This window comes from Mesorhizobium album, assembly GCF_033977205.1.
GTDB classification, from domain to species: Bacteria; Pseudomonadota; Alphaproteobacteria; order Rhizobiales; family Rhizobiaceae; genus Mesorhizobium; species Mesorhizobium album.
Map to the genome: position 1 here is coordinate 1 of NZ_JAVIIW010000003.1, position 115,343 is coordinate 115,343.

Genomic DNA, 115,343 nt, shown 5'->3' on the forward strand with positions numbered 1-115,343 from the left:
GCCGATCTCGTGCGCGGCGAAAAGATCGAATATGGTGGCTTGGACGGTGCGTTCTTGGCGCATTGTCGGCTCCGGCGGTGGCAGGACTTTGGAATCAGTGGCATGATCCAAGATACCTGAAACCGCCGGGCCTTGCTCGCGCAAAGCTACGATTCACTCAATAGAATCAATCGCTTGCTGTTTATGGACGGAAACTAGTCTAGGTCAGTCCGGCTATGGCGGACCGAGTTCAACGGTTTGGCGCTGCTTGTGGAGAACTCAACGCCCCTCACCAACTGCCTTGCCCTCGCAGTGCAAGATGACAGCCGGGTTATTGAGCTCTACTCCAACTCTACCGAGTAAGGTCACCCGACCGGTAACGGTCAATAACAAAAACAAGCACTTATCTTTAAAGGCGGGTTAAACCGCCCTACCCAGCAGGCGCAACGCCTCGAAGGCTGCAGTAAGGATGACGGCAACTATCGTCGGAGCCCCCAACGCAGGGCTGCGAAACTCATTGGCCCAGCAAGTCCAGCGCCCTTTGCGCTGCGATGAGGTCGACGACCGGATATCTGGTTCAAACGCGTCGATCACGGATCGTAGCCGCGTCTCGGCGTCATTGACGCGACCTTGTCGCGCGAGAACTGGTGCTAGTTGCGTTGTGGCGCGAAGCTCGAAGAATCTCGCTTGCTGCCGACGGGCGGTAGCAATCGCTGTTTCGAATAGGCGCGCGGCACCAGCTAGGTCACCTCTGCCCGCGGCGATTTGGCCACGAAGGCGGATGCATTCTGCTAGGTAGCTCGCTTCGTCTGTATCGAAAATGAGGGTATCGACATCATCAAGCATTTGCGATGCGTCTTCGATGCGACCGGCCCGCAGGAGAAGATCACAAAGTTCGCTTGCTTTCTCAGGGGTATGAAATACGACGCCGTGCCCACGCCAAAGAACCAAACTCTCCCGGACGTCATCGATGCCGGCATCCAGTTCGCCTAAATGCGAGCGGGCATGACCACGCCACCTGATGCCGCTGCTTCGACGCGCCGTGTAGCCATGCAGTTCGCAAATCTCGACGATCTTCGTAGCGTTCTCGAGGAGTTCCTCGTATTGACCAAGTAGCGCGCACAATTCGCAATGCCCGAGAAGACGCCACGCGAGTTCGAAGGGCTTATCGGCCTGGTCAAAATTTCGAATTAGGCGCTCTTTCTCTTCGACTGCAGCATCAAAGAAACCCAACAAGATCAGCGATTCGCTGAAATATTCCTGGGCAGAGACACGGGGTCGATCCGCACCGGCGAACAAGATACCCCGATTTGGGTCAACACGATCAATCAAATCTAAGGCATTCCGCAAAGCTTCCGCTGCCTGCGGTTGTTCTCCCCGATTATAATGAGCCATCCCCTTGGTAGCCCATAGACCACTCAGATGGGCCGTCGGAAGGAGATCGGCACAGTTTGCGAGCTGCTCTTCGGCCAGGGTCAGGTAATCGTGATTGCGCCCAGTGGCATAAAAAAATGGAGCGAGTGAAAGCGCAACGTCACATTGCAATTCGACTGATGCAGTCTTCGCGGCTGCAAGACGTGCATCTTCAAGCGTCTTCCCAAGGCGCTCAGAACGATACCCTTCTGCCTGCATCAAGGCATTGGCCATCGCAAGGTGGAGACGTGTCACCCGTTCGGCGCCGCCGGAGACGTCGCCAAGTCTCCTGCTGCAGTCAATAGCACTGGCAAAGTGCGACACGGCTTCCCGGGTAGCCGCTCTGGCCAGAGCGGCCCCTCCCGCCTTTTGCCAGTGATCGACCGCGCCCGCCCAATCCCACGCTTCCTGAAGATGGTGCGCGAGGAGTTCGGGTTGCGCTTCAGTGATCTCGGGCCACTTTTCCTCCAACCCGTCAGCGACTCGCTTATGTAGCTCCTGGCGCTTAGTGCGCAGCAGCGTGCCATACGCTGCGTCCTGAACGAGCGCATGCTTGAAGAGGTATGTGGCCAGCGGCCGCGTCCCGCGGCAGAACACCAGACCGGCGCCGACGAGTTGATCCAGTGCGCCGTTTAGCTCGGCGGCATTTCGCTGTGCTACTGCTGCCAGCAACTCGTAGGAGAATTCCCGACCGAGAACCGCGCCGACCTGGGCAACGTCCTTGGCGGCAGAGCCGAGACGATCAAGCCGCGCCATCACCGAGGCATGCAGCGTGGCGGGCACGTTCAACGCAGTCGCAGCAGGTTTTGAGAGCACTGTCCTGGCGTTGCCGCCCTCCAGCACAGCCTTGGTCAGCTCCTCAACGAACAGTGGCACCCCATCCGTGCGCTCGATGATCTCCGCAACAACGTCGGTCGGCAGCTCTCCGGTGCCGACGACCCGCTGGACCAGCGCAGCGCCTTCAGGACGGTCGAGCCGATTAAGAACAAGAACCGTGACGTGCGCCTGCCCGGTCCACGGCGGTTGAAACTCGGGGCGGAACGTGAGGAGAAGCAGCACTGGCAGGTGCGGCACCCGCTCGATCACCAAGTCGAGCAGCTCGCGCGAGCTGGGGTCGATCCAGTGCACATCCTCGAAGAGCATCAGCACCGGACCTCGTCGCGCCAAATTTTCGAGCTGCCGGAGAAGCGCATCGAAGATTTTCTCTTTCTTACGCTGGGGCGTCAGCTGGAGAGGCGGGAAGCGGCCTTCCGTTGGCAACGACAACAGCTCGGCCAGCAGCGCCCCGTCCTCCGGCAAAGCCGGGGCAAGCAGGGCCGCAAGCTTATCCAGCTTCCTCTCAGGCGGGTCGTCGCGCTCCAACCCGGCGGCACGTTCTAGCTGCGCAATGGTCGGGTGGAGCGCGCTGTCTTGATGGTGCGGCGAACAGAAATAGCGCAAGGGGGTGTGTGGCTCATTCTGGATCCGCTCCTGCAAGGTGACGGTGAGGCGCGACTTTCCGATGCCGGGCTCGCCTGAGAGCAGCACCACACGACCTTCACCACTTTTCGCGCGATGCCAGTGGCGCTGCAGCAGGTCGACCTCCTCCTCACGCCCGACCAGCGGCGTGGGCGTCGCGCCATGTAGCGCCTCGAACCGGCTTTCGACAGCACTCTCACGAGTCACTTGACAGGCATGGATCGGCTCGGGAAAGCCTTTCACCTGGACGGCACCAAGATCGCGATACTCGAAAAGACCGCCGACCAGCTGCCGCGTTTGCGGCCCGATCACGACCGCGTCGGGCTCGGCAAGAGCTTGCAGGCGGGCGGCGAGGTTCGGCGTCTCTCCCACGACGCCGCGCTCTTGCCCTTCGCCAGAGGTGATCAGATCGCCGACGACCACCTGGCCGGTAGCGATGCCGACGCGAACCCGCAATGGCTCGGACTGCTGAAGCCGCCTGACAGCATCGACCACAGCAAGACCGGCGCGCATCGCCTGCTCGGCGGCGTTCTCGTGCGCTTGCGGGTAGCCGAAATACACCAAAACTCCGTCGCCCATATACTTGGCGACAAAGCCGCCAAAGTGAGCGACCGTATCGGCGACACAGCGGTGATACGCTCCGATGATCTCACGCAGGTCCTCGGGATCCAGACGCGACGCGAGCGCCGTCGAACCAACGAGATCGACGAACATGACTGTCAGCTGCCGGCGTTCGGCAACCGGCTCCGAGGCGCCAAGTTGAATTTTGATCTCGACAGTGCTCGGCTTGGAGCGGTCTGTAGGCGGTCCGAGCTCTGCGATCGCCTTGAGGAGCCGCTTGCGATGGCCGAGTAGAATACCGAGCTGCTGGAGGTCGGCGTCAGTCAACTCGGGCAGAACTTCCCCATCGATAGCGTTGTCGCGAAACGCCTGCTGGTATTGCTCCAGCCCGAGACGTCGCAACCAAGCAGCAATGTCCACGACAGCTCCCCAAGGCCGTACCTCAGCACGCGATACTAACTCAAATGCCGGGAATTTCGAAGAAGGTTGGCTTGGAGAGCCCTGGTCGCCGCCGGGCGTTGTGATGACAGCCTATGGCCGCAAGGGAGACGAACGCTCGACTGATCAAGCGGCTGCATTGGACTAAATCTGCGCGTTCAGACGCATACGATGCGGGCCGGAAATAGGGGCCTTCACTCAATGGGTCCCTCGGACACTTCTCTCCTTTGTTCCGGCAGCATTTTCGAAACGCACATAATCATCAATGGACGATTTGGTGTGCCAAAGAGGACGAAGATGAGAACAGCTGAAGATCAGCCTCAGTCAGGCCGAAATGATAGCCCACAGCTGCGTCGCCCCCATCGCAAGCATGAGGATGACGCTTACTCCGATGAACAGCGCCGTAGGTATCTGCTTCAGGTGAGCGCCGAAGCGGCTGCCCGAGAAGTCGTCGACCGCATCGTCCAGCATCGCCTTTAAGTCATCCATGGCGGCCTTGGCTGCCAAGACCCCATAAACTGTGATTGCGATCACAATCGTCGCGAGCGCGAACCTGGCGGCTAGTCCCGCTGATGGCGCGTACGCCAGTATCGCGAACATGGTCGCGATACTGGCGAAAAAAGTGATCGCATATGTCTGCGTCAGATGGGCAAGTCGCGCAGCCGCCGCCGCCAGGTATTGATCAACGGTGAGTTTCGCCATGTGCTCCTCCGGCAAGTGACCCGCTTGGGTACCGAGTTGCAAATGAACTTCCCGAAATTGGCGAGGATCTATGATTGTGACCATAAGGCGCCCGCCATCCAATGCTAACCTTCATTTCCCGGGATCGGAGTTCCATATGTCCCGGTAGAGCTTCCAACTGCCGTCGTGTCCTTTCTTCCAAACCACCACATACTTCCCGGCGGCATCCACCAGCTTCGAATCCTTGCCCGGTGCCTTGAGGGAGAAAGTCCCGGACTCGTATGCAAAATTCCCGCTTTCCTGGACCTCACGCGTGGTGAGCGTGAGCTCCGATATGCCCATATCGATCGCGCCCTGCCATAGCTTTTGAATATTTTGGCGGCCATCGACCCGCGCCATATCTGGCGGGAATGCGGCTGCATCGTCCGCGTACTTCGATGCGACCCCGGCCGCATCCTTACTGTTGTACGCCTTCACGAACTCGGCATTGGCGGCTTCAATGGCTTCTTTCGCAGACTGGGCCTGGGCGGATCCGAGGCAGAGCGATGTGACAGCAACGATCAGCACACAATGCTTGAAAGTCATTTCATCCTCCCGTGTTCCGGTCTCTAGTTATTCCCCGTTTGAGGTTATCATATAGACTCTCTGGTGGTCGCCCGGCCGCAAGATCATGACGTTCCATCTGGTCGCGGCGTCACAGTGTTGGCAGGCATCCCGGCATTCCTCGATGACCGCATTGCCGTGACGGGCTGCAGCCGTGGCCATCACGCTTGCCAGCCCTGCGCATCGTCGTGCACCGAAGGTGCCCCAAACGGTAATCGCACTCGTCATGACGCAGAGCACCGGACATGCCAAATGGCCCGTTGGACTTTGCGCTGGACGATGCGACCTCAGCTTCTAGTTTAGCATTCACTAATATGCAAAGCAAACGAGAGGGGCACCGGCGCGACCGACAATTGCTGCGGCAACAAACGATTGGCAACGACGTCAGAGCGACTAAGAAGCTCTTGCACGCTCAGGCTGAACTCCGCCGATAATGGAAGAGCGCTTCTTCGATAGTGGGTTTCGCGGTGTAGCGGTCCTCCGCTACCAATCCAATGAAATCAATAACTTAGCTGAAACCCCAGGGCGCTGCCACCGTTCACCCCGACGCCTTGCAGCGACATCAAGCCGTCAGCAGGGCGCGGACTTCCACATTGAGCTGACCGCATCGCCGTTGAAGACGGCTACGCAAAGGTGCCCGACATGCCTGGTATGGGTTTCGAGAAGAAAGCGGAATTCTAGGCTGTTTCGCCAATTGCACTAATGCATGTCTCCCGAAAGTGGGAACCGGTTTCGGGATAAAGACATGCGTAAAATCAAAAACCTAAAGCGCATGGAGCGAATCTGAAAGATCGCGACGCGCTTTAGCCGTCCCCTCGGCGAACAAAAGCGCAAAGTCAGCCCATCAAAACGTTGCGCCCTCGTATGGCGTCGCTGACGGCCTCGGTGACTTGGCGCGTGGTTGCCTTGCCGCCGAGATCGGGCGTCAGTATGCCAGCTTCGCCAGCGCGCTCGATGGCTCGCATAAGCTGATCGGCTGCCTCATGCTCGCCCAGGTGACTGAGCATCTGCACCGCGGTCCAGAATGTGGCAATAGGATTGGCAATGCCTTTGCCGGTGATATCAAATGCCGACCCGTGAATGGGCTCGAACATGGATGGGAAACGCCTTTCGGGGTCGATATTGGCCGTAGGCGCAACGCCAAGGCTGCCAGTCAACGCGCCTGCGAGATCTGAAAGCACGTCGGCATGAAGGTTGGTCGCCACGATCGTGTCGAGGCTCTGCGGCTTCAGCACCATGCGCACGGTCATGGCATCCACTAGCATCTTATCCCAGGTGACATCGGGAAATTCATGCGAGATCTTCTCGGCGATCTCATCCCACATCACCATGCCATGGCGCTGCGCGTTCGATTTGGTGACGACGGTCAAGAGTTTGCGCGGCCGGGACTGCGCCAACCGGAAGGCGTAGCGAATGATGCGCTCCACGCCGACGCGCGTGAAGACCGACACATCCATGCCAACTTCTTCGGGCAGGCCGCGATGCACCCGGCCACCGGCGCCTGAATACTCGCCCTCCGAATTCTCGCGCACGATCACCCAGTCGAGGTCGCCGGCCCGGACGTCGCGCAGCGGAGAAGCAATACCGGGCAGGATCTTGGTCGGCCGCACGTTGGCGTATTGATCGAAACCCTGACAGATTTGCAGCCGTAGCCCCCAAAGGGTGACATGGTCGGGTACGTCGACCGCGCCGACGGCGCCAAAATAGATGGCGTCGAATTTCCTGAGCCGTTCCAGCCCGTCGGCCGGCATCATGACGCCATTGCGCTTATAATAATCCGATCCCCAATCGAAGTGGCTGAATTCCAGCTTCAGGTCGCCGCGCTGCTCGGCCAGCACCTCGAGCACAGTGATACCAGCATCAATAACCTCTGGGCCAATTCCGTCTGCAGGAATTGCGGCGATCGAATATTCGCGCACTGTCAATCTCCTTGGCATGCGATGGGCAGCCCTCGCGCCCGATCTTCCGGCCGTCTAAGGCCAATGCGCCGAGTGCCCCTAATTCAAAGGCACACATAACCGCCGTCGATTACCAACGCCGCCCCAGTCATGTAGCGGGCGGCGTCGCTGGCCAGATAGACCGCCAGCGCGCCAAGGTCTTCGGGATCTCCCAGCTTACCCATCGGGATGGTCTGCACATAAGCTTCGATGATTTCCGGGTTCTTCTGTGCCCAAAGCTTGTTCGGCTCGGTTCCGAAGATGCCTGGACAGATCGCGTTGACAGTGATTCCGTGCCGTGCCCAGTCCACTGCAAGGCTCCGGGTTAGCATCAGCACCCCGGCCTTTGCCGTCTCGTAATGCCGGCCTTGGATGTTGCGGCCCGCGACGATGGCATTTATCGAGGCAAGGTTGATCACGCGCCCTCCCTGGCCGCGGCGGATCATCGCGCCGCCGATATGCTTGCAGCACAGGAAGGTCGAGGTCAGGTTCAGGTCAACCAGTGCCTTCCACTGGTCCAACGGCATGTCCTCGAGAGGCACGTTCATCCGCCGCCCGCCGATATTGTTTACGAGGATGTCAAAACTCCCGTGCGCGGCCACCGCCTCAAGGCAGGCGGCTTCGCAGGTCGAAGGATCGCTCATATCCGCAACGATAGTCGCGACCCTGCGGCCGAGCGCGCGGATGTCGGCGGCGGTCTTGTCCAGACTTTCTACTGTGCGGCCCGCCATAGTAATGTCGGCGCCAGCTTCGGCAAGCCCGAGGGCCATTTCACGCCCCAGCCCCCGACTGCCGCCCGTAATGAACACCTGCTTGCCATCAAGGCGAAGCCGATCAAAAACACCCATGCTGCTGCGCTCCTCGCGCGGCCACCGTAGCGGGACCGTCACGCCTTGTTTACGCGACGCCGCGCGCCTTGTGGAATGCCAAGCTCGGATATTCCCATGCATCCGCCGCATGGATGGCGGCACTCGGGAATTAAGCCATTCCTTGAGGGCATCGGCAAAGTCGGGATGCCAGCGCGATAGGGGTGGACGGTTTTGTCGGGCTATGCCGCCAGCCGCCCGACGCGCTTTTCGTCGGTGGCGCGATCCACCTCGTTGTCGCGGCACGAGACGTAGAAATCGCCGCGTTCGGCCGACGTCCAAGTGCATCTCATATCATGGGACAAGCGTGAGCAGCCGTTCTCGCGGCTAAAGCGGAAACCGAGCGGCGCGCGCGTAACGGGCTCCTCGAACGAAGGGGTCGCTCGGCGATATCTGGACCTGCAGCGATAGCCTCTGAAGGAAAACTCCGCCTAGACTTCGCGTAATAGCGCGAACCGACGTTTTGACCGTCCTATTCGCCCCTACGGCATGGCGTCCGCGACCGACAGGTTGGAGCCGAATGGTTCAGCAGGGCAAGGAAGGCCGCTGTCGTGGAGAATGGACACCCTATTCCAAATTTACATCACGTTATCGACGAAAGACATTGGCCGCCTGCCCGTGCAAGCCCTACCCTCAGATACAGTCAGAGAAACATCAGGTGCATCGTGGCTGCGGAAATTCGACCTTATTGGCGAAACTTTATTGGCGGCGAATGGCTGGATAGTTCAGATGGGCGCTCGATTCCCATCGTCGACCCCGGCAACGGCAAGGTTATCTCCAGGGTCGCGTGCGGAGGAGCCGTTGAGATTGATCTGGCCGTTGCCGCGGCAAGGCGTTGCTTCCAGGAACGCCGGCTGCAGTCACTGACGCCGGCGGCCCGCGGCGAATTGATGTTTGCGATTGCCGGGGAGCTCGAAACCCTAGCCGATGAGATCGCGGAGCTGGAAATCCACGACAACGGCAAGACACGCGCCGCCGGCTACAACGAGGTGAAACTCACCCAACGCTACCTTCGGTACTACGGTGGGATGGCCGACAAGCTGGAGGGACGGCAGATCCCGCTTGGAGACAACGCCGTCGACTATACGATCAGAATGCCTTACGGCGTGTCCGCCCAGATCGTGCCGTGGAATGGACCGCTTCCGGTGGGCGCGCGATCTATCGCCTGCGCCCTGGTCACAGGCAACACGGTCGTGCTGAAGTCGCCGGAAGATTCGCCCCTCAGTCTGTTCGTGTTAGCAGAAGCCTGCGAACGCGCAGGTGTCCCCAAAGGCGCCGTCAACATAGTTTGCGGATATGGCCCGGAGGCGGGTGCGGCTCTCGTTGCACATAAAGATATAGACCACATCGTCTTCACCGGGTCAGTGGCAACAGGAAAGAGCGTGCTACGAGCGGCTGCAGAGCGGGTTATTCCGTGCGTAATGGAACTTGGTGGTAAATCGGCCGCCATTGCCTATGCAGACGCAGATCTTGACAATGCGGCGCGAAACATCGCCCGCGGGATACTGCATCATGCCGGCCAAATCTGTTCGGCCGCCTCGCGGCTTGTGGCCCATCGTTCAATCGTCGGGCCTTTGGTTGAAAAGCTCAAGGCCGAGGCAGCTCGACGCACTGTCGGCCCGGGGGCTGAGGGCTGCGACATGGGGCCCGTGATCTCCGAGCGCCAGCTGCAGCGCATCGAGACGTTGTGTGAAGTTGGCGTTACCGAGGGCGCCACCCTGGCAACAGGTGGAAAGCGGCTCGCGCGCGATGGATTTTTCTTGCCGCCAACGATTTTCACCGACGTTCGGCCAGATATGCGCGTCGCGCAGGAAGAATTCTTCGGACCGGTCCTGGTTGTTATCCCGTTTGACACTCCCGAGGAGGCTATCGCCATTGCCAATGGGACCGACTACGGGCTCGCGGCAGGAGTCTTTACCCGCGACCTCAAACTAGCGCTTTGGACGGCCGATCGTCTCGTCGCTGGCCAGGTCTATGTGAATGACTGGTGGGTCGGCGGTGTCGAGACGCCCTTTGGCGGAACGCGGCGCTCCGGCTATGGCCGAGAAAAGGGACAGGAAGCCCTTCTAGGCTATGTGCAGACCAAGAACGTCGGGATCAAGCTGTAATTTATCGCCGCAGTCTCGCCAATCTCCAGGCTGTACGCCATGGGCATGACGGGCAGGAACGGCGAAACGACGTCATAACCTGGCTGGACATGGCTTTCGTTTTGACAATACTGCCATCAAAAAGCGAGTGACTGGGGTGCGAAATGGAAAGCCGTTGGCTTGAGGACTTTCTCAGCCTGGTGGACACTCGAAATTTCTCCCGATCGGCCGAGGCGCGCTACACCACCCAACCAGCCTTCAGCCGCCGTATCAAGAGCCTCGAGGATTGGGTCGGCGCGAAGCTCTTTGATCGGACCACCCAACCGATCAGTTTAACGCCCTCCGGCGAACGGTTCCGGCCTGTCGCCGAGGAGGTACTTAGAAGACTCCTTCAGGGACGGGAGGATGCACGCCGGGTTGGTGAGACTTCGGCCAATCTCATCCGCTTTTCTGCAACGCACAGCCTTTCACTGACCTTCTTTCCCAACTGGATCAGGTCGATCGAGGCCAAGACCCATACCTTCAACATCAGACTGGATTCGTGCCAGTTCAACGATTGCATGCAGTCGCTGATCAAGGGTGAATCCCATTTTGCCATCAGCCACGCTCACCCGCAGGTCGAGATGAATTTGCCGCCGATGCACTTCACCTCGAAGCTCGTCGGCACCGACCGGCTGCTGCCGGTTACACTGCCCGATTCCGCCGGCGCCCCGCTTGATAAACTACCTGGTACCAAGGAAGAGCCAGTTCACTATCTAGCCTATACTGAAACGTCGGCGATCGGGCAGGCGGTCGAACACATGATCAACAATGTGGAAGAGCCGGTCTATCTGGATAAGGTTTTCGTCAGCCAGCTGGCGGCTGTGCTCAAAACGCTAAGTCGCGAGGGCCGAGGCATGGCTTGGCTGCCAGAGAGCAATATTTCAGAAGAACTGGCATCCGGCAGCCTTGTATTGGCCGGTGGCGAAAAATGGTTCATCCCCGTCGAAATTCGCATCTTCCGCTCGCGCGAGCGGCTGCCTGCGATGGCGGAAGAGTTGTGGTCCATTCTGGACGGTGAGGCCGGGCCGGCAGAACTCCTCTCACCCGAGAACTACTGATACCCCTCGCGCATCGAACAAGGCCAAGCTTGCATTGGAGGAGGCCGACACACCGGCCTATCCTTCCTGGAGGTGCAAGAGAGAGTGGGGTCTATGTTTCGAAAAAAGAAAATCGCCCTTCTGGGACTAATGCTGGAGAGCAACAGCTTCGCTCCGGCAACCGGGCGCGATGATTTCCTCAGTCGGCTCTACGTGGCCGGCATCGAAATGGCCGAGGAGCTCCGCAAGGACGAGTCGAAGATCCCTGCGGAAATGCACAGCTTCTGCGCCACGATGGACAGTTGCGTCGAATGGGAAGCCGCTCCGATACTGATCGGCCTTGTCGAGGCAGGTGGACCGATTGACCATGATTTCTTCGCCCAGACATTGGAAGACATGAAAGTTAGGCTTGAAGCGGCAATGCCGCTCGACGGGGTGTACATATGCAACCACGGCGCCATGATCACGACACAAGACCGAGATCCCGACGGCGATATCTTCGAAATGGCCCGTTCCGTGGTCGGAAAAGACTGCCCCATCGTCGTGACTCTCGATCTTCATGGGAACGTCTCCGACCGGATGGTTGCGGCAGTCAATCTGGTGGTGGCCTACCAGACCAATCCACACGTCGACATGGTCGCTCGCGGTCGCGAGGCGGCTTTTGCAATGAGCTCCATGCTATCTGGATTGCGGCCGGCGTCCGCAATCATCCGTCTGCCAGTTTGCCCGCCGACCGTGACCCTTCTCACCGACAAGGGACCCTATGCCGATCTGATGAGATATGGTCAGGCCAAGTCCGGCGGCGAGATCATGAATGTCTCGATACTCGGCGGCTTTGCCTACGCCGACACAGCAAAAAACGGCCTGTGCATCATCGTGACCGCCCGCAGCGACCGCGCCGTCGCCGAGGCAGTAGCCCAGGATATTGCCGAGTATGCCTGGAGTGACTACCGGCGCTATGACCCACACCTCACCCCACTCGACGAGGCGGTGGCAAAGGCGGTTGCAGTTGGAGAAGATCCGAGCCTACCAGCCGTCATCCTCGCCGATGTCGCCGACAATCCCGGCGGCGGAGCGAACGGCAACACGACATGGCTTCTCGAGGCCTTGATCAAGGCTCGAGCCAATGGAGCCGTGCTTGGCATTTTCAATGATCCGGCGCTGGCTCGGGAGGCCATGGAATTGGGAGAAGGCGCTCGTTTCCGGGCGGTCTTCAACCGGGTTGAGCCAGACAGGTTCTCCCGCCGATTTGAAGCCAATGCGACCGTGCTACGGATCCGCGACGGCGATTGTGTCGGTCGCCGAGGTTTCTACGCCAATCGCAGGCTCGATCTCGGCACGACAGTGCTTCTCGACGTCGAAGGCATCAAGGTTGTCGTCATTTCCATACGTACACAGTGTGCCGACCCGGTCTTCTTCGAAATGATGGGGATCGACATCAGCAAGGCGCGTTCGATCGTCGTAAAATCACGCGGTCATTTCCGTGCCGGCTTTGACGAATTCTTCGGACCAGACCAGGTGATCGAGGTGGACGCGCCCGGCCTGTCATCGCCAATTCTCACACGTTTCGATTTTAAGTTCTTGCCGCGGCCGATTTTCCCCGTCGATCGCGACGTGACGTGGCCACGCGCCTGAGCTCCGACACGAATTGCGCAAGGGGAACCATGGAATTGAATAATCTCGCCACACCGAGCCTGATCCTGGACAGGATGCTGCTTGAGGCAAATACGCGCCGGATGACCCGTAGGTTCAAGGATCATGGCGTCCGGTTTCGGCCTCACATGAAAACGGCTAAATCCATTGAGGTTGCGCGCATAGCGATCGCCGGAAATTTCGGCGGGGTGATGGTCTCGACTCTCAAGGAAGCTGAATATTTCGCAAGCCACGGAATTTCCGACATCACCTATGGCGTTACCGTTCTGCCTGACAAGCTGGCTCGGATCGCCGAGCTCGTCAAACGCGGCATCAAGGTAAGCGTCATCCTCGATCAGCTGGGCCTTGTACGGGAAGTCAACCGGCTAGCCCTCGACTTGGGCATTGTGGTTGACGTCCTCATCGAACTCGATTCAGGCGAGCAGCGTGCCGGCGTTCTCAGCGGCTCTGAGGAATTGCTGGATATCGGCCGGGCGCTTGCCGAACTGCCGGGAACCCGGCTCGAGGGCGTGCTGACACATGCCGGTCATTCCTATCAATCACGCACCATAGAGGATATCCGCAAGGTAGCGGAGGAAGAGCGTGTCGTAGCAGTGTCCGCTGCTGAACGACTAAGGGCGATTGGCCTTGCCGTTCCGGTCGTTAGCGTCGGCTCGACACCGACAGCGACCCATGGTGTGAACTTTGCCGGCGTGACGGAGGTGCGTTGCGGCGTCTACATGTTCGGCGATGTCATGCAGTCCGAGATCTATTCCTGTGGGCGGGAGGACATCTCGCTTTCGGTTCTCGCGACGGTCATCGGCCATCGGCCCCAGTTCAACACCGCACTCATCGATGCGGGCGCACTTGCCTTGTCCAAGGATCGCAGCACGGCGGCTTCGGGTCTGACGGAGGATGTCGGCTTCGGCATGGTCATGGACGTGCATTGCCAACAACGGATTTCCGGGGTCACTGTTGGCTATGTTTACCAGGAACACGGCCTCCTGGTGAGCCAGGGGCCCTTCCCCTATGACGCCCTGCCAGTCGGTTCCAAGGTGCGGATTCTCCCCAACCATGCCTGCATGACCGCGGCGATGTATGACCGATATCATGCAATTGCCGGGAGCCATGATGGCAACATCGTCGAATGGACGCGCATCAACGGCTGGTGAGGGGCTGTTGGGGATTTGCTGCGACCGTTCAGCACCGATCTGATTGCAGGCCTCGCGCCTGGTGACAAAGAGAGCCCCTGCGCCAACATGGCGTCAGGGGCTTAATTCATGTCGCGCGAAGTGCAGCCGGTCAACCGGCTTGGGAAGAAGGCGCGTTTGCTCGAAGCTTTTTCGACTTAAAGCATGTCTCCCGAAAGTGGGAACCGGTTTCGAGACAAAGACATGCGTAAGATCAAAAAAACTAAAGCGCATGGAGCGAATCTGAAAGATCGCGACGCGCTTTAACGCGCTTCGAGATGGCATTCGCTAAAGGATACTTGCGAAAGACGCTCTCAAATCCTTGCGCCTGAAGATGCGTCGAAAAGGTGAACGGACGTCTCGGGGCAATGCAATCTGATCCTCTGTCCCGGCTTGTGGGTACGACGTTCAGCGGACAGCGCGCAAATTCGCTGTCCCGCAACGTCTGCAAAGATCTGTATGTTAGGGCCAGTCGGCTCGATGACTTCCACTGTTGCACCGAACCCTTGGCTTTCGCCCGACAAGACAAGATGTTCAGGTCTCGCCCCGTAGACCACCTTTTGGCCCAACTTGGCGGACGAATCGCGTGAAATGGCGAGCCGGGTTCCATCCTTAGCCGTTACAAAAGGTCCCTCGTTATCAGCAGCAACGATACCCTTGATGAAATTCATTGACGGCGAGCCAATGAAATCCGCCACAAACAGATTGGCCGGGAAGTCATAAAGATCCATCGGCGTACCAATCTGCTCCACACGCCCTTTGTTCATGACGACGATGCGATCAGCCATCGTCATGGCCTCTATCTGGTCATGTGTCACATAGACCGACGTGGTCTTGAGCCTTTGGTGAAGGGCCTTGATCTCAGTCCGCATGACAACCCGAAGCTTGGCATCCAGATTCGAAAGCGGCTCGTCGAAGAGGAAGACCTGCGCATCCCGGACCAGAGCCCTGCCCATGGCAACGCGCTGTCGCTGCCCGCCCGACAGCTGTCGCGGCGAGCGCTCCAGATAGGGTGTCAGATCGAGTATCTCAGCGGCTTCGTTGATCTTTTCCGAAATCTCCTGCTTCGACCTTTTCCTCAACTTCAGGCTGAAGCCGATATTGTCAAAGACGCTCATATGCGGATAGAGGGCGTAGTTTTGAAAGACCATGGCGATGTCGCGGTTGCGGGCCGGCACGTCATTGATCACCCGTGTGCCGATCGATATCTCGCCGTCCGATATCGATTCCAAACCGGCGATCATGCGCAGCAACGTGGATTTGCCGCAGCCGGATGGCCCGACCAGGACGACAAACTCCTGGTCCTCAATGTCAATATCGATGCCATGGAGGATCTCCAGGGTGCCAAACCACTTCTCGACGCCGCTGATGGTAACCGATGCCATGTTGGAAGGTCCTTATATTTCCAAGGCTTATTTGACCGCTCCGAGCGCCATGCCGCGGATGAGATAGCGTTGCAGCCAGGAGAAGACGATGGCGACAGGGACAGTGGCAAGCACAGTCGCCGCCATGACGTGGTGCCACTCGACCTGGTAACGTCCAGCCACCTGGGAGAATATCTGTACCGGCAACGTGTAATCGTTCTGGCTGCGGATCAAAGTGAGCGCCAGCACGAATTCATTCCAGCTGTTGATGAAGGTGAATATCGCGGTCACGACCATGGCTGGAATGGCCAGCGGCAAGAAGATCTTCACCAAGCTGGTAAAGCCGGTTGCACCATCTATCCAGGACGCTTCCTCAAGCTCGCGCGGAATCGTGTTGAAGTAGCTCTGCAGCATCCAGATCGTGAAGGCCATATTGAAGGCGACATAGGTGACGACCAGAGAATTGAGGCTGTTGACCAAGTTGAGATGCACCATCAGCCGGAACAGGCCCAGGACAAGCACGATCGGCGACATCATCTGTGTCATCAAAAGGAAATTCCTGTAGAGCCCTTTTCCGGAAAAGCGGTAGCGCGACAGTGCGTAAGCGGCAGGAATAGACAGCGCGATGGCGATGATCGTCGAGGTCAGGCTGACATAGAGACTGTTTAGAAGCGCCCCGCCGAAATTGGTCTTCACCCACATTTCGGCGAAGTTTTCCCAACGAAATTCGCTGAAGGTCCAGGTCGGCGGGTAGACGAAGAGTTCGTCGCGTGGTCGCAGGGCGGTCACGAACATGATGCCGAAGGGCAACAGGATAACAACGCAAAGCGGTGACAGCAAAAGCCAGTAAAGAAGGCTCTTTTTCAGCTTAGGCGTCATGTTTCACCTCCTCGTCGGCGCTGTCGTGTTCCTGCCGCATCACCATGAGCACATAGGCGATGGTGAAGACGAACAGCACAGAGAACATGATAAGCGAGATCGCAGACGCTTTACCGAGCTGGCCGAAGCGAAAAGCCAGTTTGTAGAGATAGGTCACCAGGATGTCGGTGCCGTTGGCTGGCCCGCCTTCCGTCATGACCCAGATGATTGGAAGCGAATTGAAGACATAGATGACATTGAGCACTATCGCGATGTTGATGAAGGGCTTCATCAGCGGCAGCGTGATATAGCGGAACAGCTCCCAGGGCTTGGCGCCGTCCACAACCGCGGCCTCATAAGAATCCTGCGGCAAAGAGGACAGGCCGCCAAGAAAGATCGTCGTTGTGAATGGAATGGAGACCAGGATACCGACAAGGATCTCGACGGTGAAGGCAAGTGGAGCGGTGGCGAGCCATTCGATCGGCTCGCTGATGATGTGGAAATCCATCAGCGTCGCATTGATGAGTCCGGCGCGACCATTGAGGCTCCAGCGCCAGAGCACGGCTGTCATGGTGAGTGAAATCGCCCAGGGCAACATGACAATGACGCGGGCAAGGCCCCGACCATGGAAATCGTCATTAAGCATTATCGCGATCGGCAGTGATATGATCAGCGTTCCGCCAACCACCGCGACCGTCCAGATCACAGTGCGCACCAATGATGAATAGAAAAGCGGATCACGAAACACTTCGGCGAAATTCACCAAGCCGACGAAGCCCATCATCTTTCCGAAGCGGCTGACCTCCTGCATTGACGTCCAGGCGAGGTCAAGAATCGGATAGCCGATGATCGACATCGCCAGAAGGAAACTCGGCAGGATCATCAACAGGGGTGTCGTCGGTATGCGCGTCCGCGATTTCATGATCCCGTTCCACGGCTATTGAGGCTCGCTCAGGGAAATGGGCGGGCTACCCCACGCCCGCCCATCTTTTGCGGCAGCGCCTACTTGCTGCGAATTTTGTTGATATCGGCCGCGGCAGCCTTGAGCGCTTCGTCAGGCTTGGCTTGGCCAAGATAGATCTGCTGCAAGGCGCGAACTGTCGTGTCGGCGATCTCTTCCCAATTCGCGATCGTCGGAGCAAACTTCGCATAGGGCAGACCCGCTGCAAAGCCGGCAATATCAGGATCGCTGCTGTAGTATTTCTCAGCCGCGACATTCTTCGTTACGGGCAGGAAGCCTTCGCCATGATCGAACTTGGTCCGCCATTCGTCCTTGTACGCGAACTCGATAAACTTCCAAGCTTCCTTCTTCACTTGTGAGGAGGAGAAGAGCATCAGCGTGTCGGTCACACCGTAGGTCGCCTTGGCCTTGCCTTCCGGGAAAGGCAGGACCTTGTACTTCAGGTTCGGCGCCTCGGCCTTGATCTGAGGAATGAGCATCGGGAAGGTGAAGACCATCCCGACCTTGCCTTGCTTGAAGAGGTTGAAAACGTCTTCACGGGTGTAGTTGGTCGGAGAAGGCTGGGTCAGTCCTTCGTCGATCATTTTCTTGTACAATGTCACAGCCTGGAGTGCCTCAGGCGTATCGAGGCCCGACGTCCCATCACCCTTCAGGATGTCGCCGCCGTGAGTCCAAAGGCTATAGTAGAAATAGGCGTCGGTCTCGATTTCCTTGCCCTGCAGACCGAAGGCAAAGGTGTCGGGAACAGCCTTGAGCTTCTCGGCAGTCGTATAGAACTCGTCCCAGTTGGCGGGAGCCTTGGCGCCGGCCTTGTCGAGCAGATCGGTGTTGACCAGCATGGCGCGGGCAGAGGCGGCGACCGGCAGCCCCATGGTCTTGCCGTCGATGACGGACGGCGCCATGAAAGTGTCGATGAAGGTCGACTTGAATTCTGGCGTCAGGTAGGAATCGACCGGCTCGGCGATGCCCTGGGAGGCGAAGTCGACCAGCCAGCGCGTACCGATGATCGAAATGTCGGGGGCCTGGCCGCCGGCGATATCGGTGGTTAGCCGCTGCAGGAGCGTGTCCCACGGCACCACCTGGATGTTGATATGGATGTCGGGATTCTCCTTCTCGAAGGCCGCCGCCACTTCCTCAAAGTACGGGCCAGTCTTGGAGCTGTACTCCGCCACAGTGAAGTTGACCTGCGTTTTGGCATAAGCCGGGCTGCCCGCCCAAGCCATGCCAACAGCGAGGGCTGACGCAGCCATCGCTTTGCGAATGCTGAAAGTCATGAATTTGTTCTCCTCATGAGGTGTTTCTCTTCTTTTCGACCCGAGGCGGCAGCACTCAGGCGCCGCATTGACCAAGACACTGTGCGCCAGCAAAGCGATAGGTTAAAATACAATTATCGCATAGAGGCATGAAGATGCAGCATAGGATGCATTATGACATCCATGATACTTATCGCAACAAGCGCAGCACAACAAAAGGCGACCTTCATCACCTTCCGTTGTGTTTCGATAGTATGCTTATGGCGACGCGTTCTAGATTTGCTTGAAATTGAACTCCGGCTCGTAGCCGAGGAAATGTCGCGCTTTTTCTATCGACAACAATGTCTCGCGGCCCTTGATCTCGCGCTTGAATTGTACGTCAGGAAAGACCGTTTTCATGAGCTCAGCGCTTTCTTGCTCCATTACGGTGTCGGCGTTGGCGATGATGAAATGATCTGCGCCGACAAGATCAACATGCAGCGCCTTGCGCACCGCCTGGGCGCAATCGCGCGCGTCAATGTAGCCCCAGCAGTTCCACTCCCTGACATGCGGGTCGTCCTGCCAGGACGAGAAGCGGTCGTAATCCGACGGCTCCATGACATTGGAAAGCCTGAGCCCAATGAAGGTCGTCTCGGGGTTCCACCGTTGCATCTGTCGGGCCATTTCCTCGCCAAGGTCCTTGGACAGTGAATAGGCGCTTTCCGGTCGCATGGGATGATCTTCGTCAATCGGCACGTAGGACGGCGGGTTGGACGGGCTGAAAGGCAGGCCCAACGTGGTCTCGCTCGATGCCCAAACGATCCGCTTGACGCCCACGCGGATGGCCGCGTCAAAGACATTATAGGTTGTCACGACATTGTTGCGGAAAATGACATCGTCGGGCATCAGGTCGGGTGCCGGAATGGCCGCCAGATGAACCACGGCATCTGGCGTGCGGAACTTGCGGAAAGGATGATCCTTGCCGCCGCTCCACTGCAAAGCGTCGACAACCTGGCCAAGATCATTGAGATCGACTTTGTAGAACGGGCAGACGGGATCCCTTGAAGCTTGCGCGTCAACATTCAAGACGCTGTAACCGTGCTCCACCAGACCACGACAGACTGCCCTGCCCGCCTTGCCGCTGCCGCCGGTAACGACGATGTTTTTCATTGACTGTTCCCTGTATCTGCCACGCCGGCCAAAGCTCCTGCGGATTTCACCCGGCCAGCCAATCGAGGACACCCTACGGTCCAGGGTATCGGTAGGCGAATGCGAAATACTGATCCTGCCATGCCCGTTCTGCATTGGAAGACCGCATTGACGGCCGGTAGTAGTTGATCGGTGAGAAGAGCAACCGCCTGGACAGGCGACCGGGGAGATTGGACATGGCTCGCCATGACGGGACGATTGCGGTCGTGACGGGTGCAGGCCATGGGATCGGACGTTCTATCGCCAGTCAGTTAGTCGCCGAGGGCGCTGCGGTGGCGGTTCTCGAAATCGACGAGCCTAAGGGGAGCGAGACGGTCAGCCAGATTGTTGAGGCCGGTGGCCGCGCGGCTTTTGTCAAGGCCGACATAACAAATGCCGATCAGGTGGAGACCGCATTTGCCGCGGCTGAGAACGCGCTTGGTCCGGTCAACCTGCTTGTCAACAACGCAGCCTTTACCGACGCAGGCGATCTCAAGGGCATGGGCCTCGACTCGTGGCACCGCGAAATCGATGTCAATCTCAATGGCACATATCACTGCATACGCGCCGTCCTCCCGCGCATGCGATCACGGGGCGGCGGCGCCATCGTCAACATCGCGTCGGTAAACGGGATGCGCTATTTCGGCAATCCGAGCTACAGCGCCGCGAAGGCGGGCGTTATCAACCTAACCATGTCGGTGGCCTCCGAATTCGGCCGTGACGGTATTCGATGTAACGCCGTCTCTCCTGGTTCGGTACGCACCGACAACATCACTTGGACCATTCGCCAGCAAAAGGACCCGGGCGTCTTCGAGAAGCTTGGCCGCTGGTATCCACTTGGCCGCGTCGCCGAGCCAATGGACATCGCCAAGGCTGTCTCCTTCTTGGGGTCCAATGACGCCGCGTATATTTCGGGAGTGGTCCTGCCTGTCGACGGCGGCATGCTGGCAGGCATGAACGTCATGATCGACGAATTCATCCTCGAAGCCTGAGAGCCCGGGGGGATCCATGCTGGTTATTTCTGAAACACTTGCTCGGGATCTCGTGGCCATCGAGGAGGCCTTGGACGCCGTCGAGCAGACCTTCTCCGCCATGGCCCGCGGCCTGGCCCGGAACTACCCTGTCGTGCGGGAAGTGGTCGGCCACGCGGACGCCGTATTCGGCGTGAAGACCGGCGCGGACAATTCTGTACCGTTTCTCGGTCTCAAGGCTGGCGGCTACTGGCCACACAATCTGGCACGTGGATTGACCAATCATCAGTCCTCGACCCTGCTCTTCGATCCCGATACAGGACGGGCTTCGGCTCTGGTTAGCGCCAATTACTTGACAGGCATCCGCACCGGAGCGGCAAGCGCGATCGCCACGAAGCATCTGTCGCGCCCGGATTCCGAGTCACTCGGGATCATCGGGACGGGCACGCAATCTCTCTATCAGCTCAAGGCGACCCTAGCCGTCCGCAGCATTAAGACTGTCCACGCCTGGGATCCCTCGCCAGACAATCTGGCGGCCTTCGGCAAGACAGTTGCCGAGCTTGGCATTGCCTACCGCGCCTACAGAAATCGCGAGGACGCCGTCCGGCTCTCTGACATCCTTGTCACGGTCACGCCCTCCACCAAGGCGCTCGTCGAAAGCGAGTGGGTTGTGCCCGGAACCCATATTTCCGCCATGGGGGCAGATACGCGAGGCAAGCAGGAGCTCGATCCGGGGCTTGTCTCCGCCGCCGCGCTCTTCGTAGACGAGATGGCGCAGTCACTCAGCATAGGCGAATTTCAGCATGCTTACGCACAGGGCATGATCAAGGAAAGTGACATTCGCGGTTCGATCGGCGCCGTCATTGCAGGCATGGCTGATGGCCGCAGGTCGGCGGAAGAGATTACAATTTTCGACGGCACTGGCGTGTCCCTTCAGGATCTGGTCGTGGCAAATCTTGCTGTGCGGCGTGCGACCGACAAGAGCCTCGGATCGCGAGTGGAATTCTGATCACTCCCTGTGGCTGGGCTGCCCGCGGTCGGGTGATTATTCTGTTATCGGCCGCGTCGGGGCATGGCGGCCCGCGAAAAGACTTGACCCCGGCACGGGTTTGCTGGCGCGAACCTCAGATTGCCCTTGCCTGATCGGCCGTAAGCGCCCTCTCCCGGGTGCCGGAGACGATGATCTCCAGGACCTCATGCTCGTCGGTGTTCCTGATGTGGCGGTCACCGACGTTCTCTCCGCGCTTCAGCACCATCACACGGTCGCCCACTGCGAATATATCGACAAGCCTATGCGAGATGATGATCTGGGCGACGCCCTGCTTTTTCAGTTCCAACATGGTCTCGAGGAGCCGATCGGTCGCCATCACCGAGAGGTTGGCGGTCGGTTCGTCGAGGATCACGACCCGTGGCTCGAACGAGATAGCGCGGGCGATCGCCACCGATTGCTGGCGGCCGCCCGACAGGCTCTCGACCTTTTGGAAGACGGAATTCACGTCGACCTTGAGCCGCTTCAGCACGCGGTCGGCCTCGGCGTACATTTTGCGGCGATTGACGAAGGGGCCCTTGCGCGGCCAGCGGCCGAGAAAGATGTTCTGGCCGACATCCATGTTCCCGCAAAGCGCGAAATCCTGGTAGATCATCTCGATGCCGGCATCGCGGCTCTCATGCGGGCTTTTGAAGTGCACCGGTTGTCCGGCAACGACGATTTCGCCGGCATCGCGCTGATAGGCGCCAGTCAGGATCTTCATGAGCGTCGATTTGCCGGCCGAGTTGTCGCCAACCAGGCCAAGGATCTCTCCGGGATAGAGCACCAGATCGACCTTGCGCAGCGCCTGCACGGCGCCGAAGGCCTTTTCGATGCCCCGCATTTCCACGATCGGTTTAGGCAGGGCCGCATCAGGCATCGACGGTTTCCCGGGTTCGTGCGCGTCGCGCGAGGCGGGCTCGCAGGCGACCGAAAAGGTTGGCCTGGCGCACCCAGATGTCGATCAGCACCGCCGCGATGAGGATGACGCCAATGAAGACGTTGATCCAATGCTGCGGCATGCTGAAGCCCTGGACATTGAGCTGCAGGAGCGATCGAACCAGGGTGATCACGGCAGCGCCTGCGAGAGAACCCAGCATGGTGCCGTAGCCGCCGAAGATCGACCCGCCGCCGATGATGACCGACGCGATGGCGTCGAGTTCACGGAACTGGCCCGCTACAGGGTTGAAGCTTCGGAAGTAGGCGACGTTGATGATCCCCGCCATTGTCGCGCAGAGCGCCGACAGCATCAGCGCGATGAAGCGCGCCCGGCTGGTGTTGATGCCCGCATAGGCGGCGGCGCGGATGTTGCCGCCGGTCGCATAGACCTTCTGACCGAATGGCGTGTAGGCGAGCACGATGCCGGCAATGAGGGCGACGAAGGCCATCCAGATTGTCTGCACGCTGACCACCTCCGCTACCGTTCTGAGGATGCCGTCGGGAAGCAGGATGCCGAAGTGAAGCAGGATGTCGTTCACCTTGCGGCCTAGCAGGTTGTAGCCTTCCGGCCATCCGGTTAGTTGCTGGCCGGCGACGAACCATGCGGCGAGGCCGCGCGCGATGTAGAACATGCCAAGCGTGGCGATGAAGGCCGGCAGCTTCAGGCCGACCGCAACGATGGCGTTGACAAGGCCGGCGATCATTCCAGCCAGCAGGCCCATCGCGATGGCGGTGACGGGATCGGCGCCCAGAACCTTCAGGAAATAGGCTGCGGCACTGCCGGCGAGCGCGAGTACCGCTCCGACAGAGAGGTCGATATCGCCGGCCGCGATGACGTAAGTGAGCCCCACCGTGATCAGCGCCAACTCGGTGTAATTGAGCAGGATCGCGAAAGTGTTCGACAGATTCCACCAGTAGTCCGGCCTAAGGAAGAGACCCGTGAGCCACAGCACCACCGTCAGGATGACGGCGAGGGCATCACGCCGGGCGAGGAACTTGCCGAACCCGGTTGCCGACAGCGCGGTGTCAGTCGCCATCGCGCCCTTGGTCACGACGCCCTCGAGCGCGACACCGCCGATCTCGAAAGCGGGCGGCGGCGGCCTTCCGCGCAGCCATGCCCAGAGCCGCGCCGCGACCTGGCGGCGGATCAGATAGGGTTCGATCAGCACGGCGATGACGAGCAGCAGCCCGAGAAAGACCGGCACTGCGCCCACCGGCAGGGAGTAGATGGCGTTGACCGTCACCTCCTCCTCGCCGATCTTGATTGTCCGCGTGATCGGCAAACCCTCGCGCAGCACCTTGTCGAGCAGCACGACCAGCATGGCGCCGAGGCAGGATCCGGCGACGCGGCCGCGACCGCCGAGAATGGAAGCGCCGCCGATGATAACCGCGGCGATGACGGTCAGTTCGCCGCTGACGCCGTAAAGCGGGGTTACGCCTTTGTCCTGGGCAGCTGATAGCAGGCCGGCGACGGTGGCGCAGAGCGAGGACAGCAGATAGGCGCGGATGCGCACCCAGTTCGTCGGTATGCCGGCATAGACTGCCGCCTGCTCGTTGCCGCCGGTCGCGAAGGTCTCGTAGCCCCAGCGGGTATTGGCGAGCACGTAGGCGCCGATCACGGCAATGACCGCGAAGATCGCGATCTGGTTGTTGAAGCCGAAGACGTTCGTCTCACCGAGGTGGAAGAAGAACGGAGCCTCCTTGGCCTTGCCTGGATAATAGATCGCCTGCCCGTGCGTCAGCGCGAGCACGAAGCCGCGGCCGATAAGCAACGTGGTCAGCGTGGCGATGAACGCCGGTACTTTGAGAATGGTAACGAGTACGCCGTTAACAAGGCCGATCAAGACGCCGAGAAGGACGCAGACAATCACCGATGTGGCGATGTCCAGATCGGCAAAGCTCGGCGCGAACAGCCTGGCAAAGACGACGGCCACAAGGCCGTAGATGGAGCCGACCGAAAGATCGAGGTCCTTGTCGATGATGACGAAGGTCATGCCGACGGCGATGATGGCGACCCGCGAGGTGTCGCGAAGCAGTGCATGAAACGCCTCCGACGAGCCGAAGAACGTCGGATTGACGATAGCGCCGCCGAGATAGATCAGCGCCAGAAGGGCAAGCAATCCCATTTCCCAGCCACCGACGAGCTGGGGCGGGAGACGGCGAGCGAGAGCTTCAGCAGTCATATGCACGCGGGTTCCGAAGGGCGAGTGTGCGGGAGGATGCCTGCTCCCCCCGCCATGGATTCAGAATCGCTTCCCAGTTCAGTTCTCGAAGCGCTTGCCGACCTTGCTCACAGTCTCCTTCGTCACGAGTTGGGCGCGCGTGTCCAGATTGGCGGCCGAAATGCCGCGGTCGATCTGCAGATAGAGCTGCATGACCGGATAGAAGCCCTGCAGGAAGGGCTGCTGCCCGAGCGCGCCGGTCAGGTCGCCGCTCTTCAACGCATCCTGCTGCGCCGGACCGAGGTCGAAGCCATAGGCGCAGATCTTGCCGGTCTTGCCGGTCTGGGCGACGGCCTTTGCCAGCGCCGGCGTGAAAACGTTGTTGCCGGCGAACGCGCCGACGACATCACCGCGCGATTCGAACAGCGTCACGATGCCGTTGACCGGATCGTTCGGATTGGTGTCGATGCCGGTATTCTCGGGTCCCGCGTCGACCTTGAAGGCATCGAGCTTGCCGGCGGCCTTCAGGCCTTTGACGATCGCGTTGAAGGCCGAGGTGACGCGATTGTTCACCTCGATATTGCCCATCGCGGTCGATGACGGCAGCACGATCGAGCCCTTCTCGATACCCTTGTCGGCCAGGCACTTGACGAGTGCTTCACCGGCGATTGCCGCGGCGGAGGCGTCCTGGCCAGTGTGGCTGATGCCGCTGCGGTCAAGGATCGTCGCGTCGAACGAATTGGTTGTGGCGACCGGTATGCCCTTGGCCTCGGCGGCCTTGACGATGTCGTTATAAGCGCCGACCTGGGGCGTTGTCATGATCAGCCCATCGATCGTCGGGTCCTGCACGATTTGGTTCAGGATTTCGATCTCGCGGGCGGGGTCGTCGGTCGGAGATTCCGAGCCGAGCAGCAATATCTTGGCGCCAATCAGATTGCCGGCGGCGGTCGCGCCGACATAGACAGGATCGAAGAAGCCGTTGCCGGCCGTATGGGTCACGATCGCAAAAGTGAGATGACCATCGGCCGAATGGAAATCCTTGGTTGTGGGGGCCTCCTTGGCGGCTGCTTCGAAGCTGTAGCCGCCGACCGCTTTCTCGACGCCTCCGGATTGGGCGAAGGCGCAGGGCGCGCCGAGCAACAACGCCGCGGCGCATGCCGCGAGCGGGAAAGAACGTCTCATGATTATCCTCCCTTGCATCCAACGGGCGGAAGCCGTTCGGGCGCAATTTCTAAGGAGATTTCCGAGTGCTTCCTCCCGTTAGGCAATAATCCGCCCAAAGCCTGTCCAAGTAAATAGGCTGCCGCTGCCGCCTCCGGCCATGCTCCGGAATTCGGCCAAGATCTGATTATGCATCGATCCGTCGCGTTCCAATCTAGGCAGCGATCTCGCACGCGAAGGGGAGCCCCTCCGCGGGGTCACGAAACGGCAAACCGAACAGTCGTCCCGCTGAAGGCCCTGCCCGATCATCTGCCCGCGTGAGAAGGTGCTGGTCGGCCAATATTGCCACCATGCGCGGCTCTATCGGCAGTCGCAGATCTCCGTCCGTCTTGTCGTCGACCTTCCTCGTTAGACGCTAGCCGGCCTCCGTCCACCAAATTCTGATTAGTCCACTGACCCGTTCGGTGGTGGCGCTCCCGGAAGGTGCCTCACTACCGCGATGAGCACCCTCTCCTGTCCTGCAAACCGTTTGATGTCAGCGCCTCTTCCAAGCCTTGGGGACGACACCCTGAGCGACACCTAAGTCTTCCGAGGTAGCTCTGATTTTGAGCCGATGTGCTGCGCTCCGGTGAATTTAGTGTAGGCCAAACCGCGATAATCTTGAGAAAAACCCGATACTAGGGCACAATTTGTGAGCGGAAGTGGACAGCTATCTCAAGTCCGACCCTGTCACGACGGGTGACAGTTCGCGTCGGAGGAGCGGCGTCGATGGATCAGGGGTTCTTTCTTCTGTTCGCTGCGGCGTCCGTAGTCGCGGCTGTGACCTTGGTCTTGGCGCGGAATCCAGTTCACAGCGCATTAGCGCTGATGGCGGTTTTCCTTCAGATATCGGCGATCTTCGTCTTGCTCGAGGCGCCGCTGCTCGCAGTCATCCAGATTTTCGTCTATGTCGGCGCGATCATGGTCCTGTTCCTATTCGTGATCATGATGATTGATGTGCGCGAAGCGGTGTTGCAGCGGTTCTTGCCGGGCAGCAACCTGCCAGCCTTGGTGCTGCTCGTCTTGCTCGGGGTCGAGATGCTTGTACTGGTGCTCAGGAGCGACCGCTATTCGGTCGCCAAGCCCGTCGCAATGCGCACCAGCGGTGAGGTCAGGCAGCTCAGCACGACGCTTTTCGCCGACTATCTCCTACCTTTTGAAGTCGCCTCCATCATCCTGCTGGCGGCGCTGGTAGGCGCCATCGTGCTGGCGCGGAAGGAGCCGCAGTGATGGTGCCGCTGTGGTGGTATGTCGTGCTCGGGGTGGTCCTGTTCGTGATCGGAGCGGGAGGCGTACTGCTCAGGCGCAATATTTTGGTCGTGCTGATGTCGCTGGAACTGTTGCTCAATTCGGTCAACATCAATTTTATCGCTTTCGGGCATTACTACGACGACTTCCGCGGGCAGATTTTTGCAATCTTCGTCATCGCAATCACTGCGGCGGAGGTTGCCGTTGCTCTTGGCATCTTGGTCGCCCTTGCGAGGAACAAGTCCACTCTCAAGGTCGATGAAGTGACCATGATGAAAGGATAGCCGGTGATATCGATCCGGCCGCTGCTTGCTGTTGCCGTCCCAATTCTGGCGGCTCTTGCAGTACTCCTTCTAGACAAGCGCGAGAAACTTCGCGATGCCGTCTCGCCGTTGGCCGCGATCGCCATGTTCGCAATTGTCGCCTCGATGGCGCCCACGGTGCTGGCGGGCGGGACAATCGATCTGCGCCTGTTCGAGATTCTGCCGGGGATCGACTTCGCTTTCCGTGTCGATGCGCTCGGCATGGTGTTTGCTACCGTCTCGTCGCTGCTGTGGGTCGCGGCGTCGATCTATTCGATCGGCTACATGCGGCACTTGAATGAGCATGCGCAGACCCGGTTCTTCGCCTGCTTTGCCGCCAGCCTCGCGGCGGCGGCCGGGGGCGCCTTTGCCGCCAATCTGTTCACGTTGGTAATCTTCTACGAGGCGCTGAGCCTCGTAACCTATCCGCTTGTTTACCATCACGAGGATGAGGAGGCATGGGCGGGCAGCCGCAAGTACCTCGTCTATTTGATGGGCGCGTCGAAAAGTGTGCTTCTGGCCGCGCTTGCGTTGACCTACCAGATTGCGGGGTCGCTCGACTTTGTGGCGGGGGGACTGCTGGCGAGGGTCGACTCATCGGCGTCGCTGCTGACCGTCGTCTATTTCTGCTACCTCTTCGGCTTCGCCAAGGCCGCGGTGATGCCGATGCACGCATGGCTGCCTGCCGCGATGGTGGCGCCGACACCGGTAAGCGCCCTCTTGCATGCGGTGGCCGTCGTCAAGATGGGTGTTTTCTGTGTGCTGCGCGTCGTGTTCCATGTCTTCGGCGTCGGGCTGGTGGGCGGGCTGGGGCTCGGCATCGCCACGGCCTATGTGGTCTCGTTCACGATCCTGATGGCGTCCATCTACGCCCTGACGCGGGACGACCTGAAGGCGCGGCTCGCCTATTCGACGGTCAGCCAGCTCTCCTACATCGTGCTGGGCGCTGTTCTGCTGTCGCCCGTCGCGATGGTCGGCGGGATCATCCACATCGCGGCGCATGCATTTTCGAAGATCACGCTGTTTTTCTGTGCCGGGTCGATCTACTGCGCGTCCGGCAAGCGCAACATCAGCGACATGGCAGGCATCGGCCGCAGGTTGCCTTGGACGATGGGGGCGTTCTTTGTCGGCTCCCTCAGCATGATCGGGGTACCGCCGGCTGCGGGCTTCATCAGCAAGTGGTATCTGGCGCTCGGCTCGGCGCAGGCCGGGGAAACCCCGTTCCTTATCGTGCTGTTGGTCAGTTCGATCCTGAACGCCGCCTATTTCCTGCCAGTCAGCTATGCCGCCTTCTTCGGGACGGAGGCGCAGGAGAGCCCGGCGACTGTTCGTGAAATTCCGATGCTGACGATCCCGCTCGTTGCGACCGCCATCCTGTCGGTGGCGATGGGCATCTTCCCGGATTATTTCATCGCCCTGGCGGAAAGAGTCGTCAGATGATCAAGCGCATCGTCGATTTCTTTGGCGATAATAGATATGCGACGAGGCGTCGCCGGCTATTCTATCTGATGCTCGTCCTGATCGTCATCGCCGACTTTTTGGTCTTCCGCGAACACGCCGAATACCTGTGGGATCGGTTGCCCGGCTGGTCTGCTCTCTACGGCTTCGGCTCCTGCGTGCTTCTGATCTTCGTGTCCAAGTTTCTTGGCCATCAGTGCGGGCTGATGCGGCGCGAGGACTATTATGACTGACTTCGTCCATCCGGGCGTACTGTTCATTCTCGGGGCGCTTGCGATCCCCTTCCTGAAAGGATCCGTTCGCAAGGCCTATGTGCTGCTGATCCCAACGCTGGCGATCCTGGCCGTGCTCACCATGCATCCTGGCGGATACGGCGCTGCGCAGTTCATCGGGCAGGACATCATTGTCGCCAAGGTCGACAAGCTGAGTATCCTCTTCGCCACCGTTTTCAGCATCATGGCATTGATCGGCACAGTCTATGCTCTGCATCTGACGCACGCAGGACAGCATATGGCGGCGTTCGTCTACGTCGGCAGCGCGCTCGGGGTGGTATTTGCCGGCGACTACCTGACCCTGTTCCTGTTCTGGGAGGGTATGACGTTTGCCTCTGCCTACCTGGTCTTTGCCCAGCGCAGCGAGCAGGCGTTCCGCGCAGGGTTCCGCTACCTCATGGTCCATATAACCGGCGGCGTTGTGCTGCTCGGCGGCATAATTCTTCATGGGTTCGCCACCGGTTCGCTGCTCTTCGGTCCGGTCGAAGGCGGACTGGACTTCGGCACCTGCCTGATCCTCGCCGGGTTCATACTCAATGCCGCAGTGCCGCCGCTCAACGCCTGGCTGACCGACGCCTACCCGGAAGCGACCGTCACCGGGGCGGTATTCATGAGCGCCTTCACCACGAAGACCGCCGTCTATGTGCTCGCGCGGGCGTTCCCGGGGACCGATCTTCTCGTCTGGCTCGGCACAGTGATGGCGCTTTACGGCGTCATCTACGCGGTGCTGGAGAACGATTGCCGGCGGCTCTTGGCCTATCACATCGTCAGCCAGGTGGGCTACATGGTTGTGGGCATCGGCATCGGAACCGAGATGGCGGTGAATGGCGCCGTCAGCCATGCCTTCGCGCATATCCTCTACAAGGCGCTCCTCTTCATGGGCGCGGGGGCGGTGATTCACGTCACGGGGCGGCGCAAGCTCACCGAACTCGGAGGGCTCTACAAAACCATGCCGGTGACCGTTTCGCTCTACATGGTCGGCGCCTTCGCGATCTCGGCATTCCCGTTCTTTTCAGGCTTCGTCACCAAGTCGATGGTGGTGGCCGCCGCCGCACAGGATCATCGCGCGTTGGTGGTGCTGGCACTGACAATGGCGTCATCAGGGACGTTCCTGCACACCGGGCTGAAGCTCCCGTACTACATGTTCTTTGGCAGGGACCAAGGGCTGGAGGCCCGTGAACCGCCGCGCAACATGCTGGTTGCGATGGGTATGGCAGCGTTGCTCTGCATTGCGATCGGGGTGTTCCCCCAGACGCTCTACGCGCTTCTGCCCCATCCGGTCGACTTCGAACCCTACACCGGCGTCCATGTCACCGAGAGCCTCGGCGTGCTGATGTTCACTGCCTTGGGCTTCGTCATGTTCCTCAGGGCGCTCGACCCGGAGAATACGATCAGCATCGATACCGACTGGTTCTACCGCATGGGCGCGCGGCGCTTCATGTGGCTCGCCGAAAAACCGCTGGCACGCTACGAGAAGGCGGTGAGTGATGCGTCCGAAACCGCTGCGCTTCCCTTTCTGCACGGAATGGCACGGGCAGGACTGCGGGTCGATCTCCACGGCGTGGATGCCTTCGTGAACGCCGTCGCGCGCGCGATCCTGCTCAGCGGTGGGGCCGTGCGGCGGCTCCAGAGCGGCGTCGTGACCCACTACGCGCTAGCGATGATTGCCGGTGTGATCGCGGGGGTCGCCGTATTCGCCATAGTGTGGCGGTAGAGGGCGCGATGACGATCCCTTTGCTTAGCCTCATCGTGTTCACGCCAGCCGTCGGGGCTGCGGCGCTGATGTTTGTCCGCAACGAGGATGTGGTGCGGTGGATGGCGCTGGGCATCACTGTCCTCGACTTCGCGCTTTGCATCGCCATGCTGGGCAGCTTTGACGCCTCCACCTACGAGATGCAGTTCACCGAGACGCATCAGTGGGTGCCCGCGCTAGGGATCAACTACGCACTTGGCATCGACGGAATCAGCGCACTCTTCGTGTTCCTGACCGCGCTGCTGGGCTGGATCTGCGTGCTCGCCTCGTGGGTTGCGATCGACCGCAAGGTGAAGGAGTTCATGGTCAGTCTGCTGGCCATGCAGGCGCTGATGCTGGGCGTATTCTGCGCGCTGGATCTGTTCCTGTTCTACGTCTTCTGGGAGGCGATGCTGATTCCGATGTACGTGATCATCGGCGTCTGGGGCGGCGACGGCCGGATCTATGCGGCGTTCAAGTTCTTCCTCTACACGCTGGCAGGCAGCCTCATGTTCCTGATCGGCGTCATCGTGCTTTATTTCCACGGTGGCGAGACCTTCGATATCCGTACCCTGATGGCGCAGGATCTGCCGTTCCAGGTTCAGTCATGGCTATTCTTCGCCTTCCTGATCGCCTTCGCGGTCAAGGTGCCGATGGTCCCGGTCCATACCTGGCTGCCGGATGCCCATGTGCAGGCGCCGACGGCCGGCAGCATCATCCTCGCCGCCGTGCTCCTGAAGATGGGCGCCTACGGTTTCCTGCGATTCTCGCTGCCAATGCTGCCTCAAGCATCTGTGCATTATTCCACGCTGATGCTGGTCCTTTCGGCGGTCGCCATCGTTTATGGCGGCTTGCTCGCCTTGGCGCAGGACGACCTGAAGAAGCTGGTGGCTTATTCCAGCATCAGCCATATGGGCTTGGTGACGCTGGGGATTTTCACGCTGAACCTCCGTGGGCTCGAGGGCGGCATCCTGCAAATGTTCAATCACGGCGTAACGACGGGAGCGCTGTTCCTGTTCGTCGGCATTATCTACGAGCGGACCCATACCCGCAGCATCGCGGATTACGGCGGGCTGATGAAGGTGGCGCCGGTCTATACGGCGCTTCTTGCACTGTTCGCCTTGTCTTCTATGGCGCTGCCGGGAACGAATTCGTTCGTGGGCGAGTTGTTGGTGCTGTCGGGCGCGTTCGCCGCCAACCTGGCTGTCGGCGGTGCCGCCGTCCTGGGGGCCTTGCTGGGAGCGGCCTATCTGCTTGGCATGTACAGGAAAGTCGCGCTTGGCCCGGCCAGCGTCGGCTTGCCGTTCAAGATCCGCGACGTGAACGCCCGCGAGATGGCGGCGATCCTGCCGCTGGCCGTTTTCGTTCTCTGGGTCGGACTCTATCCCAAGCCCTTTCTCGGAATCATCGACGCCTCAGCGAGGCATCTTCTGGCGCAGGTGCACGGTCGGGGGGGCGCCCAATGACCGCCGCCGCGCTTTTCCAGTCGATTCTGGCGAGCCTGCCCGAGATCGTCGTGGTTAGCGGGGCCTGCATCCTGCTGATCCTGGGGCATTTTGTGCGCAAGGGGCAGGAACATTTGCTTGTCTGGGCCTCAGTCGCAATCGTGCTGATTGCCGCCCTGGGGACACTGATGCTCGCGGGCGAAGTGCGGCCGGCCTACGCGGACATGTTCGTCGCCGACCGCTTCGCGGTCTTCTTCAAGGTCGTGTTCTACGTGGCTACAGTCCTGACATTCCTTCTTTCGCAAAAATATACCGAGATCGAAGCGATCGGGCGCAGTGAATATTATGTACTGCTCCTCTTGGCACTTTCGGGAATGATGATCATGGCTTCGGCGATCGACCTTCTGTCGATCTATGTAGGCCTCGAACTGATGGTGCTGTGCACCTATGTGCTGACCGGTTTCCTGCGGCAGCAGCAGCGGTCGAACGAAGCGGCGCTGAAATACGTGATCCTTGGCGGGGTCTCGACCGCAATTTTCCTGTACGGCGTTTCGCTTGTCTACGGGCTCGTCGGCACCACGCAGCTGGACAAGATGGCCGCGGCGGTCACCGGTGGTCCGCTCGACCCCGGATTGCTCCTCGCGGTGGTCTTTATCGTCGCGGGGCTTGTATTCAAGGTCGGCGCTGTGCCGTTCCACATGTGGGTGCCGGACGTCTATGAAGGCGCGCCGACGACGATCACCGCCTTCATGTCGGTGGGGCCCAAGGCAGCGGGATTCGCTGTGATCCTGCGGGTGTTCCTCAACCCGCTTGTCGCCGCCTCCAATGTCTGGATCATCGTCGCCGTCATTGCAGCAGTGACGATGGCGCTCGGCAGTTTCGTGGCGCTGGTGCAGGACAATTTCAAGCGCCTCTTGGCCTATTCCAGCATCGCCCATGCCGGGTTCGCCATGTTCGGTGTGGCAGCCGGCGGTGCGGACGGGGTGGCCAGCGTGATGCTTTATTTGCTGATCTATGCGTTCATGAACCTCGGCATATTTGGCACCGTCATCATGATGCGGAACGGCAATTTCTCCGGCGAGGTTATCGAGGACTACGCTGGTTTCGCCAAGTCGCATCGCGGGCTGGCGCTTCTGATGCTGCTTTTTCTGTTCTCGTTGGCCGGCATTCCGCCGACGGCCGGGTTCTTCGCCAAATTCTACGTGCTGGTCGCGCTCGTCGAACGGGGCTTCGTCGTGCTGGCGGTGATCGCGGTTCTGCTGAGCGCCGTTGCTGCCTATTTCTACATCCGCATCGTAATGGTGATTTACATGCGCGAGCCCGAGGGCGCGTTCGACCCCGCTCTGACGCCCGCGGTCGGCGCTACCCTCGCCTTCACCGCTGCCGGCACCATCGGCATCGGCCTGTTTCCGGCGTTTTTTCTTAGGCTTGCCCAACACGCCGCAGTTGGCGGTTGACCGATTGGATTTGCAATGGTCCGGCTGACGGAATACTCTGACGGTACTAGAAAGGAATGCCCTCGTCGCTTCCAAAGGGCGCCCGCATCACCGATCCCAAAGGCGTCGGTGGCGGTTTGAGTAAAGCCCTCGGCGGGTGACCGGGGCTGTGCGACGTGACCGGAATGGAGTTCCTGCCGGTACTTTTCATGGTCGCCGGAATTGTTCTGGTGGCGGCAGCTACGCTTTTTGTCTCTTCGCTCCTGCGCCCATCCAATCCCTATCCCGCGAAGAACATGCCCTATGAATGCGGCATGGACCCGGCGGGCGAAGCCGCCGGGGGCCGCTTCAGGGTGCAGTTCTTCATCATCGCGATCCTGTTCGTGGTCTTCGATGTCGAGACTATGTTTCTCTTTCCCTGGGCCGTCGTCCTGAAGGAGATCGGACTGGTCGGTTATGTCGAGATGTTCGTCTTCATCTTGCTGCTTCTCGTGGGCTTCGCCTACGCCTGGCTGAAAGGGGCGCTGGAATGGGAGGTATGAACAACGCAATCCGCGACAGCGTGCTGTTCACCACCGCCGACAGCCTGATCAGCTGGAGCAGAAGATCTGCGCTTTGGCCCGAGACCTTCGGCATTGCCTGCTGCGCCATCGAGATGATCTCGGCAGGGTGCGCCCGCTACGATCTCGACCGCTTCGGCGTGGTGTTCCGGCCTTCGCCGCGCCAGTCCGACGTGATGATCATTGCCGGCACCATAACGCGGAAATTCGCGCCCGTGGTGCGACGGCTCTATGACCAGATGCCGGAGCCGCGCTGGGTCATCGCCATGGGCACCTGCGCCATCTCTGGCGGCGTCTACAACACCTATGCCGTGGTGCAGGGAGCGGAGACCTTCGTGCCGGTGGACGTGCATGTGCCCGGCTGCCCGCCGCGGCCAGAGGCGCTGATGCACGGCTTCCTTCTGCTTCAGGAGAAGATCAAGAAATCGAGGGCGCTGGCCGGGGCGTCTCTGGATCGGGTCGCAGCGCCATGAACGTGGAGACACCCCTCATCCGCACCCTGATGGCGGAACGTTTCGGAGAGGCAATCGAGGAGCTTGGCTTCTCGCATGGGGTTCACGCTTTCGCCGCACCGCCTGACATGATCGTCGATCTTTGCCGATTCCTGAAAGAAGACCCGGCGCTGCAGTTTGATTTCCTGTCCGATATCTGCGGAGTCGATCACTACCCCGAGATGCCGCGCTACGAGGCGGTGTACCACCTCTTTTCGCTGCCGAACAAATGGCGCGTGCGGATCAAGTGCCGCCTCGGTGATCCGCCCCGGGTCCCGTCGGTGACGGGGGTCTGGCGCACGGCCAACTGGCATGAGCGCGAGACCTGGGACATGTACGGGATCAGATTCGAGGGCCACCCCGATCTGCGCCGGATCTATATGTGGGAAGGGTTCGAGGGCTTCCCGCAGCGCAAGGACTTTCCTCTGCGGGGCTACAAGGACAAGCTGAACCCGTTCGGCGCCGAAGGCTCGCCGCCGACGCAGCCCGACCTTGCCACCAAGGACATTCCACAGGGAGGCCGTTCCACACCGCGGACTTGAGATGACCGAAGTCACGGAACTGAGCTGGCCCGAAACCGATGCGCCCCGCACCAGGGAAGTGCTGCTCAACCTCGGGCCGCAGCATCCCAGCACGCACGGAGTGCTGCGGCTGGTACTCGAGCTGGACGGCGAATATGTCGAGCGCGTTGACCCGCATATCGGCTACCTCCACCGCGGCACCGAAAAGCTGGCCGAAAGCTTCACCTACACCCAGATTTTTCCACTGACCGACCGGCTCGACTACCTCTGCCCGCCCTCGAACAACCTGGCCTTCGCACTCGCGGTGGAGAAGCTACTCGGCATTCAGGCACCGATCCGCGCGCAATACATCCGCGTGATGATGGCAGAACTGGCACGGATTTCCGGCCATCTCCTGATCACCGGCGCGCTGCCGATGGACCTCGGCGCCATGACCGCGCTCCTTTACGCCATGCGCGAGCGCGAAATGATCATGGACCTGCTGGAGATGATCAGCGGGGCGCGGATGCACACCTCCTTCTGCCGGGTCGGCGGTGTGCGCGAGGATCTGCCCGACGGGTTCTTCCCCAAGATCCGGGAGTTCTGCGACATCTTCCCGAACCGGATCCGCGACTATGAACGGTTGCTCGACAGCAATCGAGTGTTCCTGAAACGCACGCAGGGAATCGGTGTGATTTCGGCCGAAGACGGCATCGATCTCGGCCTGAGCGGCCCGAACCTGCGCGCCTCAGGCGTCGACTGGGATATCCGCCGCGACGAGCCTTACGAGATTTACGACCGTCTCGATTTCGATGTCATCACCAGCCAGGAGGGCGATTGCTACGCACGCTGGCGATGCCGGGTCGAGGAAATGCGCGAGAGCGTCCGGATAATCGAGCAATGCCTCGACCAAATGCCCGACGGACCGTTCCAGATCGACATGCCGACGATCGCCTTCCCGACGGACAAGGATCGGGTTCACTGCTCCATGGAGGCGCTGATCCAGCATTTCGACCTGTCGGCATATGGCTTCAAGGTGCCGAAGGGCGAGGTCTATTCGGCGATCGAGGCGCCGAAGGGCGAGCTCGGGTTCTACATCGTCAGCGACGGGTCGCCGAAACCGTTCCGCATGAAGGTGCGGTCACCCTCGTTCGTCAACCTTCAGGCGCTCTTCGGGGTCGCCAATGCGCACTATCTGGCGGACATGATCGCCGTGCTCGGCAGCCTTGATCCAGTGATGGCGGAGGTGGACAAGTAGCAGGGATTTGGACGCGATGACGATGCGCGAAAAGATCGAGGAGGCCGCCTCGCGATATCCCGACCAACGCTCGGCGATCATGCCCGCGCTTCTGATCGCGCAAAGGGAACATGGCCATCTGCCGGGACCGGTGCTGGAAGAGGTCGCCGACATCCTCGGCGTCGAGCGGATCTGGGTCTACGAACTGGCGACCTTCTACACCCTCTTCCACACCGAGCCCGTGGGCATGTTCCACCTGCAGCTCTGCGACAACGTTTCCTGCATGCTGCGCCGATCCGAAGACCTGCTGAGGCACCTGGAGGAGGTACTCGGCATCAAGAGGGGCGGCACGACCGCGGACGGGATGTTCACGCTTTCGACAGTCGAATGCCTCGGCGCTTGCGAGATGGCCCCGGTGATGCAGGTCGGCGACGAGTATCACGGCGACCTCGACATCGCGCGGATCGACGCGCTGCTGGGCAGGCTGCGCGCGACGGTGCGGCATGCGACAAGCGCCGAACTCGCGGCCGCAGGGCCGCCAGGAGAATAGCGCCATGTTCGAACCGGTGCTTCTCAGGAACGTGGACGTGCCGGACGGCCATCTGCTCGCGACCTACGAGGCCGGCGGCGGCTACCGGGCGCTGGCCAAGGCGCTGCGGGAGCACACGCCCGACGAGATCATCGACCTCGTCAAGAAATCGAACCTTCGCGGTCGCGGCGGAGCCGGATTTCCTACGGGCATGAAATGGAGCTTCGTGCCCAGGCGTGCCGGCAAGCCGAAATACCTGTGCTGCAACGCTGATGAGGGCGAGCCGGGCACCTTCAAGGACCGGATCATCATGGAGCGTGACCCGCACCAACTGATCGAGGGCATGGCGATCAGCGCCTACGCGATAGGCGCCGAAACCGCCTATGTCTATGTCCGCGGGGAATACACGCTGGCGATCGCGCGGCTTGAGCGGGCGATCGCCGAGGCTCATGCGAAGGGTTATCTGGGAACGCGTATCCTGGGCTCGGATTTCAGTTTCGCCGTGCATATCCATTGCGGAGCCGGCGCCTATATCTGCGGCGAGGAGACCGCGATGCTCGACTCGCTCGAAGGCAAGCGGGCGCAGCCGCGTCTGAAACCGCCGTTTCCGGCAGTCGAAGGACTCTACGCCAGCCCGACCGTGATCAACAACGTCGAGACGCTGGCCTGCGTCCCGCATATCGTGGTGCGGGGGGCCGACTGGTTCCGTAGTATCGGACCGGACAAGAGCCCCGGCCCGAAGCTCTATTGCCTCAGCGGACAGGTGCGCAAACCGGGCCTTTACGAGCTGCCGATGGGGATACCGCTGCGCGAATTGGTCTGTGATCATGCCGGCGGACCGCTGCCGGGGCGCCAGCTCAAGGCGGTGATCCCAGGCGGGGTCTCGGCGCCACTGATCCCGGAGCGCAGGCTGGACGTCGGGATGGACTTCGACTCGCTGGCCGCTGCCGGCTCGATGCTCGGCTCGGCCGGGGTCATCGTGATCGACGACTCGACCTGTATCGTCAAAGTCGCCACCCGGATCATCGAGTTCTTCCACCACGAGTCCTGCGGTAAGTGCACCCCCTGCCGCGAAGGGTTGAACTGGGTCGTTAAGGTGCTGCGCCGGCTCGAGGCGGGCCAAGGCGAGCCGGGCGATCTGGAACAGCTGGGGGCGCTCTGCAAGGGCATTTTCGGTAACACGTTTTGCGCTCTGGGGGATGGCGCGGCAATGGGCCTGCGGGCAGCACTGGCGCATTTCGAAGATGAATTCGTCACGCATATCGACGAGCGGAGGTGCCCATTTCACTGACAGGAGCGCAGTAGACGGGAACGCTGTAAGAGAATGACGAGGAAGCCCATGGTTCGCGTCACAATCGATGAACGCACACTGGAAGTGGAGGCGGGCTCCACGGTGCTCCAGGCCGCCGAGCGTCTGGGCATCGACATCCCGACCTTCTGCTACCTGAAGCGGCTGCCGGCGCTTGCTTCCTGCCGCATGTGCCTGGTGGAGATTGAGGGACAGCGGCGGTTGCAGCCTTCCTGTGCCACCGCCGTCACCGACGGTATGGTGGTGCGCACGAACACGCGGCTGATCGAAGAAACGCGCTCTTCCATGCTCGACATGCTGCTTGCCAATCACCCACTCGACTGCCCGATCTGTGACAAGGGCGGCGAGTGCGAGCTTCAAGACATGGTGATGGCATACGGTCCCCGCGCTAGCCGCTTCCGCGATGCCAAGCGTGTGTTCCACTCCCAGGACATCCGTCTCAGCCCGGTCATCATCATGAACGTCAACCGCTGCATCCAGTGCCAGCGCTGCGTCCGGATGTGCGAAGAAGTCGTCGGTGCGGTCGCCTTGGGCACCGTTGAAAAAGGCATGGACACCGCTGTCACCGGCTTCGAAGGTAGTCTCGCGAGTTGCGACCAGTGCGGCAATTGCGTCGAAGTATGCCCGGTCGGCGCGCTGATGAGCTTCCCCTATCGCTACAAGGCGCGGCCCTGGGATCTGGTCGAGACCGACACAATCTGCCCGCATTGCGGCACCGGCTGCCAACTGACCGTCGGTACACGCAAGGGCGAGTTCATGCGGGTCCGCTCGAAGGTGGAGCACGGCGTCAACCGCGAAACGCTCTGCGTGCGTGGGCGCTTCGGCCTCGACTTCGTCGGCAGTCAGGATCGGATCAAGCGGCCGATGATCCGTCGTGACGGGGTCCTGGTCCCGGTTTCATGGGACGAAGCGGGGGACTACCTCCGCCGGCGGCTGGCGGTCGTCGCCAGCAAGACTGCGGGCGGACTGGCCTCGCCGCGGCTGCCCAACGAGGTGCTTTATCAGTTCCAGAAGCTGATGCGCACGACATTCCGGACCAACAATATCGACTGCTCCTCGCGCTGGTCCACGCCCTTTGATGCGCTCGGCCCGTTGGTGGCCGGCTTCTACACGCGCGCGCCGCTGGAGGAGGTGATCGGCAACGACTGTGTGCTTGTCGTCGGTGGCAACGTGACGGACGAAAACCCAGTCACTGAATATTTGCTGCGAGACTGTGCACGGCGGCGACAGACCGGCTTACTCATGCTCTCAGCGCGGCCATCCCGCCTGGACGCGGATGCGCGGGCGGTCGTTCGCGTACCGCCGGGCGGTGAGGCCCAGGGCCTTGCCGCGGTGGTGGCCGGACTGGGGGCGGCTGGTCAAGGATTGCCGGGCGACGGGCCAGCAGCGGTCGCCGACGGTGACGATCCGAACACCCTGGCCGCGGCGCTGCTGGAAGGCCGCAGCGCCACCGTGCTTGTCAGCGCCGACCTCTTGAGATCACCCCTGGCGCGCGCGACGTTGTGCCAGCTCAACAACCTTTTGCAGGTTCTGCGCGCACTCGGTAAGGACCTGGCGATGCAGTTCCTCTTCGACCGTGCGAACCAACTGGGCGCCTGGGACATGGGCGTTTTGCCGACGGTGCTGCCGGGGCTGTGCGCGCTCGCCGATGATGCGCCGCGCGCAACGCTCGAACGAGCCTGGGGCGCCGAAATCCCATCTGAACCGGGCGTGGATTTCGACGCCGTGCTGGAGCTCTGTGACAGGAAGCGCATGGGTGCGCTCTACATCGCCGGAAGCGACCCAATGATGTCCTATCCCGATCGGGGATTCGTGCAGCGGGCGCTTCGTGCCGCCGATCTCCTGATCGTGCAGGACGCCTTCCTCACGGATACTTCCGGCCTGGCAGATGTCGTGCTGCCTGCGGCGAGTTATGGCGAGGAATCGGGTACGTTCACCAACAACGAAGGCCGGACCCAGAAGGTCTGCAAGTTCCGCGAACCCGCCTTCGAGGCGCGGGGCAATCTGGCGATATTCGATTTCGTTGCGGCGCTTCGCGGCCAGGCGCTGCGTCCATCGACCCAAGGCGAAATCTTCGGCGAGATTGCCCGGCTGGTTCCGGCCTACCAGGGGTTGACGCAGGACGGACTTGGCGCCGACGGAGCATTCACGAAGGCGGCCCCCGCGCCGCCAGAAAGCGAGTTCTTCGCCCCCCCGCCAGCCCTTATTGCCGCCGGCGGGCTCATGCTGGTCACCGGCAACTGCCTTTTCCACAACGGATATCTTTCCGAGCACTCGGAGATCCTGAATACCGTCGCGGATGACCCGTATGTCGAGATGAGCGTGCCGGATGCGGCGCAGTTTGGCCTTTCGGATGGCGATCAGGTGGTCGTGCGATCCGCCCACGGCGAACTGACGGCAAAGCTCAAGGTCAACAAGCGTTTCCCCAAGGGCCTCGTGTTCGTTCCCGAAAACTACAGATCGCTGCGTCTAAACAGCCTGCTGCGGCGGGGCGAATACCCATGTCCGGTGGACGTTCAAATGGCGCACGCGGCCTTCGAGATCACGACAATCGCCGGAGTCGGGGCGCAGCCTGCAAATCTGGGCTGAGGCACCGCCCGTCGGCGCCCTGCCCTAACCCTGCACCTTGAGCCGACTTGGTCAGTGATAACCGGTCCCGGCAATATAGTCGTACAACACCTGCTCGTTGCTCATCAATTCTTCGAGGCGGTGTTTGACCACGTCGCCGATGCTCACCACGCCGACAGCAGCACGGCCATCCATGACCAGTACATGGCGCGTGCGCTGCGTGGTCATGATAGCCATAACCGAGGGCAGCAGATCCTGTGTCGAACAGGTCGCCACGCTACGATTCATGATCTCGGCGACCCGCATCAAGGGCGCCTTGGTTCCGTGTTCGGCCACGGCGTTGCAGCAGTCCCGTTCCGACAGCGTGCCCATGCAATCGCCGGGGAAGCGGCTGACGACCACGAAGCCGATATTGTTCTCCCGAAACAGCCGTAGCACTTCCACCATCGTCTGATTTGGAGTGACCGAGACGACCTCGGGAGCCTTGCTCTTCAAAATTTGGCAGACCAGCATCTGACCCTCCTGTCTGCGCGCTCCGGCTTGCCGGCCGGCGCGCCTTCACGTTCGTCGGATATTCCGCCACCAGTTGTACCCCTGCGGCTCGCGCGTCTCGACCAGCACGTCCTGTTCGGTGTTCAGGCGTGCAGCGACCACGCCGCCGCCGCTCGTTGCCTTGCCCGGCTTGGCGAGCAGATCGTCACGACCGATCACCAGCTCAGCTGAGGAAAAACTCGAGAATTCGTACTGTTGGCCAAGCGCGATCGCGTCCGCCGGACAGGCATCCTCACACAACCCGCAGAACAGGCACCGGGCCATGTCGATTTCGAATTTTGCCGGGTGCCGATTGCCCTTCTCATCCTCGTAGGGGATGACCTCGATGCAGTCGCAGGGACAGATCCTCGCGCAGAGTTCGCAGGCTACGCATTTGATCTCGCCCTCGTCGTCGCGCTTCAGGAAGTGGTGCCCGCGGTAACGCGAATAGGGCAACCATTTTTCCTTGTCCGGATACTGCATGGTCACGGGTCTGGAGAACATGTAGCCGAAGGTCAGCGCCAAGGCCTTCGTCAGATCGGCGAAGAACGCCCAGCCGATCCAAATTCCCGTTCTATCCAGTGCGCGCGACATCGTCGCCTCGTTGCAGCCCCCTAAAGGAAAGCAACACCGGTTATGATTATGTTCGCCATCGACAAAGGAAGCAAGACTTTCCACCCGATCGCCATCAGTTGGTCGTAGCGATAGCGCGGGAACGTGAAGCGGAACCAGATAAACACATAGACGAAGAACGCGACCTTGAGCACGAACCAGAGGAACGGTGGCAACGGGACCAGCACGCCGTTCCAGCCGCCGAAGAACAGGATCACAGCCAGGACCGAGGTCAGAAGCATGATGGCATATTCACTGACCATGAAGAATGCAAAGCGGATACCGCTGTATTCGGTATGGAACCCGGCCCCCAGGTCGCCTTCCGCTTCCGCCAGGTCGAAGGGAATGCGCTGCGCTTCGGCAAGGCCGGCGACGAAAAACACGAAGAACCCGACCGGTTGGTAGACGATGTTCCAGACATTGGCTTGCGCCCGCACGATGTCGAGCAGGCTCATGGATTGCGCCAGCATGACCACGCCGATGACCGCGAATCCCATCGGGATCTCGTAGCTGATCATCTGAGCGCAGGTCCTGAGACTGCCCAGAACAGCGTATTTGCTGTTCGCCGCCCAGCCGCCGAAGATGACGCCGTAGACCTCGATCCCGATCACCGCAAAGACGAAAAGCAGCGCCACGTTCATGTTGGAGGCGTAGAGGGTGATCTTGGCGCCGAGCACCGAGGCGGATTCGCCGAAGGGAATTGCGACGAACACCACGAAGGGCGGAGCGAGCGCCAGGATCGGCGCCAATTTGAACAGGAAGCGGTCGGCCTCGGCCGGGATGTGGTCTTCTTTGGTCAAGAGCTTGACCCCGTCCGCCACAGGCTGCAGCAGCCCATGCCATCCCACACGCATCGGCCCCATCCTCTGCTGGATGTGCCCCGCGATCTTGCGTTCCAGCCAGGTCAGCGGCAGGGGCAGCAGCAGCAGGATCGCAATCAGCAACGCGACCTTGAGGACGATCAGCCCAAGAGCAACAACGAGTTCCATGATCCGAGGCCACTCGTTCGACGGGACTTGACCCGCGACCCGATTAGCACTGCACAGTGGTCAGGCCGCGCGAGCGTGGCAATTGCCAACCGCGACGCAACTTGCGCAATGGTATCACAGCCTTGCCATCACTGGCTACGATGCGTGGGACGGGGGGCAGGGCGAAACGAACTGTCATCCAATATTGTCTCGTACATTTTCGATAGAGCGCCTATCCTCGCTTCGGATCAACCGTGAAGTGTCGCAAAGCAGCCTCAAGACGGCGCCCGCGCTTCAATCAGTTTGCCCGGCACCCAGCGTTTTGGGACTGAATATTGCGCGGCGCGGCAACAGCGTTAGGAGCGACCCATGCAGCTCAGTTCAAGCAGCTTTGCGAACGGTATGACGATCCCCCGGCGTTTCACTTGCGACGGTGAGGATCGTTCCCCTCCCCTCAGTTGGACCGGCGCTCAGGCCGGCACCCGCAGCTTTGTCCTTCTCTGCGATGATCCGGACGCTCCGGCGGGCATCTGGCATCACTGGGCCGCCTATGACATTGCGGCCGATTGTGTAGAGTTGGCCGAGGGCGCCGCCCAACACGCCGGCAAGCAAGGCTTCAGGCAGGCCACCAACGATTTCCGGCGACCAGGTTACGGTGGTCCCTGTCCACCGCATCGCCACGGCCGACACCGCTATCACTTCCGGTTGCTTGCGCTGTCGATCGATCACCTGCCGCTCGGCGACAACCCATCGTGTCAGGCGGTCGAACGAGAAGCACGCAAGCATCTCCTCGCCGAGGCGGTTCTCGTCGGAGTATATGAGCGATGATGGACGTCGCTCGTGTGAGGTCGGGCGATTGAGGAAGGCCTGCCTCCGCTTGCGGTGGGCACCGTCATCCAATTGGGCTACTGTGCCTGGATCGAGCACCGCAGAAAGTGGCCGTAGTTTCGCCAAGCGCGTCTAGCGGCCAGACTTCGCTGTTCGGAAGCACGCGTTTCTTGTGAATGGCGCTCGTTTGCCATGACCACACCGATCGTCCTGCCTTGGCCGTTGCAAAGCCTCCTGGAGGCGGTAGCGCGGGCGGTGCTGCAGCCTGGCGACCAGCCTCACATCGATTTCTCGCGACCGATCGGCGAGGCTGGACTGGTATCGCCGGACTCGGTGTCGTGGCGCGTGTTCAAGAACCCGCTCTCGCTGTTTATCGGCGGCGTCACCGCCGTAATCATGGAGCTTGCTGAACCGCGCGTGCGCACTGGCATATGGGAGCATACCTCTTTCCGCCTTGATCCAATTCAACGACTGCACAGCACGGGGCTGGCTGCGATGGTGACGGTCTACGGCCCCCGCACCATGGCCGAGGCCATGATCGCCCGCGTTCGGCGAATACACGACCGCATTGAAGGCGTGACATCGTCAGGCGAGACGTACCACGCCAATTACCCCGAGCTTCTGAACTGGGTTCAGGCCACGGCGGCGTACGGCTTTGTCCAAGCTTATCACGTCTATGTGCAGCAGTTCTCCGCATCGGAGCGCGACCGCTATTACGCCGAGGGCGTCCCAGCTGCGCGCCTTTTCGGCGCCACAGGCGCACCGGGATCGGAAGCCGAGCTTGAAGCGCTGTTCCATGCGACAGCCGGACGGCTGGAGCGCTCGGCCATAGTGTTTGAATTTCTCGCGATCATGCGTTCGGCGCCTATCCTGCCGCTGCCGCTGCGGCCGGCACAGCACCTGCTGGTGGCGGCTGCCGTTGATCTGGTGCCTGGTTGGATGCAGGCGCTGTTGGGGCTCGCCGGGCACGGCTTGCGCAGTTGGGAAGCTGAGGCGATCCGGCGGGCAGGGGCTTTGGCGGATCGTCTCGTCATCGAAACCAACCCGGCCGTTCAGGCCTGCCTACGGATGCGCCTTCCGGCTGACTATTTGTATGTCCATCGCAGCGCAGTCGGCACTAATTTATGATTGTCTTGTTCACGGACTTCGGCTTGCACGGCCCCTACACGGGTCAGATGAAGGCTGTGTTGCACCAGATGGCGCCGGGCATACCGGCGATCGACCTCTTCTCCGATGCGCCGGTCGGCAATCCCAAGGCGTCGGCCTACTTGCTGGCGGCCTATGCGGAGTGGTTTCCTGCTGGAACCGTCTTTCTCTGTGTCGTCGATCCAGGCGTTGGAGGGACGCGGCCGCCCGTCATCATCGAGGCCGACGGTCGCTGGTATGTCGGCCCCGGCAACGGCCTGTTCGAGCTGATCCAGCGCCGGGCGGCTGAGACGTTGGGCTGGGATATCGACTGGACGCCAAAGCGCCTGTCTGCCAGCTTCCACGGGCGTGACTTGTTTGCCCCGGTCGCAGCCATGCTGGCACGCGGTGAGCCGCCGCCCGGAAGGCCGCGTCTTGATGAAGCAGATCGCCGTAGGGACTGGCCGGAGGACCTCGCCGAGATCGTCTATATCGACCATTTCGGCAATGCCATGACCGGCCTGAGGGCGGCCAGGCTGCCGGCGGGTGCAAGGCTCGCTGCAGCAGATCGCGTAGTAGAGGCCGCGACGACTTTCAGCGATCGGCCGCCGGGTACGGCCTTTTGGTACGAGAATTCGAACGGCCTTGCCGAGATTGCCGTCAATCAAGGGCGCGCGGACGGCGAGCTCGGTCTCGCGATCGGCAGTCCTGTGGAAATCGTCCTTTGAACCGGTTGTCAGTTGCGGCGTTTATCTATTGCGATGCGCAAGTCAACGAAACGAAGCCCCGGCGCCGATCTGCCGAAGTTGCAAAAAGGCGATGACAAGGCGCGGGCGACGACCGGCAACAAGCGGCTTGCCGAGCAGATTCGCAAGGTTCTCGCCAAGCACTATGCGAGCAAATACCGGGTGAGGTGAGTTGGTCGATATATCCCAGATCATAGTTTCCCGTATCGCCCCATATCGTTTCGCGACCTGACGGCCGGTTTTCGGGTCAACTTGGTCATATCGAGCCTTCCGCGCCTCGCCATCTTGCGTGTTGAAAGGTCAAGGCGGAGACGAGACGCTCGAGCAGGTGGCTCATTCCTCGATCGTTACGGCAGGTCGCCCGCGCTCGACACATCCGATCACTTTAGCCGACGGATAGCCGCTCTTGACGATTGTCTCGGCCAGCGCGGCAGCGCTGCGGGACTCGCAGGCAATCAGCAGTCCACCCGAAGTTTGTGGGTCGGTAAGAAGATCGCGTCGCCACTCCGGCATGCCTTCATGCAGTCGCACCGCTTCGCTGTAGCTCGCCCAATTGCGCCGCGATGCGCCGGTGAGGAAACCTTGTTCCGCAAGCGACGAGCCTTGTGCAAAGACGGGAACATCTCGGTCGCTGATCATAAGGGTGCAGCCGGAACCGCGCGCCATCTCAAGAGCGTGTCCGAGTAGACCGAAGCCGGTCACATCGGTCATCGCATGCACGTTCGGATCCTTGCAGAGCTCCGACCCGATCCGATTGAGAAGGGTCGTCGAAGCAATCATCTCTTGATAGCCATCAGGCGACAACGCCTGCTTTTTGATGGCCGCAGAATAGATCCCGACGCCGAGCCCCTTGGTCAGGATCAACGCATCTCCCGGCCTGGCTCCCGAATTGCGCCGGATGTCCGCCGGTCGGCAGGTGCCGATCACGGCCAGTCCGTAGATCGGTTCCGGCGAGTCGATCGAATGGCCACCTGCGACCGGTATTCCGGCTGTGGCACAGATGTCGCGGCCGCCCTTCAGGATTTGCCGCATGATGTGCGTCGGCAGCTTCTCGATAGGCATTCCCAGGATGGCCAGGGCCATGATCGGTCGCCCACCCATTGCGTAGACGTCGGAGAGCGCGTTGGCTGCGGCGATCCGGCCGAAGTCGTGCGGATCGTCCACCATCGGCATGAAGAAATCGGTGGTTGCAATCATGCAGGTTGTGTCGTCGATCTGCCAGACGGCAGCATCATCGCCGGTTTCGGTGCCGACAAGGAGTTGCTGAAAGAGGCTGGATTCCGTCTTCTCGGCGAGAAGTTCCTGCAGGACAGAGGGGGCCAGCTTGCAGCCGCAACCGCCGCCATGAGCAAGGCTGGTCAGGCGCGGAGGCGCCTCGGTGATATCGCCCCGCGACGCGGGAGCCGTTTCCAACACCACGCCGCACTGTAGTGCCGCATTGCGAAAAGCGTCAATCGCATTTTCCTGCGCGAACCATTTGCCGACTCCGATCTGCGCCCTAAATCTTCGTCAGTTTGACATTGCGCCAATTCGGCTCAAAATGGCGTCCGTATCTCTGGGTTCTGGATGCCCCTATGGGCATGGAATTCGGGAGGAAATCCAGATGAATGTTGAGCTATCACGGCGCGCGCTCCTGCAGGCGGCAGGCGCGGGTCTCGCCGGCACGACGTTGGGGGCTCTCGGCTTCACCGACATCGAGGCCGCGCATGCGGCGGCGATACGGTCCTTCAAGCTCGCCAACACGACCGAGACGCGCAACACCTGCCCGTACTGCTCGGTGGCCTGCGGCATAATCCTGTATTCGAAGGGCGATCTTAGAAAGGGCGAGCAGGCCGACATCACCCATATCGAGGGCGATACCGACCATCCGACCAATCGCGGCACCTTGTGCCCCAAGGGGTCGGCTCTGCTCGGCTTCGTGAAATCTCCGACCCGCCTGCAGCATCCGATGGTCCGCAAGCCCGGGTCCGACAAGTTCGAGCCGATAAGCTGGGAAGACGCGCTCGGCCGCATCGCCCGCCTGATGAAGGACGATCGCGACAAGAACTTCGTCGCGAGGAACAATGACGGGGTGACGGTCAACCGGTGGATCACCACCGGCTTCCTCGCCGCCTCGGCATCGACCAATGAAACCGCGTTCGCGACCTACAAGGTGGTGCGCAGCGCGGGAATGCTGGTGTTCGACAACCAGGCGCGTGTCTGACACGGCCCCACGGTGGCGAGTCTCGCCCCAACATTCGGCCGCGGCGCAATGACCAATTCCTGGACGGACATCAGGAACACGGATCTTGTTGTGATCATGGGCGGCAATGCCGCGGAAGCGCATCCGTGCGGCTTCAAATGGGTCACGGAAGCGAAGGCCAACCGCGGCGCCAAGCTCATCGTCATCGACCCGCGCTTTACGCGCTCGGCTTCGGTGTCGGATCTTTACGCACCGATCCGCCAGGGAACGGACATCGCCTTCCTGCTCGGCCTGATCAACTACTGTATCCAGCACGACAAGGTGCAATGGGACTATGTGAAGGCCTTCACCAACGCGACCTATGTCGTCAAGGAGGGTTTCACATATCAGGACGGCCTCTTCTCCGGCTATAACGAGGCGAAGCGGGACTACGACAAGTCCAGTTGGGACTATGACATAGGTCCGGACGGCTTTGCCGTCGTCGACGAGACACTGCAGAACCCGCGCTGCGTCTGGAACCTCGTGAAGAACCACGTCTCCGTCTACGCGCCGGAGATGGTCGAGCGCATCTGCGGCACGCCAACGGACAAATTCCTGAAGGTGGCCGCGATGGTCGCGGAGACCTCTTCGCCCACCAAGGCGATGACCTCGATGTACGCGCTCGGCTGGACCCAGCACTCAAAGGGCTCGCAGAACATCCGCGCCATGGCGATGCTGCAGCTTGTTCTCGGCAATATCGGCATACGCGGAGGCGGCATGAACGCGCTTCGCGGCCACTCCAACATCCAAGGGCTGACCGACCTTGGACTGATGTCGAACCTGCTGCCCGGCTACCTCACGCTGCCGACGCAGAAGGAGCCGGATCTGGCAGCTTACATGTCGACCCGCGGCTTCAAGCCGTTGCGACCGAACCAGATGAGCTACTGGCAGAACTACAGGAAGTTCTTTGTCAGCTTCCAGAAGTCGATGTGGGGCGACGCAGCAAAGCCGGAGAACGACTTCGCCTATGACTATCTGCCGAAGCTCGACGTGCCTGGCTACGATCTGCTGCGCGCTTTCGAGCTGATGCACCAGGGCAAGATGAACGGCTATTTCTGCCAGGGCTTCAACCCGCTGCAGGCGGCCCCGAACAAGAAGAAGGTGATCGAGTCCCTCTCGAAGCTCAAATTCCTCGTCATCATGGATCCGTTGGACACGGAGACGGGACGGTTCTGGGAGAACCACGGGCCGTATAACGATGTCGATCCGTCGCAGATCCAGACGGAAGTCTATCAGCTGCCCTCAACCTGTTTCGCCGAAGACGACGGCTCGCTGGTCAATTCCGGACGCTGGCTGCAGTGGCATTGGGCCGGCGGCACGCCCCCCGGCGAAGCCAAGCGCGATACCTGGATCATGGCGCAGCTCTATCTGCGCCTGAAGGAGCTCTACACCAAGGAAGGCGGCGCCTTCCCCGATCCGATCGTCAAGCTCAACTGGCCTTATGCGGATCCCGGCGATCCGAAAGCCGAGGAGCTTGCCCAGGAGATCAACGGCAGGGCGCTTGCCAGGGTGACTGACGCGGCCGACCCGACGAAGGTGCTGGCCGAGGCCGGCAAGCTGCTGCCGGCCTTTGCGGCGCTGCGTGACGACGGCTCGACCGCCTGCGGCTGCTGGATCTATTCCGGCTGCTTCAACGAGAACGGCAACAACATGGCCCGGCGGGATACGAGCGATCCCGACGACGCCGGCTTCTATTCGAAATGGGCGTTCTCATGGCCCGCCAACCGCCGCATCCTCTACAATAGGGCGTCGGCTGACCTAACCGGAAAACCTTGGGATCCAAGCCGCAAAGTGATCGCATGGGACGGCCAAAAGTGGTCGGGTTACGACGTACCTGATATTGTGCCGACGGCGAAGCCCGATCAGGTCGGCCCGTTCATTATGAACCCGGAAGGCGTCTCGCGCCTCTTTACCCGGGGCATGATGCGCGACGGACCGTTCCCGGCGCATTACGAGCCGTTCGAGTCACCGATCGTCAATCCGGTCGCGCCCAAAGTCCGCGGCAATCCGGCCGCCCGTGTATTCGAGGGCGACATGGCCCAGTTTGCCGAAGCGGCTTCCAAGGAGTTCCCCTATGCGGCGACCTCCTACCGACTGACCGAGCATTTCCACTTCTGGACCAAGCACGTCATCGTCAATGCGGTGATGCAGCCGGAATTCTTCGTGGAGATTTCGGAGCAACTTGCAGCCGAGAGGGGCATCACCAAGGGCGGCTGGGTGCGCGTCTGGTCGAAGCGCGGTTCGGTTGTGGCGAAGGCCATGGTGACCAAGCGGATCAAGCCGCTCATCTGCGACGGCAAGACCATTCACATCGTCGGCATACCGCTGCACTGGGGCTTTACCGGAGCGGCGAAGAAAGGCTTCGGCCCGAACATGCTCACTCCCTTTGTCGGCGACGCCAATATCGAGACGCCCGAGTACAAGGCGTTCCTGGTCAATATCGAGCCCGCGCCAGGGCCTGTGGCATAGGAGGAGCAAGCGATGTTTCCTCCCCTTCCCAATCCTTCAACCACGCAGACGGCGCCGCGTTTTTCCGAGAAGGACCTTATCCGCCGCTCGGCGTCGACTGTTCCTGCGCCCGAACAGCGGTTGACGGAAGTCGCCAAGCTCATCGACGTCTCGAAATGCATCGGTTGCAAGGCCTGCCAGACCGCCTGCATCGAGTGGAACGACACGCACCCGCGGGTCGGCGCCTTCACCGGCGCCTTCGAGAATCCTCCCGACCTGACGCCGGACATGTTCACGCTGATGCGCTACAGCGAATGGGACAATCCCGAGACCAACGAGCTCGAATGGCTGATCAGGAAGGACGGCTGCATGCACTGCGCCGATCCCGGCTGCCTCAAGGCCTGTCCAGCGCCAGGCGCGATCGTGCAGTATTCGAACGGCATCGTCGATTTCGTCCACGAGAACTGCATCGGCTGCGGCTACTGCATCAAGGGCTGCCCGTTCAACATCCCGCGCATCTCCACGGTCGACCACACGGCCTATAAATGCACGCTCTGCTCGGATCGCGTCGCGGTCGGTCAGGGCCCGGCCTGCGCCAAGGCATGCCCGACGCAGGCGATCGTGTTCGGCACCAAGGAGGAGATGAAAGGCTGGGCCGCCAAGCGCGTCGAGGACTTGAAGTCGCGCGGCTTCGCCAATGCCGGCCTTTACGATCCGCCAGGCGTCGGCGGGACACATGTGATGTATGTGCTCCATCATGCCGACCAGCCGGAAATCTACTCGGACCTGCCGAAGGAGCCGAGGATCAGTCCGCTGGTGGAGGCGTGGAAAGGTGTGACCAAATATGCAGGCCTGACGGTTTTGGGCGTGGCAGCCGGTGTCGGCCTGCTCCACCACCTGATCATGGGACCGAACAGGGTAACCGAGGCGGATGAGGAGCACGCCGAAGAGTTGACGGAAGGCGACAGCCATGGCCGCCGATGACTTGAAGCCAAACGAACAGATACATCCCGGCAAACCGGTTATCGTGGACCGCTACACGGTGGGGGCTCGGATCAACCACTGGATCACGGCGGCCAGCCTAATCCTGCTCGCCCTGTCCGGCCTTTCGATGTTTCACCCGAGCCTGTTCTTCCTGTCCGGCCTTTTCGGCGGGGGTCAGTTCACGCGCTTCATCCATCCGTGGATCGGTGTCGTGCTCTTCTTCAGCTTTCTTGGGCTTTTCCTTCGGTTCTGGAAGGCCAACCTGTGGAGACGCGAGGACGGAACATGGCTCGCGCGTTTCCGTGACGTGTTGACCAATCACGAGGACAATGTCCCCGAGGTCGGCAAGTACAATGCCGGCCAGAAGCTCGTCTTCTGGTCGATGTCGGTGCTGATTGTGATCCTCATCTCCAGCGGATTGGTGGCATGGGATCAATATTTTTCCCAGTATACGACAATCGATCAGAAGCGCCTGGCCATACTTGTCCACTCAATCGCCGCGGTGGTGATCATCGGCGTCTGGATCGTCCATTTCTACTCGGCCATCTGGGTGCGTGGCACCATTTCCGCCATGACCCGCGGACGGGTGACTGGCGGTTGGGCCTGGCGGCATCACCGCAAATGGCTGCGGCAGCTCGTCACCAAATCGAGAAAGGGAACGAGACCGTCAGGATCGAAGCCCGCCGAATAGAGCTGGCGCTGGCGGGATGACTTTCCGCCCTAGTTTTTGTGTTTGCGCATGATTGTGTGCGCCGGTCAGGCAACCACGTGGCCCGTGCGGTTCGTGAGGTTCGAATGCCAAGACAGATTAATCCGGCCGGATCCGACCCCACCGCCATTGGCGAAGTCTCCGCTCCTCCTTTTGCCCGCCTTCCCGAGCCCGCGCCTCTGTTCTCTCGCCGCGCTGAGCGCTGGAACGCGCTGGCGGCAGGCCATGACCTGGGTCCCTATCTTCGCTTTCTTGCCGCTCTCGCCGATGTGCAGCATCGCATACAGGAAGGCTTGGCGGGGCCGGAGATGCCTGATGCCGCAGCGCGCGAGCGTGCGCGCAGCTTTGGCATGCCGCCGCTCGACCGCGGCAATCTCGCGCCCGACACGGCCGCCGAGACGCTCGACCGCTTGATCGTCGCGGCGTCGGAGATCAAGAAGACGGTCGCCGCGGCCGATGCGCTGGACCGTTTGAAGCAAGCCACTCCGGCGAAGCGTGGCGACATGGTGCGCAATGTGCTTGCCGACGCGATCCCCATGGAGGCGCTCGCCGAGCATGTCTACGTCGCGGCCGCGCTGCAGGTTCACTTCGCCCGCCTCGCCGCCCGCCTCGATGCCCGCGCGCTGGTGCCGGTAGGCGACGGCGCATGCCCTGCCTGCGGCAGCCCGCCGACATCCTCGATCATCGTCGGCTGGCAGGGCGCCCACGGGGCGCGGTTCTGCGCCTGCTCGCTGTGCGGCACATTGTGGAACTATGTGCGCATCAAATGCACGCTGTGCGGCTCGACCAAGGGCATCGGCTACCAGGAGATCGACGGCGGGCCGGGTACGGTGAAGGCCGAGACCTGCGATTCCTGCGGCTGCTATGTGAAGATCCTTCATCAGCATAAGGATCCGGGCCTCGACCCTGTCGCCGACGACGTGGCAACGCTTGGGCTCGACATCCTCGTCCGCGAAGGCGGCTATCGCCGCGGATCCGTAAACCCATTCCTGATCGGCTATTGAGGGCGCGATGACCAGTCTGCCCACAAACCGCCTGCGCGATCTCCCGTCAGTCGATCGAGTGCTGAGGACACCGCTCGCGGCCGCGGCGGTCGAGCGCTTCGGGCAGCAGGCCGCGACGCGCGCCATCCGGGATGCGCTCGAAGAAGCACGTGCGGCTTGCCGCACCGGAGCCGCAGTGCCTGAGCCGAGCGACCTCGCCGCCGACGCGCTGGTCCGCCTCAAGGCCGCGGAGCGCCCATCGCTGCGCCCGGTTTTCAACCTGACCGGCACTGTGCTGCACACCAATCTCGGCCGTGCGCTCATCGCGGGCGAAGCTTTAGAGGCGATGCGCGCTGTCATGCGCGAAGCAGTGGCGCTCGAATTCAACATCGCGACAGGCAGACGCGGCGAACGTGACGACCATCTGCGCACCCTCATACGCGAGCTCACCGGGGCCGAGGACGCGACCGTCGTCAACAACAACGCAGCCGCGGTCCTTCTCGTCCTCAACACGCTCTCGCTTGGCCGCGAGGCCATCGTGTCGCGTGGCGAATTGATCGAGATCGGCGGCTCTTTCCGCATGCCGGACATCATGACCCGCGCGGGCGCGAAGCTCGTCGAGGTCGGCACCACCAACCGCACGCATCCCAGGGATTATCTGTCGGCCATCGGTCCGGCGACCGGGCTTCTTTTCAAGGTGCACACATCCAACTACCGGATCGATGGGTTCACGGCACAGGTCCCGGCGCGCGAGCTTTCGGCGATCGCCAGGGAGCGCGGTGTGCCTCTCATCCACGATCTCGGCTCCGGCACCCTCATTGATCTCACACCATACGGACTCACGCACGAGCCTACCGTGGGCGAAGCGATTGCCGACGGTGCCGATCTCGTCACCTTCTCTGGCGACAAGCTCCTCGGAGGGCCGCAGGCAGGTTTCATCGTCGGCCGGAAGGATCTTCTTGCCGAGATCAACCGAAATCCGATGAAGCGGGCGCTTCGCCTCGACAAGCTTCGGCTGGCCGCGCTGGAGGCGACGCTGAAGCTCTACCGCAATCCGGATCGCCTGGTGGAACGCTTGCCGACGCTGAGGCTGCTCGCGCGCCCCGCTGTCGATATTGCCGCGCAGGCCCGGCGCCTCGCTCCCGTCCTTGCCAACGCTCTCGGCGATGAATTTGCAGTGGACGTCGCGGACTGCCGCAGCCAGGTCGGATCGGGCGCAATGCCGCTCGACACCGTGCCGAGCGCCGGGCTTGCCATCAGCCACCGATCAGGAAGCGGTCAGGCCCTGGAAGCGCTCGCGGCAGCATTGCGGGCGCTGCCCGTTCCAGTGATCGGGCGCATCGAAAAGCAGGCGCTCGTGCTCGATCTGCGCTGCCTCGAGGACGAGGCCGGCTTGGCGGCCAATCTCGCGAGCTTCTCTCCAGGAGGCGGCGGTGCGGTGGCTTGATCGTCTCGCGCGCAAGCCGGCCCGGAGATCCGTGGCTGACCAGTTAGCCGTCGCCCTCGACGCTGCCAAATGCGGCGACTACGCCACAGCGCTCGGCATCTGGGAGCCGCTGGCGCGGTCTGGATCGGCTCGCGCCCAAAACAATATCGGCGCCTGCTTCGCCGAGGGCCTCGGCGTCGAGCGTGACGGCAATCTTGCCTTCCGCTGGCTGACGCTCGCCGCCGAAGCCGGCGATCCGGTCGGGCTCCGGAACCTCGCCTCGCTCTGTTTCCGCGGTGAAGGGATCGAGCAGAACTATAGCCGCGCGGCCGAACTCTATCAGGCCGCGGCCGAACAGGGCGACGGACCGGCGCAGGACATGTTGAGCTGGATGCTGCTCGAGGGTGAGGTGATCGAGCCTGACATTGCCGAAGCGCGACGCTGGGCGCTTGCCGCCGCCAAGCAAGGGATCGCATCGGCGATGACCCGTGTCGGCATGCTCTATCACAATGCGCTCGGCGTATCACGCGATCCCGCCGAAGCGGTCCGCTGGTGGCGCAAGGCCTCGTTGCTCGGCGATACGGACGGTCAGGCCATGCTCGGCGCCGCCTACCATCTCGGGGCCGGCGTTCCCGCCGACGCCGTCGAAGCCTACGGCTGGCTCCTGCGCGCGCAAGCAGGCGGCAGCGTCCTCGCAGGCCGGTACATGGACGCGGCGCGCGCTGCGCTCACCGCGGACGAAATCGCCGAGGCCGAGCGCCGCGCCACATCGTCGCTCGAGGGGCCTGTACCATGATCGTCGGGACGGCTGGACATGTCGACCACGGCAAGACGGCGCTGGTGCATGCGCTGACCGGCGTCGACACGGATCGGCTCCAGGAAGAGAAGGCGCGAGGCATGACGATCGATCTCGGCTTCGCCTATCTTCCGACGCCGAGCGGGGACGTCGTCGGCTTCATCGACGTTCCCGGTCATGAGCGCTTCGTGCACACGATGGTCGCCGGCGCCAGCGGCATCGATTTCGTGCTGCTGGTCGTGGCGGCCGACGACGGCGTCATGCCGCAGACGCGTGAACATATGGCGATCATCGATCTCCTTGGTGTCAGGCGTGGGCTGGTCGTGCTTTCGAAGTGCGATCTGGCCGAGCCGGCACGACGCGCGGCTGTCGCCGCCGATATCCGCTCCGCCCTCGTGGGCACTGTCCTGGAGGAGGCTGGGGTCATCCCTGTGTCCGCGGTCACGGGCGAAGGCATAGATGACCTCAAGGGCCGGCTGTTCGAAGAGGCGTTGCGCTTTGACGGACGCTCAGCCTCTGGCCGCTTTCGATTGGCGGTCGACCGCAGCTTTACCCTGCACGGCATCGGTACGGTCGCGACCGGCACCGTCCTTTCAGGCTCCGTCGGTGTCGGCGACAGCGTCGTCGTGAGCCCGTCGGGACTTGCCGCGCGCGTTCGCTCGATCCATGCCCAGAACCGGGTAGCCGAGCGCGGCCGCGCCGGAAGCCGTTGCGCGCTCAATCTGGCCGGTGACGGCGTCAGCAAGGAGGCGATCGGGCGCGGGGATGTGATCCTCGATCCCGCGCTTCACGCGCCGACGGATAGGATCGACGCCGAGCTGCGTGTGCTGCGCAGCGAGCGAAAGCCGATCGGGCAATGGTTCCCGGTGCGGCTCCATCACGCCGCGGCCGAGGTCGGGGCCAGGATCGTTCTTCTCGGCGATGAGCCTATAGCGCCCGGCGGCACGGCCAAGGTCCAGATCGTTTTGGAAAGCCCGATCGCTGCTGTGGCCGGCGACGCCTACGTGATGCGCGACACCTCTGCGCAGCGAACCATAGGCGGCGGGCGCTTCATCGATCTTCGGGCGCCAAGCCGGAAACGCCGTTCACCGGAACGGCTGGCTAGACTCGAAGCGCAAGCTATCCCTGTTCCGGAAAAGGCCGTCGCCGCGCTCCTCGACACACCGCCCCGCTGCCTGGACCTGGGAGCCTTCGCCCGCGATCGCGCGCTCGGTGCCGATGACGTCGCAAGCCTGATCGATCGTCTCGGCCTTGCCACCATTTCCGTCGGTGAGACGCAGTTCGCGGTCTCGTCAATGCGTTGGGCTCGGTTCAAGCGCGACCTGAGCACGATCCTGGAGACCTTTCATGCAGAGAACCCGGATTTGCCGGGCATCGGCATCGAAAAGCTGCGCCTTCAGCTCGATCCCTGTCTTCCCGCGCCGGCCTTCGCTGCCGCCATGCGAAGTCTCGTCCGCGTCGGCCAGATTGAGCTCGACGGCGCGTGGATACGGCTTCCGGGCCATCAGGTCCGTCTCGCGGCCAGAGAGGAAGCACTATGGCGTCAGATCGAGCCGCTGATAGCCGGCCCGGTCAGATTCCAGCCCCCAAGAGTGCGCGACATCGCGGGCGAGCTTGGCAGGCCGGAAGCGGAAATCCGCAAGCTTCTGAAACTTACCGGGCGCATCGGCATGGTCCATGAAGTTGCGCATGATCACTTCTTCCTTCGCTCGGCGCTGGCTGAGATCGTCGAGATCGTCTGCAATCTGGCGGCCGAGCATGACGGGCAGTTCAGCGCCGCACAGTTTCGCGACAGTGCGGGCAGCGGGCGCAAGGTTGCCGTTCACATCCTCGAATTTCTCGACCGACACGGCGTCACCTTGCGGCGCGGCGACCTGCGGCGCATCAACAAACATCGGCTGGACCTGTTTCGCCGTCAGGACGACAATGGTCCACCGGCAGAAGGTTCTGGAGGAGCATCGTCCCCGGTGGGGCGTCCGGACTTCAAATCCGGGAGGGGCCGCGAGCCGGTCCTTGGTGGGTTCGACTCCCACTCTCTTCCGCCATCTTCTTAAAGCCTGGCCATGAACATGTGTCGGATATCTCCGAGGAGATGACGCGATGCCAGCAGCCTTTTTGCTTGAACTGACGACTTCGGCTGAGGCCGCCAAGGCTGCGGAGACCAGTTTCCGGCACGAGGCGGCAAGGCGGATTGCGGCGCTGGAGCAAGACCGCGCATTCGCCTTCAGGCGGCTCAACCTCATGCAGGTGATCGCCGATGCCATGGCCCCGGCGGAAAGTGAGGATATCGCCGTGGCGAGCGCCTTCGCCGCTTTGCGCAGCCGCCTCGGCTGGAATGCAGACAGCGATGCGCGCTTGGAGGTGATCTCGCATTTTGGCCCGGTCGCACAGGCAATGTACGGGGACTCAAGCAGAGACCAATCAGCCAGCATTCACGCCGCGCTCGCGGAGTTTGAGCATTGGTATTCTGAAACCCGGGGCTCCAGCTTTTGGGCCCTGTTTGAGCAGCAAATACCGGACACGCCTGTTGTCGATTTCTGAAAATACAAGTTCATGAAAACCTGCAGATCAGGGTTTCCAGGCACAAAGAACCATCGGCGCAACCGCGACCGATCACATCCCCGATCTCAGCTCGGATAGCTCGCTAGCGCTTCAGATTGGGCCTGATTGTCGCGACCTCTTCTCGCGTGCTCGCATCGGGTAATTCGCTAGGACCATCCGGGTTCGGCGTCGGGCTTTCACGCGTGTCCCTCGGCGGCTTGTCCTTTGGATTGGGGTTATACGGTGTTGGTTTGCGTGCTTTTTCCCGTTTCGGTGATTTCGGCATTGTGCAGGTTCCTTTCCCTGCACAACTTGGGAGAAAGTTTGCGGTTCCACGCAAAGTCAGGAGCCCTGCTTCAGAAACGAATGCAGGATTTGATACCTGCCTTACCCGGGCGGGCCGCGAAGAATCGACGCTCGATCCGGTGGATATGTTGTCGCGATGCGCGGAATCGCGACCCCAGTTTGTGATGGAACGCTACCGGCGAATAGTTAGTTCCTCGTCAAACACACCGATCCGGCGGCGGGTTCGTACCTATGGGAGAGTACAATGAAAATCGGCGGTTGCATGACAAGGAATGTAAAGATCGCGAATCCCGAACAGTCAATTCGCGATGTAGCGCAGATGATGGACAGGCTTGACGCAGGAGCCGTTCCCGTGGCCGACAGTGATCGGCTGGTCGGCATGATAACCGACCGTGACATCGTCATCCGCGGGATAGCGTTGGGCAAGGGACCTGACGCCAAGGTGCGTGATGTCATGAGCTCGGAGGTCAAATACTGTTTCGATGACGAGGAGATCGAGCATGTTCTCGAGAACATGGGCGACCTGCAGGTGCGTCGACTGCCAGTTCTCAACCGAGACAAGCGACTCGTCGGCATCGTCTCCCTTGGCGATCTCGCGAGGAATGGCGAGATGGCAGAGGCTGGAGCGGCATTGAGCGGCATCTCGATGCCGGGCGGCCAGCATTCGCAGACTGCCCATTGACTGACGATCGCCAACTGAGAATGCGACATCGGTCTTTGCGAAGCATCGGCTGACATCGGCCGGGCAAGGCCGCCCAGCCGCGGCTGCTTGGACCTCAAGCGCGTCGCGATCTTTTTAGATTCGCGCCATGCGCCGCATCTTTTCGGCAAAGGCCTCGACCTCCCCTTCGAGGGGTTGCTTGCCTGTGTGGGTGAGGAGATAGGCCGGTGTCAGCGAGAGACGCCGGCTCACCGGTTCGACGATTTCAAGCGAATAATAGCCGATCTGCGTGAAGTACAGCACGCGCGCTCGCACGAAGGCCTCGGTGTCTTGGTAGCCATGCCGTGAAAACATCTCGCGGATGGCGTCGACCCTCGCATCGTCTTCCTCGTTGACGATCCGATGCACCTCGGCCGACTGGCTGGACCAGGCCCGCACGGCGAAATCCAGCCGCGGATTGAACAGCGATTCATCCAGCCAGCATTCGAACACGTTGAGCACCGCCTGCGTTATCGATGCGGCGGGCCGGCCCGCTTGCTCGACGATGAAACGGGTGTTGTTGCTGCGCCAATAGTCCAGCAACTGGTCCAGCAGGTCCTGGCGGCTCTTGAAGTACCAGTAGAAGCTGGAGCGGGAGACGTTCAGCTTCTGCCCGAGCGCAAGGACACGAACGGCTTCAACGCCCTCGGAGATCAGCGTCTCCAGCGCGAGCTTCATCCAGTCCTCGCGCGTCACCTTGGTGTTGCCGGTCAGACCGGGCCGCCGCGCGACTTCATCAGCACTGGAATTTGAGAGCATCGCGGCCCGACCAAATTTAACCGCCGGCTAGATAGACCTGAAACAGCAGCCCTACAATCCTGATGATTGTTCGAGCCATTCCCACAGGTAAGGCGCGAAGCCGCGATCGACGTGGAGCCGAACCCGGTCAGCGTGGCCGAACCGGTAGAACAAGACATTGAGGCCGGCAAAAAGCACCGAAGCCGAACGGCTTGCCTGCTGCGGATCGAGTGTCGTGGCCCTGGCGACCAGCTCAGCCAGACCCGGCCCCTCGATCTCGAACACATGCAGCCCGGCATCCATGATCGAAACCGCGAAACCGCCCTCATGCCAGCCGGCCGCAATGGGCAATGGCCGTTCGCCGACGGCGAGAATGCGATCGCGCGCGATCCGCACGACATAAGCGTCGCCGCTGGCAACCGCGCCGGCTCCAACGCCCTCGCCCGCAAGACCGGAGGCCTGCGACCAGGCTGCGGGGTCGCCGCTGACCAGGAGCTGGTTCAGCCCGCCAGGCGTTCGCACGCTGATGCCACCCTTGTTCAGCACCGCGGTGGCCCAGTCGGGCGCCGGCGGCCACTTTTCGGCAAGGTTACGCATGGAGCCGCTTCCCCTCCGGATCGAAGGCGCACGGCGCAACGATCGTTGCCTGCCGCACGACGCCGAGATGTTGAACGTCGATCGTTTCCCCATGCCGCGCAGCGCCGCGCTCGATGAGCGCCAGCGCGACCGGGCGCCCCAGGGTCGGGCTTCGATAGCTGGAGGTGACGAAGCCTATGCTCCTCAGGCGGCCCCCGCTTTTCTCCACCCCATGCGCGCCGGTCGCCAACGGCGCCTCACCTTCGCGGACCGCGAGGCCGACAAGCTGGTTGCGATTGGCGCCGTTCGCCGCTTCGGTGAAAAGCGAGCGCCGGCCGACGAATTCACCTGTACGTTTGGTGCGCGGCCCCGCCACGCCCAGGTCGTGCGGCATGGTGTTGCCGTCGGTGTCCCTGCCGATGACGATATATCCCTTCTCGGCGCGCAGGATCATCAGCGACTCGAGCCCGAGCAGAACGGCATCGAACGCGCGGCCCTCTTGCTGCATCCGCATCCAAAGCGCCTCGGCCCGATCGGCGCGGACAGAGATTTCGTAGCTTCGGTCGCCGGTGAAGGAGACCCGGGTGATGCGCACCTCGTCGCCGGCAAAACGGCCGGCCGCTACGGCCATGTGCGGCAGGCTGGCTTCGTCCAGCGCAGCACCCAGATCGAGCGCTTCCACCAGTCCGCGCGCGTTCGGCCCCGACACCGTCAAGGTGGCGTATTGCGCGGTGGCGTTGTGGATATAGACCGCATCGCGGCCAAAACGATCCTGCCGCCACTCTTCGAGCCGGGCATGGACGGCGGCGACATGCGACGACGAGCAGGAGACGATGAAGCGGTGCTCGTCCAGACGGACGAGAACGCCGTCGTCGAACACGACGCCGTTTTCCGACAGCATGAAACCGTAGCGGCAATAGCCCGGCTTCAAGGTCGACATGGTGTTGTAATAGATGAAGTCGACGAATTCGGGCGCGCGCGGGCCGATCACTTCGATCTTGCCGAGCGTCGAGCCGTCGAAGAGCGCGACGGACTGCCGGGCGCGCCGCGCCTCCTCCCGGATCGCGGCTCCGGCTTCGCCGCCTCCATAATAGGCCGGCCTCAGCCAGCCGCCATATTCCTGGAAGACTCCACCTGCCGCGCGATGGTTCGCCTCCAGCGGCAGGCGGCGGACCGGGGGGTGCATGCTGCCCCGGCGCGCTCCGGCCAGGCAGGCAAAGGGGACAGGCGTGAATGGCGGCCGGTAGGTCGTGGTGCCGACTTCCGCGATGGCGCGTCCGGTAACATCGGCCAGCAGCGCCAGGCCGTTCAGGTTCGACGTCTTGCCCTGGTCGGTTGCCATGCCGAGCGTCGTGTAGCGTTTCAGATGCTCGACGGAGACGAAGTTCTCCCGCGCCGCAAGCTCGACGTCCTTGGCGGTGACGTCGCTCTGATAGTCGATCCACACACGGCCCTTGGCCTTGGGCTTCGGCCACAGGCTGACGACGCCCAGCGTCGCCTCCGCGCCGGTGCTGCGGGGCGCCGGCGTCGACGAGGAGCCGAACGGGCCGAGGGCCGCCGCACCGCTGGCCAAGGTTTCGGAAAGCGAGACCGTGCCGGCTGCGGCGCCGGCTACGCCGATCCCCTCGACAGACTCACCTGGAACGAAAGCCGCGAGCTGATCGCTCCAGGCGAGCTTGCCCTTGGCCTGCGAGAACAAGTGCACCGTGGGCGTCCAGCCGCCGGAGACGAGCACGCAATCGGCCGCGAGCGCCGTGCCGTCATCGAGCAGGACACCCTGGACCGCATTGCGGCCGCGCGCCGCCGCAATCGTGCGCCCCGGCAGAATGCGAATACCGGCCTTCGCTTGCGCGCCGGCGTCACGCCGGCAATCGACAACCGTCACAGAGGTGCCGGCCGCCGCCAGCGCCGAGGCCGGCTCGTAGGCGCTGTCGTTGTTGGTCGCGACCACGATCTGTCGGCCGACAAGCACGCCATGCCGGCGCAGATAGGCAAGTGCGGCGTCGGCAGAGAGGATGCCCGGAAGATCGTTGTTGGCCAACGGAACGGGCCGTTCGATCGCCCCCGTCGCCAGCACGATGCGGCGTGGCCGCACGCGCCACAGCGTGTCAGGCCGGCTGTCGCGGTGCCGCTGGTTGAGCGCGACCAGATTGTGATCGTAGAGGCCGAAGGCGGTCGTTTCCATGAGCACGATCTGACCGTCGCTCTTCAGCCTGGCCACGGTAGCCTCGGCCCACGCCGTCCCTTCCATGCCATCGACTTTGCCGGCGCGGTGGCGCAGCGATCCGCCGGGATGCGTCCAGTCGTCCACCAGGACGACCGAGTGCCCAGCCGCCGCGGCGCCGGCAGCCGCGGCGAGGCCAGCCGGTCCGGCACCGACCACCAGGACGTCGCAATGATGGTTGATCTGGTCCGCGGCCTCACGTGGCTTCCAGTCGTGGTCGACGATGCCGAGTCCAGCCATGGCGCGGATGCGCGGCTCGAACAGGTGCCAGTCCGGCCACATGAAGGTCTTGTAATAGAAGGCGGCCGGCAGGAAGCGGGCAAAACGGTCCAGCATCGCGTTGCGGTCGGCCAGCGCCGTTGGCGAAGCGTTGACGCTCTTGACGACGATACCGTCGCTCGCCGGCACAGTCGTCGCCCGCGCATTCGGCACCCGGCCGCCCGCGCCCTCGATATCGACCAACGCGTTGGGTTCCTCGACACCCGAACCCCAGATGCCGCGCGGCCGATGATATTTGAAGCTGCGGCAGACAACGGCCTGGCCGCTGGCCAGCAAGGCGGAGGCGATCGTGTCGCCGGCAAAACCTTCGACGCGCCTGCCGTCGAAGGAGAAGGTCAGTGGGCGGGCGCGATCGATATCGCTGCCGCCACTAGCGAGACGGGACGCGCTCATGCGCCGTGCTCCGTTTCGCCGAGCGCGGAAGAACCCGAGACCTTGTGGCTGACGCTGTCGCGGCTCATCGCGAAGAACTCCCCGCAGGTCAGATGCATCCAGATCTCGCGGGTCGGCCCCTTCGGATTGTCGCGCATATGGAGATAGCCGGCCCAGCGCTCGGCCGTCACGTCGGTGCCGTCGGGCCTCAGATTGCCGGCTTCGCCGCCATAGTGAAATTCGCTTTCTTCGCGCGGCCCGCAGAACGGGCAGGGAAAGAGCTGCATCTCTTCTACACCTTCAATGGGCAATGCCGGAGCCGGCGGCCTCGTCGATCAGCCGCCCGCGGGCGAAGCGGTCGAGATCGAAGGGCCGGCTGATGTCGTGGTGCCTGCCGGTGGCAAGCAGATGGGCAAGCAGCGTGCCGCCGGCGGGGATCGCCTTGAAGCCGCCGGTGCCCCAGCCGCAATTGAGGAACAGGCCGGGGAGCGGCGATTCACCGATGATGGGCGAGGAGTCAGGGACGACATCGACGATGCCCGCCCATTGCCGCATCATCTTCAGCTGGCCGAAGATCGGGAACATTTCGAGCATGCCGGCGATCACGCCCTCAAGCACCGGCAGGTTGCCGCGCTGGCCGTAGGAGGGGATGCGGTCGAGCGCGCCGCCGATGACCAGTTCGCCCTTGTCCGACTGGCTGACATAAACGCCCGTGTCCGGCGAGATCACCACCGTGTCGAGGATCGGCTTGACCGGCTCCGACACGCAGGCCTGCAGCGCGTAGGAATTGATCGGCAGCCGGAACCCCGCCTTCGCCGCCAGCACCGAGGAATGGCCGGCCACCGCCATTCCGGTGCGCTCGGCGCGGATCGCGCCGCGCGAGGTGACGACGCCGCGGCAGCGGCCGTTCTCGATGATGAAGTCGGTGATCTCGCAGTTCTGGATGATGTCGACGCCGAGACGGCTTGCGGCGCGCGCATAGCCCCAGGCCACCGCATCATGACGGGCGGTGCCGCCGCTCGGCTGCCAGGTTCCGCCGTAGACCGGGTAGCGGGCATCCGGACCGAAATTGTAGATCGGCACGACGCGTCGCACGTCCTCGACCGAGAACAGCTCGCAATCAATGCCGTTGACCTGGATGGCGTTCACGGACCGGGCGGCGGTTTCCATGCCCGCTTCGCTATGCGCGAGGGTCAGGATGCCGCGCGCGGAAAACATCACGTTGTAGTTCAGGTCCTTCGACAACGTCTTGTAGAGGCTGTGGGCGAGCCCGTAGATCGCCGCGCTTTCGGGATAGAAGTAATTGGAACGCACCACGGTGGTGTTGCGGCCGGTGTTGCCGCCGCCGATCCAGCCCTTCTCCAGCAACGCCACGTTGGTGACGCCGTGGTTCTTGGCCAGATAATAGGCCGTGGCGAGACCATGGCCGCCGCCGCCGATGATGATGGCGTCATAGCTCGCCTTCGGATCGGGGGAGCGCCAGGCCTTTTCCCATCCGGTCTGGCCGGCGATGCCTTCCCTGAGGAGCGAAAGCGCCGAATAGTGTCTTGTCATGCGTTCGAACCCGCCTCACCGCATGGTTGACTTGGCGCGTATCCGCACGCGGCTCCGGTGACCCAGCGCCAAGCCCGCGCAATCGGTTCGCACCGCCCTCGAAACCCCATGATCCCTTCCGTCCGCTGCTGATCGACGAACGCCGGCGACTCCGGCGCAGCGTGAACTTAGCGCGAATGTACACCTGTGTCCATTCGGTGCGGAGGCGACCTATGGACTGGGGAATGCCGGCGTCTAAGCGAATGTCGGATATGACGGCGCCTCCAGTGCCTGAACCGCAAACCATAGTATTTTATCTAAATTTTTAAGAAGATTTGAGGCATTAACTAACTATTAATATATCGCTTAACTTTTTGATTTTTTTACTTATGGTGCCATGAAGGGGGTAGTTTGAATATCGGAGAATGGGGCGACTTCTCCTATGCGGAAAGTTTTAGAAAGTGCAAAAAGAGATTTTGAAGAAGACTGCGCTACGAACAGTGGATCGGATCCGTTCTATCCCAGCCAGAATTTGACGCCCGCAAACCATGAGACCTCTCATTTGCCCCGGTTGCACCATCAGACTCCAGCCGGGCACGCAAGCGTGACCGCCGTAGCGAAGCTGGACGCAGCACCTTCGCGGCAGGACCTGCATGCATTGCCGACAGTGCAGCTTGGGGGCCTGCCCGTCACGGTGGTCGACCGGCAGGGCGCCGCCCGCCTGATGATCGCGGCGGCGCGGCAGCACCGCCGCGGCAGCCGTCCCTATTATTTCACTTCCGCCAATGGCGAAGTCATCGCCCAGGCGCGCGCGAAATCGGAAATAGCCGCCCTCTTCCGCGACGCCGATCAGATCTTCGCGGACGGCCAGCCGCTTGTGCTCGCCTCGCGCCTCTTGTGCCGCACGCCGCTGCCCGAACGGGTGGCTACCACCGATCTGTTCCATGACGTTGCAAGGCTGGCCGAGAACGAGGCCGCGACCTTCTACCTGCTGGGGTCGACGGAGGCCGGCAACGCCAAGGCGGTAGCGGCGATCAGGGCCAGCTATCCGCGCCTGCGCATCGTCGGCCACAGCCACGGCTATCTCACCGGCGATGCGCTTGAGAAGAAGCTCGACGAGATCAACACGCTGGCGCCGGACATATTGTGGCTGGGCCTCGGCGTTCCGCGCGAGCAGATCTTTGTCCGCGATTATGCGCCGCGGCTCTCGAATGTCGGTGTGATCAAGACCTCCGGCGGGCTCTTCGACCATGTCGCCGGCAAGGTCCGCCGCGCGCCGCTCTGGGTCCAGAAGGCCGGCTTCGAATGGCTCTGGCGCATGCTGATGGAGCCGCGCCGGCTCTTCTGGCGCTATTTCACCACCAATCCCCGCGCTCTCTATGCCTTGTTGAGGTATTCCCAATGACAGCCGAACATTCGCCTCGTCCGCTGCCGGTGGGAGCCGACACCGAGATCGCCATTGTTGGCGGCGGGCTCTCCGGGACGCTTGCCGCAACCCTCCTCGGACGGGCGGGCTACCGTGTCACCCTGATCGACCGCTATGCCGTTTTTCCACGCGAATTCCGTGTCGAGAAGATCGCCGGCGACCAGATTGAAAAACTGCGCCGGATCGGCCTCCTGGACAGTCTTTCCGCGGCCGCTGCGGCATTCGACGAGATCGTCAACGTGCGCAAGGGACGTGTGCTCGACCGCACGCGCGCCCGCCACTACGGCATTTTCTACGATGACCTCGTCAGCGCGATGCGCGCCGAGCTGCCCGAGACCGTGCGCTTCATTGCCGGCCGGGTAAGCGCGGTTGAGGCGGGCCCCGAGCGCCAGCGTGTGTCGATCATCGGGCAGGAAGATGTGACGGCTCGTCTCCTCGTGCTCGCTACTGGCATGGGGGATATTCTGCGGCGCGACCTCGGCATCGAGCGCCGGTTCGTCCACCAGCGGCAGTCGCTGACCTTCGGCTTCAATATCCGGCCGGCGGGCGCGAGCGCCTTCAAGCACCCGGCGCTGACCTATTACGGCGAGCGGGTCTCCGACGGCATCGACTACCTGAACTTCTTCCCGGCCGGCGGCGTCACGCGCGCCAATCTCTTTGTTTTCCGCGAGCATAACGACCCGTGGGTGAAAGCGCTGCGCGACCGTCCCCGCGAAACGCTCACCGAAACGCTCCCGGGACTTGTCAACGCATTCGGCGATTTCGAGGTCATCGACCGCGTCTCGAGCTGGCTCACCGACCTCACCGTCGCCGAGAACTGCAAGCGCGATGGCGTCGTCCTGATCGGAGACGCCTATCAGACATCCTGTCCCGCTGCCGGAACCGGCGTCAGCCGGCTGCTCACCGATGTCGAACGGCTTTGCATGGTTCACGTGCCGCAATGGATGGCCACGCCCGGCATGGCGGCGGCGAAGATCGCCGCTTTCTATGACGATCCGGCGAAGCTGGCGATGGACGAACATGCGCTCCAACTCGCGAATTTCCGCCGCAGCCTGACCATCGATACCGACCTGCGCTGGCGCGCGCGCCGGCAAGTCCACTTCAGCCGCCGCCGCATCCTGCATGAGATCGACAACCTGAGCCCGAGTTTCGCCGCGAGGCTGCGCGGCCTCAAGCGGCCGAAGGTCGAAGCCGCCTCCTGATCGCGGACCGTCGGCTGGCACATAACGCCAGATGGCCGCGCCCGTGCATCAAGGTGCCCGGCCAATTCGCGACTTCGAAGCGCGCGTAAAGCATTCAAACCGATTCGCTTCGACCGCCAGATTTCAGGAAGATTCGGTTGCCTCGTCGGGAGCCGGGGGCACCATGACGGGAGCCGGCTTGGCCTTCTTGCCATGCGCCGCTTCCCGGACACGCCGGGCAAATGCCTTGGCTGCCGGCAATTTCTCCACCGTCAGATGCGCCGCATAGCCGAGCGGACTCCCAGCACGGTAGATCTGCCACATCGGTGAAGGCCGTCCGCCGAAGATGCGCTTGTAGGGCTCGTCGCCGATGGTGAAATCGAGGTGGTGATCGCCGCGCTCGATACAGTCGCGGGCGATCTGCTCGAACATCAGGCTGCCGATCGACTGCTTCCTGTAGCCGGCCTCGTCGAAGCCGCCGAGAATGACCAGGAGCGAGCCGCGATGCTCGAGGCCCAGCGCCCCGGCAATCGGCCGGCCGTTCATCCAGAACGCGTAGGTGCGGGCGAAACCGCCGCATCCCTCATTGGCGACGGCCAGGTAGAAATCGAAATAGGAAGGAACCTGCAGGAGGTCGGCGGGACCATTGCTGCCGTCGAAGCGTTTGCCGCGATAGAGCTTGAGGGCATCGAACGTCGTGCGGATGGCGTCCGGGCCGCCCACGCACTCGAAGCGCGCCTCCCCCATACGGTTGAGCTGGCGGGATTTCTTGTCGAGCTCCTTGCGATAGGACTGGTCCAGCCGATGCTCGCGCCAGCCGGCGAATGTCGGCTCCAGCTTGCTGGAATAGGCGCTCATGCCCATGCTGTCGCGCTTGTCGATGCCGAACAGCCGTTCCATCGCCAGCGAGCGGTCAGCCAGCTTGCCGATGCGCAGGAGATCGTAGGGCCGCAGAAGCTTTCGGATGGCGGCGACCGTGCGGCTGTCGGCGAGGATGCGGGCGAACGTCTCCTCGTCGGCGACCGGCGACACATAGTCGGAAACCCGCATATCGGCGAATTCCACGACCCTCAGCAGCGTGTACCGGCGCCTCACCAGAGGCAGGATCATCGCGAGCTTCCCGCTTACGCGCGCGCGAACGACGATGACTAGCGGCGTGGCGCCGCCTTGCCGCACGATCTTCTCGTACAGTTGCGCCAGCCATATGGGATGCTGGAAGGCGGTCGCCGCCGAACTGGCGAAGAGCTCGGCGTATTCCGTCGAACGGAAATCGAACGCATCCTCGACAGTGACTTCAAACATGTGATCCGAACCGGGCGGGAACAGCGGTCTATCGACGACGTCTTGCGCTTCAGGTCAAGATCGGTCGCCGGGATAGTTGGAATCTTGGTATATGCGTAAAATGCTAATGTTGCGTTGCACCGTGGCTGGGCGCATGCGGCTCAGCCGGTTCGGGATCGCAAGTCGCCGTGAAAGTCGAAGTCGGAGTTTGCGTGTAACCCCGATGTAAGCATTTTGGGCTAGTCTTTCGCTCCTCATTGTCGGAACTATCGGAACCCGAATAGAAAAATAGACGCGGACGGCAAGACATGCTGGCGATCGAAGTCATCGTTCCGCAATCGGCGCCTCGGCGCTGGCAGCAGGTCGCAATAGAGCGGCTGGCGGCGGACGGCCACGATGTCGCGGTGCTGCATCAGCCCGGACCGGCAGGCTGGCCTGCCGCGGCAAAAGCCGCCTTCCGGTTCGAGCAACGTCTTTTCCGGCGGCACGGCCCCCATCTTGCCGACCGGGTGCACGCAATCCAGGCAAGGCCCGGCAATCGCCCTGCCGCGTTGAGGCTCGACCTTGCCGGCAATGCGGCGCTATCGGACGTTCCCACGATCGGCCTTCTGTTCGACGGATCCCGCGCCGATCTTTCGGCGGCAACTGCTGTCGCGACCGGAAGGCTGCCGGTGATCGAGGCCGTACTCGACAGAAAAGCGGTGGTCGGGCAGGCGCGGCCGATGGTCGACAAGCGCGAATCCACGGCGCTCGGCACCGAGGATGTGTTCGCCCGGGCCATCACCCTGGTTCGCTCGGTCGCCCGCGCGTTCGCAGCGGGCCGGCTGCCGCACGAGGCAACTGCCGAAACTCGCGGTCACGGCGAGCGGGCCTCCACCGCATTCACCTCCGCCTATCTCGGCGCGGCGCTGCCGCGGCTTGGCCGGGAAGCGCTCCGGCGCGCGCGCTTTCGCCATGCGCATTGGCGGGTCGGCTACCGCTTCACCGATGCACCAGGCGTCGCGGAAACGGCCACGCTCGGGACCGGCTGGTCGGTGTTGCCCGACCCCGGCGATCATTTCTATGCCGACCCGTTCCCCTTTTGGTGGCAGGACCAGCCCTTCGTGTTCGTCGAGGACTATCCGCACGCCACCGGCAAGGCGGTCATCTCCGTCGTTCCATTCGATGCGGGCGGCCTCCCCGGTACGCCCCGGGTCGTGCTGGAGGAAGCGCATCACCTCTCCTACCCGCAGGTGTTCGAGCGCGACGGCGCCGTCTGGATGCTGCCGGAGGCGAGCGCCGGCGGCAGGCTCATGCTCTACCGCGCCTCGAGCTTTCCGGACGGTTGGGTTCCCGAAGCCGTGTTGGTCGAAGGCGAGATTTCCGATGCCACCTTGTTGGAGCATGACGGGCTCTTCTGGCTGTTCGCCACGGATCGGGACGGTCATGGAAGCACATCCGACATGCTGGTGGTTTTCTCGGCTCCCGCGCTCACCGGCCCGTGGCGGCCGCATCCGGCGAACCCGATCCTGATCGACCATCGCATGGCTCGCCCCGGCGGAGCCTTCGTCCGCAATCGCGAGGGCCGCATCCTCCTTCCGGTGCAGGACGGAACGCTCGGCTATGGCGGCGGGCTTGGCCTGGCCGAACTGCTGCAACTCGACCAGCAGGCGGTGCGGCTGTCGGCGCCCCGTCCGATCGATGCGGCGGGCGACTGGCCCTATCCGAAGATCCACACGCTCAACCGGGCGGGCCGGCTGGAGGTGATCGACGGGATCGCTGCCGTGCGAAAGCGATCAGGCAAGAAGTAGCGCCTCGTAGCCCGCGCACATCCTTGCCGGCGAATATTTGTCCCGCAGCCGCCGTCCGGCCGCCGAAAGCCTGGCCTTGAACTCCGGCCGTGCGAACAAGTCGGCAAGCCCCTTGGCCATGCCGGCGGCGTCGGCCTCGACGAACAGCGCGGCGAGAGAGCCGTCCTCGGCGGTCAGCACCTCGCGCAAGACATCGAGGTTGCTCGCAACGACCGGCAGCCCGGAAATCGCCGCTTCGACGCAGGCGAGACCGAAGGTCTCCATCATCGACGGAAACGCGTAGGCGTCGCCGGCCGCGAGGAATTCGAAGATGCGCGCCGGAGGAACCTCGCCGACGAGATGCAGGCGGTTCGCCACGCCGCGGCTCTCGGCAAAAGCGACGAGCGTCTCGCGCTCCGGCCCCGCGCCGGCGAGCGCAATATGGACATCAGGCAATCGGTCGAGCGCCCCGACAAGCGCGATCTGGTTCTTCATGCGCGTCAGCCGGCCGGACGAAACGGCCAGCCATACATCCCGCGGCAAGCCGAAGGCGGCGCGCGCCGCCGCCTTGTCGAATTCCTCGCCCGGTGCGGGCACGCCGTGGTCGATACGGTGGATACGCCGCCGATAGGATTGCGGATAGCGATCGAATTGCGCTTCCGTCCAGCCGGAATTGACGACATTCGCCTGGTAGAGGCCGGCCATGCCCATCAGCTTGTCGATCTGCGAGAGCAGCCCCATGACCCCCTTGCTGTGCGGGGCGCCGCTCTGATTTGCGACGATGTGCCTGACGCCGGCGAGCCTGGCGCCGATCGTGCCGAAGATATTACCGTAGTGCTGGTAGGTGATGACGGCGTCGGGGCGTGCCGCGCGCAGATAATGCACCAGGCCGATGGTCGCCCGCATCTGTCCGGGCAGTCCGCGCGGCTGCTCCGTCAGGATGAAATCCGCATGGGGATCGCCGTCATAAGCTTCGGTCTTCCGGTACATGAAGACGGTGCGCACCTGGTGCCCGCGCGCCCGCAATCCTTCGCCCACCATGTCGGAGACGCGTTGCGCCCCCGCGGCCTCGGCCTGGGTCTGCACCTGAACGATCTTCACGTGCGCCCTCTCGGGAGCGCCTGGGGCACCAGACCGATCCTATCCAGGGACAGGCCGAGGATCGACGGGTTGATGCCGATTCTGCGCCGAGCGATCGACACCCCGAAGGCGGTCCAGGCGACGACGGTTCCGGCGATGCTGAGCGCGGCGCCAATCGGTCCGAGATAGTAGGTTGCCACGGCCGTCACGCAAAGTCCGACGATGTTGACGACGACAAGCACCTTGAACAGCGCATGTTGCAGGCCGGTCAACTGCAGCAGGATTTCGATCGGGCCGCAGGCGGTGCCGAATGTCGCCCCTATGCCGAAGATGACGAGCGTTGCCCTCATGGTCGGCGTCGCATAGGCCGTATTGAAGATGGACAGGATGAGATTGCCGAAAATCCAGAACGCCGCCAGCACGCAGAGCGCAATCGCCGAGCCGCCAAGGGCTGCAAGACTGGTGATGCGCTGAACGTGTGCCCTGTCGCCGCTGTAGAAGGCGGCCGATATCTGCGGCGCCAGCGCCTGGTTGATGCCGTTGAGGGCAAGGGTCACGAAACGCGTGGTCCGGTCCGCCACGAAGATCGCGCCGGCCGCCTCCGGCCCCAGGATCATCGCCACGAGCAGTGTGCTGACCTGGCCGAGGGCCGGCGGCAGTGAGGTGACGCCCCACAGGCCGAGCGTGACGGTCTTGAATTCCTGCTTTTGTCCTTCCGTGAGACGGCCCCGGTCGGCGCGCGCCGTGTCGCGCACCAGAAGCACCGTTTGCGGAACGACGGAGAGGATGAGCAGCAAGGCCGTCAGGTAGGTCGCCGCCACCGCGCTCATTTTGACATGCAGGACATGGAGGACGAGAACGGCGACGATCGTCGCCGCGCGCCAGATGATGTCCCGCGGCAACAGGCCGGATATCAGCGCATTCTTGGCCCGGAATGCGCCGGAGGTGAATTCCGACCAGCCGAGCGAGAAGGACAGCACCGCGGCCGCCACGCAGAGCGGGAGCCATTCCGGCGCTCCCCTGCCGACGAATGGCAGGAACCCCACGACGATCATGAGCAGGCTGGTGGCAACAAGTCCTGCCAGCGCCACGAGAATGGCGCGCGCCATCAGCCCGTGGGCCGAGCCGAGGTCGCCCAATCCGGCATATTGTGGCCAGAACCTGAGCACGGTGCTCTGCTGGCCAACCGAAGCGAAGAAGGAGACCAGGCTCGCGCCGGCGTAGGTCGCGCTGTAAAGGCCGAACTGCCGTTCGTCCGTCACCATCGCCACGGCCACGAACATCAGGAAGGACAGGCCAGCGCTGGCTAGCTTGATGATGCCGGCCACGGCGCCGCTCTTGGCAAGCGCCGTGATCGACATGCGCATGTCGGTCGCCGGGCTGGCCGCTGCCCCCGGGGCGGCCTCGCGGTCCCCTGAATTGTCCTTCAACCTCGCCTCCTGAGACGATCGGCGATGGGCTACCCCGCACCTACGACGACGCTCAAAACCCGATCCTGCATAAGCAAAATGCCGCAACCGCGCCAGCGCGAACGCTTCGCATGGTTACCGGCGTCGCTCGACGCGAAGCACATGGTCTCAGCACCACCCTTAACGGATGGCTAACGATAATCCTTAATAATGTGGAGACGAGTGAGGTCGTGAGATCGCGGCTGCGCACGAGGAAAATGATGAAGCCAGCCAGGATCGACGAACGCACTCTTCCGCCGCTGTTCGACATAGGTGCCGTGTGGGCCATCCTTTGGGCGCGTCGTTTGATGGTCCTTGCCATCGCCGGCGCGGCAGTGCTGCTGGCGCTTTCCTATCTTGCGGTGACGAAGCCGAGCTACACGGCGACCGCCTCGATACTGATCGACCCACGCGACACGCGCGCGACCAATTTCAACAATGTGCTCCCGGGAATCGGGTCCGACAGCGCCGCTATTGCCAGCCAGGTCTTCGTCATTCAATCGCCTGATCTGCTGGGCTCGGTTTTCAAGAACCAGAAGCTCGACAGCGATCCGGAATTTGCCGGGGCCGGCCTGATGTCGCGTCTATTGTCGCTGTTCGGAGCCGGCGCGACCTCGGCGCAGGATGCCGCCTTCAAGCGCTTCCAGAGCAAGGTATCGGTGGAGCGTGAAGGGCTCACCTACGTCATCAATGTCAGCTTCACCTCCCCGTCGCCGGAAAAGGCCGCGCGCATCGCCAACGCCATCGTCGACCAATACCGGGCAGGCCTGGTGGGAGAACGCGAAACCGCCAACAGCGATGTCAATACGCTGCTGACCGACAGGATTTCCGGCCTGCAAAAGGATGTCAGCGACGCGGAGCGGGCGGTCGAGGATTTCAAGGCGAAACACAATATCCTCAATTCGACGGATGGCGGCACGCTGCAGTCGCAACTCGATCAGCTGACCTCGCAACTCATTGCCGCCCAGGGCGACGCCGATCAGGCCAAGGACCGCTATAACCAAGCGCTTGCAGCAGGCAGCTCGCCGGCCGGGCTCGCCAAGCTCGCCGACATTCTTACCTCCACCTCCGCCGTCAAATTGCGCGACGACTACAACCAGCGCGCCGCCGAACTGGCCAGCCTGGAAACCATGTACGGGCCGCGTCACCCGACCATCGGGCGGCTTCAGTCGGAACTGGAGCGGATGAAGAGGCTCATGGCGGCCGAGGCCGATCGCATCAGGCAGCAGCTGAAGGCCAACTACGAACTTGCCGTGCAGAATGTCCAGAAGCTGCAGGGTAAGCTCGAGGTCTTGCGCCAGCAGTCGACCAACTCGAACATCGCGCAGGTGCAGCTGCGGCAACTGGAATCCAGGGCTCAGGCCGCGCGCGCGGTGCTCGACGACTTCCTCAAGCGTGCGCAGGAAACATCCCAGATGCAGGGCGCGCAGACCTCCGAGGCGCGCAAGATCGGCGCGGCCACGCCGCCCGTGCAGCCGACATGGCCGAAGCCGGTTCTGCTTCTGTTGGTGAGCGCCGTTCTGGGATTGCTCGCCGGGTGCGGCCTTGCCCTCGCGCTCGGGCCGGTCCAGCAGCGGGAAGATAATCCGCAAGCACCGAAGGATGTCGCGCCGAAGCCGGTCGCGGACCGCAAGGACAGCGCGCCTGTCGCGCCCCGGCCATTGCCGACGCCGGCCAATTTCGGCGAATACCGCCTGCCCGGCGTCGCCGGCGGCACCGCCTACTCCAACATCAAGGCGATCAGGAAGCAGCTGTTCCAGACGGGAAACGAAGCGCTTTCGCTCGCCGTCCTGAAGATCATGCGCCAAATGGTCCTGCACCTCGACGACCATGGCAAACCCTTTGTCATCCTGGTGTCGTCGATCGGCAGCAGCTTTGAGGCAAGGATTGCGGGCGCGATGCTGGGAATGGGCATGCAACGCGCCGAGCAGAATGTGCTGATGGTGGAAATCGGCGATCAGCTGTCGGAGTCGATGACCAGCGGAGCCGGGTTGTTCATCGACGGCGCGACCGGCCTGCGGACGGTCGTGTGCAGCTCCGTGGCAGAGAAGGGTTCTACCGTTGCGGATCGCAACACGTTCCGCAGTATTCTGGCGGAGGCCGGGAGCGCCTTCGATTTCGTGCTCGTGACCGCGCCCGCGTTCAACGAGAACGGCTGGAAACCGGAACTCTTCGCCAGGGCCGATCTGACGCTTCTCGCGCTTGGCCCGTCCGAGCAGCCTTCGGAAGCCGCCAGACTGCTTGCCCAGCAATTCGGCGCCGGCCAGATCGGCCGCAGCGCCACCCTTGTCGTCGCGCCGGACAGCGCGCGGCCGGCCGACGCGGCCAACGATCCTCGACACGTCGGCGAATGGCGCCGCAGCACCGCCGCCAGGGGATAAGCCGTGGAAGCGATGGATCGATGACATCGCCGCCCAGGGTATCACGGCGACATGCGCTGGCGCTCGCCGCGGGAGCCCTTCTCGCGACTTCCCCTCTGCCAAGGTCCGCCGCGCTGGCCACCGCCGGTGCCCTTGCCCCCTCGCGCGGCTTCAACCTTCCAGGATGGCTCGATCGCGACGGTGGGCCTGCCCCCGCCACGGCGACCCTCGAAAAGCTGCGTCGGGCGGGATTCGAAACGATCCGGCTGCCGGTAAACGGCGACCTCGTCTCCGCCGGAAATCCGGCAACGCTCCGCCGCATCCAGAACGGGGCCAGAGACCTTGTCGGCTTGGGCTTCTCCGTCGTCCTCGACATGCATCCCTCGGGCGAGCTCGTGGCGGCTTTCCGGAATGATCCCGAGGCCGCGGGCGCACAGGTGCTCCAGGCCTGGACGGCCCTGCGTGTCGTCGTCGCCGACCTGCCGGCGGATTGGGTCTATCCGGAGCTGCTGAACGAGCCGCCCATGGAGCGGCCGGCATGGCTGGCGCTGCGGGACCAGATCGCCGCAACGCTGCGAGCAAGCTGCCCGCTCCACACTCTGGTCTGGGGACCGGCTCGGTTTCAGGGTATCTGGGAAATCGCCGACACGCCGCCGCTCGCCGACGACAATCAGATTGCCGCCGTTCACTATTACGCGCCGATGGCATTCACCCATCAGTGCGAAAACTGGGATGCATCGCCGCTCGCCCGCATCGCGAACCTGCCCTTTCCCGCGAGCAAGGACATGGCGCCGGTGAGCCAATTACTTTCAAAGCTGCGCGCGGCGGGCGACGAAGAGGCCGCCAACCTCGTCGAGGACGAATTGTCGGCGCCTTGGACGGAAGCGCGGATCGCCGCGGATTTCGCCGATCTGGGGCGCTGGTCCGCGACGCATGACTGCCCGGTCATGCTGAACGAATTCGGCGTGCTCAATTTCTGCGTGGATGCGGTAAGCCGCGCGGCCTGGGTGCGCGCCGTGCGCAAGGCGGCAGAGACGAACCATGTGGCATGGACCTATTGGGAGCTCGATCAGGGTTTCGGCTTCATCAGAAGCAGGCAAAGTGTCGAGGGCTTCGACGGCTCGATGCTTGCCGCGCTCCTTGGAAGTTAAGCGGGAACGGACGTGGACGATAGGCACCATAAGCCCTTGCCTCGGCGGGCAATGACCGGAACAGGTCGGCGATGAGCACGACCCAGGCCTATGCGCCCGTCGGGCTGGACGCGCCAGGCAGCGAGACGCCCGAAGCCCTGCTGCATGTCGGCCTTGCCTTGCTTGTCGTCGCGCTTGCCGTCTCCGCCTTTGCCGTCTGGACTCCGTTCGGTATAGCCGCGACCTTCGTGCTGATGCTGATCGTTGCGAACGCGATGCCTTCGGGCGTCCCCGTGCTGATCATCTGCGCCTTCCTCTACCAGAACCTCATGGTCGCCTGGTTCACCCCTTACATTCCCGACAACGACACATTCGACGCGCTGCGCGGTACCAACTTCATCATCCTGATGACCGCGTTCACCATTTTCCTGGCCGCCTCGTTTCAGTACCGCGTGCGCGCGCTCACCGAACTGCGCCCGTGGCTGCTGCTGAGCATCGTGCTGTGCGGAACGGTTTGTTTCTATTTCGCTTTCGGCGTCGTGCATGGCGGCCTCAAGGACGCCGTCGTCTACTTCCGCAACACCATCACGCCGCTCGCCTGCTTTCACGTCGCGGTGCTGGCCGCCAGCCTTTATCCCGTCGATCTGCGCAAGAGCATGCTTTGGCTCGGGGCCGGCGCGATCGTCTATGGCTATGCCGAACTGATCTTCACGATGGATTTTCTCGGCCTCTTCCATGGCGACCTTTACGTCGAGCGCAGCATATCGCGGCAGGTCGAGACCGGTGTATGGGAGCAGGCGCTGAAGGAAACGGGTTTCGTCTACCGCGGGATCGAGGACGTGATGACCACGACCTTCTTCAACACGCCGCTGTTCAACGACATCCTGCCGAGCGTCTTCCGCATCGGCGGCCCGAACTTCCATCCGATCAGCTATGCTTATGCCTTGAGCACCATTTCGGCCTGGCTCCTTTTCAGAGGACGGTGGGTGCTGCCCCTCGCCGCCTTGCCCCTGCTGCTCGTCATCGGCTCCAAGGGAGCTACCTTCATGCTCTTCGTCGCGATTGCCGGGCGGCTGATCTACAGGCCCTCCCACGCCGGTCTGACGCTCATGGCGGTGATAGCGCTGGCCGTGGTCTGGACGACCGCGGCGATCGGCTACGGCGCGACGCATGGCGACTATCATGTCCTTGGTTTGATTGCCGGCATGCGCGACTTCCTGGCCGACCCGCTTGGGCAGGGACTGGGGCTCGGCGGCAACCTGTCGAGCACCAGCATCAATCTCAATTGGCAAAACGCCCAGGCCGAGGGCGTCGCCTCCGTCCCCGTCGAGAGCGCGGTTGGCGTCATGCTGTACCAGATGGGGGTGGGCAGCCTGGTGTTCTTCGGTTTCCTGGCGGCGCTGTTGATGGCGCTGCGTCGGCAGCTCATCGAAACCGGCGACCCGGATTTCCTGTTCGGTTTTGTCGGCATCGCCACCATCTCGGCCAACGCCGTGCTGCAGGAGGAAGCGTTCTATTCCCCTCTCGCCCTCGCCTTCTGCCTGTTGCTTGTAGGCATTTCGCTCGGAACACGCTGGCGCTTGGCCGCGGCGGCAAGGGCCGGGATGAACTGATCCAGGGATCGCGGGATAAAAGCCGGTTTCGCGATGTCGTTCAGGAACCGAACAGCACCATCTCGGTGAATGTCAGATCTCCCGGCGAGGGAGATTTCGGGCCCTTGAAATATTTGAGCCCCTTCTTCGGAAAATATTTGCCGGACAGACCGGCAACCGGGCCCATGGCATCGACGAGGCAAAGCAGCTTTCCGCGCCGCAGGAGGAAGCGCCCCACGGCCCCGGCGCAGCGGACCAGATCCGCGTGGGAGCGGCAGTAGACGACCTGGCAGCACGGGATGAGGCCGTGCAGTATTCGCCGCGGCTTCAGCACAAGCGGCAGCGCCAGGTCGTCGCAAACGCAGATCAGCGCGAGACAGCCCAGCGCCGCATGCTCCAGGAGTATGTATCTTTCGTTGTCGGTGAGCTCAGCCATTTCGGCGAGCTCCGGACGGGCTTCCAGCACGCGGTCCGGGCGGTGCGTCGCGTTCAGGACGGGAAAGAAGGCGACCTGTCCGCCGGAAAACAGGCGAAAGCCGAATGCCTTGTTGAGCTTCAATGTCCCGGGCGATGGGGAAATGTTGGTATAGACAACGTCCTTGCGCAAGATGACCGTCGCGATCATCCTGCTGGCATAGGGCCGAAACTCCGCATCGACCGACCAGCTCGATAGATTGCAGCGGATTTCTTCGCCCGCCGCACTGCTGTGCCTGGCATAGAGCGTAAGCACCGCGCCGACGATCCGGCCCGACTTCTCGAGGACAAAGCCATAGCGCGGGAAATCGGCGACCGCGGGCCGCCGCGACAACCGGGTCAGCGCCTCTATCCAATAGCCGCGGCTGCGTTCCGGAAAGCCCCTGTGCAGGCAATCCGCCACGCCTTCCCAATCCCCCTCACCGAAGGGTCGGCAGCCGACACCGGGAGGGAATGCACCGAGAACCGCCATAATCGACTCAAGAAAAAAGGCACCAAATATGTCGAGGTCCGGATTATCCTGACGATCGATTACTAACGAATTACACCGGTATCGAAGCCAATTTTATTGGCCGGATTTGGCGGGCCGTGTGGTGCTCTTCTCGCTACAACTGGTCGTTACAATTCTACAACCCTTAGGGTGGGTTATAATTGTAGAATTGACTAAAATAATCATCTGTTTTGCATGATTCTGGCCGGCGGCGGTCCTTCCTGCGCAGAAGCGCCTCGCCAACCCAGCACGGCACAACGGCGTTCGTCGTGACGCCGGCAGTCCGCCGCAACGTCAAGAAGCGGCCAGGGCCTGGCGCTGTGCCTGGTGCATCTGAGGCAACTCCAGGTTCGACCGTACAGTCAAAATTTCTGTCCAACCGGCTTGTGCGGAAAACTCATATGTGAATATAATCTTCACAAGAGAAGATTAAGGGAGGATCGATCGCGCCTGGCTCCGACCTCGACCGGACGGCGCGGCCTATTTCTCCGGCAGCGGACGAACAGGATCATGACCAGCTTCCCGCCCACCGTCGGCGTCGCCTCGACTCGACCCTCCGACATGCCGGCCGATCATGCCGAGCTGCCGGTGTGGAACGCCGAAAACTGGTTCTATGAGGACTGGCCGGTCGGCCAGAAGATCCGCTCGCTCCGCCGCACCATGGCCGAAGGCGACAGCCACCTCTTCAACGCTCTGGTGCTCGACATCCATCCTTATGTGCAGGACCAGATGTTCGCCGAGCGCGAAGGTATTTTCGGCAGGCGCCTGGTGGCCGGCGCGTTCGTGTTCTCCGCCGGGCTCGGCCTAGTCGCCACCAATTGCGTCAACGCCTTTTCCTACGGCTACGACAAGCTGCGCTTCATCAAGCCGGTCTTCATCGGCGACACCATCTATTCGATCCGCACCAATATGGAGAAAAAGCCCCGCTACCGGGACATGGGGCTGATCCGCGCCAGCTATGAAGTGTTCAAGGGCGAAGGCGAGCTGGTGCTCTACTGCGAACACCTGCAGACGGTGAAATACAAGAACCCGGCCGACTTCGCCGGCGAGACGGAGAAGTGATCATGGCTGCCGACCTGCCGCTGTCCGGTCTTGTCGTTGTCGACATGAGCCAGTTCCTGTCGGGACCTTACTGCTCGCTGAGGCTGCTCGACCTCGGCGCCCGCGTCATTAAGATCGAGCGGCCCGATGGCGGCGACCTGTCGCGGCGGCTCTATCTCAGCGACACCGAGATCGGTGGTGACTCCACCATCTTCCACGCCATCAACCGAGCCAAGGAAAGTTTTGCCGTCGACCTGAAGAACGAGGGCGACCTGAAAGCGCTGCGCGGCCTGCTCGCCAAAGCCGACGTGCTGATCCAGAACTTCCGGCCCGGCGTCATCGAGCGGCTCGGCCTCGACTATGAGCATGCGCGCTCGCTCAACCCGCGCCTAGTCTATGCCTCGATCAGCGGCTATGGCGAGGAGGGCCCGTGGGTGAAGCGCCCGGGCCAGGACCTGCTCGCTCAGGCGCGCTCGGGCGTGATGTGGCTGAACGGCGACGAGGATCAGGGTCCGGTGCCGTTCGGCCTAGCTGTCGCCGACATGCTGGCCGGCGCGGCCTGCGCGCAAGGCATCCTCGCAGCCCTTGTCCGGCGCGGCATCACCGGCGAAGGCGGCCATGTCGAGACCAGCCTGTTCGAGGCGCTGATCGACTTTCAGTTCGAGGTGCTGACGACCCATCTCAACGATGGCCGGCGCCTGCCGCGCCGCTCGTCCTTCCGCAGCGCCCACGCCTATCTGGCTGCCCCCTACGGCGTCTATCCGGCAAAGGACGGTTTCCTGGCGATCGCCATGACGCCGATCCCGAAACTCGCCGACCTGCTCGAGATCGAGGCGTTGGCGCCTTACCGCGACCAGCCGGCGACCTGGTTCACTGCGCGCGACGAGATCAAGGCGATCATCGCCCAACGCATTGCGCAGAAGTCGGTCGACGAATGGCTGGCGATCCTCGATCCGGCCGACATCTGGTGCGCGAAGGTGCTGAACTGGAAGGAGGTGCTGGACAGCGACGGCTTCAAGGCGCTCGACCTGCTGCAGACCGTGACGCGCGAGGACGGCGTTGCGATCGACACCACGCGCTCGCCGCTGAGGATCGACGGCGTGCGCGCCAAGGTCGAGCAGGCGGCGCCGCGCGTCGGCGAGCACAGCGACAAGATCCGCGCGGAGTTCGGCCTGTGAGCGGTGTGTCGTTGAAAGGCATGACCTGGAACCATCCGCGCGGCTATGATCCGATGGTCGCCTGCTCCAGGCTGTGGCAGGAAAAGACAGGCGTTTCGATCGAATGGGAAAAGCGTTCGCTGCAGGATTTCGAATCCTTCTCCGTCGAAGAACTCGCTCGCGCCTATGACCTGATCGTCATCGATCATCCGCATGTCGGCCAGATCACCTCAGAAAAATGCCTGGCGCCGCTCGACGTGGCGGGCCGCGAGGCGGAGCGCGAAGCGCTGGCGAAGGCGAGCGTCGGCCGTTCCTATCCGAGCTATAGCTGGCAGGGGCGACAATGGGCGTTTCCGATCGATGCCGCCGCCCAGGTGCAGGCCTGGCGGCCCGATCTGATCGACGCCGCGCCGAAGATCTGGACCGAAGTGCTGGAGCTTGCCCAGCAAGGCCGCGTGCTTTTGCCGCTCAGGCCGCCGCACTCGCTGATGTGCTTCTTCACTTTAGCCGCCGATCTCGGCCGACCATGCACGGTCGATGGATCGGGCGACCTTGTCGATCCCGAGACCGGCAAGACCGTTTTCGAAATCCTGCGCGAGATCGCGGCGTTCGTCGATCCCGAATGCCCGACGATGGATCCGATCGCGGTGTTCGAAAAGATGGCCGAAGCCGGCTCAGGCATCGCTTGCGCGCCGCTGATCTACGGCTACGTACCCTATGCGACAGCCGGCTTCCGTCCGAACCGGCTTTTCTTCTGCGACATGCCGTCCGTGGGCTGCAACGGCCCGGTCGGCTCCGCGCTCGGCGGCACCGGCATCGCCGTGTCGGCTTTCTCCACTGCTGCCAAGGAAGCGATCGACTTCGCCTACTGGATTGCCAGCGGCGAGGTGCAGCGCGGTCCCTATGCCGCCGCCGGCGGCCAGCCCGGCCATGCCGCCGCCTGGGAGGACGAGGCCGTCAACGCCGCGACCGGCGACTTCTATCGCGGCACGCGGGCAACGCTCGAGGGCGCCTGGGTGCGCCCGCGCCATAACGGCTACATGGCGTTCCAGCAGGCCGCGTCCGACTGCATCAACGAGGGTCTTGCCGGCCGGCAGGATGCACGCCTTGTCGTTGCCGACATCAACCGCCTTTTCCGGGAGAGTTTTCCGAGACGATCGGCCTGACGACCAGCAGGCAAAACACTTACAGCCGCCAGAGCTTCTTCGCATTGCCGGAGAGCAGCTTCGCACGCTCGGTGTCGCTCGCGCCGGCGATGAGCGCATGCGTCGCCGCCACCCAGCCGAGCAGCCCGCCACCTAGCGTGCAGACCGGCCAGTCGCTGCCCCACACGACACGATCCCAACCAAAACTTCCGATCGTGTGCTCGACATAGGGCCGCAGCGTCTCGGCGGTCCAGGTCGCGGGATCGGCATAGGCGACGACGCCGGAAATCTTACCGACGACATTGGGCCGCCGCGCGATCTCGGCGATCTGCTCGCGCCAGGGGTGCTCGGCCCTGCCCTTGATGTCCGGCACGCCGCAATGATCGAGGACGAACTGCACGTCCGGCGCCAGGTCGACCAGCGCGATCGCCTGCTTCATCTGCCGCGGCAGCACGCAAAGATCGAAGGTCAGTCCGCTGCCGGCGATACGCTTGATGTTTTCACGGAAAAGCGCGCCCTCGGAGACATCGTCGGGTACGACATGCAGCACGCGGCGGAAACCCTTGACGAAAGGAGCGGCCTTCGCCTTGTCCAGCCAGGCGGCGAAGCCGGCCTCTTCCGGCCGGCAGGAGACGATCGCGCCCTTCACCAGGCTGGCTGGCTTCTTCGACAATCCTTCGACATGAGCCGTCTCGGCAGCGATATCGGCCGGATCGACGTCGACCTCCATATGCAGCGCCAGCTCTATGCCGGCGCGGCGCGCCTCGGTGGCGTATTCATCATGGGAGAAGTCGCGATCGAGGGCCGGTACTCCGGCGAGCCACGGATAGCGCAGCGCCGTTTTGTCGATGAGGTGCAGGTGCGTGTCGACGATCATGGCTTCCTCCCCCGTCGCGCTTATGCATGTCGCCCAAAAGTATGCAGCGGTCTTGGGAAAATGACATGCATTAAAACATAGATTCGATCATCTCACGGGAGAATTCATCATTCAAATAAGAATTACATCCGCATCTTCATATCCGAGCCGGCGAGCTGAGACAGCTTCGCCGCGGCCGCCTGCAGCAGCGCGATCGTCCTGGTGATATCGGGCGCGGCGGGCGCATTGACCAGGGTGATATACGGGATCGTGAGCGCCGCGATACCGCGGCCATCAGAGCCGATCACCGGCGCCGACAGATTGTAGACGCCGGCCGTCTGCAGCGAGGCCATCATCTCATAGCCGCGGTCACGCACCTGATCGAGGCGGGTAAAGAAGTCAGGCGACAACTTCATCTCCTCATTGGTTCGCAGATGCTCGGCGATCATCATCTCGCGTTCTTCCGGCGAGCGGAAAGCGAGCAGAACGTGCCCCGAGCCGGTGTCGAACAGGCTGATATGCGAGCCGACGCGGATCGAGATGCCCCAGTATCGCGGCGCTTCCTGCTGGGCGATAACCACGGCATTGCCGCGGTCGAACACGACGAGCTGGTTCGCCTGCCAGGAGGTTTCGGCCAGCTCGCGCATGATCGACGTCGCGTAGGAGACGAGGCGGCGCACCGGCGCGTGGAGCTGCGCCAGGCCGAACAGTTTCAAGGTCAGCGAGTAGCGGTCGCCCTCGGGCCGGGTGACGTAGCCGCGTTTCACCAGCCGGTCGAGCATCCGGTAGAACTCGTTCGGGCTGCGGTCCAGCCGCTTGGCGATCTCGGCTTGCGTCAGGCCGCCGTCGACGCTGGCCAACAGCTCCAGGATGTCCAGCCCCTTGTCGAGAGCCGGCGCGCGATAGCGGTCTTCCTCGTCTTCCTGCACCGGATGCCTCTCTGGTGAATTCCAATCTTCATATACGCAAGAGACCGCCCGTTGGAAAGAAGTTTCGGCTTGACGGCCTATGAATATTTTGTTTGCATATGAATGAAGCGTTGAGCTTCAGGTCACGGCGGCACACTTGCGTTCCAGGGAGGATATTCATGAACAGACTGCTTTCCGGCGTCGCCGCCGGCGCATTGCTCATGGCATCGGGCGCGGCCTTCGCGGCCGACCTGCCGGGCAAGTTTCCCGGCGTCACCATCGACGCCAAGCTGATCGGCGGCCAGCAATACGAAAAGCTCTATGAGCGCATCGGTGAGTGGGAGAAGGCGACCGGCGCCAAGGTCAACGTCATCTCCAAGAAGAACCACTTCGACCTCGACAAGGAGATCAAGTCGGACATCGCCTCCAACTCGATCACCTGGTGCGTCGGCTCCAACCACACCTCGTTCGCGCCGCAATATCCGGGCATCTACACCGATCTCGCCAAGCTCTTGCCGAAGGAGGAGATCGATGCCTTCGTCCCGGCCAACATCGCGGCCGGTACGCTGGACGGCAAGCTGGTGATGCTGCCGCGCGCTCAGTTCGACGTCTCCGCCCTCTATTACCAGAAGAGCCTCTATCAGGACGAAGCCAAGAAGAGGGCCTACAAGGAGAAGTACGGCGAGGATCTCGCGCCGCCGGACACATTCGACGAGATGGCCCAACAGGCCGAATTCTTCGCCAGCCCGCCCGATTTCTACGGCACGCAATATGCCGGCAAGGAAGAGGCGATCAACGGCCGCTTCTACGAGATGCTGATCGCCGACGGCGGCGAATATCTCGACAAGGACGGCAAGCCGGCCTTCAACTCCGAAGCCGGCGTCAAGGCGCTCGACTGGTTCGTCAAGCTTTACAAGGCGAAGGCCGTGCCCGCCGGCACGACCAACTATCTGTGGGATGACCTCGGCCAGGGCTTCGCGTCCGGCACCGTGGCGATCAACCTCGACTGGCCGGGTTGGGCCGGCTTCTTCAACGACCCGAAGTCGTCCAAGGTCGCCGGCAATGTCGGCGTCAAGGTTCAGCCCAAGGGCTCGTCGGGCAAGCGTTCCGGCTGGTCCGGCGCGCACGGCTTCTCGGTGACCGAGAACTGCGCCAACAAGGAGGCTGCCGCCTCGCTCGTCTGGTGGCTGACCAATGAGGACAGCCAGAAGCTGGAAGCCGCGGCCGGCCCGCTGCCCACCCGCACCAAGGTGTGGGAATGGGACCTCGAGCAGGCGAAGGCGGATCCCTACAAGACCGAAGTGCTGCAGGCCTTCCAGGAAGCCGCGAAGAACGCCTTCCCGGTGCCGCAGACACCGGAATGGATCGAGATCTCCAACGCGGTCTATCCGGAGCTGCAGGCCGCGATCCTCGGCGACAAGACCTCCAAGCAGGCGCTCGACGACGCTGCCGCCAAGGCAACGCAGATCCTCCAGGACGCCGGCAAGCTCTAAGGACTATCCTCCCCGCGGCGCCGGTCCTCGCGACCGGCGCCGCTTTGACCGATGCGGCCGCCGTGCGATTGGATCGCCGGCCGCGCAAACAACTTTGGGACATTGCATGACGGCCAAGCGGCTATCCGCGCCAACCCTTCTCCTGCTGCCCGCCGTGCTCGTGCTGGCGGCAGTGGTGGTCGTGCCGCTATGCCTGTCTTTCTATTCCAGCTTCACGCCGTTCCGGCTGACGCGGCCGGAGACCTTCTTCACCTTCATCGGCCTGCGCAACTATCGCAACATTCTGTCTGACGCGAATTTCTGGTGGGCCTTCGGCCGCACCGTGCTTCTGCTCACAGTTGCGCTCAATCTCGAAATGCTGCTTGGGCTCGGTCTCGCGCTGCTGGTGGAGAAGGCCAGCCGCGGCCAGCGGCTGCTGCGCACCATTATGATGTTTCCGATGATGTTCTCGCCGATCCTCGTCGGCTTCCAGTTCAAGTTCATGTTCAACGACAATATCGGGCTGGTGAACAACGCGCTGCAATCGCTTGGGCTGACACAGGATGCGATCCCCTGGCTGATCGAAGGCCATCTCGCCTTCATCGCCATTTCGATCGCCGAGATCTGGTCGTCGACCTCGATCTTCGCGATCCTGATCCTCGCCGGCCTGCTCGCCATGCCGAAGGAGCCGGTCGAGGCGGCACGCGTCGACGGCTGCACGCCCTGGCAGACCTTCCGCTATGTGACTTGGCCCTTCATCATGCCCTTCGCCTACATCGCCATGACCATCCGCTCGCTCGACGTCGCGCGCGCCTACGACATCGTCAAGATCATGACCGATGGCGGCCCGGCCGGGCGCACAGAACTGTTGTGGACTCTGGTCGCGCGCACCGCATACAGCGATGCCCGCATGGGCGTGGCCAACGCGATGGCCTATTTCTCGATCCTGCTGTCGATCGTCTTCACGGTCTATTTCTTCAAGAAGCTCGCTGCGGCGCGCACCCAGATCGGCGCGGAGTGGTGAGAATGGACGCCAACGCATCCGCCCGCCTGAAGCGCCGTGCGGCCGCTGTCGCGCACCGCGTCGGCCTGTTCCTCGCCATGCTTCTGATTTGCCTGCCAGGCATCTGGATCGTGCTGTCCTCGCTGCGGCCGACGGTCGAGATCCTCGCCAAGCCGCCGGTCTGGATTCCGCAGCAGGTCTCGCTCGATGCCTACGTCTCCATGTTCAGCGGCGTCGGCAAGGGCGGCATTCCCGTCCTCGACTATTTCCGCAATTCGCTGATCATCTCGATCACATCTACCGTCATTGCCATCGCAATCGGCATGGCCGGCGGCTACGCCTTCGCGCGCTACCGCTTCTGCGGCAAGTCGGCGATGTTCCTCGGCCTGATGCTGACCCGCACCGTGCCCGGCATCGCGCTCTCCCTGCCGCTGTTTTTCGTCTACGCGCGGCTCGATATCATCGACACGCATTTCGGCCTGATTCTGGCTTATGTCGCGCTCAACGTGCCCTTCACCATCTGGCTGATCGACGGCTTCTTCCGCCAGGTGCCGAAAGATCTCGCCGAGGCCGCGCAGATCGACGGCTGCACGCGCTGGCAGGCCTTCTGGCAGGTTGAGTTTCCGCTGGCCGGACCGGGAATTGCATCCGCCGGCATCTTCGCCTTCCTCACCTCCTGGAACGAGTTCGCGCTCGCCTCGCAGCTGACGCGCTCGATCAATTCCAAGACGCTGCCCGTGGGGCTGCTCGACTACACGGCCGAATTCACCATCGACTGGCGCGGCATGTGCGCACTGGCGGTGGTGATGATCATTCCGGCGCTTCTCCTTACCTTCATCGTCCAGAAACACCTCGTCGGCGGCCTGACCTCCGGCGCGGTGAAAGGTTGATCCGATGGCGATTGTCTCGCTCAAGAAACTGACCAAGCGCTACGGCAACATGGAGATCGTGCACGCCATCGACCTCGATGTCGCCGACCGCGAGTTCATCGCGCTCGTCGGGCCGTCCGGCTGCGGCAAGTCGACCACGCTGCGCATGATCGCCGGGCTGGAGGACATCTCCGGCGGCACGATCGAGATCGGCGACCGCATCGTCAACGACCTGCCGCCGCGCTCGCGCAACATCTCGATGGTATTCCAGTCCTATGCGCTCTATCCGCATATGACGGTGCGCGAGAATCTCGGCTTCTCGCTGAAGATCGCCGGCGCGCCGAAAGAAGAGATGGACCGCCGCGTCGCCGAGGCGTCGGCCATTCTCGGCCTCGACGCGCTGCTCGAGCGCCGTCCCTCCCAGCTTTCCGGCGGCCAGCGCCAACGCGTCGCCATGGGCCGCGCCATCGTGCGCGATCCGGACGTCTTCCTGTTCGACGAGCCGCTCTCAAATCTCGACGCCAAGCTGCGCACGCAGATGCGCACCGAGATCAAGAAGCTGCACGCCAAGGTCAAATCCACCGTCATCTACGTCACGCACGACCAGGTCGAGGCGATGACGCTGGCCGACCGCATCGTGATCATGCGCGACGGCTATATCGAGCAGGTCGGCACGCCGGATGAAGTCTTCCAGCGGCCGGCGACGCGCTTCGTGGCGGGTTTCATCGGCTCGCCGCCCATGAACCTGCAGGAGGCGACCGTCGACGACGGCAAGGTCGTCTTCACCAGCGGCCAGAGCCTTCCGCTGCCCGGCCGGTTCAAGGCCAAGGTCAGCGCCGGCGACAAAGTGGTGTTCGGCCTGCGTCCCGACGACCTCTATCCGGCAGGCCACGGCTTGCATTCCGGCGACGCGGCGGACGTTTATGAGACGGAGCTGCCGGTGACGGTGACGGAGCCGCTCGGCAACGAAACGCTGGTATTCGCCGAATTCGACCGCCGCGACTGGGTCTCGCGCATGCTGAACCCCAGGCCTCTGAGGGCGGGCGACCGTGTCGTGATGCACTTCGACCTGTCGCAGGCGCATCTCTTTTCCGCCGAAACGGGTAAATCCTTGAGGAGCTGACGATGGCGAAGATCGAGAAAGTCGAGCTTGCAATGGTCGATCTGGTGCCGAAGGTGAAGCGCACCGACGCGATCCAGAGTTTCGTCAGCCAGGAAACCCCGATCGTCACCATCACCGACGCCGACGGCGCGGTCGGCATGGGCTATTCCTACACGATCGGCACCGGCGGCTCTTCGGTGATGCGGCTTCTGGCCGATCACCTCGCGCCGCGCCTTATCGGCCAGGACGCCGACCAGATCGAGGCGATCTGGCACGACCTCGAATTCGCCACTCATGCCACCACCATCGGCGCCATCACGGCCATCGCGCTCGCCGCAATCGACACCGCGCTCTGGGACCTTCGGGCGCGGAAGCAGAAACTGCCGCTCTGGAAGCTTGCCGGCGGCGCCAAGGATCGCTGTCCGCTCTACACGACCGAAGGCGGCTGGCTGCACATCGAGACGGCAGCACTTGTCGAGGATGCGCTGGCCGCCAAGGCGAAAGGCTTCACTGGCTCCAAGGTCAAGATCGGCAAGCCGCATGGCTCGGAGGACTTTGAGCGGCTGTCGGCGGTGCGCAAGGCGGTCGGCGACGGCTACGAGATCATGACCGATTGCAACCAGGGTTTTTCCGTCGATGAAGCCGTCCGGCGCGCCGAGCGGCTGCGCGACCTCGACCTCGCCTGGATCGAGGAGCCACTGCCGGCCGACGACATCGACGGCCATGTGCGGCTGTCGAATGCGACCGCGACGCCGGTGGCGGTCGGCGAGTCGCTTTATTCGATCCGCCATTTCCGCGAATATATGCAGAAGGGCGGCTGCAACATCGTGCAGGTCGATGTCGGCCGCATCGGCGGCATTACGCCTTGGCTGAAGGTAGCGCATATGGCGGAGGCCTTCGACATGCCTGTCTGCCCGCATTTCCTGATGGAATTGCATGTCAGCCTGGCCTGTGCTGTGCCGAACGGCAAATATGTCGAGTACATTCCGCAGCTGGATGAGTTGACGGGCAAGAAGATGGCGATCGAGAACGGCCATGCGCTGGCGCCGAGCGAGCCTGGCCTCGGCATCGACTGGGATTTCGATGCGCTCCAGGCGCGCAGCATCGCCGAGTTCAGCGTCACCGTCACCGAACGGAGGAACTGAGATGCAGCGAATGGGCATGGTGCTTGGCCTCAAGCCGCAGAAGGTCGAGGAATATGTGCGCCTGCACGCCGCCGTCTGGCCGGATGTGCTGAAGATGATCTCCGCCTGCAACATCAAGAACTACTCGATCTACCTCAAGCGGCCGGAGAACCTGCTGTTTTCCTATTTCGAGTATCACGGCACCGACTACGCCGCCGACATGGCCAAGATGGCTGCGGACCCCAAGACCCAGGAATGGTGGGCGCTCTGCATGCCCTGCCAGGAGCCCTTGCCGACCAGGCAGGAGGGCGAATGGTGGGCGATGATGGATGAAGTCTTCCACCATGACTGACGCCTTCGACCCTCGATTGCTGGTGCAGGCCTGGCCAAGGCCTGCGAAGCCGCGCCCGATCGTCACCTTCGGCGCCGGCTCGATCGTTGGCGACGCGCATTTTCCGGCCTATCGCAAGGCCGGCTTTCCGGTCGCCGGACTCTACGATCCGGACGAGGCCAAGGCGCAGACGCTGGCCGAGAAATGGGGCGTGACGGCGTTCCGCTCGGTGGACGAGGCGGCCGCCGTCAAGGATGCGATCTTCGATCTGGCAACGCCGCCCGGCCGGCACGCCGAGGTGCTGAAGGCCCTGCCTGATGGTGCGGTCGCATTGATCCAGAAGCCGATGGGCAACTATCTCGGCGAGGCGACCGAGATCCTCGACATCTGCCGCGCCAAGAAACTCAGGGCGGCGGTGAACTTCCAGCTCCGTTTCGCGCCGATGATGCTGGCGCTTAAGGACGCGATCGCCAAGGGCTGGCTCGGCGAGGTCGTCGATTTCGATGCCTGGCTGGCGCTCGCCACGCCGTGGCAGCTCTGGGAATTCCTGCTCAAGGCGCCGCGCGTCGAGATCGCCATGCATTCGATCCATTATCTCGACCTGATCCGGCAGCTCCTCGGCGATCCCAAGGGAGTGCACGCCAAGACGCTCGGCCATCCCAACCACACGGTCGCGCAGACCCGCACCAGCGCCATTCTCGACTATGGCGACAGGGTGCGCTGCGCGCTCTCGATCAACCACGACCACAAGTTCGGACGCCGGCACCAGGCCTGCGAGTTTCGCATCTGCGGCACCGAGGGTGCCGCCTACGTCAAGCTCGGCCTCAATCTCGACTATCCGCGCGGCGAGCCCGACGTGCTGGAGATCTACCCCAAAGGCGGTTCCGACTGGGTCCGCGTGCCGCTCACCGGTGAATGGTTCCCCGACGCCTTTGTCGGGCGCATGGCGAATGTGCAGCGCTTCGCGTCCGGGGAAGACAACGAGCTGGTCAGCTCTGTCGAGGATGCCTGGAACACGATGGCGCTGGTGGAAGCCGCCTATCGATCGAGCGCCGCGCCGGCGACGCCGCTCGCGGAAAAACCGTAGGGACGAGATGGAACAGGTCGCCTATTTCGAAGATTATGAGATCGGCTCGTCGCGGCTGACCAGCGGCCGCACCATCACCGAGACAGATTTCGTCGTCCATGCCGGCCACACCGGCGATTTCTTTCCGCATCACATGGATGCCGAGTTCATGAAGACGACGCCCTTCGGCCAGCGCATCGCGCATGGCACGCTGGTGTTTTCCGTCGGCGTCGGCCTGACGGCTAACGTCATCAACCCGGTCGCCTTCTCCTACGGCTATGACAGGCTGCGATTCATCAAGCCGGTCTTCATCGGCGACACGATCCGCACGCGCACGACGATCGCCGCAAAAGAAGACGATCCGAAACGGCCAGACTCAGGGCGCGTCATCGAGCGTGTCGAGGTCATCAACCAGCGCGACGAAGTCGTACTCGCCGCCGATCACATTTACATCGTCGAGCGGCGTCCCCGACTCGGCTGAAAGACGGAGACAAAAACAACATGGCTGATCTGACGGGAAAGGTCGTTGTCGTTACCGCAGCGGCGCAAGGCATCGGTCGTGCAAGCGCGTTGGCTTTTGCCAAGGCCGGCGCGATAGTTCACGCCACCGACATCAACGATGCGGTTCTGGCCGAACTCGGCAAGACGCCTGGCATCAAGACCCGAAAGCTCGATGTGCTGAGCGACGATGCCGTCAAGGCGGCCTTCGCTGAGATCGGCCGCGTCGACGTGCTGTTCAACTGCGCCGGCTTCGTCCATTCCGGCTCTATCCTCGAGATGAAGGATGAGGACCTTGGCTTCGCCTTCAATCTCAATGTGCGCGCCATGATCCGCACCATCCGCGCGGTGCTGCCCGGCATGCTGGAGCGCGGAGATGGCGCGATCATCAACATGGCGTCGGTGGCGGGCGCGCCGAAGGGCGTGCCCAACCGCTTCGCCTATGGCGTGACCAAGGCGGCCGTGATCGGCCTGACCAAATCGATCGCCGCCGACTATGTCGCGAAAGGTATCCGCTGCAACGCGATCTGCCCCGGTACGGTGGAGAGCCCCTCGCTCGAAAGCCGCATGCGCGCCCAAGGCGACTATGAGGCCGCGCGCGCGGCCTTCATCGCCCGCCAGCCGATGGGAAGGCTGGGCACGGCGGAGGAAATCGCCGATCTTGCCGTCTATCTTGCCGGCGCGACCTACACGACCGGACAGGCCTATAACATCGACGGCGGCTGGTCGATCTGAGGCCGAGCTGTTCGCAAGGCAGGTTGAGGCGCGGCATTACAATTGCGAGGCATGAATGACCAAGATCACGAACCTCAGAACTTTCGATCTGCGCTTCCCGACGTCGCAGAGTCTCGACGGTTCGGATGCGATGAACCCCGACCCGGATTATTCGGCGGCCTATGTCGTCCTCGACACCGATACCGAAGGGCTTAGCGGCCATGGGCTCACCTTCACCATCGGCCGCGGCAACGAGATCTGCTGCGCGGCAATCGAGGCGCTGCGCCACCTGGTCGTCGGTCTCGACCTCGATTGGATCAAAGAGGATCCCGGCCGCTTCTGGCACCACGTGACCGGCGACAGCCAGCTGCGCTGGATCGGACCGGACAAGGGCGCGATGCACCTCGCCGTTGGCGCCGTGGTCAATGCGGTTTGGGATCTGTGGGCGAAAGAGGCCGGCAAGCCGGTTTGGCGGCTGGTCGCCGAGATGAGCCCGGAAGAGATCGTGCGCATCGTCGACTTCCGCTATCTCACCGACGCAATCACGCCGGCCGAGGCGCTGGAGATTTTGAAGAAGGCCGAGGCCGGCAAGGCCGAACGCATCGCCACGCTCGAGCGCGAAGGCTATGCCTGTTACACCACCTCGGCCGGCTGGCTCGGCTATCCGGACGACAAGCTGCGGCGGCTCTGCCAGGAAGCGGTCGACGAAGGCTTCAACCACATCAAGCTCAAGGTGGGCCGCGACCGCGCCGACGACATCCGTCGCCTGCGGATCGCCCGCGAGGTGATCGGTCCGGACCGCTACCTGATGATCGACGCGAACCAGGTCTGGGAGGTCGACCAGGCGATCGACTGGCTGCGCGACCTCGCCTTCGCCAAGCCCTTCTTCATCGAGGAGCCGACCAGCCCGGACGATGTCGCCGGCCATGCGAAAATCCGCAAGGCCGTGGCGCCGATCAAGGTGGCGACCGGCGAGATGTGCCAGAACAGGATCATGTTCAAGCAGTTCATCGCCGGCGGCGCCATCGATATCGTGCAGATCGATTCCTGCCGCATGGGCGGGCTGAACGAAGTGCTTGCCGTCCTGCTGATCGCCGCCAAGTTCGGCCTACCGGTCTGGCCGCATGCCGGCGGCGTCGGCCTGTGCGAATATGTCCAGCATCTGTCGATGATCGACTACGTCGCTGTGTCAGGCACCAAGGGCGGTCGGGTCATCGAATATGTCGATCACCTGCATGAGCATTTCCTCGAGCCCTGTGTCATCGAGAATGCGGCTTACATGCCGCCGACAGCACCCGGTTTTTCTATCGAGATGAAGCCGGATTCCATTGCCGCCTACAGATATCGCGGTTGAGAAAGCAATGCCGTGACGCAGATCTGATCGCCTGCGTCACGGCTCGCATTCAACCGCTCAGCGCCGCGTAATTTGGCACGATCCGCGTCAACCGACCTCGACGGCGATCACCGAGGCACAATCGCCTGCCTTGATCAGGCCCGGGAAGTGCCGCGCGGCAAGCAGACCCGACATTCTTGCCTTGATTTCTTGTGGCGCGACGCCGGTTCGGCCGACCGAATGGATGCGCGCCACGACTTGGCCCTCATCTACTTTGTCGCCGAGATCGACCATGGTTTCGATCATGCCGTCTTCTTCGGCGAAGGTGAAGCAGTCGCCCGAGGGCATGTCGAGCCACCGGGTTCTGCCCTTCTCGACCGCGCCAGAGATAATGCCGGCATGGCGCAGCACATTGACGATGCCGCGCCGGGCGATGCGCACCGTCTCAGCCCGGGCCGTGCCGCCGCCGCCGAGCTCGGTGGTGACGAAGACCTTGCCCATCTCTTCGGCCGCCGTGTCATACATGCCGACCGTATCGATCTCGGTCATGCGCATTGAGAACGGTGCCGAGAAAGCCTCGACCGCGGCGAAGGCCTTTTCTTCCTGCGCCTTGTCCGGCAGCGTGTGCGCGGCGCAGAACGGCACGAAGTCCAGCGTCTTTCCGCCGGAGTGGAAGTCGAACACGATGTCCGCCCGCGGCAGCAATTCGCGCTGGAAATAGTCGGCGATCTTCTCCGTCACCGTGCCGTCCGGCCGGCCGGGGAAGCTGCGGTTCATGTTGCCCTTGTCGATCGGCGAGGTGCGGGTGCCGGCCCGGAAGGCCGGATAGTTCATCGCCGGTACGATGATAACCGTGCCGGTAACGTCCTTCGGGTCGAGCGTGCGGGCGAGCTCGTAAAGAGCAAGCGGCCCCTCATATTCGTCGCCGTGATTGCCGCCGGTAAGCAGCGCCGCCGGCCCTTTGGCGTTGCGGACGACGCAGATCGGGATCGTCACCGAGCCCCAGGCGGAATCGTCGCGGCTGTAGGGCAGGCGCAGGAAGCCGTGCTGGACGCCGTCGCGTTCGAAGTCGACGGTCGGCGTGATCGGCGATGGACGCAGAGCTGACATTGCCTCAATCCTTCACGAACAGCTTGCGCGGCACATTGGCCAGGCATTCGACACCGGCCTCGGTGATCAGGATCGACTCGGTGATCTCCAGTCCCATCGTCTCCAGCCAGAGACCGGTCATGAAGTGGAAGGTCATGCCGGGCTTGAGCTCGGTGCGGTCGCCGGGGCGCAGGCTCATGGTGCGTTCGCCCCAGTCCGGCGGATAGGAGATGCCGATCGGGTAGCCCGTGCGGTTGTCCTTGACGATGCCATACTTCTTCAGCACCGCGAAGAAGGCATTGGCGATGTCCTCGCAGGTGTTGCCGGGCTTGGCGGCGGCAAGGCCTGCCTCCATGCCTTCGAGCGTCGCCTTCTCGGCGTCGAGGAAGGCCTGCGTCGGCTTGCCGAGGAAGACGGTGCGCGAAAGCGGGCAATGATAGCGGCTGTAGCAGCCGGCGATCTCGAAGAACGTGCCCTCGCCCGCTTTCATCGGCTTGTCGTCCCATGTGAGATGCGGCGCCGAGGCGTCGGCGCCCGACGGCAAGAGCGGCACGATCGCCGGATAGTCGCCGCCGATGCCCTCGACGCCGCGCGTGCCGGCATCGTAGATCTCGGCAACCAGATCGCATTTGCGCATGCCGACCTCTATTCTGTCGACGATGCGCTGGTGCATCGCCTCGACGATGCGCGCGGCCTTGCGCATGTAGTCGATCTCGGTCGGGCTCTTCACGGCGCGCTGCCAGTTCACCAGCGCGGTGGCGTCGACGAAACGGGCATTGGGCAGGTGCTTCTGCAGCGAGGCGAAGGCAGCCGCCGAGAACCAGTAATTGTCCATCTCGACGCCGATAGTGAGCTTGTCCCAGCGACGTTCCGCCAGCACGCTGGCGAGGTAGTCCATCGGGTGGCGTTCGGTCGACTGCACATAATGGTCGGCGTAGCCGATGATGTTGTCATGGGCGAGATAGGCGGTGCGCTTGGCGCCGTTGGCGTCCTGGCCGCGGCCATACCAGACCGGCTCGCCCGAAGGCGGCACGATGACCGCCTGATGCACATAGAAGGACCAGCCGTCATAGCCGGTCAGCCAGGCCATGTTGGAGGGATCGCTGACGATCAGCAGGTCGACCCCCTTGGCCTCCATGGCTTTCCGCGTCTTGGCGAGGCGGTCGGCAAATTCGCTTCGCGAGAATTTCAGGTTTGGCTGCATCGTTCTTGGTCCTCGTTTGTTGGGCCTAGCCTGTTTCAACTTCGTTGAATCCGGCTCGTCTATTTCTTGTTTGAGCGCGATCTTTTCGGAAACCGGTTCCCACCTTTCCGGATCACGCTTTGGCCAGGTATCAGCTTTCGAAAACGGTTCCGGCATTGGCCGCCCGCGCGCGGTCGCGGGCTAAAGTGGCGATCGCGGTGTCCTGCACGCCGGTGCCGGTAAGGTCGGCGATGGTAATGTCGTCGGCCGAGCGTCGGCCGTGCCTTTTCCCGGCGATGATCTGGCCGAGTTCGGTGACGTCCGCGTCGGCCGGCATCACGCCTGCCTCGATCGCGTGATGGAGCTCGCCAAGACGGCGCGTCTGCTTCGCGCTGTCGGCTACATAGAGATCGGCCATGCGAAGGATCGCCGGCGCGATCTCGTTCTTGTGCTCGGCATCCGAGCCCATGGCGGTGATGTGCTGGCCGGCCGAGACGAACCCGGCCTTGATCAGCGGCTCGGTCGAAGGCGTGGTGGTGACGATGATGTCGGCATCTGCCGCCGCCTTCGCCGCGTCCGGCTCGGCACGCACCATGATGCCAAGCTTTTCACGCAAGCGGGCGGCGGTCGCCTCGGCCTTGGCGGCGTCGCGCGCCCAGATGCGCGCCTCTTCGATCGGCCTGACGAGACGCAGCGCTTCGAGTTGCAGGCCGGCCTGCACGCCGGCACCGAAGATCGCCGCGACCTTGGAGTCCGCCCGCGACAGATGCTTGGCCGCGACCGCGCCGGCAGCGGCTGTGCGGATGTCGGTGAGGTAGCCGTTGTCGAGCAGCAGCGCCTCGACAAGTCCGGTCTTGGCCGAAAGCAGCACCATCATGCCGTTGACGCTGGGCAGGCCCAGTTTCGGATTGTCGAAGAAGCCGGGGCTGATCTTGATGGCGAAGCCATCGATGCCGGGCACATACGCGGTCTTCACATCGACCTCGCCGCGATGCTCGGGAATGTCGAGCCTCAAGATTGGCGGCATCGCCACCGGCAGCGTGGCTAGAGCACGGAAGGCATTCTCGACGCAGGCGACGGCGTCGAGATCGAGCGTCACGATCTTGCGCAGTTCCGCTTCGGTGAGGATGGTCATGCGGCTCATGCGGCGCTCTCCTCCAATGCTGCATCGCCGCAGACGATGCGGCGATGCAGGCTCATGTCGATATTGCGGCCGGACAGGATGAGGACGGTGGGGCCTTGCGGCTTCACCTTTCCGGCAAGCAGCGCGCCGATGCCGACGGCGCCGGCGCCCTCGACGATCTCGCGCTCCTGTTCATAGGCATGGCGGATGCCGGCGGCGATCTCGTCCTCGGAAAGCAGGACAACGTCGTCGAGAAGACTACGGCACATGGCAAAGGTCAGCCGGTTGTCAAGGCCGATGCCGCCGCCGAGCGAGTCCGCCAGCGTCGGCTGTTCCTCGACCTGCACGGGGCGACCAGCATCGAGGCTCGCCTTCATCGCGGCGCCTCGCGCCATCGAGATGCCGAGGACTTTCGTGCCAGGGCTCACGCCCTTGACGGCCGCCGCGACGCCGGCTGCCAATCCGCCGCCGGAGAGCGGCACCAGCACGCTTGCGGCGTCCGGCACCTGTTCCATGATCTCCAGCCCCAGCGTGCCTTGCCCGGCGATGATGTCGGGATGGTCGAAGGGCGGCAGCATGACGAGCCCTTCCTCCGCCACCAGCCTGTCGACTTCCTGCTGGGCATCGTCCTGGCTGTTGCCGACGATGCGGATATCCGCGCCGAGGCGGCGGATGGCGTCGAGCTTGTTCTCGGGCACCAGCTTCGACATGCAGATCACTGCGCGCATGCCTTCGAGCTTGGCCGCATGCGCGAGCGCGCGGCCGTGATTGCCGGTCGACGCGGCGACGACGCCGCGCGATCTTTGCTCCGGGCTCAACGCAGCAATCGCATTGGACGCGCCGCGCAGCTTGAACGCGCCGGTGGTCTGATGGTGCTCCAGTTTCAGATGGATGGGATGGCCGGTGCGGTCCGAGAGGCTTTGCGACTGAACGACGGGTGTACGCTCGACCTTGCCGGCGATATTTTCGCGCGCAGCGCGAATATGCTGAAGCGTGACGTCCATTTCGTTCACTGGCATTTCGATCACTGGCATTTCGATCACTGAGCCAAGGGCAGTGTCATCAACCGGCCGAACTGCGGCCGCGGCGCGTCGTCGCCGCAGAGCCGCAGGCAGTTCCAGGCGCTGGCCTGGTTGCTGGTGACGACCGGGCGCCCGGTCGCCTCTTCAATGCCGGGAACCGCGAGCGCTGCACGCAGGGCCGTGCAAGAGATGAACAGCGCATCGGCCTGCGCATGCATGGCCTTGCGCGCCCGCTCGATGAGCGAAGCCGGCGTGATCCGCGCCATCTCGCGGTCGTCCTCGAAGCCCAGGCAGGTGAAGCTCAAGATATCGAAACCGTGCGTGGCGAAATAAGTTGCCATCGGCCGGCTGGTCTCGACGGAATAGGGCGTGAGAATGCTGATCCGCTTCACCCCAAAAGCCTTCAGACCGCGCACGCCGGCCATGGGCGGCGTGACCACGGGAACGTTAGGTTTGGCCGCCTGGATCGCGGCCTCGACCTCGGCGTCGCCGATCACCACCGAGGCCGATGTGCACGAGTAGCAGACGGCGTCGAGCGGCTCGTCGGGCAGGATCAGCGCCGCGCCCGCCGAAAGCGACGGCTGCATCTTGCGCAAGTTCTCCGGCGTCGTCGGATTGGCATAGGGAATGCGCGCGACATAGACGCCGATCCGCTCGCTCGCCACCATGCGGCGGAAATCGACCTCGCTGGTGTGGTCGGTAGCAAGGGTGATCAGCCCGACGCGTTTTTCGAGCGGACGCGCATCGAGGGCTGGCCGGGTCGATGCCAGCCGGATTTCGGGAAGCGGTTTCATGACTCTCATCTTTCGATCCTGCCGTAACGATGCTCCAGCCAGCGCAAAAGCACGACGGAGCAGAGGCTGATGACGAGGAAGAAGGCACCGACCAGCGTCATCGGCTCGACGTAGCGATAATAGCTGTTGGCGACGCTCTTGGCCTGGTTCATCAGCTCCAGCACGGTGATTGCCGAAAGCAGCGGCGTCTCCTTGAACATGGCGATGAAGTAGTTGGCCAGGGCTGGTATCATCGGCGGGATCGCCTGCGGCAGGATGACATGGGTCCAGGTATGATGGCCGCTCAGGTTGCAGGCCTTGGCGGCCTCCCACTGGCCGCGCGGCACATTGTCGATGCCGGCGCGATAGACCTCTGCCGTGTAGGTGCCGTAGTGCAGGCCAAGCCCGATGACGCCCGCCACTAGCGGCGGCAGCAGGATGCCGAAATCGGGCAGCACGTAGAAGATGAAATAGAGCTGCACCAGAAGCGGCGTGCCGCGGATGAACTCGGCGAACCAGCCGACGCTGCGCGACACCGCCCGGTTCGGCGAGCGCCGCGTCAGCGCGATGACCAGGCCGACGATCGCCGCCAGGATCGAGCCGAGCACAGTTGCCAAGATCGTGATCTTCACGCCCTGGATCAGGGTCGGCATGATCTCGCGGACGAAGTTCCAATCCCAATCCATCAGACACGCACTCCGTCGAGGCCGCGCGCCATGCGGCGCTCCAGCGAACGCACGCCCCAGGAGATGATCAGCGCCAGCACGAAATAGATGACGAGAACGGAGACGAAGGGCATCAGCGTGCTGCCCGTCTGAGAGCGCACCACCTGTGCCTGGAAGGTGAGGTCGGCGAGCGAGATCAGCGACACGACCGAGGTCGCCTTGAGCAATTCGATGGCGTTGTTGCCGAAGGTCGGCAGCATGACCAGCAGCGCCTGCGGCAGGATGACATGGCGCATGCCCTGCCAGCGGCCGAGGTTCAGCGCCGTGCATGCCTCGTACTGCTCGTGGCCGATCGACAGGATGGCACCGCGCACGACCTCGGCGGCATAGGCGCCGACATTCAAGCCGAGCGCCAGCACACCGGCCTGCAGCGGCGTCAGCGACAGGCCGACAAAGGGCAAGACGAAATAGGCCCAGAACAGTTGCACGAAGATCGACGTGCCGCGGAAGAACTCGATATAGGTCGTGGCCAATGCGCGCACGATGAAGAAGCGCGAAACGCGCCCTAGGCCGGCGAGGAAGGCCATGACCAGCGCAAGCACCGATCCCATCAGCGTCAGCTCGACGGTGACAAGGGCTCCCTGCAATATCAGGCCGAGATAGCCGGACCACTGGGTCATCTAGGTTCCAACGTTTGCATTCTTGGTCCCTTCTCCCCGTTTACGGGGAGAAGATGCCGGGAGGCAGATGAGGGGCAGCGCGAACCTGCGAACATACGGCGCAGCCCCTCATCCGGCCCTACGGGCCACGTTCTCCCCGTTGAACGGGGAGAAGGAAGAAGTCGCGACCTACTTCGCCGCGCAGAGCTTCTCGCGCGTCGTCGACATCGCCGCCTTGGCCGAGAAGCCGTAGGGCTCGATGATCTTGGCGAACTCGCCGGATTTCTTCATCTTGGCGAGCTCGACGTCATAGGCGTCGCGCAGCGCTTCATCGCCCTTCTTGAAGGCGGCGCCGTCGCAATAGACCGGCGCGCCCTGCACCGGGGCGATCACTTCGAGGTTCGGATCGTTGGCCTTCTTGATGAGGTCGTTGATCGACAGAACGGGGAGCGAATAGGCGTCGATGCGGCCGTCCTGCACCATCTTGAGGCCGCTCTGCCCGTCCGGCACGACGATGACGCGATCGCGCGGCACGCCGGCGGTGAGCGCCAGCTTCTCCTCGGTGCCGCCGCCCGGCGCGCCGACGGTGGCGGAACTATCCTTGGCGATGTCGGCATAGCTCTTGAAGCCCTTCGGATTGCCCTTCTTCACCAGCATCGCCTCGGCATCGCAAAGCACCGGCTCGGAATAGGCGACCGCCGCGCAGCGCTCCGGCTTCATGAACAGGCCGGCGGTGACGACGTCGAAGCGGCCGGCTTGCAGGCCGGGGATCATGGCGCCGTATTCGGAGATGGAGGCGACGATGTCGTTGACGCCGAGGCGCTTGAAAATCTCGCGCGCCACGTCCGGCGCGGCGCCCGAGACCTTGCCGTCGGCGGCCACCGCCGTGTAGGGCGGCTCGTTGGCAATGGCGACGCGGGCGAAGCCTTGCCCCTTCAGCTGCTCCAGCTTGGCGTCGTCCGCGGAACGCGCACCGGAGGCGACCAACACCGCGGCCACTGCGAGGCCGGCGACGCCAGCCAGAATGCCAAGTTTCTTCATCGTTCCCAACTCCTTGTTTCTATCTTCTTGGTTTGCTCAGTTCTGGGCGCTCAGGCCCCGAGGACGACTCTGTCGCCTCTGCATAGCGGTTAGACGCGATGTCCGGCCGCGATGATCTTCTTCAGGAAGCCTTGCGTTCGTTCCTGCTTGGGATGGCGGAAAATCTCGTCGGGCTTGCCTTCCTCAACGATCTTGCCGCGGTCGAAGAACAGCACCCGGTCGGCGAAGTCGTGGGCGAAGCCCATCTCGTGCGTGACGAGCAGCATCGTCATGTCCGTCTCGGCGGCAAGCTTGCGCATGACGTTCAGCACCTCCTCGACCAGCTCGGGGTCGAGCGCCGAGGTGACCTCGTCGAACAGCATGATCTTGGGCGACAGCGCGAGCGCCCTGGCGATCGCCACGCGCTGCTTCTGGCCGCCGGAAAGCTGCGCCGGCATCGCCTTCGCCTTGTCGGCGAGCCCCACCATGTCGAGCAGTTCCATCGCCCGCTTCTCGGCGGCGACCCGCGAGACACCCTTGGTCAACATCGGCGCCAGCGTCACGTTGTCCATGACGCATTTGTGCGGAAACAGATTGAAGAGCTGGAAGACCATGCCGATCTTCTGGCGCATCTTGGCCAAGTGCCGCTCGTCGGCCGGCAGCAGCTGGCCGTTGCGCTCCATGTGATAGAGCTGCTCGCCTTCGATCTGGATATGGCCGCCGTCGATCTTCTCCAGCGTCATCAGGATGCGCAGGATCGTCGTCTTGCCCGATCCGGACGGGCCGATCAGCGCCAGCTTCTCGCCTGGCATGACCTGCATCGACAAACCGTCCAGCACCTTGAAGGTGCCGAAGCTCTTCGAAATCGCATCGACCTTGATGATGGGCGCGGGCAATCCATTTCCCCGTTCTGGAGAAGCCTATGCCCTTAACGATGCGAAACGCGTCAAATCATGTCAATTGGGAAAATAATATCATGACAATATTTCCGACGCGGCACAATTTCAGGGCAATCTGCGCTCCGCTTGTGCCTCAGATGGCGAGCAGAAGATGCTCCGGGTCGCCAAGCAGGAGCTTGGCGACAACGCTCAAGCCCGCGCGCAGTTCCCCCTCGGTGGTCGATCCGAGCGAGATACGGATCGCGGGATGCCAGGGCGTGTCCGCGATGCGGAACGAGGTGCCGGGCGCTATCGCCACCCCGCGCAGGCGCGCCTGCGCGACAAAGCTCTCCTCGGCCCGGTCGCCCGGCAATTCAAGCCAGAGATGCAGCCCGTCCCGATGGCAGCGATAGTCGACGCCAGCGAGCACCTCCGCGGCGATCTCCTGCCGGCGTCTCAGCGCACCGCGCTGCCATTTGACCAGCTCCATCGCCGTGCCGTCGTTCACCCAGCGCGTCGCGATCTCCGCAACCATCGGCGTCGCCATCCAGTTCGAGACGAGGTGGCGGTTGGCGACGGCGGCGACATAGCGGTCCGGCACGGCGAGGTAGCCGATGCGCAGGCCAGGCACGACGATCTTGGTGAAGGAGGTGACATAGAGCGTCCGCTCGGGAGCGAAGGCGGCGACGGCCGGCGGGCGGCCTTCGACCAGCGGCCCAAGCACGTCGTTCTCGATGATGGCGATGTCATGCTTGCGCGCGACCGCGGAGATCTGCTCGCGCCGGGCCGCGTCCATCAAGGTAGCCGTTGGGTTGATCACCGACGGCTGGACGAAGACGGCGCGGATGTCCGACAGACGGCAGGCCTCGTCCAACGCCTCGGGGATCAGGCCGTTGTCGTCGATCGGCAGTCCTTCGAGGTTGAAGCCGAGATAGCGGGCCAGCGGCACCAGCGTGTGGTGGCCGATCGCCTCGGTGGCGACGGTGGAGCCAGGCGGCGCGACGCTCATCAGCGCCACCGTCATGCCGGCCGTGGCGCCATTGGTGAGGCAGATGTTCTGCGGCGACGCGTCGAGGCCACAAAGCTTCAGCCATTCGACCGCCACCGCGCGATGGCGCGGGAACACCATGTTCGGCCGGAACGACAGCGCCGAGCTCGACGGCAGGTTCTCGGCGAGCCACCCCAGCGCCTGCTTGAGCTTCTCCAGATGCATCGGCTCGCAGACCGGCTTCAGGATCGAAAGGTCGATGACCTCGCCCAGTCGTTCCGGAAGGTAGGGCGGATCCGGCTCGCGGCGCTGCGTCTGGACGAAGCTGCCACGGCCGACCTCGCCGGAGATCAGGCCGCGGCGGATCAGTTCCTCATAGGCGCGGCTGACCGTCTGCACCGAAAGTTTCAGATCGTCGGCAAGGCGGCGATGCGTCGGCAGCCGCGCGCCGTTGGCGAGCCGCCCGTCATGGATGGCGCGCGCGAACTGATCGGCCAGCGAGAGGTAGGCCGGGCGGCGGATGAGCGCCGGATCTGGCTGCCATAATGTCATGACTTATTAGAGATCGAAATCAGTGCAATTGACAATCGAAATAATGCGTCGTCATGGTGTCTTGGACAGAAAACGGGAGCCGGCATGGCGGCAGCGAAACTCGACCCGATCGATCTCAAGATCCTGGACGCGATCCAGCGCGACGGCCGCATCACCAAGCTGGCGCTGGCCGAGAAGGTCGGCCTGTCGCCGACGCCCTGCTGGATGCGGCTGCGCAAGCTGGAGAAGGCCGGCATCGTTTCCGGCTACCACGCAGCAGTCGCCATGCGCATGATCGCGCCGGTGGCGACCGTGCTGATGGAAGTGACTTTGGGCAGCCACCGCCAGGCCGATTTCGACCGTTTCGAGCGGGTCGTCCGCGACATCCCCGAGATCGTCGCCTGCTGGTCGGTCGGCGGCGGCGTCGATTACATGCTCAAGGTCATGGCCCGCGACATCGACGCCTATCAGCGGCTGGTCGACGCCCTACTGGAACGCGAGATCGGCATCGACCGTTACTTCACCTATATCGTCACCAAGACGGTGAAGGAGGAGACCGTGCTGCCGGTGGCCGATCTGCTGCCGGGACAAGTGTGAGGCCCCTCATCCGACCAGGCTGGCGCCAGCGCTGGCGCCCTCTCCTCTCCCCTCGGGGAGAGGTCGGATTGCCCCGAATTGCCCTTCGCAATTCGGTTGGCAATCCGGGTGAGGGGGATGATCCCGCCTCAGCTGCGGCGCACGTCTGAGGCCAGGAGAGAGATCGTCCTGCCCTGCCTCCGAATAGAGACAATCTCTCTACAACCGGCTGCCGAAACAGCCTCTCTGTCTCAGTCGCGCGGCTATTCTCTCCACATCGCCTTGGTACCGGGAGACAAATGATGTCCGCGCATTTTGCACGCCCACACCGCCACGAAGCACTTGACCGTCTTGCCGATCGCCGGCTGCTGCGCGATCTCGGCTATGTCGACGGCCATTGGACGGCCGGCGACTCGGCCGCAAGCTTCGAAGTCACGGATCCCGCCACTGGCGCCACCGTGGCCTTCGTCGCCGCGCTCGATGCAAAACAGACGACACAGGCGATCGACGCGGCTTCCCGCGCCCTGCCGTCGTGGCGCTCGGCCCTGCCGCAGGAGCGCTCGAGGATTTTGCGAAAATGGTTCGAGCTGATCATTGCCGCCAAGGACGACCTGGCGCTGCTGATGACGCTCGAACAAGGCAAGCCGCTGAAGGAGTCGCTTGGCGAGATCGACTACGCCGCTTCCTTCATCGAGTGGTATGCTGAGGAGGCAAAACGCCTCAATGCCGAAAGCGTCACCAGCCATCTGCCCAATGCGGAGATGACCGTGCGCCGCGAGCCGCTTGGCGTCGTCGGCGTCGTCACGCCATGGAATTTTCCGTCCGCCATGCTCACCCGCAAGGCCGCGGCGGCACTTGCCGCCGGCTGCACCGTGGTGGCGCATCCTTCCTCCGAAACCCCGCTGTCGGCGCTGGCGCTGGCCGAGCTCGGCGAGCGCGCCGGACTGCCGGCCGGCGTGTTCAACGTCGTCACGGGTGATGCCCGCGCCATCGTCGGCGCGATGTGTGCTGATGCCAGGATCCGCGCCATGAGCTTCACCGGTTCGACCGAGGTCGGCAGGCTGATCGCCGCGCAGAGCGCGCCGACCATGAAGCGGCTGGTGATGGAGCTCGGCGGCCACGCGCCGCTGATCGTGTTCGACGATGCCGATATCGACAAGGCGGTGACGATCGCGCTCGACGCCAAATTCGCCACCTCCGGCCAGGACTGCCTGGCCGCCAACCGCATCTATGTGCAGCGCCAGATCTACGACCGGTTCTGCGCCGCTCTCGCCCGCCGCATCGAGCGGCTGCGCACCGGCAACGGGCTTTCCGCCGATGCCGATATCGGACCGCTGATGCATGAGCGCGCCGTCAAGAAGGTGGAGGAGCAGGTAGCCGACGCGCTCGCACGCGGCGCGCGCTGCCTGACCGGCGGCAAGCGCCACGCGGCCGGGCCGCTGTTCTACCAGCCGACGCTGCTCGTCAATGTGCCGGACGAGGCGGTGATCATGCATGAGGAAACGTTCGGCCCGGTCGCTGCCGTGACGCCGTTCGACGACGAGGCGGAAGTCGTCGCCCGCGCCAACGCCACCGAATATGGCCTCGTCGCTTATGTCGTCACCGAGAACGGCGCCCGGCAGGCGCGTATCGGTCGTGCGCTGGAATACGGCATGGTCGCGATCAACAGGGTCAAGATCACCGGCGCGCCGATCCCCTTCGGCGGCGTCAAGCAGTCCGGCATCGGCCGCGAAGGCTCGCGCCATGGCCTCGAAGCCTTCACCGATCTCAAATACCTCTGTCTCGACGTGGCGTAAGGGCCACCCGAGACCGCCTTCAAGGAGTAGAAAAATGCTCGAACAATCCAACGAACTCTCGGCCTGGGATCGCGACCACTTCTTCCATCCTTCGACGCATATGGGCACGCATGCGCGCGGCGAATCGCCGGCGCGCATCATGGCCGGCGGTGAAGGCGTCACCGTCTGGGACAACACCGGCAAGAAGAGCATCGATGCCTTCGCCGGCCTCTATTGCGTCAATGTCGGCTATGGCCGCGAGAAGATCGCCGATGCGATTGCCGAGCAGGCGAAGAACCTTGCCTATTACCACGCCTATGTCGGCCACGGCACCGAGGCCTCGATCACCCTCGCCAAGATGATCATCGACCGCGCGCCGAAAGGCATGTCGAGAGTCTATTTCGGCCTTTCGGGTTCCGACGCCAACGAAACCAACATCAAGCTGATCTGGTACTACAACAACGTTCTCGGCCGTCCTGAGAAGAAGAAGATCATCTCGCGCTGGCGCGGCTATCACGGCTCGGGCGTGATGACGGGCTCGCTGACCGGGCTCGAGCTTTTCCACAACGCCTTCGACCTGCCGCGCGCGCCCATCATGCACACTGAGGCGCCCTATTACTTCCGCCGCGCCGACCGCTCGATGAGCGAGGACCAGTTCTCCCAATATTGCGCCGACAAGCTCGAAGAGATGATCCTCGCCGAGGGCCCGGACACGGTCGCCGCCTTCATCGGCGAGCCGATCCTCGGCACCGGCGGCATCGTGCCGCCGCCGGCGGGCTATTGGCAAAAGATCCAGGCCGTACTGAACAAGTACGACGTGCTGCTCGTCGCCGACGAGGTGGTGACCGGCTTCGGCCGTCTCGGCACGATGTTCGGCTCCGACCACTACGGCATCAAGCCGGACCTCATCACCATCGCCAAGGGCCTGACCTCGGCGTACGCGCCGCTCTCCGGCGTCATCGTCTCCGACAAGTTCTGGCAGGTGCTGGTCCAGGGCTCGGACAAGCTTGGCTCGCTCGGCCACGGCTGGACCTATTCGGCACATCCGATCTGCGCGGCGGCTGGCGTCGCCAACCTCGAGCTGATCGACGAGCTGGATCTGGTGAGGAACGCCGGCGAGACCGGTGCCTATTTCCGCGCCGAGCTTGCCAAGGCCGTTGGTGGCCACAAAAATGTCGGCGAGGTGCGCGGCGACGGCATGCTGTCGGCGGTCGAGTTCGTCAAGGACCGCGACGATCGCGTCTTCTTCGATCCGGCGCTTAAAGTGGGACCGCAGATCGCCACGGCGCTAGCCGCGAGCGGCGTCATCGGCCGCGCCATGCCGCAGGGCGACATCCTCGGCTTCGCGCCGCCGCTCTGCCTGACGCGCGAGGAGGCCGACACGATCGTCGCCAAGACCGCCGATGCGGTGAAGAGCGTATTGGCCAGCATCTGAGAAGCAACATGAATGCCATGACAAGAACCGTTCCAGCTACGATGGCCGCCGTGCAGCTTACCGGCCATGGCGGCCTGGAGAAGCTCGTCTACCGCACCGATGTGAAGGTGCCTGCGCCGGCTGCCGGCGAAGTGCTGGTCAAGGTCAGCGCCTGCGGCATGAACAACACCGACGTCTGGGTGCGCCAGGGCGCCTATGGCACGGAAGAGGACGCGGCCGCGGTGTCGACCTGGCGCCGGCAAGGCAACACGCTGACCTTCCCGCGCATCCAGGGCGCCGACACGGTCGGCACCATCGTTGCCGTCGGTGACGGCGTGTCCAAGGATCGCATCGGCGAGCGGGTGATGGTCGACTTCTCCATCTACAACCGCGACGACGATTCGCTCGCCGACATCGACTATATGGGCCACGGCCGCGACGGCGGTTATGCCGAATACCAGACCTTGCCGGCCGAGAACGCGCATGTCGTCGACACCGACTTGAGCGATGTCGAGCTCGCCACCTTCTGCTGCGCCTATCTCACCGGCGAGCAGATGCTGGAGCGTGCAGGCCTGAAGGCCGGCGAGCGGGTGCTGGTCACCGGTGCCTCCGGCGGCGTCGGCTCCGGTATTGTGCAGCTGGCGCGGGCGCGCGGCGCCATTCCCTATGCGGTCGTCGGCGGGGGCAAGGAACAGGCCGTGCTCGACATAGGCGCCGAGAAGGTGATCACGCGCGGCGTGGCCGACCTGCCGGCCGCCGTCAGCGAGGCAACCGGCGGCCAACCCATCGACGTGGTCGCCGATCTTGTCGGCGGCGCGATCTTCAACGACCTGCTGCGCATCCTGCGTCCTGAGGGCCGTTACACCACGGCCGGTGCCATCGCCGGGCCGGTCGTGCAGCTCGATCTGCGCACCATGTACCTGAAGCAGCTTCAGCTCCATGGTTCGAGCCAGGGCACGCGGGCGGATTTCCGCCGCATCGTGCGCTACATCGAGGAGAAGAAGATCAAGCCGCTGGTCGGCGGCGTCTACAAACTGTCGGACTTCCACCGCGCCCAGACCGATTTCATGGCCAAGGATTTTGTCGGCAAGCTGGTGGTGGTGCCGGACGCAGTGGCGAACGCGGGCGGCCACGGCGGTCGATAGCCGCCGCTGGGCTGGGCCTTCATGGTCAGCCCTTGCGCTCCTGCAGGATGTTGCCGCCATCCACGACGAGAACGGCGCCGTTGACATAGCTGGCCCCGTCGGACGCCAAGAACAAGACGGCGGCGGCGACTTCTTGAGGTGTGCCGGCGCGCCCAAGCGGCGTGTTTTGCGCGGCAACAAGCTCTTCCGGCGTCGAGGCGCCGGTCGCGATCCAGCCCGGCGCCACGGCATTGACGGTGACGCCGCTGCGGCCGACCTCCAGGGCAAGCGCATGCGTCAGCCCGACCATGCCCGCTTTGGCGGCGGAGTAGGCGGCCTCGCCTTCATTGGAGACATAGGGGCCGGTCACCGAAGCCATGTTCACCACGCGGCCATGGTCGCGCTGAACCATGCCGGCCAGAAACCCTCGCGTGCTCAAAAACGCGGTCTTCAGGCTGACATCGATGCCCCGGTCCCAATCGCTTTCGCTGAGGTCGAGAAATCGCCGCTGCAGCGCCGGCTGGGCGATCGTGCCCATCCCGGCATTGTTGACGAGGATGTCGATCTCGCCGACCTCCGAACAGAGCCGCTCGACATCCGCCGCGCGCGTCAGGTCGGCCACCACGGCGCGGACATCGAGCCCATCCGCCCGCAGCTCCTCGGTGCGCTGCTCGACGCGTTGCGACGAGGCGGTGATGGTGACCGCAAGGCCGGCTTCGCCGAGAGCCCGCGCCACGGCCACGCCGATGCCGTCGGCCGCGCCCGCACCGGTTACCAGTGCCTTGCGGGATTTGCGAAATATGGTCATGGACCCTCCAGGCGATGACGCCGGCGCCGCAATTCAGTAGCCGGCACTTACGCCGAAATCGATCGAAAGCACGGCTCCGGTGATTGGCGCCGCGCTTGGCTGGCAAAGATAGTGGATGAAGGCAGCGATCTCCTCCACCGTGATGAAGCGCGCTCTCTGCCCTTGTGGGTAGTGCCCGAGAAGCTTCCGCTTGTAGCCGTCCGGGTCGTCGCCGCCATAGGTCCTCGCCTGATACTCGATCATCGGCGTCGCCGTGTCGCCGGGGCAAACGGCGTTGACCCTGATGCCGTGCGGGGCAAGCTCAAGGGCGAGGGCCTTGGTCAACAGCACCAGACCGCCCTTCGAGGCGCAATAGACCGCCGCGCCGTTGTTGCCGACGATGCCTGCGTCGGACGCAATGTTGATGATGACCCCCTGCGCAGCCGACAGATGCGGAATGGCCGCCGAGATCAGGAAGAATGCGCCTTTGAGGTTGACGTCCAGGACCAGGTCCCATTGCTCCTCGCGGACCTCGCTTGCCGGTCCCTCGAGCCAGACGCCTGCGGCGTTGACGAGAACGTCCAGGCCGCCTCCCCAGTCACGGGCCTTGTCCACCGCTTCGCGGCAGGCGGCAACGGAACGGATATCGAGCGGCAAGCCGATCGCCTTCGCGCCGGTCGCGGCAATCCTGGCCACGGCGTCGTCGAGTTTGGCCCCGGGAAGGTCGGCAAGCGCGATCCGCTCGCCGTCGGCCGCAAGGCGAAGTCCCGTCGCAAGACCCATTCCTCCGGCACCGCCCGCGATCAGGACCGTTCTTGCAGCCATTCGCTAACCTCCGCAAAACATCGCCGCCAATACATGCGAACCATGTCCAGCAGCGATGTCGCATGCACCACGTCGGATAAACGATGATCCCAGGAGGTTCGGCCCTGCGGCCCGCGATCAGCCCAGTTCCAGCGTCGTTATGCCGAAAACCTTCGACGGGGCATTGCCGGGCTTGCCTCCCCGGTACATGCGGGTCGTCGTGAAACCCGGTACCATGCCGACAGCATGAAGCAGGGCGGTGAATCCGATCTGGGTGGCCGGCACGTCGATATGCAGCGCCTCGCCCGCCGTCCTGCCCGCCAGTTCCGCCAGCATCGCCAGGGCTATGTCCGTCCCGTCGGCAAACAGCGGCCCGACCTTGAAACCCTCCCGGCATCGGCGCGCCACGCCGTAGCCGGCAAGGCCGGCCGGACCGGTGGACATCAGCGCGATCTGGGGCGGCTGCAGCCATTCCCGCAGAAAGGCCTCACGCGGCGCCGGGAAGCACTGGCGGTCGTAGGCCAGGATGTCGGCTGTGCCGGCTGCCGTCACAGGCCGGATATCGCTGCCGCCGGTCAGTCCGGCCGGACGACCGCTGAAGCGGACGGTCTCATAGGCAGGCATGAACCCCTTGTGCTGGTAGTTGGCCAGTTGCTCGGGCACCCCGTCGAGGCCGATGATGCGGTTGCCGAGCCGTGCCATGCCCGCGTCCCAGACCGCCTTGCCATGGCCCTCGCCACGCCGGTCGGGCCGGCAGATATAGAGACCGATGAAGCCGAAACGCGCGCCGTAGGCGACTGCAGAAATGCCGGCCGCCATCTCGCCGTCGACGAAGGCGCCGATGAACCCTTCCGGATCGGCCGCCCGCAACGCGGCGGCATCGCCGACACCCGGATTCCAGCCCTCCCCCGCCGCCCAGTCGACGAGCGTCTCGACTTCGGTGGCGGTCAGCGTCCGGATCGTTCTCTGCATCGTTCTGCTCGGCGGCGGCCTCAGGCGATGGATTTCAAGCCACCACGATAGGTCGTCGCCGGCAAGGTTGCAAAGGCCTCGCTTCGAGGATGGCCCGCCTGGCGCCCCGAAGAACGGAGCCAGCCTGCTCTGCGGACGCAAAGACGCTCAACGCGCGGCTGCCGGCCAACCATTATCGAGGGAAAGGTTTTCCAAACGGATGCAATGGGTTAGCAAGGAGCGCGCTGAGCAATCGTCAGTTGTTCCAACAGGCAACTGGACATGACCGGCGAAGGCTGGGAATCTTCATTTGCTCTTGCTTGGAATAGGATGTCGCAGGAAATGCCGCTGAGTGCCGAAGAGATCGCCAGTCATCCGGCAGCGCTTCGTCACGTCCAGGAGCAGTCGCGCGCGCTCATCCACATCTACGAAACCAGCCCGCGGCTCGCCGCCGTCTTTGCCACCCAGCAGCGCTGGCTGCTCGGCCATGTCGGGCTTGCCTTGCATTTTAGGCGCGACCCCAATGACCGCCGCACCGAAATGACGGTGGCGCGTTTCCTCGAGGTCGTGCGCCGCAACGCCGTCGCCAGCCGCAATACCGCCGAGGCGTTTGTCAAAGAAATGCTGCACTACAACATCGCCGAATATATTTCGACGAGTGGCGATGGCCGCGCTCACCCCTTGCGCGTGAGCGCGGCCACGATCGAGACCTTCACCGGCTGGATCCATGCCCATTTGAGAACGCTCGATCGCATCGACGGTGGAAACCGACTGGCGCGCTTCCTCGAGCGACCCGAAATGCTGGGAAAGCTGCAGCCATTGATCTGCGACGGCCTGCTCGCCTCCGGTCCGGTGCGAGAACCCGAACAGACCTTTTCGTTGTTCATCTGGCTGAACAATGGCGGCATCGTCATGGACTGGCTGATGTCAGGCATTGATCCGGAGGATGCCAACCTCGACAGGATCCCGACCAGCGTCATTTCGATCAGCGAATTCGCGCATTGGCTGAAGCTCTCGCGTACCCATCTGGCGCGCAAGCTCCACGATGCCGAGGCGCTTGGCAGCATCGGCTGGATCGGCCAGCGCGGCCATTCGGTGATGTGGGTCTCGCGACAGTTCTTCCGGGAATACATGGCCGTCCAGGCAGCCAAGCTCGCTATCGTCGACGCGGCCTTCGAGGCCTGTTTTCCCGCCGCGGGCGAAAGCTGAGAGCCGCGGCCCTGCTCCCAGCCCGCGCCGTGTCGGCGCGCAGGAGGCGCGCCGTTCAGCCGCTTCGCCTCGGCGAGGCGGTATGTCCTCAGTCGATGTCGAACGACACGCCCTGCGCCAGCGGCAGCGCCTTGGAGAAGTTCACCGTGTTGGTGGCCCGGCGCATATAGGCCTTCCAGGCATCCGAGCCGCTCTCGCGGCCGCCGCCGGTTTCCTTCTCGCCGCCGAACGCCCCGCCGATCTCGGCGCCCGAGGTGCCGATATTAACGTTGGCGATGCCGCAATCCGAACCGTCGACGCCGAGGAAGCGCTCCGATTCCTGCAGGTCGCGGGTGAAGATCGACGACGACAGGCCGGCGCCCACCTCATTGTGCAGTTCCAGCGCCTCGTCGAAATCGGAATACTTCATCACATAGAGGATCGGCGCAAAGGTCTCTTCGGTCACCGGCGATACCTGCTTCGGCATCTCGACCAGCGCCGGATGCACGTAGTAGGCGTCGGGGTGGCCGTTCTCGACGCGCGTGCCGCCGGTCACCTTGCCGCCATGCGCTTCCGCTTCCTTGAGCGCCTTCTGCATGTTGTCAAAGGCGGCCTTGTCGATCAGCGGACCAACCAGCGCGGAGGTCTCCAGCGGATTGCCGACCGAGACGCTCTGATAGGCTTTCTTCAGGCGCGGCAGCAGCGCGTCATAGACGCTTTCGTGCACGAACAGGCGCCTGAGCGTCGTGCAGCGCTGCCCCGCCGTGCCCATGGCGCCGAAGGCGATCGCGCGCAGCGCCATGTCGAGATCGGCGGTCGGGCAGACGATGCCGGCATTGTTGCCGCCGAGTTCCAGCACCGCACGGGCGAAGCGTTTGGCGAGCCGAGGTCCGACCTCACGGCCCATGCGGGTCGAGCCGGTGGCCGAGACCAGCGGCACCTTCGGATGGTCGACCAGCACCTCACCGACAGCGCGGTCGCCGATCAGCACCTGGAGCAGGCCTTCCGGCGCATCGGCGCCGAAGCGCTTGGCGGCGCGCTTGAAGATCGCCTCGCAGGCAAGCGCCGTCAGCGGCGTCTTCTCGGACGGCTTCCACACCACCGCATCGCCGCAGACAAGAGCGAGCGCCGCGTTCCACGACCACACCGCGACCGGGAAGTTGAAGGCCGAGATCACGCCGACGACGCCAAGCGGATGCCAGGTTTCCATCATGCGGTGTCCGGGGCGCTCGGTCGCTATGGTGAGGCCGTAGAGCTGGCGCGAAAGGCCGACCGCGAAATCGCAGATGTCGATCATCTCCTGCACCTCGCCGAGACCCTCGGACGGGATCTTGCCGACCTCGATCGACACCAGACGGCCAAGCTCGGCCTTGTGCGCGCGCAGTTCCTCGCCGAGGAGACGCACCAGTTCGCCGCGCTTCGGCCCCGGCACCAGCCGCCAGGCCTGGAACGCCTTGTGCGCGGCATCGATGGCCTTGCCCGCGTCGACCGCCGAAATCGACTTCAGCCCCGCGATCTGCTCGCCCGTCACCGGGCTGCGCACGGTGAGGTCGCCGCCGGAAAGCGCGTCCTTGGCGACGCCCAGTTTCTCCAGAAGTGAGGCCGTTTCCTTCGCTATGGTCATTTTTGTCCCTTTCAGATCCCGCCTTGGATATGGCGAGCGTCGAAGCCTTGCGCCATGTCTTGTCGGTGCAGCCGAGGCACGACGGCGCTTTCATGGCGTGGCATTACTCGTTTCGGGGAAAAACCGCCACCCCGGCATGGTCCAAGGCCGGTGCGCAAAATTGGGCCAGCCAGCGGGATCAGCGTGCTTTCTGGATCGACGACGCCTCAGCGCTTTCCTTGATCAGCCGGTCAATATGCATGCGGATATGGGCGGCCTCAGCAGCGGTGTTGGCAAGCGCGATGGCGCGGTCGAAGGCCACGCGCGCCTCCTCGCCACGGCCAAGCTGCATCAACAGTCCGCCCTTCAGGCCGAAGAAATGGAAATAGCCGGACAGCCTGTCTTCCAGCGGCTCGATCATGGCAAGTGCAGCCTCCGGGCCGCGCACCTTGCTTACCGCGACGGCGCGGTTGAGCGTCACCACCGGCGACGGCTGCATCTGCTCGAGCAGGCCGTAGAGCAGGTCGATCTCGGTCCAGTCGGTGTCTTCTGGCGTCGCCGCCCGCGCATGCAGCGCCGCGATCGCCGCCTGCACCTGGTAAGGACCAGGCTTGCGATGCCGAAGCGCCTTGTCGACCAGCGCCAGGCCCTCGTCGATCATCTTGCGGCTCCAGAGCGACCGGTCCTGGTCCTCGAGCAGCACGATCTCGCCATTCTCGTCGAAGCGCGCCGGCGCGCGCGCATGCTGGAGAAGCAGCAGCGCCGTCAGCCCCATGATCTCGGGCTCCGCCTGGAAGAGCCTCAGCAGCAGCCGTGCGAGCCGGATCGCCTCCTCGCAGAGCGGCGCGCGGGCAGGCGCCTCGCCGCCATTGGTCGAGTAGCCCTCGTTGAAGATGAGATAGATCATGGCGGCGACCGCCGCGAGCCGCTCCGAGCGCTCGACCGCGCCTGGCGTCTCGAACGGCACGCCGGCGTCGGCGATGCGCGCCTTGGCGCGGGTGATGCGCTGCTCCATGGCGCTCTCGCCGACGAGGAAGGCGCGCGCGATCTGCTTGACGGTGAGGCCCGAGACGATGCGCAGCGCGACCGCGATCTGCTGTGTCGCCGGCAGGTCCGGATGGCAGCAGACGAACAAAAGCCGCAGGATGTCGTCGCGATAATGCGCGCCGTCCAGCCGCTCGGCCATGTCGCCTTCTGCATCTTCGAGATCGGAAATCTGGTCCTCTTCCGGCATCGGCGCATGCTTGGCGCGCTTGCGCACCGCGTCGATGCCGCTGTTGCGGCCGACAAAGATCAGCCAGGCCGCCGGATCGCGAGGCGGGCCGTTCTTCGGCCAGTTCTTCAGCGCCCTCAGGCACGCATCCTGGAAAGCTTCTTCCGCGGCATCGAGGTCGCGGAAATAGCGCAGCAGCGCGCCCATCGCCTGCGGACGGGCGGTGCTGATCGCGTTGCTGATCCAGGCAAGATCGGTCATGCGGGTACCTTGGTCGGATTGAAGACGGAGATCGGCCTGATCTCGTAGGAGCCGCCGCTCGGATTGACCTCGGAGAGCTCGCGGGCGAACGCGACGGCCTCATCCAGGTCCTGGCATTCGAGCGTGTAGAAGCCGAGGAATTGCTCCTTGGTCTCGGCGAAAGGCCCATCGAGCACCATCGATTCGCCCTTGACCTTCCGGAGCGTCGTCGCCGCGGTGGTCGGCAACAAACGCGCCACAGGCCCAAGCCGGCCGGCCTTGGCGTACTTGTCCTGTACGTTGAGGAGCTTTGCCATCACCTCGTCGT

At 63.0% G+C, this 115,343-nt stretch carries 100 protein-coding genes, 1 tRNA gene and 1 pseudogene (1 of these 102 running past the window's edge); 58 read left to right on the forward strand and 44 right to left on the reverse strand.

Translation table 11 applies throughout. From position 1 onward, the window contains the following. Positions 1-399: 399 nt before the first annotated feature. From RFN28_RS03165 to RFN28_RS03185, 5 genes are all read right to left on the reverse strand, one after another. The gene (locus tag RFN28_RS03165; RefSeq protein WP_320285923.1) at positions 400-3,831 is read right to left on the reverse strand and encodes an adenylate/guanylate cyclase domain-containing protein; all 3,432 of its coding nucleotides are present in this window, start codon (positions 3,829-3,831) and stop codon (positions 400-402) included. Positions 3,832-4,173: 342 nt separating this feature from the next. Then, on the reverse strand, positions 4,174-4,551 hold the full coding sequence (locus tag RFN28_RS03170; RefSeq protein WP_320285924.1) for a hypothetical protein: 378 nt from the start codon (positions 4,549-4,551) through the stop codon (positions 4,174-4,176). A gap of 111 nt (positions 4,552-4,662) precedes the next feature. Continuing rightward, entirely contained in the window at positions 4,663-5,115 is a 453-nt protein-coding gene (locus RFN28_RS03175) for a YybH family protein (RefSeq protein WP_320285925.1), read from the reverse strand. A gap of 854 nt (positions 5,116-5,969) precedes the next feature. Next, the gene (locus RFN28_RS03180; RefSeq protein ID WP_320285926.1) at positions 5,970-7,052 is read right to left on the reverse strand and encodes a tartrate dehydrogenase; all 1,083 of its coding nucleotides are present in this window, start codon (positions 7,050-7,052) and stop codon (positions 5,970-5,972) included. 83 nt (positions 7,053-7,135) lie between these two features. Continuing rightward, positions 7,136-7,918, reverse strand: a complete 783-nt coding sequence (locus RFN28_RS03185; RefSeq protein ID WP_320286161.1) for an SDR family NAD(P)-dependent oxidoreductase — start codon at positions 7,916-7,918, stop codon at positions 7,136-7,138. A gap of 683 nt (positions 7,919-8,601) precedes the next feature. On the opposite strand from RFN28_RS03185, the gene RFN28_RS03195 reads away from it, so the two are divergent. The 4 genes from RFN28_RS03195 to RFN28_RS03210 all read left to right on the forward strand — a co-directional run bounded on the left by RFN28_RS03195 (position 8,602) and on the right by RFN28_RS03210 (position 13,906). Further along, positions 8,602-10,044, forward strand: a complete 1,443-nt coding sequence (locus tag RFN28_RS03195) for an aldehyde dehydrogenase family protein (RefSeq protein ID WP_320285927.1) — start codon at positions 8,602-8,604, stop codon at positions 10,042-10,044. Positions 10,045-10,187: 143 nt separating this feature from the next. Beyond that, positions 10,188-11,123, forward strand: coding sequence for a LysR family transcriptional regulator (locus RFN28_RS03200; protein WP_320285928.1), 936 nt, complete (start codon positions 10,188-10,190; stop codon positions 11,121-11,123). A 93-nt stretch (positions 11,124-11,216) separates the two neighbouring features. Continuing rightward, positions 11,217-12,737, forward strand: a complete 1,521-nt coding sequence (locus tag RFN28_RS03205; protein ID WP_320285929.1) for a M81 family metallopeptidase — start codon at positions 11,217-11,219, stop codon at positions 12,735-12,737. A 29-nt stretch (positions 12,738-12,766) separates the two neighbouring features. Then, the gene (locus RFN28_RS03210) at positions 12,767-13,906 is read left to right on the forward strand and encodes an alanine racemase (protein WP_320285930.1); all 1,140 of its coding nucleotides are present in this window, start codon (positions 12,767-12,769) and stop codon (positions 13,904-13,906) included. 332 nt (positions 13,907-14,238) lie between these two features. Here the strand turns inward: RFN28_RS03210 and RFN28_RS03215 are convergent, their stop codons facing one another. The 5 genes from RFN28_RS03215 to RFN28_RS03235 all read right to left on the reverse strand — a co-directional run bounded on the left by RFN28_RS03215 (position 14,239) and on the right by RFN28_RS03235 (position 19,509). Continuing rightward, on the reverse strand, positions 14,239-15,309 hold the full coding sequence (locus RFN28_RS03215; protein ID WP_320285931.1) for an ABC transporter ATP-binding protein: 1,071 nt from the start codon (positions 15,307-15,309) through the stop codon (positions 14,239-14,241). Positions 15,310-15,336: 27 nt separating this feature from the next. Further along, positions 15,337-16,167 carry a carbohydrate ABC transporter permease gene (locus RFN28_RS03220; protein WP_292109764.1) on the reverse strand — a complete coding sequence of 277 codons (831 nt, stop codon included), beginning with the start codon at positions 16,165-16,167 and terminating at the stop codon, positions 15,337-15,339. Next, positions 16,157-17,068 (reverse strand): carbohydrate ABC transporter permease, encoded by a 912-nt coding sequence (locus RFN28_RS03225; protein ID WP_320285932.1) that lies wholly within the window; start codon positions 17,066-17,068, stop codon positions 16,157-16,159. The genes RFN28_RS03220 and RFN28_RS03225 overlap by 11 nt, the downstream gene beginning before the upstream one ends. Before the next feature lie 80 nt (positions 17,069-17,148). Further along, positions 17,149-18,381: an ABC transporter substrate-binding protein gene (locus tag RFN28_RS03230; RefSeq protein ID WP_430677121.1), complete on the reverse strand. Its 1,233-nt coding sequence runs from the start codon at positions 18,379-18,381 to the stop codon at positions 17,149-17,151. Positions 18,382-18,633: 252 nt separating this feature from the next. Continuing rightward, on the reverse strand, positions 18,634-19,509 hold the full coding sequence (locus RFN28_RS03235; RefSeq protein WP_320285933.1) for an NAD-dependent epimerase/dehydratase family protein: 876 nt from the start codon (positions 19,507-19,509) through the stop codon (positions 18,634-18,636). Positions 19,510-19,724: 215 nt separating this feature from the next. On the opposite strand from RFN28_RS03235, the gene RFN28_RS03240 reads away from it, so the two are divergent. Both RFN28_RS03240 and RFN28_RS03245 read left to right on the forward strand, forming a co-directional pair. Next, entirely contained in the window at positions 19,725-20,519 is a 795-nt protein-coding gene (locus tag RFN28_RS03240; RefSeq protein ID WP_320285934.1) for an SDR family NAD(P)-dependent oxidoreductase, read from the forward strand. Positions 20,520-20,535: 16 nt separating this feature from the next. Next, positions 20,536-21,507, forward strand: coding sequence for an ornithine cyclodeaminase family protein (locus tag RFN28_RS03245; protein ID WP_320285935.1), 972 nt, complete (start codon positions 20,536-20,538; stop codon positions 21,505-21,507). Between the two features lie 115 nt (positions 21,508-21,622). Here the strand turns inward: RFN28_RS03245 and RFN28_RS03250 are convergent, their stop codons facing one another. The 3 genes from RFN28_RS03250 to RFN28_RS03260 all read right to left on the reverse strand — a co-directional run bounded on the left by RFN28_RS03250 (position 21,623) and on the right by RFN28_RS03260 (position 25,808). Beyond that, positions 21,623-22,405 (reverse strand): ATP-binding cassette domain-containing protein, encoded by a 783-nt coding sequence (locus RFN28_RS03250; RefSeq protein WP_320285936.1) that lies wholly within the window; start codon positions 22,403-22,405, stop codon positions 21,623-21,625. Next, complete coding sequence (locus RFN28_RS03255; protein ID WP_320285937.1) at positions 22,398-24,647, reverse strand: ABC transporter permease; 2,250 nt, start codon at positions 24,645-24,647, stop codon at positions 22,398-22,400. The genes RFN28_RS03250 and RFN28_RS03255 overlap by 8 nt, the downstream gene beginning before the upstream one ends. Positions 24,648-24,725: 78 nt before the next feature. Next, positions 24,726-25,808: a substrate-binding domain-containing protein gene (locus RFN28_RS03260; RefSeq protein ID WP_320285938.1), complete on the reverse strand. Its 1,083-nt coding sequence runs from the start codon at positions 25,806-25,808 to the stop codon at positions 24,726-24,728. Between the two features lie 747 nt (positions 25,809-26,555). Between RFN28_RS03260 and RFN28_RS03265 the strand changes: the two genes are divergently transcribed. The 14 genes from RFN28_RS03265 to nuoG all read left to right on the forward strand — a co-directional run bounded on the left by RFN28_RS03265 (position 26,556) and on the right by nuoG (position 40,934). Beyond that, positions 26,556-27,056, forward strand: coding sequence for an NADH-quinone oxidoreductase subunit J (locus tag RFN28_RS03265; RefSeq protein ID WP_320285939.1), 501 nt, complete (start codon positions 26,556-26,558; stop codon positions 27,054-27,056). Beyond that, positions 27,056-27,358: an NADH-quinone oxidoreductase subunit NuoK gene (gene nuoK, locus RFN28_RS03270; RefSeq protein ID WP_320286163.1), complete on the forward strand. Its 303-nt coding sequence runs from the start codon at positions 27,056-27,058 to the stop codon at positions 27,356-27,358. The genes RFN28_RS03265 and nuoK overlap by 1 nt, the downstream gene beginning before the upstream one ends. Positions 27,359-27,361: 3 nt before the next feature. Further along, the gene (locus tag RFN28_RS03275) at positions 27,362-28,816 is read left to right on the forward strand and encodes a monovalent cation/H+ antiporter subunit D family protein (protein ID WP_320285940.1); all 1,455 of its coding nucleotides are present in this window, start codon (positions 27,362-27,364) and stop codon (positions 28,814-28,816) included. Next, positions 28,813-29,067 carry a hypothetical protein gene (locus RFN28_RS03280; RefSeq protein WP_320285941.1) on the forward strand — a complete coding sequence of 85 codons (255 nt, stop codon included), beginning with the start codon at positions 28,813-28,815 and terminating at the stop codon, positions 29,065-29,067. The genes RFN28_RS03275 and RFN28_RS03280 overlap by 4 nt, the downstream gene beginning before the upstream one ends. Continuing rightward, a complete protein-coding gene (locus RFN28_RS03285; RefSeq protein ID WP_320285942.1) occupies positions 29,060-30,820 on the forward strand; it encodes a Na(+)/H(+) antiporter subunit D in 1,761 nt (586 codons plus the stop codon). Before RFN28_RS03280 ends, RFN28_RS03285 begins: the two co-directional genes overlap by 8 nt. An 8-nt stretch (positions 30,821-30,828) precedes the next feature. Then, positions 30,829-32,304: an NADH-quinone oxidoreductase subunit M gene (locus RFN28_RS03290; RefSeq protein WP_320286164.1), complete on the forward strand. Its 1,476-nt coding sequence runs from the start codon at positions 30,829-30,831 to the stop codon at positions 32,302-32,304. Beyond that, positions 32,301-33,740, forward strand: a complete 1,440-nt coding sequence (locus RFN28_RS03295) for an NADH-quinone oxidoreductase subunit N (RefSeq protein WP_320285943.1) — start codon at positions 32,301-32,303, stop codon at positions 33,738-33,740. Before RFN28_RS03290 ends, RFN28_RS03295 begins: the two co-directional genes overlap by 4 nt. A gap of 155 nt (positions 33,741-33,895) precedes the next feature. Further along, positions 33,896-34,261, forward strand: a complete 366-nt coding sequence (locus RFN28_RS03300) for an NADH-quinone oxidoreductase subunit A (RefSeq protein WP_320285944.1) — start codon at positions 33,896-33,898, stop codon at positions 34,259-34,261. Next, entirely contained in the window at positions 34,249-34,752 is a 504-nt protein-coding gene (gene nuoB, locus RFN28_RS03305; protein WP_320285945.1) for an NADH-quinone oxidoreductase subunit NuoB, read from the forward strand. Before RFN28_RS03300 ends, nuoB begins: the two co-directional genes overlap by 13 nt. Next, positions 34,749-35,312, forward strand: a complete 564-nt coding sequence (locus tag RFN28_RS03310) for an NADH-quinone oxidoreductase subunit C (RefSeq protein WP_320285946.1) — start codon at positions 34,749-34,751, stop codon at positions 35,310-35,312. The genes nuoB and RFN28_RS03310 overlap by 4 nt, the downstream gene beginning before the upstream one ends. A 1-nt stretch (position 35,313) precedes the next feature. Beyond that, complete coding sequence (nuoD, locus tag RFN28_RS03315) at positions 35,314-36,528, forward strand: NADH dehydrogenase (quinone) subunit D (protein ID WP_320285947.1); 1,215 nt, start codon at positions 35,314-35,316, stop codon at positions 36,526-36,528. A 16-nt stretch (positions 36,529-36,544) separates the two neighbouring features. Then, positions 36,545-37,057, forward strand: coding sequence for an NADH-quinone oxidoreductase subunit NuoE (gene nuoE / locus RFN28_RS03320; protein ID WP_320285948.1), 513 nt, complete (start codon positions 36,545-36,547; stop codon positions 37,055-37,057). Between the two features lie 4 nt (positions 37,058-37,061). Continuing rightward, positions 37,062-38,327 carry an NADH-quinone oxidoreductase subunit NuoF gene (nuoF, locus tag RFN28_RS03325; RefSeq protein WP_320285949.1) on the forward strand — a complete coding sequence of 422 codons (1,266 nt, stop codon included), beginning with the start codon at positions 37,062-37,064 and terminating at the stop codon, positions 38,325-38,327. 48 nt (positions 38,328-38,375) lie between these two features. Next, positions 38,376-40,934 (forward strand): NADH-quinone oxidoreductase subunit NuoG, encoded by a 2,559-nt coding sequence (nuoG, locus tag RFN28_RS03330; protein ID WP_320285950.1) that lies wholly within the window; start codon positions 38,376-38,378, stop codon positions 40,932-40,934. A 51-nt stretch (positions 40,935-40,985) separates the two neighbouring features. Here the strand turns inward: nuoG and RFN28_RS03335 are convergent, their stop codons facing one another. From RFN28_RS03335 to nuoH, 3 genes are read right to left on the reverse strand one after another with little or no spacing between them, the layout of a single operon-like run. Beyond that, on the reverse strand, positions 40,986-41,426 hold the full coding sequence (locus RFN28_RS03335; RefSeq protein WP_320285951.1) for a CBS domain-containing protein: 441 nt from the start codon (positions 41,424-41,426) through the stop codon (positions 40,986-40,988). Between the two features lie 45 nt (positions 41,427-41,471). After that, on the reverse strand, positions 41,472-42,038 hold the full coding sequence (locus RFN28_RS03340) for an NADH-quinone oxidoreductase subunit I (RefSeq protein WP_320285952.1): 567 nt from the start codon (positions 42,036-42,038) through the stop codon (positions 41,472-41,474). 20 nt (positions 42,039-42,058) lie between these two features. Further along, the gene (gene nuoH, locus RFN28_RS03345) at positions 42,059-43,045 is read right to left on the reverse strand and encodes an NADH-quinone oxidoreductase subunit NuoH (protein WP_320285953.1); all 987 of its coding nucleotides are present in this window, start codon (positions 43,043-43,045) and stop codon (positions 42,059-42,061) included. 348 nt (positions 43,046-43,393) lie between these two features. Here nuoH and RFN28_RS03350 point away from each other — a divergent pair, with 348 nt between their 5' ends. The 4 genes from RFN28_RS03350 (at position 43,394) to RFN28_RS03365 (ending at position 45,894) form a co-directional block, all read left to right on the forward strand. Further along, positions 43,394-43,852, forward strand: coding sequence for a YbhB/YbcL family Raf kinase inhibitor-like protein (locus RFN28_RS03350; RefSeq protein ID WP_320285954.1), 459 nt, complete (start codon positions 43,394-43,396; stop codon positions 43,850-43,852). Positions 43,853-44,044: 192 nt separating this feature from the next. Then, complete coding sequence (locus RFN28_RS03355) at positions 44,045-44,980, forward strand: oxygenase MpaB family protein (protein WP_320285955.1); 936 nt, start codon at positions 44,045-44,047, stop codon at positions 44,978-44,980. Beyond that, a complete protein-coding gene (locus RFN28_RS03360; protein WP_320285956.1) occupies positions 44,977-45,705 on the forward strand; it encodes an SAM hydrolase/SAM-dependent halogenase family protein in 729 nt (242 codons plus the stop codon). The genes RFN28_RS03355 and RFN28_RS03360 overlap by 4 nt, the downstream gene beginning before the upstream one ends. 33 nt (positions 45,706-45,738) lie before the next feature. Further along, entirely contained in the window at positions 45,739-45,894 is a 156-nt protein-coding gene (locus tag RFN28_RS03365; protein ID WP_320285957.1) for a hypothetical protein, read from the forward strand. Between the two features lie 162 nt (positions 45,895-46,056). On the opposite strand, the gene selD is transcribed toward RFN28_RS03365, so the two are convergent. Beyond that, positions 46,057-47,106 carry a selenide, water dikinase SelD gene (gene selD, locus RFN28_RS03370; protein WP_320286165.1) on the reverse strand — a complete coding sequence of 350 codons (1,050 nt, stop codon included), beginning with the start codon at positions 47,104-47,106 and terminating at the stop codon, positions 46,057-46,059. Positions 47,107-47,326: 220 nt separating this feature from the next. On the opposite strand from selD, the gene fdnG reads away from it, so the two are divergent. The 10 genes and pseudogenes from fdnG (at position 47,327) to RFN28_RS03420 (ending at position 58,819) form a co-directional block, all read left to right on the forward strand. Continuing rightward, positions 47,327-50,413, forward strand: a complete 3,087-nt coding sequence (fdnG, locus tag RFN28_RS03375) for a formate dehydrogenase-N subunit alpha (protein WP_320285958.1) — start codon at positions 47,327-47,329, stop codon at positions 50,411-50,413. 12 nt (positions 50,414-50,425) lie between these two features. Beyond that, positions 50,426-51,376 (forward strand): formate dehydrogenase subunit beta, encoded by a 951-nt coding sequence (gene fdxH / locus RFN28_RS03380; protein ID WP_320285959.1) that lies wholly within the window; start codon positions 50,426-50,428, stop codon positions 51,374-51,376. Next, a complete protein-coding gene (locus RFN28_RS03385) occupies positions 51,363-52,067 on the forward strand; it encodes a formate dehydrogenase subunit gamma (protein ID WP_320285960.1) in 705 nt (234 codons plus the stop codon). The genes fdxH and RFN28_RS03385 overlap by 14 nt, the downstream gene beginning before the upstream one ends. A gap of 104 nt (positions 52,068-52,171) precedes the next feature. Next, a complete protein-coding gene (gene fdhE / locus RFN28_RS03390) occupies positions 52,172-53,089 on the forward strand; it encodes a formate dehydrogenase accessory protein FdhE (protein ID WP_320285961.1) in 918 nt (305 codons plus the stop codon). 7 nt (positions 53,090-53,096) lie between these two features. Beyond that, complete coding sequence (gene selA, locus RFN28_RS03395) at positions 53,097-54,515, forward strand: L-seryl-tRNA(Sec) selenium transferase (protein WP_320285962.1); 1,419 nt, start codon at positions 53,097-53,099, stop codon at positions 54,513-54,515. Continuing rightward, the gene (locus RFN28_RS03400) at positions 54,502-55,290 is read left to right on the forward strand and encodes a tetratricopeptide repeat protein (protein WP_320285963.1); all 789 of its coding nucleotides are present in this window, start codon (positions 54,502-54,504) and stop codon (positions 55,288-55,290) included. The genes selA and RFN28_RS03400 overlap by 14 nt, the downstream gene beginning before the upstream one ends. Beyond that, a pseudogene (gene selB, locus RFN28_RS03405) lies at positions 55,287-57,113 on the forward strand (selenocysteine-specific translation elongation factor); the annotation flags it as partial. The gene RFN28_RS03400 and the pseudogene selB, both read left to right, overlap by 4 nt. Before the next feature lie 126 nt (positions 57,114-57,239). After that, positions 57,240-57,335, forward strand: a tRNA-Sec gene (locus RFN28_RS03410). A 55-nt stretch (positions 57,336-57,390) separates the two neighbouring features. Continuing rightward, entirely contained in the window at positions 57,391-57,831 is a 441-nt protein-coding gene (locus RFN28_RS03415; protein ID WP_320285964.1) for a hypothetical protein, read from the forward strand. Positions 57,832-58,381: 550 nt separating this feature from the next. Continuing rightward, positions 58,382-58,819, forward strand: a complete 438-nt coding sequence (locus RFN28_RS03420) for a CBS domain-containing protein (protein ID WP_320285965.1) — start codon at positions 58,382-58,384, stop codon at positions 58,817-58,819. A gap of 114 nt (positions 58,820-58,933) precedes the next feature. On the opposite strand, the gene RFN28_RS03425 is transcribed toward RFN28_RS03420, so the two are convergent. The 5 genes from RFN28_RS03425 to RFN28_RS03445 form a co-directional block, all read right to left on the reverse strand. Next, positions 58,934-59,515 (reverse strand): TetR/AcrR family transcriptional regulator, encoded by a 582-nt coding sequence (locus tag RFN28_RS03425; RefSeq protein WP_320285966.1) that lies wholly within the window; start codon positions 59,513-59,515, stop codon positions 58,934-58,936. A 132-nt stretch (positions 59,516-59,647) separates the two neighbouring features. Next, positions 59,648-60,172 (reverse strand): hypothetical protein, encoded by a 525-nt coding sequence (locus RFN28_RS03430; protein WP_320285967.1) that lies wholly within the window; start codon positions 60,170-60,172, stop codon positions 59,648-59,650. Beyond that, entirely contained in the window at positions 60,165-63,047 is a 2,883-nt protein-coding gene (locus RFN28_RS03435; RefSeq protein WP_320285968.1) for a sarcosine oxidase subunit alpha family protein, read from the reverse strand. Before RFN28_RS03435 ends, RFN28_RS03430 begins: the two co-directional genes overlap by 8 nt. Continuing rightward, positions 63,044-63,313 carry a sarcosine oxidase subunit delta gene (locus tag RFN28_RS03440; RefSeq protein ID WP_320285969.1) on the reverse strand — a complete coding sequence of 90 codons (270 nt, stop codon included), beginning with the start codon at positions 63,311-63,313 and terminating at the stop codon, positions 63,044-63,046. The genes RFN28_RS03435 and RFN28_RS03440 overlap by 4 nt, the downstream gene beginning before the upstream one ends. 13 nt (positions 63,314-63,326) lie before the next feature. Continuing rightward, positions 63,327-64,580, reverse strand: coding sequence for a sarcosine oxidase subunit beta family protein (locus tag RFN28_RS03445; protein ID WP_320285970.1), 1,254 nt, complete (start codon positions 64,578-64,580; stop codon positions 63,327-63,329). Positions 64,581-65,163: 583 nt separating this feature from the next. Here RFN28_RS03445 and RFN28_RS03450 point away from each other — a divergent pair. After that, positions 65,164-65,964: a WecB/TagA/CpsF family glycosyltransferase gene (locus RFN28_RS03450; RefSeq protein ID WP_430677136.1), complete on the forward strand. Its 801-nt coding sequence runs from the start codon at positions 65,164-65,166 to the stop codon at positions 65,962-65,964. Next, complete coding sequence (locus RFN28_RS03455) at positions 65,961-67,187, forward strand: FAD-dependent oxidoreductase (RefSeq protein ID WP_320285971.1); 1,227 nt, start codon at positions 65,961-65,963, stop codon at positions 67,185-67,187. Before RFN28_RS03450 ends, RFN28_RS03455 begins: the two co-directional genes overlap by 4 nt. Before the next feature lie 123 nt (positions 67,188-67,310). Here the strand turns inward: RFN28_RS03455 and RFN28_RS03460 are convergent, their stop codons facing one another. Further along, positions 67,311-68,468 carry a GNAT family N-acetyltransferase gene (locus tag RFN28_RS03460; protein ID WP_320285972.1) on the reverse strand — a complete coding sequence of 386 codons (1,158 nt, stop codon included), beginning with the start codon at positions 68,466-68,468 and terminating at the stop codon, positions 67,311-67,313. Between the two features lie 287 nt (positions 68,469-68,755). On the opposite strand from RFN28_RS03460, the gene RFN28_RS03465 reads away from it, so the two are divergent. Then, positions 68,756-70,237, forward strand: coding sequence for a glucosamine inositolphosphorylceramide transferase family protein (locus tag RFN28_RS03465; RefSeq protein WP_320285973.1), 1,482 nt, complete (start codon positions 68,756-68,758; stop codon positions 70,235-70,237). Here RFN28_RS03465 and RFN28_RS03470 read toward each other — a convergent pair. Further along, entirely contained in the window at positions 70,223-71,317 is a 1,095-nt protein-coding gene (locus RFN28_RS03470; RefSeq protein WP_320285974.1) for a glycosyltransferase family 4 protein, read from the reverse strand. The genes RFN28_RS03465 and RFN28_RS03470 overlap by 15 nt on opposite strands. Next, positions 71,314-72,726, reverse strand: a complete 1,413-nt coding sequence (locus RFN28_RS03475) for a lipopolysaccharide biosynthesis protein (RefSeq protein WP_320285975.1) — start codon at positions 72,724-72,726, stop codon at positions 71,314-71,316. The genes RFN28_RS03470 and RFN28_RS03475 overlap by 4 nt, the downstream gene beginning before the upstream one ends. A 236-nt stretch (positions 72,727-72,962) precedes the next feature. Between RFN28_RS03475 and RFN28_RS03480 the strand changes: the two genes are divergently transcribed. The 3 genes from RFN28_RS03480 to RFN28_RS03490 all read left to right on the forward strand — a co-directional run bounded on the left by RFN28_RS03480 (position 72,963) and on the right by RFN28_RS03490 (position 77,847). Further along, the gene (locus RFN28_RS03480; RefSeq protein ID WP_320285976.1) at positions 72,963-75,125 is read left to right on the forward strand and encodes a GumC family protein; all 2,163 of its coding nucleotides are present in this window, start codon (positions 72,963-72,965) and stop codon (positions 75,123-75,125) included. A 20-nt stretch (positions 75,126-75,145) separates the two neighbouring features. Continuing rightward, positions 75,146-76,255, forward strand: a complete 1,110-nt coding sequence (locus RFN28_RS03485; protein ID WP_320285977.1) for a glycoside hydrolase family 5 protein — start codon at positions 75,146-75,148, stop codon at positions 76,253-76,255. Between the two features lie 71 nt (positions 76,256-76,326). Further along, positions 76,327-77,847, forward strand: a complete 1,521-nt coding sequence (locus RFN28_RS03490; protein WP_320285978.1) for a hypothetical protein — start codon at positions 76,327-76,329, stop codon at positions 77,845-77,847. A 40-nt stretch (positions 77,848-77,887) separates the two neighbouring features. On the opposite strand, the gene RFN28_RS03495 is transcribed toward RFN28_RS03490, so the two are convergent. Further along, a complete protein-coding gene (locus RFN28_RS03495; RefSeq protein ID WP_320285979.1) occupies positions 77,888-78,772 on the reverse strand; it encodes a GNAT family N-acetyltransferase in 885 nt (294 codons plus the stop codon). A gap of 528 nt (positions 78,773-79,300) precedes the next feature. Between RFN28_RS03495 and RFN28_RS03500 the strand changes: the two genes are divergently transcribed. From RFN28_RS03500 to RFN28_RS03510, 3 genes are read left to right on the forward strand one after another with little or no spacing between them, the layout of a single operon-like run. Continuing rightward, complete coding sequence (locus RFN28_RS03500) at positions 79,301-79,852, forward strand: MaoC family dehydratase (protein ID WP_320285980.1); 552 nt, start codon at positions 79,301-79,303, stop codon at positions 79,850-79,852. A 2-nt stretch (positions 79,853-79,854) separates the two neighbouring features. Then, complete coding sequence (locus RFN28_RS03505; protein ID WP_430677142.1) at positions 79,855-81,009, forward strand: CaiB/BaiF CoA transferase family protein; 1,155 nt, start codon at positions 79,855-79,857, stop codon at positions 81,007-81,009. A 20-nt stretch (positions 81,010-81,029) separates the two neighbouring features. Beyond that, positions 81,030-82,154, forward strand: coding sequence for an extracellular solute-binding protein (locus RFN28_RS03510; protein ID WP_320286167.1), 1,125 nt, complete (start codon positions 81,030-81,032; stop codon positions 82,152-82,154). Positions 82,155-82,173: 19 nt separating this feature from the next. Here the strand turns inward: RFN28_RS03510 and RFN28_RS03515 are convergent, their stop codons facing one another. Both RFN28_RS03515 and RFN28_RS03520 read right to left on the reverse strand, forming a co-directional pair. Then, positions 82,174-83,010, reverse strand: coding sequence for an amidohydrolase family protein (locus RFN28_RS03515; RefSeq protein WP_320285982.1), 837 nt, complete (start codon positions 83,008-83,010; stop codon positions 82,174-82,176). Between the two features lie 122 nt (positions 83,011-83,132). Then, complete coding sequence (locus RFN28_RS03520) at positions 83,133-83,918, reverse strand: IclR family transcriptional regulator (protein WP_320285983.1); 786 nt, start codon at positions 83,916-83,918, stop codon at positions 83,133-83,135. A 158-nt stretch (positions 83,919-84,076) separates the two neighbouring features. Here RFN28_RS03520 and RFN28_RS03525 point away from each other — a divergent pair, with 158 nt between their 5' ends. From RFN28_RS03525 to RFN28_RS03570, 10 genes are all read left to right on the forward strand, one after another. Next, a complete protein-coding gene (locus RFN28_RS03525) occupies positions 84,077-85,390 on the forward strand; it encodes an ABC transporter substrate-binding protein (RefSeq protein ID WP_320285984.1) in 1,314 nt (437 codons plus the stop codon). A gap of 106 nt (positions 85,391-85,496) precedes the next feature. Continuing rightward, the gene (locus RFN28_RS03530) at positions 85,497-86,393 is read left to right on the forward strand and encodes a carbohydrate ABC transporter permease (protein ID WP_320285985.1); all 897 of its coding nucleotides are present in this window, start codon (positions 85,497-85,499) and stop codon (positions 86,391-86,393) included. A 2-nt stretch (positions 86,394-86,395) separates the two neighbouring features. Beyond that, the gene (locus tag RFN28_RS03535; protein WP_320285986.1) at positions 86,396-87,262 is read left to right on the forward strand and encodes a carbohydrate ABC transporter permease; all 867 of its coding nucleotides are present in this window, start codon (positions 86,396-86,398) and stop codon (positions 87,260-87,262) included. A gap of 4 nt (positions 87,263-87,266) precedes the next feature. After that, entirely contained in the window at positions 87,267-88,364 is a 1,098-nt protein-coding gene (locus RFN28_RS03540) for an ABC transporter ATP-binding protein (RefSeq protein ID WP_320285987.1), read from the forward strand. A gap of 2 nt (positions 88,365-88,366) precedes the next feature. Further along, complete coding sequence (locus RFN28_RS03545; RefSeq protein ID WP_320285988.1) at positions 88,367-89,488, forward strand: mandelate racemase/muconate lactonizing enzyme family protein; 1,122 nt, start codon at positions 88,367-88,369, stop codon at positions 89,486-89,488. A 1-nt stretch (position 89,489) separates the two neighbouring features. Beyond that, positions 89,490-89,819, forward strand: coding sequence for an L-rhamnose mutarotase (locus tag RFN28_RS03550; RefSeq protein ID WP_320285989.1), 330 nt, complete (start codon positions 89,490-89,492; stop codon positions 89,817-89,819). Beyond that, positions 89,812-90,885, forward strand: a complete 1,074-nt coding sequence (locus RFN28_RS03555) for a Gfo/Idh/MocA family protein (protein ID WP_320286168.1) — start codon at positions 89,812-89,814, stop codon at positions 90,883-90,885. Before RFN28_RS03550 ends, RFN28_RS03555 begins: the two co-directional genes overlap by 8 nt. A gap of 7 nt (positions 90,886-90,892) precedes the next feature. Next, on the forward strand, positions 90,893-91,345 hold the full coding sequence (locus tag RFN28_RS03560; protein ID WP_320285990.1) for a MaoC/PaaZ C-terminal domain-containing protein: 453 nt from the start codon (positions 90,893-90,895) through the stop codon (positions 91,343-91,345). A gap of 20 nt (positions 91,346-91,365) precedes the next feature. Next, positions 91,366-92,097 (forward strand): SDR family oxidoreductase, encoded by a 732-nt coding sequence (locus tag RFN28_RS03565; protein ID WP_320285991.1) that lies wholly within the window; start codon positions 91,366-91,368, stop codon positions 92,095-92,097. 55 nt (positions 92,098-92,152) lie between these two features. Then, the gene (locus tag RFN28_RS03570) at positions 92,153-93,430 is read left to right on the forward strand and encodes an L-fuconate dehydratase (protein ID WP_320285992.1); all 1,278 of its coding nucleotides are present in this window, start codon (positions 92,153-92,155) and stop codon (positions 93,428-93,430) included. A gap of 87 nt (positions 93,431-93,517) precedes the next feature. On the opposite strand, the gene doeB is transcribed toward RFN28_RS03570, so the two are convergent. The 10 genes from doeB to ehuR form a co-directional block, all read right to left on the reverse strand. Next, positions 93,518-94,519 (reverse strand): N(2)-acetyl-L-2,4-diaminobutanoate deacetylase DoeB, encoded by a 1,002-nt coding sequence (gene doeB / locus RFN28_RS03575; RefSeq protein WP_320285993.1) that lies wholly within the window; start codon positions 94,517-94,519, stop codon positions 93,518-93,520. Between the two features lie 4 nt (positions 94,520-94,523). Then, positions 94,524-95,702 (reverse strand): ectoine hydrolase DoeA, encoded by a 1,179-nt coding sequence (gene doeA / locus RFN28_RS03580; protein ID WP_320285994.1) that lies wholly within the window; start codon positions 95,700-95,702, stop codon positions 94,524-94,526. Between the two features lie 130 nt (positions 95,703-95,832). Further along, entirely contained in the window at positions 95,833-96,825 is a 993-nt protein-coding gene (locus RFN28_RS03585) for a cyclodeaminase (protein ID WP_320285995.1), read from the reverse strand. Beyond that, positions 96,822-97,838: a hydroxyectoine utilization dehydratase EutB gene (gene eutB, locus RFN28_RS03590; protein WP_430677149.1), complete on the reverse strand. Its 1,017-nt coding sequence runs from the start codon at positions 97,836-97,838 to the stop codon at positions 96,822-96,824. Before eutB ends, RFN28_RS03585 begins: the two co-directional genes overlap by 4 nt. A gap of 5 nt (positions 97,839-97,843) precedes the next feature. Further along, positions 97,844-98,620, reverse strand: coding sequence for an ectoine utilization protein EutA (eutA, locus tag RFN28_RS03595; protein WP_320286170.1), 777 nt, complete (start codon positions 98,618-98,620; stop codon positions 97,844-97,846). 5 nt (positions 98,621-98,625) lie between these two features. Further along, positions 98,626-99,285, reverse strand: coding sequence for an ectoine/hydroxyectoine ABC transporter permease subunit EhuD (ehuD, locus tag RFN28_RS03600; RefSeq protein WP_320285996.1), 660 nt, complete (start codon positions 99,283-99,285; stop codon positions 98,626-98,628). Then, positions 99,285-99,944, reverse strand: coding sequence for an ectoine/hydroxyectoine ABC transporter permease subunit EhuC (gene ehuC, locus RFN28_RS03605; protein WP_320285997.1), 660 nt, complete (start codon positions 99,942-99,944; stop codon positions 99,285-99,287). The genes ehuD and ehuC overlap by 1 nt, the downstream gene beginning before the upstream one ends. Before the next feature lie 168 nt (positions 99,945-100,112). Continuing rightward, positions 100,113-100,964: an ectoine/hydroxyectoine ABC transporter substrate-binding protein EhuB gene (ehuB, locus tag RFN28_RS03610; RefSeq protein WP_320285998.1), complete on the reverse strand. Its 852-nt coding sequence runs from the start codon at positions 100,962-100,964 to the stop codon at positions 100,113-100,115. 89 nt (positions 100,965-101,053) lie between these two features. Then, positions 101,054-101,839 carry an ectoine/hydroxyectoine ABC transporter ATP-binding protein EhuA gene (gene ehuA / locus RFN28_RS03615; RefSeq protein WP_320285999.1) on the reverse strand — a complete coding sequence of 262 codons (786 nt, stop codon included), beginning with the start codon at positions 101,837-101,839 and terminating at the stop codon, positions 101,054-101,056. A 136-nt stretch (positions 101,840-101,975) separates the two neighbouring features. After that, positions 101,976-103,361, reverse strand: coding sequence for a MocR-like ectoine utilization transcription factor EhuR (ehuR, locus tag RFN28_RS03620; RefSeq protein WP_320286000.1), 1,386 nt, complete (start codon positions 103,359-103,361; stop codon positions 101,976-101,978). 84 nt (positions 103,362-103,445) lie between these two features. Between ehuR and RFN28_RS03625 the strand changes: the two genes are divergently transcribed. The 4 genes from RFN28_RS03625 (at position 103,446) to RFN28_RS03640 (ending at position 108,250) form a co-directional block, all read left to right on the forward strand. Then, positions 103,446-103,937: an Lrp/AsnC family transcriptional regulator gene (locus RFN28_RS03625; RefSeq protein WP_320286001.1), complete on the forward strand. Its 492-nt coding sequence runs from the start codon at positions 103,446-103,448 to the stop codon at positions 103,935-103,937. A gap of 281 nt (positions 103,938-104,218) precedes the next feature. Next, entirely contained in the window at positions 104,219-105,712 is a 1,494-nt protein-coding gene (locus RFN28_RS03630; protein WP_320286002.1) for an NAD-dependent succinate-semialdehyde dehydrogenase, read from the forward strand. A 34-nt stretch (positions 105,713-105,746) separates the two neighbouring features. Then, positions 105,747-107,126 (forward strand): aspartate aminotransferase family protein, encoded by a 1,380-nt coding sequence (locus RFN28_RS03635; RefSeq protein WP_320286003.1) that lies wholly within the window; start codon positions 105,747-105,749, stop codon positions 107,124-107,126. Between the two features lie 8 nt (positions 107,127-107,134). Further along, positions 107,135-108,250: an alcohol dehydrogenase family protein gene (locus RFN28_RS03640; protein ID WP_320286004.1), complete on the forward strand. Its 1,116-nt coding sequence runs from the start codon at positions 107,135-107,137 to the stop codon at positions 108,248-108,250. A gap of 25 nt (positions 108,251-108,275) precedes the next feature. Here the strand turns inward: RFN28_RS03640 and RFN28_RS03645 are convergent, their stop codons facing one another. From RFN28_RS03645 to RFN28_RS03655, 3 genes are all read right to left on the reverse strand, one after another. Next, positions 108,276-109,037 carry an SDR family oxidoreductase gene (locus RFN28_RS03645; protein WP_320286005.1) on the reverse strand — a complete coding sequence of 254 codons (762 nt, stop codon included), beginning with the start codon at positions 109,035-109,037 and terminating at the stop codon, positions 108,276-108,278. Positions 109,038-109,070: 33 nt separating this feature from the next. After that, the gene (locus RFN28_RS03650; protein WP_320286006.1) at positions 109,071-109,841 is read right to left on the reverse strand and encodes an SDR family NAD(P)-dependent oxidoreductase; all 771 of its coding nucleotides are present in this window, start codon (positions 109,839-109,841) and stop codon (positions 109,071-109,073) included. Positions 109,842-109,958: 117 nt separating this feature from the next. After that, positions 109,959-110,792, reverse strand: a complete 834-nt coding sequence (locus tag RFN28_RS03655) for a GNAT family N-acetyltransferase (RefSeq protein ID WP_320286007.1) — start codon at positions 110,790-110,792, stop codon at positions 109,959-109,961. A 321-nt stretch (positions 110,793-111,113) separates the two neighbouring features. On the opposite strand from RFN28_RS03655, the gene RFN28_RS03660 reads away from it, so the two are divergent. Continuing rightward, on the forward strand, positions 111,114-111,980 hold the full coding sequence (locus RFN28_RS03660) for a hypothetical protein (RefSeq protein ID WP_320286008.1): 867 nt from the start codon (positions 111,114-111,116) through the stop codon (positions 111,978-111,980). Between the two features lie 88 nt (positions 111,981-112,068). Here the strand turns inward: RFN28_RS03660 and amaB are convergent, their stop codons facing one another. The 3 genes from amaB to RFN28_RS03675 all read right to left on the reverse strand — a co-directional run. After that, positions 112,069-113,583 (reverse strand): L-piperidine-6-carboxylate dehydrogenase, encoded by a 1,515-nt coding sequence (gene amaB / locus RFN28_RS03665; protein WP_320286009.1) that lies wholly within the window; start codon positions 113,581-113,583, stop codon positions 112,069-112,071. Between the two features lie 178 nt (positions 113,584-113,761). Further along, positions 113,762-115,036, reverse strand: coding sequence for an RNA polymerase sigma factor (locus RFN28_RS03670; RefSeq protein ID WP_320286010.1), 1,275 nt, complete (start codon positions 115,034-115,036; stop codon positions 113,762-113,764). Beyond that, positions 115,033-115,343 carry the 3' portion of a YciI family protein gene (locus RFN28_RS03675; RefSeq protein ID WP_320286011.1) on the reverse strand. 64 nt of this gene lie beyond the right edge of the window, so the window shows 311 of its 375 coding nt (coding positions 65-375); the start codon falls outside the window, past its right edge; its stop codon occupies positions 115,033-115,035. Before RFN28_RS03675 ends, RFN28_RS03670 begins: the two co-directional genes overlap by 4 nt.

Bases quoted from the DNA above. Each gene is read 5' to 3' on its own strand.
- RFN28_RS03170 (WP_320285924.1), bottom strand. From the start codon at position 4,551: ATGGCGAAACTCACCGTTGATCAATACCTGGCGGCGGCGGCTGCGCGA.
- RFN28_RS03175 (WP_320285925.1), bottom strand. From the start codon at position 5,115: ATGACTTTCAAGCATTGTGTGCTGATCGTTGCTGTCACATCGCTCTGC.
- RFN28_RS03185 (WP_320286161.1), bottom strand. From the start codon at position 7,918: ATGGGTGTTTTTGATCGGCTTCGCCTTGATGGCAAGCAGGTGTTCATT.
- RFN28_RS03200 (WP_320285928.1), top strand. From the start codon at position 10,188: ATGGAAAGCCGTTGGCTTGAGGACTTTCTCAGCCTGGTGGACACTCGA.
- RFN28_RS03205 (WP_320285929.1), top strand. From the start codon at position 11,217: ATGTTTCGAAAAAAGAAAATCGCCCTTCTGGGACTAATGCTGGAGAGC.
- RFN28_RS03210 (WP_320285930.1), top strand. From the start codon at position 12,767: ATGGAATTGAATAATCTCGCCACACCGAGCCTGATCCTGGACAGGATG.
- RFN28_RS03215 (WP_320285931.1), bottom strand. From the start codon at position 15,309: ATGGCATCGGTTACCATCAGCGGCGTCGAGAAGTGGTTTGGCACCCTG.
- RFN28_RS03220 (WP_292109764.1), bottom strand. From the start codon at position 16,167: ATGACGCCTAAGCTGAAAAAGAGCCTTCTTTACTGGCTTTTGCTGTCA.
- RFN28_RS03225 (WP_320285932.1), bottom strand. From the start codon at position 17,068: ATGAAATCGCGGACGCGCATACCGACGACACCCCTGTTGATGATCCTG.
- RFN28_RS03230 (WP_430677121.1), bottom strand. From the start codon at position 18,381: ATGACTTTCAGCATTCGCAAAGCGATGGCTGCGTCAGCCCTCGCTGTT.
- RFN28_RS03235 (WP_320285933.1), bottom strand. From the start codon at position 19,509: ATGAAAAACATCGTCGTTACCGGCGGCAGCGGCAAGGCGGGCAGGGCA.
- RFN28_RS03240 (WP_320285934.1), top strand. From the start codon at position 19,725: ATGGCTCGCCATGACGGGACGATTGCGGTCGTGACGGGTGCAGGCCAT.
- RFN28_RS03245 (WP_320285935.1), top strand. From the start codon at position 20,536: ATGCTGGTTATTTCTGAAACACTTGCTCGGGATCTCGTGGCCATCGAG.
- RFN28_RS03250 (WP_320285936.1), bottom strand. From the start codon at position 22,405: ATGCCTGATGCGGCCCTGCCTAAACCGATCGTGGAAATGCGGGGCATC.
- RFN28_RS03255 (WP_320285937.1), bottom strand. From the start codon at position 24,647: ATGACTGCTGAAGCTCTCGCTCGCCGTCTCCCGCCCCAGCTCGTCGGT.
- RFN28_RS03260 (WP_320285938.1), bottom strand. From the start codon at position 25,808: ATGAGACGTTCTTTCCCGCTCGCGGCATGCGCCGCGGCGTTGTTGCTC.
- RFN28_RS03265 (WP_320285939.1), top strand. From the start codon at position 26,556: ATGGATCAGGGGTTCTTTCTTCTGTTCGCTGCGGCGTCCGTAGTCGCG.
- nuoK (WP_320286163.1), top strand. From the start codon at position 27,056: ATGGTGCCGCTGTGGTGGTATGTCGTGCTCGGGGTGGTCCTGTTCGTG.
- RFN28_RS03280 (WP_320285941.1), top strand. From the start codon at position 28,813: ATGATCAAGCGCATCGTCGATTTCTTTGGCGATAATAGATATGCGACG.
- RFN28_RS03285 (WP_320285942.1), top strand. From the start codon at position 29,060: ATGACTGACTTCGTCCATCCGGGCGTACTGTTCATTCTCGGGGCGCTT.
- RFN28_RS03290 (WP_320286164.1), top strand. From the start codon at position 30,829: ATGACGATCCCTTTGCTTAGCCTCATCGTGTTCACGCCAGCCGTCGGG.
- RFN28_RS03295 (WP_320285943.1), top strand. From the start codon at position 32,301: ATGACCGCCGCCGCGCTTTTCCAGTCGATTCTGGCGAGCCTGCCCGAG.
- nuoB (WP_320285945.1), top strand. From the start codon at position 34,249: ATGGGAGGTATGAACAACGCAATCCGCGACAGCGTGCTGTTCACCACC.
- RFN28_RS03310 (WP_320285946.1), top strand. From the start codon at position 34,749: ATGAACGTGGAGACACCCCTCATCCGCACCCTGATGGCGGAACGTTTC.
- nuoD (WP_320285947.1), top strand. From the start codon at position 35,314: ATGACCGAAGTCACGGAACTGAGCTGGCCCGAAACCGATGCGCCCCGC.
- nuoE (WP_320285948.1), top strand. From the start codon at position 36,545: ATGACGATGCGCGAAAAGATCGAGGAGGCCGCCTCGCGATATCCCGAC.
- nuoF (WP_320285949.1), top strand. From the start codon at position 37,062: ATGTTCGAACCGGTGCTTCTCAGGAACGTGGACGTGCCGGACGGCCAT.
- nuoG (WP_320285950.1), top strand. From the start codon at position 38,376: ATGGTTCGCGTCACAATCGATGAACGCACACTGGAAGTGGAGGCGGGC.
- RFN28_RS03335 (WP_320285951.1), bottom strand. From the start codon at position 41,426: ATGCTGGTCTGCCAAATTTTGAAGAGCAAGGCTCCCGAGGTCGTCTCG.
- RFN28_RS03340 (WP_320285952.1), bottom strand. From the start codon at position 42,038: ATGTCGCGCGCACTGGATAGAACGGGAATTTGGATCGGCTGGGCGTTC.
- nuoH (WP_320285953.1), bottom strand. From the start codon at position 43,045: ATGGAACTCGTTGTTGCTCTTGGGCTGATCGTCCTCAAGGTCGCGTTG.
- RFN28_RS03350 (WP_320285954.1), top strand. From the start codon at position 43,394: ATGCAGCTCAGTTCAAGCAGCTTTGCGAACGGTATGACGATCCCCCGG.
- RFN28_RS03355 (WP_320285955.1), top strand. From the start codon at position 44,045: ATGACCACACCGATCGTCCTGCCTTGGCCGTTGCAAAGCCTCCTGGAG.
- RFN28_RS03360 (WP_320285956.1), top strand. From the start codon at position 44,977: ATGATTGTCTTGTTCACGGACTTCGGCTTGCACGGCCCCTACACGGGT.
- RFN28_RS03365 (WP_320285957.1), top strand. From the start codon at position 45,739: ATGCGCAAGTCAACGAAACGAAGCCCCGGCGCCGATCTGCCGAAGTTG.
- fdxH (WP_320285959.1), top strand. From the start codon at position 50,426: ATGTTTCCTCCCCTTCCCAATCCTTCAACCACGCAGACGGCGCCGCGT.
- RFN28_RS03385 (WP_320285960.1), top strand. From the start codon at position 51,363: ATGGCCGCCGATGACTTGAAGCCAAACGAACAGATACATCCCGGCAAA.
- fdhE (WP_320285961.1), top strand. From the start codon at position 52,172: ATGCCAAGACAGATTAATCCGGCCGGATCCGACCCCACCGCCATTGGC.
- selA (WP_320285962.1), top strand. From the start codon at position 53,097: ATGACCAGTCTGCCCACAAACCGCCTGCGCGATCTCCCGTCAGTCGAT.
- RFN28_RS03415 (WP_320285964.1), top strand. From the start codon at position 57,391: ATGCCAGCAGCCTTTTTGCTTGAACTGACGACTTCGGCTGAGGCCGCC.
- RFN28_RS03420 (WP_320285965.1), top strand. From the start codon at position 58,382: ATGAAAATCGGCGGTTGCATGACAAGGAATGTAAAGATCGCGAATCCC.
- RFN28_RS03425 (WP_320285966.1), bottom strand. From the start codon at position 59,515: ATGAAGCTCGCGCTGGAGACGCTGATCTCCGAGGGCGTTGAAGCCGTT.
- RFN28_RS03430 (WP_320285967.1), bottom strand. From the start codon at position 60,172: ATGCGTAACCTTGCCGAAAAGTGGCCGCCGGCGCCCGACTGGGCCACC.
- RFN28_RS03435 (WP_320285968.1), bottom strand. From the start codon at position 63,047: ATGAGCGCGTCCCGTCTCGCTAGTGGCGGCAGCGATATCGATCGCGCC.
- RFN28_RS03440 (WP_320285969.1), bottom strand. From the start codon at position 63,313: ATGCAGCTCTTTCCCTGCCCGTTCTGCGGGCCGCGCGAAGAAAGCGAA.
- RFN28_RS03445 (WP_320285970.1), bottom strand. From the start codon at position 64,580: ATGACAAGACACTATTCGGCGCTTTCGCTCCTCAGGGAAGGCATCGCC.
- RFN28_RS03455 (WP_320285971.1), top strand. From the start codon at position 65,961: ATGACAGCCGAACATTCGCCTCGTCCGCTGCCGGTGGGAGCCGACACC.
- RFN28_RS03460 (WP_320285972.1), bottom strand. From the start codon at position 68,468: ATGTTTGAAGTCACTGTCGAGGATGCGTTCGATTTCCGTTCGACGGAA.
- RFN28_RS03465 (WP_320285973.1), top strand. From the start codon at position 68,756: ATGCTGGCGATCGAAGTCATCGTTCCGCAATCGGCGCCTCGGCGCTGG.
- RFN28_RS03480 (WP_320285976.1), top strand. From the start codon at position 72,963: ATGATGAAGCCAGCCAGGATCGACGAACGCACTCTTCCGCCGCTGTTC.
- RFN28_RS03485 (WP_320285977.1), top strand. From the start codon at position 75,146: ATGACATCGCCGCCCAGGGTATCACGGCGACATGCGCTGGCGCTCGCC.
- RFN28_RS03490 (WP_320285978.1), top strand. From the start codon at position 76,327: ATGAGCACGACCCAGGCCTATGCGCCCGTCGGGCTGGACGCGCCAGGC.
- RFN28_RS03495 (WP_320285979.1), bottom strand. From the start codon at position 78,772: ATGGCGGTTCTCGGTGCATTCCCTCCCGGTGTCGGCTGCCGACCCTTC.
- RFN28_RS03500 (WP_320285980.1), top strand. From the start codon at position 79,301: ATGACCAGCTTCCCGCCCACCGTCGGCGTCGCCTCGACTCGACCCTCC.
- RFN28_RS03505 (WP_430677142.1), top strand. From the start codon at position 79,855: ATGGCTGCCGACCTGCCGCTGTCCGGTCTTGTCGTTGTCGACATGAGC.
- RFN28_RS03510 (WP_320286167.1), top strand. From the start codon at position 81,030: ATGACCTGGAACCATCCGCGCGGCTATGATCCGATGGTCGCCTGCTCC.
- RFN28_RS03515 (WP_320285982.1), bottom strand. From the start codon at position 83,010: ATGATCGTCGACACGCACCTGCACCTCATCGACAAAACGGCGCTGCGC.
- RFN28_RS03525 (WP_320285984.1), top strand. From the start codon at position 84,077: ATGAACAGACTGCTTTCCGGCGTCGCCGCCGGCGCATTGCTCATGGCA.
- RFN28_RS03530 (WP_320285985.1), top strand. From the start codon at position 85,497: ATGACGGCCAAGCGGCTATCCGCGCCAACCCTTCTCCTGCTGCCCGCC.
- RFN28_RS03535 (WP_320285986.1), top strand. From the start codon at position 86,396: ATGGACGCCAACGCATCCGCCCGCCTGAAGCGCCGTGCGGCCGCTGTC.
- RFN28_RS03540 (WP_320285987.1), top strand. From the start codon at position 87,267: ATGGCGATTGTCTCGCTCAAGAAACTGACCAAGCGCTACGGCAACATG.
- RFN28_RS03545 (WP_320285988.1), top strand. From the start codon at position 88,367: ATGGCGAAGATCGAGAAAGTCGAGCTTGCAATGGTCGATCTGGTGCCG.
- RFN28_RS03550 (WP_320285989.1), top strand. From the start codon at position 89,490: ATGCAGCGAATGGGCATGGTGCTTGGCCTCAAGCCGCAGAAGGTCGAG.
- RFN28_RS03555 (WP_320286168.1), top strand. From the start codon at position 89,812: ATGACTGACGCCTTCGACCCTCGATTGCTGGTGCAGGCCTGGCCAAGG.
- RFN28_RS03560 (WP_320285990.1), top strand. From the start codon at position 90,893: ATGGAACAGGTCGCCTATTTCGAAGATTATGAGATCGGCTCGTCGCGG.
- RFN28_RS03565 (WP_320285991.1), top strand. From the start codon at position 91,366: ATGGCTGATCTGACGGGAAAGGTCGTTGTCGTTACCGCAGCGGCGCAA.
- RFN28_RS03570 (WP_320285992.1), top strand. From the start codon at position 92,153: ATGACCAAGATCACGAACCTCAGAACTTTCGATCTGCGCTTCCCGACG.
- doeB (WP_320285993.1), bottom strand. From the start codon at position 94,519: ATGTCAGCTCTGCGTCCATCGCCGATCACGCCGACCGTCGACTTCGAA.
- doeA (WP_320285994.1), bottom strand. From the start codon at position 95,702: ATGCAGCCAAACCTGAAATTCTCGCGAAGCGAATTTGCCGACCGCCTC.
- RFN28_RS03585 (WP_320285995.1), bottom strand. From the start codon at position 96,825: ATGAGCCGCATGACCATCCTCACCGAAGCGGAACTGCGCAAGATCGTG.
- eutB (WP_430677149.1), bottom strand. From the start codon at position 97,838: ATGCCAGTGATCGAAATGCCAGTGAACGAAATGGACGTCACGCTTCAG.
- eutA (WP_320286170.1), bottom strand. From the start codon at position 98,620: ATGAAACCGCTTCCCGAAATCCGGCTGGCATCGACCCGGCCAGCCCTC.
- ehuD (WP_320285996.1), bottom strand. From the start codon at position 99,285: ATGGATTGGGATTGGAACTTCGTCCGCGAGATCATGCCGACCCTGATC.
- ehuC (WP_320285997.1), bottom strand. From the start codon at position 99,944: ATGACCCAGTGGTCCGGCTATCTCGGCCTGATATTGCAGGGAGCCCTT.
- ehuB (WP_320285998.1), bottom strand. From the start codon at position 100,964: ATGAAGAAACTTGGCATTCTGGCTGGCGTCGCCGGCCTCGCAGTGGCC.
- ehuR (WP_320286000.1), bottom strand. From the start codon at position 103,361: ATGACATTATGGCAGCCAGATCCGGCGCTCATCCGCCGCCCGGCCTAC.
- RFN28_RS03625 (WP_320286001.1), top strand. From the start codon at position 103,446: ATGGCGGCAGCGAAACTCGACCCGATCGATCTCAAGATCCTGGACGCG.
- RFN28_RS03630 (WP_320286002.1), top strand. From the start codon at position 104,219: ATGTCCGCGCATTTTGCACGCCCACACCGCCACGAAGCACTTGACCGT.
- RFN28_RS03635 (WP_320286003.1), top strand. From the start codon at position 105,747: ATGCTCGAACAATCCAACGAACTCTCGGCCTGGGATCGCGACCACTTC.
- RFN28_RS03640 (WP_320286004.1), top strand. From the start codon at position 107,135: ATGAATGCCATGACAAGAACCGTTCCAGCTACGATGGCCGCCGTGCAG.
- RFN28_RS03645 (WP_320286005.1), bottom strand. From the start codon at position 109,037: ATGACCATATTTCGCAAATCCCGCAAGGCACTGGTAACCGGTGCGGGC.
- RFN28_RS03650 (WP_320286006.1), bottom strand. From the start codon at position 109,841: ATGGCTGCAAGAACGGTCCTGATCGCGGGCGGTGCCGGAGGAATGGGT.
- RFN28_RS03655 (WP_320286007.1), bottom strand. From the start codon at position 110,792: ATGCAGAGAACGATCCGGACGCTGACCGCCACCGAAGTCGAGACGCTC.
- RFN28_RS03660 (WP_320286008.1), top strand. From the start codon at position 111,114: ATGCCGCTGAGTGCCGAAGAGATCGCCAGTCATCCGGCAGCGCTTCGT.
- amaB (WP_320286009.1), bottom strand. From the start codon at position 113,583: ATGACCATAGCGAAGGAAACGGCCTCACTTCTGGAGAAACTGGGCGTC.
- RFN28_RS03670 (WP_320286010.1), bottom strand. From the start codon at position 115,036: ATGACCGATCTTGCCTGGATCAGCAACGCGATCAGCACCGCCCGTCCG.